The organism is Arthrobacter sp. SAFR-044 (assembly GCF_051965175.1).
Classification (GTDB): Bacteria; Actinomycetota; Actinomycetes; order Actinomycetales; family Micrococcaceae; genus Arthrobacter.
The window spans coordinates 112,442-225,144 of sequence record NZ_JBQCMK010000008.1 but is presented as its reverse complement, the minus strand read 5'-3'; the positions used below and the strand labels follow the sequence as shown (position 1 = coordinate 225,144).

At 67.0% G+C, this 112,703-nt stretch carries 104 protein-coding genes, 1 tRNA gene, 1 other RNA gene and 2 pseudogenes (2 of these 108 running past the window's edge); 63 read left to right on the top strand and 45 right to left on the bottom strand.

The features are described from left to right. Positions 1–563: the 5' portion of a phosphotriesterase gene (locus ACTHQS_RS14295; protein WP_440170088.1), read on the bottom strand. It extends 451 nt beyond the left edge of the window; the window shows 563 of its 1,014 coding nt (coding positions 1–563); the start codon lies at positions 561–563; the stop codon falls past the left edge of the window. Between the two features lie 201 nt (positions 564–764). Between ACTHQS_RS14295 and ACTHQS_RS14290 the strand changes: the two genes are divergently transcribed. Genes ACTHQS_RS14290 through ACTHQS_RS14270 form a run of 5 tightly spaced genes read left to right on the top strand, consistent with a single transcriptional unit; the run spans position 765 to position 5,740 of the window. Further along, positions 765–2,489 carry an MFS transporter gene (locus ACTHQS_RS14290; protein WP_440170086.1) on the top strand — a complete coding sequence of 575 codons (1,725 nt, stop codon included), beginning with the start codon at positions 765–767 and terminating at the stop codon, positions 2,487–2,489. A 44-nt stretch (positions 2,490–2,533) separates the two neighbouring features. Further along, a complete protein-coding gene (locus ACTHQS_RS14285) occupies positions 2,534–3,703 on the top strand; it encodes a cytochrome P450 (RefSeq protein WP_440170083.1) in 1,170 nt (389 codons plus the stop codon). After that, a complete protein-coding gene (locus ACTHQS_RS14280; RefSeq protein ID WP_440170081.1) occupies positions 3,700–3,897 on the top strand; it encodes a ferredoxin in 198 nt (65 codons plus the stop codon). Before ACTHQS_RS14285 ends, ACTHQS_RS14280 begins: the two co-directional genes overlap by 4 nt. Further along, positions 3,894–5,075: an NAD(P)/FAD-dependent oxidoreductase gene (locus ACTHQS_RS14275; RefSeq protein WP_440170079.1), complete on the top strand. Its 1,182-nt coding sequence runs from the start codon at positions 3,894–3,896 to the stop codon at positions 5,073–5,075. The genes ACTHQS_RS14280 and ACTHQS_RS14275 overlap by 4 nt, the downstream gene beginning before the upstream one ends. Before the next feature lie 50 nt (positions 5,076–5,125). Beyond that, positions 5,126–5,740: a TetR/AcrR family transcriptional regulator gene (locus ACTHQS_RS14270; protein WP_440170076.1), complete on the top strand. Its 615-nt coding sequence runs from the start codon at positions 5,126–5,128 to the stop codon at positions 5,738–5,740. A gap of 15 nt (positions 5,741–5,755) precedes the next feature. Here the strand turns inward: ACTHQS_RS14270 and ACTHQS_RS14265 are convergent, their stop codons facing one another. The 4 genes from ACTHQS_RS14265 to ACTHQS_RS14250 all read right to left on the bottom strand — a co-directional run bounded on the left by ACTHQS_RS14265 (position 5,756) and on the right by ACTHQS_RS14250 (position 10,111). After that, positions 5,756–6,382 (bottom strand): alpha/beta hydrolase, encoded by a 627-nt coding sequence (locus ACTHQS_RS14265; protein WP_440170074.1) that lies wholly within the window; start codon positions 6,380–6,382, stop codon positions 5,756–5,758. 37 nt (positions 6,383–6,419) lie between these two features. After that, positions 6,420–7,460 carry an LLM class flavin-dependent oxidoreductase gene (locus tag ACTHQS_RS14260; protein WP_440170072.1) on the bottom strand — a complete coding sequence of 347 codons (1,041 nt, stop codon included), beginning with the start codon at positions 7,458–7,460 and terminating at the stop codon, positions 6,420–6,422. Between the two features lie 115 nt (positions 7,461–7,575). Continuing rightward, positions 7,576–8,823 carry an FAD-dependent oxidoreductase gene (locus ACTHQS_RS14255; protein ID WP_440170070.1) on the bottom strand — a complete coding sequence of 416 codons (1,248 nt, stop codon included), beginning with the start codon at positions 8,821–8,823 and terminating at the stop codon, positions 7,576–7,578. Next, positions 8,816–10,111, bottom strand: coding sequence for an MFS transporter (locus tag ACTHQS_RS14250; protein ID WP_440170067.1), 1,296 nt, complete (start codon positions 10,109–10,111; stop codon positions 8,816–8,818). Before ACTHQS_RS14250 ends, ACTHQS_RS14255 begins: the two co-directional genes overlap by 8 nt. Positions 10,112–10,159: 48 nt before the next feature. On the opposite strand from ACTHQS_RS14250, the gene ACTHQS_RS14245 reads away from it, so the two are divergent. The 8 genes and pseudogenes from ACTHQS_RS14245 (at position 10,160) to ACTHQS_RS14210 (ending at position 19,908) form a co-directional block, all read left to right on the top strand. Next, complete coding sequence (locus ACTHQS_RS14245) at positions 10,160–10,966, top strand: IclR family transcriptional regulator (RefSeq protein WP_440170065.1); 807 nt, start codon at positions 10,160–10,162, stop codon at positions 10,964–10,966. 119 nt (positions 10,967–11,085) lie between these two features. Beyond that, positions 11,086–12,228 (top strand): cupin domain-containing protein, encoded by a 1,143-nt coding sequence (locus ACTHQS_RS14240; RefSeq protein WP_440170062.1) that lies wholly within the window; start codon positions 11,086–11,088, stop codon positions 12,226–12,228. After that, complete coding sequence (locus ACTHQS_RS14235) at positions 12,228–13,055, top strand: fumarylacetoacetate hydrolase family protein (protein ID WP_440170059.1); 828 nt, start codon at positions 12,228–12,230, stop codon at positions 13,053–13,055. The genes ACTHQS_RS14240 and ACTHQS_RS14235 overlap by 1 nt, the downstream gene beginning before the upstream one ends. Next, positions 13,055–13,813 carry a maleylpyruvate isomerase family mycothiol-dependent enzyme gene (locus ACTHQS_RS14230; protein ID WP_440170056.1) on the top strand — a complete coding sequence of 253 codons (759 nt, stop codon included), beginning with the start codon at positions 13,055–13,057 and terminating at the stop codon, positions 13,811–13,813. Before ACTHQS_RS14235 ends, ACTHQS_RS14230 begins: the two co-directional genes overlap by 1 nt. Positions 13,814–14,055: 242 nt before the next feature. Beyond that, a complete protein-coding gene (locus tag ACTHQS_RS14225) occupies positions 14,056–15,651 on the top strand; it encodes a PucR family transcriptional regulator (RefSeq protein WP_440170053.1) in 1,596 nt (531 codons plus the stop codon). Continuing rightward, positions 15,648–16,589 (top strand): glutaminase, encoded by a 942-nt coding sequence (locus tag ACTHQS_RS14220; protein ID WP_440170050.1) that lies wholly within the window; start codon positions 15,648–15,650, stop codon positions 16,587–16,589. The genes ACTHQS_RS14225 and ACTHQS_RS14220 overlap by 4 nt, the downstream gene beginning before the upstream one ends. Positions 16,590–16,635: 46 nt before the next feature. After that, positions 16,636–18,153, top strand: a complete 1,518-nt coding sequence (locus ACTHQS_RS14215) for an amino acid permease (RefSeq protein ID WP_440170048.1) — start codon at positions 16,636–16,638, stop codon at positions 18,151–18,153. 38 nt (positions 18,154–18,191) lie between these two features. Continuing rightward, a pseudogene (locus ACTHQS_RS14210) lies at positions 18,192–19,908 on the top strand (thiamine pyrophosphate-dependent enzyme). Positions 19,909–20,009: 101 nt separating this feature from the next. Here the strand turns inward: ACTHQS_RS14210 and ACTHQS_RS14205 are convergent. Beyond that, the gene (locus ACTHQS_RS14205) at positions 20,010–20,789 is read right to left on the bottom strand and encodes an SDR family NAD(P)-dependent oxidoreductase (RefSeq protein ID WP_440170045.1); all 780 of its coding nucleotides are present in this window, start codon (positions 20,787–20,789) and stop codon (positions 20,010–20,012) included. Positions 20,790–20,871: 82 nt separating this feature from the next. Between ACTHQS_RS14205 and ACTHQS_RS14200 the strand changes: the two genes are divergently transcribed. After that, on the top strand, positions 20,872–21,495 hold the full coding sequence (locus tag ACTHQS_RS14200; protein ID WP_440170042.1) for a TetR family transcriptional regulator: 624 nt from the start codon (positions 20,872–20,874) through the stop codon (positions 21,493–21,495). Between the two features lie 121 nt (positions 21,496–21,616). Here ACTHQS_RS14200 and ACTHQS_RS14195 read toward each other — a convergent pair whose 3' ends face one another. Beyond that, positions 21,617–21,964, bottom strand: a complete 348-nt coding sequence (locus ACTHQS_RS14195; RefSeq protein ID WP_440170040.1) for a hypothetical protein — start codon at positions 21,962–21,964, stop codon at positions 21,617–21,619. Between the two features lie 182 nt (positions 21,965–22,146). On the opposite strand from ACTHQS_RS14195, the gene ACTHQS_RS14190 reads away from it, so the two are divergent. The 3 genes from ACTHQS_RS14190 (at position 22,147) to ACTHQS_RS14180 (ending at position 24,379) form a co-directional block, all read left to right on the top strand. Beyond that, positions 22,147–22,779, top strand: coding sequence for a hypothetical protein (locus ACTHQS_RS14190; RefSeq protein ID WP_440170037.1), 633 nt, complete (start codon positions 22,147–22,149; stop codon positions 22,777–22,779). 79 nt (positions 22,780–22,858) lie between these two features. After that, positions 22,859–23,620 (top strand): YcnI family copper-binding membrane protein, encoded by a 762-nt coding sequence (locus ACTHQS_RS14185; protein WP_440170035.1) that lies wholly within the window; start codon positions 22,859–22,861, stop codon positions 23,618–23,620. Positions 23,621–23,722: 102 nt separating this feature from the next. After that, a complete protein-coding gene (locus tag ACTHQS_RS14180) occupies positions 23,723–24,379 on the top strand; it encodes a DUF4232 domain-containing protein (protein ID WP_440170032.1) in 657 nt (218 codons plus the stop codon). A gap of 123 nt (positions 24,380–24,502) precedes the next feature. On the opposite strand, the gene ACTHQS_RS14175 is transcribed toward ACTHQS_RS14180, so the two are convergent. Next, positions 24,503–24,976: a DUF4383 domain-containing protein gene (locus tag ACTHQS_RS14175; RefSeq protein WP_440170030.1), complete on the bottom strand. Its 474-nt coding sequence runs from the start codon at positions 24,974–24,976 to the stop codon at positions 24,503–24,505. Positions 24,977–25,166: 190 nt separating this feature from the next. Here ACTHQS_RS14175 and ACTHQS_RS14170 point away from each other — a divergent pair, with 190 nt between their 5' ends. From ACTHQS_RS14170 to ACTHQS_RS14160, 3 genes are all read left to right on the top strand, one after another. Beyond that, positions 25,167–26,753 carry an FAD-dependent oxidoreductase gene (locus ACTHQS_RS14170; protein WP_440170028.1) on the top strand — a complete coding sequence of 529 codons (1,587 nt, stop codon included), beginning with the start codon at positions 25,167–25,169 and terminating at the stop codon, positions 26,751–26,753. Between the two features lie 125 nt (positions 26,754–26,878). Further along, a complete protein-coding gene (locus ACTHQS_RS14165; protein ID WP_440170025.1) occupies positions 26,879–32,011 on the top strand; it encodes a DNA glycosylase AlkZ-like family protein in 5,133 nt (1,710 codons plus the stop codon). Then, on the top strand, positions 32,004–32,834 hold the full coding sequence (locus ACTHQS_RS14160) for an Fpg/Nei family DNA glycosylase (protein WP_440170022.1): 831 nt from the start codon (positions 32,004–32,006) through the stop codon (positions 32,832–32,834). Before ACTHQS_RS14165 ends, ACTHQS_RS14160 begins: the two co-directional genes overlap by 8 nt. An 18-nt stretch (positions 32,835–32,852) precedes the next feature. Here the strand turns inward: ACTHQS_RS14160 and yczE are convergent, their stop codons facing one another. Beyond that, the gene (yczE, locus tag ACTHQS_RS14155; RefSeq protein WP_440170020.1) at positions 32,853–33,473 is read right to left on the bottom strand and encodes a membrane protein YczE; all 621 of its coding nucleotides are present in this window, start codon (positions 33,471–33,473) and stop codon (positions 32,853–32,855) included. A gap of 60 nt (positions 33,474–33,533) precedes the next feature. Here yczE and yczR point away from each other — a divergent pair, with 60 nt between their 5' ends. Further along, entirely contained in the window at positions 33,534–35,015 is a 1,482-nt protein-coding gene (yczR, locus tag ACTHQS_RS14150) for a MocR-like transcription factor YczR (RefSeq protein WP_440170018.1), read from the top strand. A gap of 47 nt (positions 35,016–35,062) precedes the next feature. Here the strand turns inward: yczR and ACTHQS_RS14145 are convergent, their stop codons facing one another. Together ACTHQS_RS14145 and ACTHQS_RS14140 are read right to left on the bottom strand one after the other, a co-directional pair. Next, entirely contained in the window at positions 35,063–35,755 is a 693-nt protein-coding gene (locus tag ACTHQS_RS14145; RefSeq protein ID WP_440170015.1) for an SRPBCC domain-containing protein, read from the bottom strand. Beyond that, entirely contained in the window at positions 35,752–36,390 is a 639-nt protein-coding gene (locus ACTHQS_RS14140) for a helix-turn-helix domain-containing protein (protein ID WP_440170013.1), read from the bottom strand. The genes ACTHQS_RS14145 and ACTHQS_RS14140 overlap by 4 nt, the downstream gene beginning before the upstream one ends. A 112-nt stretch (positions 36,391–36,502) precedes the next feature. Between ACTHQS_RS14140 and ACTHQS_RS14135 the strand changes: the two genes are divergently transcribed. Beyond that, the gene (locus tag ACTHQS_RS14135; RefSeq protein ID WP_440170140.1) at positions 36,503–37,510 is read left to right on the top strand and encodes an RluA family pseudouridine synthase; all 1,008 of its coding nucleotides are present in this window, start codon (positions 36,503–36,505) and stop codon (positions 37,508–37,510) included. On the opposite strand, the gene ACTHQS_RS14130 is transcribed toward ACTHQS_RS14135, so the two are convergent. Then, positions 37,482–38,012 carry an O-acetyl-ADP-ribose deacetylase gene (locus tag ACTHQS_RS14130; protein ID WP_440170010.1) on the bottom strand — a complete coding sequence of 177 codons (531 nt, stop codon included), beginning with the start codon at positions 38,010–38,012 and terminating at the stop codon, positions 37,482–37,484. The genes ACTHQS_RS14135 and ACTHQS_RS14130 overlap by 29 nt on opposite strands. Before the next feature lie 34 nt (positions 38,013–38,046). On the opposite strand from ACTHQS_RS14130, the gene ACTHQS_RS14125 reads away from it, so the two are divergent. After that, on the top strand, positions 38,047–38,670 hold the full coding sequence (locus tag ACTHQS_RS14125; RefSeq protein ID WP_440170008.1) for a DedA family protein: 624 nt from the start codon (positions 38,047–38,049) through the stop codon (positions 38,668–38,670). Here the strand turns inward: ACTHQS_RS14125 and ACTHQS_RS14120 are convergent. The 3 genes from ACTHQS_RS14120 to ACTHQS_RS14110 all read right to left on the bottom strand — a co-directional run bounded on the left by ACTHQS_RS14120 (position 38,667) and on the right by ACTHQS_RS14110 (position 42,647). Then, positions 38,667–38,972: a hypothetical protein gene (locus ACTHQS_RS14120; protein ID WP_440170006.1), complete on the bottom strand. Its 306-nt coding sequence runs from the start codon at positions 38,970–38,972 to the stop codon at positions 38,667–38,669. The two genes, ACTHQS_RS14125 and ACTHQS_RS14120, sit on opposite strands and share 4 nt — an antisense overlap. A gap of 121 nt (positions 38,973–39,093) precedes the next feature. Continuing rightward, positions 39,094–41,901, bottom strand: a complete 2,808-nt coding sequence (ppc, locus tag ACTHQS_RS14115; RefSeq protein WP_440170003.1) for a phosphoenolpyruvate carboxylase — start codon at positions 41,899–41,901, stop codon at positions 39,094–39,096. A gap of 113 nt (positions 41,902–42,014) precedes the next feature. Further along, the gene (locus ACTHQS_RS14110) at positions 42,015–42,647 is read right to left on the bottom strand and encodes a hypothetical protein (RefSeq protein WP_440170001.1); all 633 of its coding nucleotides are present in this window, start codon (positions 42,645–42,647) and stop codon (positions 42,015–42,017) included. Between ACTHQS_RS14110 and ACTHQS_RS14105 the strand changes: the two genes are divergently transcribed. Next, complete coding sequence (locus tag ACTHQS_RS14105) at positions 42,646–43,488, top strand: DUF1684 domain-containing protein (RefSeq protein WP_440169999.1); 843 nt, start codon at positions 42,646–42,648, stop codon at positions 43,486–43,488. The two genes, ACTHQS_RS14110 and ACTHQS_RS14105, sit on opposite strands and share 2 nt — an antisense overlap. On the opposite strand, the gene ACTHQS_RS14100 is transcribed toward ACTHQS_RS14105, so the two are convergent. Next, positions 43,485–44,690: an acyl-CoA dehydrogenase family protein gene (locus tag ACTHQS_RS14100; RefSeq protein ID WP_440169996.1), complete on the bottom strand. Its 1,206-nt coding sequence runs from the start codon at positions 44,688–44,690 to the stop codon at positions 43,485–43,487. The two genes, ACTHQS_RS14105 and ACTHQS_RS14100, sit on opposite strands and share 4 nt — an antisense overlap. Further along, positions 44,687–45,481 carry a 3-hydroxyacyl-CoA dehydrogenase gene (locus ACTHQS_RS14095; RefSeq protein ID WP_440169994.1) on the bottom strand — a complete coding sequence of 265 codons (795 nt, stop codon included), beginning with the start codon at positions 45,479–45,481 and terminating at the stop codon, positions 44,687–44,689. The genes ACTHQS_RS14100 and ACTHQS_RS14095 overlap by 4 nt, the downstream gene beginning before the upstream one ends. Positions 45,482–45,615: 134 nt before the next feature. Here ACTHQS_RS14095 and ACTHQS_RS14090 point away from each other — a divergent pair, with 134 nt between their 5' ends. Then, the gene (locus ACTHQS_RS14090) at positions 45,616–46,974 is read left to right on the top strand and encodes a glycoside hydrolase family 76 protein (RefSeq protein WP_440169991.1); all 1,359 of its coding nucleotides are present in this window, start codon (positions 45,616–45,618) and stop codon (positions 46,972–46,974) included. Between the two features lie 16 nt (positions 46,975–46,990). Here ACTHQS_RS14090 and ACTHQS_RS14085 read toward each other — a convergent pair whose 3' ends face one another. Further along, positions 46,991–47,593, bottom strand: coding sequence for a YdeI/OmpD-associated family protein (locus tag ACTHQS_RS14085; protein WP_440169988.1), 603 nt, complete (start codon positions 47,591–47,593; stop codon positions 46,991–46,993). 105 nt (positions 47,594–47,698) lie between these two features. On the opposite strand from ACTHQS_RS14085, the gene ACTHQS_RS14080 reads away from it, so the two are divergent. From ACTHQS_RS14080 to ACTHQS_RS14055, 6 genes are all read left to right on the top strand, one after another. Then, entirely contained in the window at positions 47,699–48,451 is a 753-nt protein-coding gene (locus ACTHQS_RS14080; protein WP_440169985.1) for a VOC family protein, read from the top strand. A 9-nt stretch (positions 48,452–48,460) separates the two neighbouring features. Continuing rightward, positions 48,461–49,000, top strand: a complete 540-nt coding sequence (locus ACTHQS_RS14075; protein WP_141158190.1) for an NUDIX hydrolase family protein — start codon at positions 48,461–48,463, stop codon at positions 48,998–49,000. Positions 49,001–49,088: 88 nt separating this feature from the next. Beyond that, positions 49,089–50,120, top strand: a complete 1,032-nt coding sequence (locus tag ACTHQS_RS14070) for a DUF6707 family protein (RefSeq protein WP_440169982.1) — start codon at positions 49,089–49,091, stop codon at positions 50,118–50,120. 95 nt (positions 50,121–50,215) lie between these two features. Then, a complete protein-coding gene (locus tag ACTHQS_RS14065) occupies positions 50,216–50,944 on the top strand; it encodes an SRPBCC family protein (protein WP_440169980.1) in 729 nt (242 codons plus the stop codon). Positions 50,945–51,013: 69 nt separating this feature from the next. Next, the gene (tgt, locus tag ACTHQS_RS14060; protein ID WP_440169978.1) at positions 51,014–52,300 is read left to right on the top strand and encodes a tRNA guanosine(34) transglycosylase Tgt; all 1,287 of its coding nucleotides are present in this window, start codon (positions 51,014–51,016) and stop codon (positions 52,298–52,300) included. 35 nt (positions 52,301–52,335) lie between these two features. Next, positions 52,336–53,085: a dienelactone hydrolase family protein gene (locus ACTHQS_RS14055; protein WP_440169975.1), complete on the top strand. Its 750-nt coding sequence runs from the start codon at positions 52,336–52,338 to the stop codon at positions 53,083–53,085. Between the two features lie 57 nt (positions 53,086–53,142). On the opposite strand, the gene ACTHQS_RS14050 is transcribed toward ACTHQS_RS14055, so the two are convergent. Next, the gene (locus ACTHQS_RS14050; RefSeq protein ID WP_440169972.1) at positions 53,143–53,871 is read right to left on the bottom strand and encodes a queuosine precursor transporter; all 729 of its coding nucleotides are present in this window, start codon (positions 53,869–53,871) and stop codon (positions 53,143–53,145) included. A 202-nt stretch (positions 53,872–54,073) separates the two neighbouring features. Here ACTHQS_RS14050 and ACTHQS_RS14045 point away from each other — a divergent pair, with 202 nt between their 5' ends. Next, positions 54,074–54,931: a hydroxymethylpyrimidine/phosphomethylpyrimidine kinase gene (locus tag ACTHQS_RS14045; RefSeq protein ID WP_440169970.1), complete on the top strand. Its 858-nt coding sequence runs from the start codon at positions 54,074–54,076 to the stop codon at positions 54,929–54,931. Positions 54,932–55,069: 138 nt separating this feature from the next. On the opposite strand, the gene ACTHQS_RS14040 is transcribed toward ACTHQS_RS14045, so the two are convergent. Both ACTHQS_RS14040 and ACTHQS_RS14035 read right to left on the bottom strand, forming a co-directional pair. Continuing rightward, positions 55,070–56,818 (bottom strand): pyruvate dehydrogenase, encoded by a 1,749-nt coding sequence (locus tag ACTHQS_RS14040; protein ID WP_440169967.1) that lies wholly within the window; start codon positions 56,816–56,818, stop codon positions 55,070–55,072. A 227-nt stretch (positions 56,819–57,045) separates the two neighbouring features. Then, positions 57,046–58,440: an MFS transporter gene (locus ACTHQS_RS14035; protein ID WP_440169964.1), complete on the bottom strand. Its 1,395-nt coding sequence runs from the start codon at positions 58,438–58,440 to the stop codon at positions 57,046–57,048. Positions 58,441–58,676: 236 nt separating this feature from the next. On the opposite strand from ACTHQS_RS14035, the gene ACTHQS_RS14030 reads away from it, so the two are divergent. From ACTHQS_RS14030 to ACTHQS_RS14015, 4 genes are all read left to right on the top strand, one after another. Further along, on the top strand, positions 58,677–59,348 hold the full coding sequence (locus ACTHQS_RS14030) for a response regulator transcription factor (RefSeq protein WP_440169962.1): 672 nt from the start codon (positions 58,677–58,679) through the stop codon (positions 59,346–59,348). Next, the gene (locus ACTHQS_RS14025) at positions 59,345–60,796 is read left to right on the top strand and encodes a HAMP domain-containing sensor histidine kinase (protein ID WP_440169960.1); all 1,452 of its coding nucleotides are present in this window, start codon (positions 59,345–59,347) and stop codon (positions 60,794–60,796) included. The genes ACTHQS_RS14030 and ACTHQS_RS14025 overlap by 4 nt, the downstream gene beginning before the upstream one ends. Further along, positions 60,780–61,799 (top strand): TAXI family TRAP transporter solute-binding subunit, encoded by a 1,020-nt coding sequence (locus tag ACTHQS_RS14020; protein ID WP_440169958.1) that lies wholly within the window; start codon positions 60,780–60,782, stop codon positions 61,797–61,799. Before ACTHQS_RS14025 ends, ACTHQS_RS14020 begins: the two co-directional genes overlap by 17 nt. Positions 61,800–62,402: 603 nt before the next feature. Beyond that, on the top strand, positions 62,403–62,591 hold the full coding sequence (locus ACTHQS_RS14015; protein ID WP_440169956.1) for a hypothetical protein: 189 nt from the start codon (positions 62,403–62,405) through the stop codon (positions 62,589–62,591). Here ACTHQS_RS14015 and ACTHQS_RS14010 read toward each other — a convergent pair. Then, positions 62,588–64,099: a helix-turn-helix domain-containing protein gene (locus tag ACTHQS_RS14010; protein ID WP_440169953.1), complete on the bottom strand. Its 1,512-nt coding sequence runs from the start codon at positions 64,097–64,099 to the stop codon at positions 62,588–62,590. The genes ACTHQS_RS14015 and ACTHQS_RS14010 overlap by 4 nt on opposite strands. Positions 64,100–64,248: 149 nt before the next feature. Here ACTHQS_RS14010 and aceA point away from each other — a divergent pair, with 149 nt between their 5' ends. Next, positions 64,249–65,565: an isocitrate lyase gene (gene aceA, locus ACTHQS_RS14005; protein ID WP_387563177.1), complete on the top strand. Its 1,317-nt coding sequence runs from the start codon at positions 64,249–64,251 to the stop codon at positions 65,563–65,565. A gap of 218 nt (positions 65,566–65,783) precedes the next feature. Next, on the top strand, positions 65,784–67,436 hold the full coding sequence (aceB, locus tag ACTHQS_RS14000) for a malate synthase A (protein ID WP_440169949.1): 1,653 nt from the start codon (positions 65,784–65,786) through the stop codon (positions 67,434–67,436). 192 nt (positions 67,437–67,628) lie between these two features. On the opposite strand, the gene ACTHQS_RS13995 is transcribed toward aceB, so the two are convergent. Then, entirely contained in the window at positions 67,629–68,822 is a 1,194-nt protein-coding gene (locus ACTHQS_RS13995; RefSeq protein ID WP_440169947.1) for an MFS transporter, read from the bottom strand. Positions 68,823–68,964: 142 nt separating this feature from the next. Between ACTHQS_RS13995 and ACTHQS_RS13990 the strand changes: the two genes are divergently transcribed. Both ACTHQS_RS13990 and ACTHQS_RS13985 read left to right on the top strand, forming a co-directional pair. Beyond that, on the top strand, positions 68,965–69,924 hold the full coding sequence (locus tag ACTHQS_RS13990) for a D-2-hydroxyacid dehydrogenase family protein (protein WP_440169945.1): 960 nt from the start codon (positions 68,965–68,967) through the stop codon (positions 69,922–69,924). A 16-nt stretch (positions 69,925–69,940) separates the two neighbouring features. Next, positions 69,941–70,474, top strand: a complete 534-nt coding sequence (locus tag ACTHQS_RS13985; protein ID WP_440169943.1) for a GNAT family N-acetyltransferase — start codon at positions 69,941–69,943, stop codon at positions 70,472–70,474. Positions 70,475–70,515: 41 nt separating this feature from the next. Here ACTHQS_RS13985 and ACTHQS_RS13980 read toward each other — a convergent pair whose 3' ends face one another. Together ACTHQS_RS13980 and ACTHQS_RS13975 are read right to left on the bottom strand one after the other, a co-directional pair. Then, positions 70,516–72,684 (bottom strand): amylo-alpha-1,6-glucosidase, encoded by a 2,169-nt coding sequence (locus ACTHQS_RS13980; protein WP_440169941.1) that lies wholly within the window; start codon positions 72,682–72,684, stop codon positions 70,516–70,518. Between the two features lie 57 nt (positions 72,685–72,741). Further along, positions 72,742–73,803, bottom strand: coding sequence for a glycosyltransferase family 4 protein (locus ACTHQS_RS13975; protein ID WP_440169938.1), 1,062 nt, complete (start codon positions 73,801–73,803; stop codon positions 72,742–72,744). A 219-nt stretch (positions 73,804–74,022) separates the two neighbouring features. Here ACTHQS_RS13975 and ACTHQS_RS13970 point away from each other — a divergent pair, with 219 nt between their 5' ends. Both ACTHQS_RS13970 and ACTHQS_RS13965 read left to right on the top strand, forming a co-directional pair. Further along, the gene (locus tag ACTHQS_RS13970) at positions 74,023–74,721 is read left to right on the top strand and encodes a DsbA family oxidoreductase (protein WP_440169936.1); all 699 of its coding nucleotides are present in this window, start codon (positions 74,023–74,025) and stop codon (positions 74,719–74,721) included. Positions 74,722–74,756: 35 nt separating this feature from the next. Next, on the top strand, positions 74,757–75,407 hold the full coding sequence (locus ACTHQS_RS13965; protein WP_440169934.1) for a TetR/AcrR family transcriptional regulator: 651 nt from the start codon (positions 74,757–74,759) through the stop codon (positions 75,405–75,407). A gap of 10 nt (positions 75,408–75,417) precedes the next feature. On the opposite strand, the gene ACTHQS_RS13960 is transcribed toward ACTHQS_RS13965, so the two are convergent. Continuing rightward, the gene (locus tag ACTHQS_RS13960) at positions 75,418–76,092 is read right to left on the bottom strand and encodes a LytR C-terminal domain-containing protein (protein WP_440169932.1); all 675 of its coding nucleotides are present in this window, start codon (positions 76,090–76,092) and stop codon (positions 75,418–75,420) included. Then, complete coding sequence (locus tag ACTHQS_RS13955) at positions 76,085–76,384, bottom strand: type II toxin-antitoxin system VapB family antitoxin (protein ID WP_026264985.1); 300 nt, start codon at positions 76,382–76,384, stop codon at positions 76,085–76,087. Before ACTHQS_RS13955 ends, ACTHQS_RS13960 begins: the two co-directional genes overlap by 8 nt. 146 nt (positions 76,385–76,530) lie before the next feature. On the opposite strand from ACTHQS_RS13955, the gene ACTHQS_RS13950 reads away from it, so the two are divergent. Continuing rightward, the gene (locus tag ACTHQS_RS13950) at positions 76,531–77,460 is read left to right on the top strand and encodes a hypothetical protein (protein WP_440169930.1); all 930 of its coding nucleotides are present in this window, start codon (positions 76,531–76,533) and stop codon (positions 77,458–77,460) included. Between the two features lie 80 nt (positions 77,461–77,540). Continuing rightward, complete coding sequence (locus ACTHQS_RS13945; RefSeq protein WP_440169927.1) at positions 77,541–79,178, top strand: stealth family protein; 1,638 nt, start codon at positions 77,541–77,543, stop codon at positions 79,176–79,178. 86 nt (positions 79,179–79,264) lie between these two features. Here the strand turns inward: ACTHQS_RS13945 and ACTHQS_RS13940 are convergent, their stop codons facing one another. Next, the gene (locus ACTHQS_RS13940; RefSeq protein ID WP_440169924.1) at positions 79,265–80,194 is read right to left on the bottom strand and encodes a phosphodiesterase; all 930 of its coding nucleotides are present in this window, start codon (positions 80,192–80,194) and stop codon (positions 79,265–79,267) included. 159 nt (positions 80,195–80,353) lie between these two features. Continuing rightward, entirely contained in the window at positions 80,354–80,866 is a 513-nt protein-coding gene (locus ACTHQS_RS13935) for a glutathione peroxidase (protein WP_440169922.1), read from the bottom strand. A 193-nt stretch (positions 80,867–81,059) separates the two neighbouring features. Between ACTHQS_RS13935 and ACTHQS_RS13930 the strand changes: the two genes are divergently transcribed. Continuing rightward, positions 81,060–81,212, top strand: coding sequence for a hypothetical protein (locus tag ACTHQS_RS13930; RefSeq protein ID WP_440170146.1), 153 nt, complete (start codon positions 81,060–81,062; stop codon positions 81,210–81,212). Between the two features lie 2 nt (positions 81,213–81,214). After that, positions 81,215–81,754: a hypothetical protein gene (locus ACTHQS_RS13925; RefSeq protein ID WP_440170143.1), complete on the top strand. Its 540-nt coding sequence runs from the start codon at positions 81,215–81,217 to the stop codon at positions 81,752–81,754. Between the two features lie 74 nt (positions 81,755–81,828). On the opposite strand, the pseudogene ACTHQS_RS13920 reads toward ACTHQS_RS13925, so the two are convergent. Further along, positions 81,829–82,182: pseudogene (locus ACTHQS_RS13920) on the bottom strand (M23 family metallopeptidase); the annotation flags it as partial. 594 nt (positions 82,183–82,776) lie between these two features. Here ACTHQS_RS13920 and ACTHQS_RS13915 point away from each other — a divergent pair. Continuing rightward, on the top strand, positions 82,777–83,712 hold the full coding sequence (locus ACTHQS_RS13915) for an oxygenase MpaB family protein (protein ID WP_440169919.1): 936 nt from the start codon (positions 82,777–82,779) through the stop codon (positions 83,710–83,712). A gap of 79 nt (positions 83,713–83,791) precedes the next feature. On the opposite strand, the gene ACTHQS_RS13910 is transcribed toward ACTHQS_RS13915, so the two are convergent. Beyond that, a tRNA-Ser gene (locus ACTHQS_RS13910) sits at positions 83,792–83,876 on the bottom strand. A 392-nt stretch (positions 83,877–84,268) separates the two neighbouring features. Between ACTHQS_RS13910 and ffs the strand changes: the two genes are divergently transcribed. The 4 genes from ffs to ACTHQS_RS13890 all read left to right on the top strand — a co-directional run bounded on the left by ffs (position 84,269) and on the right by ACTHQS_RS13890 (position 90,101). Next, positions 84,269–84,365, top strand: an RNA gene (gene ffs / locus ACTHQS_RS13905) — signal recognition particle sRNA small type. Positions 84,366–84,386: 21 nt separating this feature from the next. Then, positions 84,387–87,842 carry a DNA polymerase III subunit gamma and tau gene (locus ACTHQS_RS13900; RefSeq protein WP_440169917.1) on the top strand — a complete coding sequence of 1,152 codons (3,456 nt, stop codon included), beginning with the start codon at positions 84,387–84,389 and terminating at the stop codon, positions 87,840–87,842. A gap of 74 nt (positions 87,843–87,916) precedes the next feature. Further along, positions 87,917–88,516 carry a recombination mediator RecR gene (gene recR / locus ACTHQS_RS13895; protein WP_141158226.1) on the top strand — a complete coding sequence of 200 codons (600 nt, stop codon included), beginning with the start codon at positions 87,917–87,919 and terminating at the stop codon, positions 88,514–88,516. Between the two features lie 226 nt (positions 88,517–88,742). Next, positions 88,743–90,101 carry an aspartate kinase gene (locus tag ACTHQS_RS13890; protein ID WP_440169914.1) on the top strand — a complete coding sequence of 453 codons (1,359 nt, stop codon included), beginning with the start codon at positions 88,743–88,745 and terminating at the stop codon, positions 90,099–90,101. An 82-nt stretch (positions 90,102–90,183) separates the two neighbouring features. Here ACTHQS_RS13890 and ACTHQS_RS13885 read toward each other — a convergent pair whose 3' ends face one another. Both ACTHQS_RS13885 and ACTHQS_RS13880 read right to left on the bottom strand, forming a co-directional pair. After that, the gene (locus ACTHQS_RS13885; protein WP_141158228.1) at positions 90,184–90,399 is read right to left on the bottom strand and encodes a hypothetical protein; all 216 of its coding nucleotides are present in this window, start codon (positions 90,397–90,399) and stop codon (positions 90,184–90,186) included. A gap of 118 nt (positions 90,400–90,517) precedes the next feature. Further along, complete coding sequence (locus ACTHQS_RS13880) at positions 90,518–90,760, bottom strand: hypothetical protein (protein ID WP_440169911.1); 243 nt, start codon at positions 90,758–90,760, stop codon at positions 90,518–90,520. 77 nt (positions 90,761–90,837) lie between these two features. Here ACTHQS_RS13880 and ACTHQS_RS13875 point away from each other — a divergent pair, with 77 nt between their 5' ends. From ACTHQS_RS13875 to ACTHQS_RS13860, 4 genes are all read left to right on the top strand, one after another. Beyond that, positions 90,838–91,311, top strand: a complete 474-nt coding sequence (locus ACTHQS_RS13875; protein WP_440169909.1) for a MarR family winged helix-turn-helix transcriptional regulator — start codon at positions 90,838–90,840, stop codon at positions 91,309–91,311. 75 nt (positions 91,312–91,386) lie between these two features. Next, on the top strand, positions 91,387–91,971 hold the full coding sequence (locus tag ACTHQS_RS13870; protein ID WP_440169906.1) for an SSI family serine proteinase inhibitor: 585 nt from the start codon (positions 91,387–91,389) through the stop codon (positions 91,969–91,971). Then, a complete protein-coding gene (locus ACTHQS_RS13865) occupies positions 91,904–92,881 on the top strand; it encodes a 3-methyladenine DNA glycosylase (protein ID WP_440169904.1) in 978 nt (325 codons plus the stop codon). Before ACTHQS_RS13870 ends, ACTHQS_RS13865 begins: the two co-directional genes overlap by 68 nt. Continuing rightward, a complete protein-coding gene (locus ACTHQS_RS13860; protein ID WP_440169902.1) occupies positions 92,878–93,210 on the top strand; it encodes a serine protease inhibitor in 333 nt (110 codons plus the stop codon). Before ACTHQS_RS13865 ends, ACTHQS_RS13860 begins: the two co-directional genes overlap by 4 nt. A 105-nt stretch (positions 93,211–93,315) precedes the next feature. On the opposite strand, the gene ACTHQS_RS13855 is transcribed toward ACTHQS_RS13860, so the two are convergent. Both ACTHQS_RS13855 and ACTHQS_RS13850 read right to left on the bottom strand, forming a co-directional pair. After that, positions 93,316–96,423, bottom strand: coding sequence for a S8 family serine peptidase (locus ACTHQS_RS13855; RefSeq protein WP_440170138.1), 3,108 nt, complete (start codon positions 96,421–96,423; stop codon positions 93,316–93,318). Between the two features lie 272 nt (positions 96,424–96,695). Beyond that, positions 96,696–96,881 carry a hypothetical protein gene (locus tag ACTHQS_RS13850; RefSeq protein WP_440169900.1) on the bottom strand — a complete coding sequence of 62 codons (186 nt, stop codon included), beginning with the start codon at positions 96,879–96,881 and terminating at the stop codon, positions 96,696–96,698. Between the two features lie 269 nt (positions 96,882–97,150). On the opposite strand from ACTHQS_RS13850, the gene purS reads away from it, so the two are divergent. From purS to purL, 3 genes are read left to right on the top strand one after another with little or no spacing between them, the layout of a single operon-like run. Continuing rightward, positions 97,151–97,402 carry a phosphoribosylformylglycinamidine synthase subunit PurS gene (gene purS, locus ACTHQS_RS13845; protein WP_015935902.1) on the top strand — a complete coding sequence of 84 codons (252 nt, stop codon included), beginning with the start codon at positions 97,151–97,153 and terminating at the stop codon, positions 97,400–97,402. 1 nt (position 97,403) lies between these two features. Continuing rightward, positions 97,404–98,177 (top strand): phosphoribosylformylglycinamidine synthase subunit PurQ, encoded by a 774-nt coding sequence (gene purQ / locus ACTHQS_RS13840; protein WP_440169896.1) that lies wholly within the window; start codon positions 97,404–97,406, stop codon positions 98,175–98,177. After that, on the top strand, positions 98,174–100,483 hold the full coding sequence (purL, locus tag ACTHQS_RS13835) for a phosphoribosylformylglycinamidine synthase subunit PurL (RefSeq protein WP_440169894.1): 2,310 nt from the start codon (positions 98,174–98,176) through the stop codon (positions 100,481–100,483). The genes purQ and purL overlap by 4 nt, the downstream gene beginning before the upstream one ends. Before the next feature lie 71 nt (positions 100,484–100,554). Here purL and ACTHQS_RS13830 read toward each other — a convergent pair whose 3' ends face one another. The 5 genes from ACTHQS_RS13830 to ACTHQS_RS13810 all read right to left on the bottom strand — a co-directional run bounded on the left by ACTHQS_RS13830 (position 100,555) and on the right by ACTHQS_RS13810 (position 103,253). Further along, complete coding sequence (locus ACTHQS_RS13830; protein ID WP_440169892.1) at positions 100,555–101,496, bottom strand: hypothetical protein; 942 nt, start codon at positions 101,494–101,496, stop codon at positions 100,555–100,557. Between the two features lie 117 nt (positions 101,497–101,613). Next, entirely contained in the window at positions 101,614–101,907 is a 294-nt protein-coding gene (locus tag ACTHQS_RS13825; protein ID WP_440169890.1) for a DUF503 domain-containing protein, read from the bottom strand. A 77-nt stretch (positions 101,908–101,984) separates the two neighbouring features. Continuing rightward, entirely contained in the window at positions 101,985–102,302 is a 318-nt protein-coding gene (locus ACTHQS_RS13820; protein WP_440169887.1) for a putative quinol monooxygenase, read from the bottom strand. Next, positions 102,299–102,847 carry a DUF1990 family protein gene (locus ACTHQS_RS13815; RefSeq protein WP_440169885.1) on the bottom strand — a complete coding sequence of 183 codons (549 nt, stop codon included), beginning with the start codon at positions 102,845–102,847 and terminating at the stop codon, positions 102,299–102,301. Before ACTHQS_RS13815 ends, ACTHQS_RS13820 begins: the two co-directional genes overlap by 4 nt. Then, positions 102,840–103,253 (bottom strand): MmcQ/YjbR family DNA-binding protein, encoded by a 414-nt coding sequence (locus ACTHQS_RS13810; protein WP_440169883.1) that lies wholly within the window; start codon positions 103,251–103,253, stop codon positions 102,840–102,842. Before ACTHQS_RS13810 ends, ACTHQS_RS13815 begins: the two co-directional genes overlap by 8 nt. Positions 103,254–103,298: 45 nt before the next feature. On the opposite strand from ACTHQS_RS13810, the gene ACTHQS_RS13805 reads away from it, so the two are divergent. Beyond that, positions 103,299–104,333 (top strand): isopenicillin N synthase family dioxygenase, encoded by a 1,035-nt coding sequence (locus tag ACTHQS_RS13805; protein ID WP_440169880.1) that lies wholly within the window; start codon positions 103,299–103,301, stop codon positions 104,331–104,333. A 7-nt stretch (positions 104,334–104,340) separates the two neighbouring features. Here the strand turns inward: ACTHQS_RS13805 and ACTHQS_RS13800 are convergent, their stop codons facing one another. Then, positions 104,341–104,766, bottom strand: coding sequence for a CoA-binding protein (locus ACTHQS_RS13800; protein ID WP_440169878.1), 426 nt, complete (start codon positions 104,764–104,766; stop codon positions 104,341–104,343). A 248-nt stretch (positions 104,767–105,014) separates the two neighbouring features. Here ACTHQS_RS13800 and acs point away from each other — a divergent pair, with 248 nt between their 5' ends. Genes acs through ACTHQS_RS13780 form a run of 4 tightly spaced genes read left to right on the top strand, consistent with a single transcriptional unit; the run spans position 105,015 to position 110,072 of the window. After that, positions 105,015–107,039 (top strand): acetate--CoA ligase, encoded by a 2,025-nt coding sequence (gene acs / locus ACTHQS_RS13795; protein ID WP_440170135.1) that lies wholly within the window; start codon positions 105,015–105,017, stop codon positions 107,037–107,039. Continuing rightward, positions 107,036–108,229, top strand: coding sequence for a dimethylsulfone monooxygenase SfnG (gene sfnG / locus ACTHQS_RS13790; RefSeq protein ID WP_440169875.1), 1,194 nt, complete (start codon positions 107,036–107,038; stop codon positions 108,227–108,229). The genes acs and sfnG overlap by 4 nt, the downstream gene beginning before the upstream one ends. After that, a complete protein-coding gene (locus ACTHQS_RS13785; protein ID WP_440169873.1) occupies positions 108,229–109,581 on the top strand; it encodes an O-acetylhomoserine aminocarboxypropyltransferase/cysteine synthase family protein in 1,353 nt (450 codons plus the stop codon). Before sfnG ends, ACTHQS_RS13785 begins: the two co-directional genes overlap by 1 nt. Beyond that, on the top strand, positions 109,578–110,072 hold the full coding sequence (locus ACTHQS_RS13780; RefSeq protein ID WP_440169870.1) for a CoA-binding protein: 495 nt from the start codon (positions 109,578–109,580) through the stop codon (positions 110,070–110,072). The genes ACTHQS_RS13785 and ACTHQS_RS13780 overlap by 4 nt, the downstream gene beginning before the upstream one ends. A 61-nt stretch (positions 110,073–110,133) precedes the next feature. Here ACTHQS_RS13780 and ACTHQS_RS13775 read toward each other — a convergent pair whose 3' ends face one another. The 4 genes from ACTHQS_RS13775 to ACTHQS_RS13760 all read right to left on the bottom strand — a co-directional run. Then, complete coding sequence (locus tag ACTHQS_RS13775) at positions 110,134–111,090, bottom strand: hypothetical protein (protein ID WP_440169867.1); 957 nt, start codon at positions 111,088–111,090, stop codon at positions 110,134–110,136. Continuing rightward, on the bottom strand, positions 111,087–111,638 hold the full coding sequence (locus ACTHQS_RS13770) for an RNA polymerase sigma factor (protein WP_440169864.1): 552 nt from the start codon (positions 111,636–111,638) through the stop codon (positions 111,087–111,089). Before ACTHQS_RS13770 ends, ACTHQS_RS13775 begins: the two co-directional genes overlap by 4 nt. Positions 111,639–111,913: 275 nt before the next feature. Further along, the gene (locus ACTHQS_RS13765; protein ID WP_440169861.1) at positions 111,914–112,285 is read right to left on the bottom strand and encodes a YegP family protein; all 372 of its coding nucleotides are present in this window, start codon (positions 112,283–112,285) and stop codon (positions 111,914–111,916) included. A 191-nt stretch (positions 112,286–112,476) separates the two neighbouring features. Next, positions 112,477–112,703: the 3' end of an adenylosuccinate synthase gene (locus ACTHQS_RS13760; protein ID WP_175319083.1), read on the bottom strand. The gene runs 1,063 nt beyond the window's last position; the window shows 227 of its 1,290 coding nt (coding positions 1,064–1,290); its start codon lies beyond the right edge, outside the window; its stop codon occupies positions 112,477–112,479.

The following is a 112,703-nucleotide window of genomic DNA, read 5'->3' as shown; positions in this document are numbered from 1 at the left end:
CGCGCGGAGCCGCGGAACAGGCTCTCCTCCGTGGGGGTCATGCCGGCCCGGTCCGCGACCGTGGCGATCATCCCGGCCGCCGCACGGCGTTCGACCCGAGGGACCACCATCCCGTCAGTGACTTCCCTGGCGAAGAGATCGCTGAACTTTTCGGCCGGCCACGGGGTAGGTGGGTTGGTCTGCGGTGTCAGGAAGTAGCCGCCGAGCTCCTCTTCAGGCCCAAGGCCGGTGGAGGCAATGATGTGTACTCCGGTGGAGCGGGACAGAGCCTCGTACAGCTTGAGGTCGCGGCCATGGAACATGCCCGTGCTGTCGACGATCGTCTGGCCGCCGTGCTGCCGGAAGTCGGCGAGCTTCCCGGCGAGCGCCGCAAAGATTTCCGCCCGGTCCATTGAAATATCGGGGGCGTACTGGGCTCCCGGAAGGACGGACAGCAGCGCTTCATGAACTGCGACCACGCCCAAGTCAGAAGCGGGAACCGGCCCCAGGACCGTGTTGACGGTGCCCTGTTCCGGGGTGGGGACGGGGGCGCCGTGGGAAACGGCGGCCGGATGGTTGCTCACGAAGTTCTCCCTTGAATCCGGGTGCTTTAGTAGGGGTCCCGCCGAGCCCTCGCTCCGTTGCGGTGTAGCCAGCATCACACAAAGCTTTACAGCATGTCAAGGAAACTTTCATTACGGAATTTCCTTGACACTGTGTAATACATCACTACAGACTGTTGGGAACAACACTCAACTTCGCATTGGAACAAGGGAGTTTCATCGATGAGCCTGATCCCCACCATTTCGAGCCGCGGCTCGATCCGGGCCACCTTCATCACCGCATACAGCGCCGTGACCCTGGCGCAAATCACCAATGCCCTGCCCGGCGCACTGAACGGGACCTTCGCCGTCGAATTCCGCACCTCCGGATCCGGCCTGACCTGGATCGCCGGCATGTTCATGATGGGCATCGTGGTGTTCGAGCTCAGCTGGGGCCTGCTGGGTGACCTGTTCGGCCGCAGGAAGCTGCTCTACGCCGGTGCGGCAGTGAGCATCGCAGGATCTGTCCTGGCGGCCCTGGCAGTCAACACGGAAATGATGATCGCGGCCCAGGCCGTGGGCGGCATCGGCGCCGGCATCCTCTTTCCCATTTCACTGTCCATGATCGCGGCCATCACCCCGGACCACCGGGCGCGGGCCAAGGTCATCGCCACCTGGGCAGGCTTCCTGTCGCTGGGCGCGGTCATTTCGCCCATGCTGGCGGGCCTGACGTCACAGGCTTTCACCGTTCCGGGTCCCGCGGCGGGCGCCCCCAACGCCTTCAGCGGTTGGCGGGTGGCCTATTACATCGCCGCCGCCATCGCCGTCGCCGTCCTGGTCATGGCAACCCGGGCGAAAGACTCTGCTGCTGCTGAAGGGCGAAAGCTCGATGTGCCCGGCCAGGCCACCCTGGCGCTGGGCCTGATTGCGGTGCTCTTTGCCACCGTGCAGGCGGTCGACGCCGGATTCGGCAGCACCGAGGTCATCGCCGGCTATGTTGCGGGTGCTGCCCTCCTGGTTGCCTTCGTGGTGATCGAGACACGGACGCGGCAGCCCCTGGTCCACCTGTCCCTGTTCCGGAACAGCGCCTACTCGATTACCGGAATCGTGGCCGTGACCGGCATGTTCGCCTTCCTGGCCGTCTGCTACAGCACCAGCGTCGCCGTGGGCGGCCTTGCCCTGGCCGAGGCCTGGAAAGTGGGCGTGCTGTTCGTCTTCATCCAGGGGCCGGCGTTCGCATTCATTCCGGTGGTGGGCTGGTTGATCCACCATGTGGCACCCCGGTGGGTGCTCACGGCCGGTTTCGCCTTCATGGCAGCCTCCGCCTTCTGGCTGTCCACGCTCCCGCTGGGCACGCCCGAAGCTTTCGGCGGGACACCGTGGGCCGCCTTCATCCCTCCCCTGCTCCTGCTGGGCATCGGCTTCGCACTCACGGTGGGCTCCATCACCGCCGTGGCCATCAACGCCGTCCAACCGCAGCACATCGGCATGGCATCGGCCACCACCAACCTGCTGCGCGACCTCGGCTTCGCCCTGGGTCCCGTGATCGGCTCCGCCATCGCGTTTGGCGTCGGTGCAACCGCCTTCGCCGGCCCCCTGGCAGGAATTCTTGGCGGGGCAGGCCTGCCCGCTGAAGCGGTGGCCGGGCTCTCGCACGTACCGCCGCTGGGTTACCTGTCCGGCTGGGACGGCGTCGTTGCCCAGTTCTCCGGCCAGGCCGCTGCCAGCGGCGCCCCCGCCCAGGCCGTGAACGGAATGGTGAAGGCCCTGGCCTCGGTCCAGCCCCAGATCCAGGGTGTGGCGGGGACGTCCCTGGGCCAGGGCTTCCAGACGGTCTACCTCGCGGCGGGCATCGCCGCCGTCCTGTCGGCCGTCCTCACCCTTTTCATCAGCTCCCGCTCATCAGCCCCCACGGCCGACGCCGTCGCCGAAACCACAGAAGCCAACGCCGAGGCCGTCCAGGCATGAACGGTCCAGGCCCCGAAACCCCGACTATCCGCAAGGAGACAACTGTGAACCCCATCGAATCCGATATCGACATCTGGGATGACGACATCACGGTGGACCCCTACCCCACCTACGCCGCGCTGCGTGAACTGGGCGGCGTGGTCCACCTGCCGAAGAACAACCTCTACGCCGTCACCCGCTACGACCTCATCCGCGACGTCCTGGCAGATCCCGCATCCTTCTCCTCCACCACGCTTGGCTTCAACCCGATGGTGAACGAGGCACTGCAGGGCACTTCGCTGGCCTCGGATCCGCCCATGCACACCCAGCTGCGGGCCACCCTGTCGGCGAACCTCACGCCCCGGGCCCTGCGCGGCCTTAAGGTGACCATCGACGAGAAGGCGGACAAGCTGGTTGCCGAGCTGGTGTCCACCGGCTCCTTCGACGCCATCGATTCCCTGGCCCGGGCCTTCCCGCTGGACATCGTGGCGGACTTGATCGGGTTCGGCGGCCACGTCAAGGACAACATGCTGCGCTGGGGCCAGGCCGCTATGCAGGTGATCGGCCCGCTGAACCACCGCACGCAGGAGAGCTTCCCCATTGCCGGTGCACTCTACGGCTGGTGCTCGTCTGTCACCGCGGAGGACCTGGCGCCCGGCTCCATCGGCCGCGGCATTTTCGACGCCGAGGCCCGAGGAGACATCCCCGAGGGCTCCGCAGGCCACATCATCCACCAATACCTGGGTGCCGGCGTCGACACCACCATCGCCTCCATCGGCAACATCGTGGCCCTGTTTGGCCGCCACCCGGAGCAGCTCGAGCTGGTCCGCAACAACCCCGAACTGGTTCCCGCGGCCTTCGCCGAGGTGCTGCGCTACTGGACACCCCTGCACATCTGGGGCCGTACCACCACCCGCGAGGTGGAGCTCGACGGCGTGACCGTTCCAGCAGGCGCCCAGCTCGGCATCCTTCTGGGTGCCGGCAACCGGGACCCGCGGCACTATGACAACCCGGACACCTTCGACGTGACCCGGAACCCGGTGGATCACCTGTCCTTCGGCTACGGTCCGCACGGCTGCGCCGGCCAGGGACTGGCACGCCTGGAAGGGCACGCCATCGTTGAAGCCCTGGCCCGGCGGGTGAAATCACTGTCCCTGGGCGAGGGGTACCGGGTGCCGAGCAATATCACCAGGAGCTTCGAACAGCTCCAGGTACTGGAGGTGGAAGCAGCATGAGGATCGAACTGGACCGGCCGCGCTGTGAGGGCCACGGCCTCTGCGAGGAAGCAGCGCCCGCGCTGATGCACCTGGACGACGACGGCGAACTGGTCATCGACGTCCCGGACGTGGAGGGGGACCAGGCCGAAGCGGCAGCGAAGGCCGCGGTTCGCGTTTGCCCCGTAGCAGCCCTGAAACTGGTGGCGGCGTGACGGCACGCCGGATCGTCGTCGTCGGCAACGGCATCGCTGGTTTGACTGCCTGCGACTCGCTGCGGACGGCCGGCTTCGACGGCGAACTCACGGTGGTGGGCGCTGAGCGCCACTCCCCTTACAGCCGGCCCGCCCTGTCCAAGGCGCTGCTCCACGGCGGAGACGGGCCGGCGGCGCACGAGCTGCCGGCACCGACGCACGGCGCCAGCGAGCTGCTGGGCGTCAGCGCCACAGGACTCGACGCCGGGGCACGCGTCGTGAGGCTCGACGGCGGCGGGAGCATCCCGTACGACGGGCTGGTGATCGCGTCCGGGTCCCGCGCCAGGCGGCTGGGCGGCAGCACAGAGGCGGGCCACGACGGCGAGCTGACCCTGCGCACCCTGGAGGACGCCGTCCGGCTGAAGGAACTGGTGGCCGCCCGCCCGTCGGTGATCGTGGTGGGCGGAGGCCCGCTCGGCATGGAAGTGGCGTCCGGGTGCCTGCACGGCGGCTGCGACGTCACCCTGGTGACGGACGGGGAACCACTGGTGCGGCAGCTGGGCAGCTACCTGTCCGGCATCTTCACCGCAGCCGCACGCACGAGCGGGCTCCGGATTGTCCGTGGCCCAAAGGTCCGGCTCATCCGGTCAGGGACCGCCCCGCAGGTGGCCCTGGCCGACGGAACGGTCCTGGAAGCGGACCTCCTGGTCAGCGCCATTGGCGACGTGCCGAACATCGAATGGCTGGAAGGCTCCGGCCTGCTCACCGGTGGCGTCCTGGGGGTCGATTCCCGGGGCCGCGTGCGGCCGGACATCGTGGCTGCCGGTGACGTGGCGTTCTTCCCCACGCAACGTGGACTGAGCCGGGTCCCGCTATGGACCAGCGCGATCGACCAAGCCAAGGCCGCCGCCGTCGGCCTCCTCCTGGGAGATGACGCACCGCCGCTGGAATTCCAGCCCTACTTCTGGACGGAAGCCTTTGGACTGTCGCTTAAATCGGTGGGCTTCACGCCAGTGGAAGGAGCACCGGACCTCCAGGAACAGGGCGCCGACACCGATTCGGCGCTGCTGCGCTGGGAACATGCCGATGGCTCCGGAACTGCGGCGGCCATCAACTACCGCATCCCCATCCCCAAGCTGCGGCGGCTGGCCAACACGGGGTCGCAGGTGGCCCGGCCGGCCGAACCCGTGACGGCCTGAGGCCGCCACCCCCGGCTCCAGCGCCCGGACTGCACGTTAGGATTGACGCTATGCCATCGCTGCGCGAAGCCCAGAAGCAGCTCACGCGGGACACCATCGTGGAACGGGCGCTGGGGCTTTTCACCGAAAAGGGCTACGCCGCCACCACCATCGATGAGATCGCCGCGTCAGCCGGAACCACCCGTGTGACCTTTTACGCGTACTACCCCACGCGCGCAGACCTGATGCGGGACTTCATGGCCCGGGTGAACGCCGTCCTGGAGCGCGCCGACGGCCCCGACAGTGGATCAACCGCCCCGGACCTGGTGCAGGTGGTGCAGGACGGCAAGCTGGCCGGCATCCTGTCCTGGCTCGAATCCCGGGCAGCGCTGTGGCCGGTCTTCCGGCCCTACCTTGACGTCCTCGACGAGGCCGCGGCGGTGGACCCCGAGGTGCGCAGCATGGTGGAGCGCTGGCACGAAGAAGTCATCACGGACATGGTCCGCGGCATGCAGCTCGCCGGGCGCTTCGCCGGGGAAACCCGCCATATCCGCGGCACCCTGGCCTTCACGCAGCTCGACTACGTGGCCACGCTGTGGACCCGCCGCAAGATGGAGCCGAACCGCGAGCACGCCCTGGAAGTGCTGGCGGACAGCTGGTACCACCTGCTCTGCGACGAAGGCTGACCAGGGCAGCGGAAGTCAGGCCCGTTCGGTGATCCAGGCGGCAAGTTCGGCGGCAGTTTCCGCGGTGAGGGAGTGTCCGCCCGGATCCTTGCGGGAGTGGGTGTCCGCCCCTGAGGCCCCCCGGAGGTAGTCCCAGGTGCGGTTCAGCAGGTCAGCCGGGATGACGGTGTCGGCGCCACCGTGGGCCAGGAACACCGGAGCGCCGGCAAGCCGGTCCGGGGACGTTGGGACACCAGCCTCGAACGGCAGCGTCCCGTAAAGGACGGCGGTGCCTGCAAAACGTTCCGGATCAGCCAGCAGCAACCCGCCCGCGAACGCCGCACCGCCACTGAAGCCGACCAGGATCACCGGCCGTCCTTCCGGGGCGATCGGGTCCAGCCAGGTACGGAACCATTCCATTGTCTGGGCCAGGGACTCGGCCACGGGGCGCCCTGTCCCCCGGTTCGCGAACCAGGCGAATCCGCCCCTTGCCGGGATCGGCGCCCGGACGGCTGCGTAAGAGTGGCCTGCGGGAAGGTGGTTGGCCAGTCCGATGATTCCTGATTCGTCCGATCCGCGCCCGTGCAGCAGCACCACGAGCGGGCGGTTGGGATCGTCGGGGCTCTGCCAGGCGACGGTGGGTTCCGCGAACGGTGCGTGCATATCGTGTCCTTGGTGTTGGTGGTGGAAATGGCTTGGGTCAGGCAGGGGCCGGGGCCCCGATTTCCCGGTTGACGGCGGGCATGATTTCGGTGGCGAGCAGCTCGATGGAACGCGCGGTCTCAGCGAACGGCAGCCCGCCCAGGCCGATCTGGGCCATGTACCTGCTGGTGCCCAGCGCCTCATGGATGGCGAGGAGTTTCTCCACCACCTGCTGGGGGCTTCCAACCAACAGGCCACCACCGGGTTCAGACCATTCATCGAACGTGGAGCGCGGGAAGTGGTCCACGGGCCTCGGCATGTTTTGCTCGAAGTAGGCCCGGTAATAGGGGTAGAAGGTGTCGCGTGCCTGCTGGGAGGTGGGCGCCGCGTAGAAGTGGCCGCCGGCACCCACCGGCAGGGCGGAGGCGTCATGCCCGGCCTCGGCCGCGGTGTGCCGGTACAGCTCCACCAGGCGGCGGAACCGCTCGGGTCCGGACAGCAGCGCAACAAACAAAGGTAGGCCCAGCCGTCCCGCGCGGGCGAAACTTGCCGGCGTTCCGCCCACTCCCACCCAGACGGGAAGCTTTTCCTGGAGCGGCCGCGGGGCAATGTCCATGCCGGGGATGGTTTGGGTCAACGTGCCCTGCCAGTCCAGGGAGGCGTTGTCCCGAAGCTTCAGCAGCATGCGCAGCTTTTCGTCGAAGAGGGCGTCGTAATCCGCGGTGTCGTAGCCGAACAGCGGGTAGGACTCGATGAAAGCGCCCCTGCCGGCGATGATCTCCGCGCGGCCACCGGACACCAGGTCCAGGGTGGCGAACTGCTCGAAGAGCCGCACCGGGTCCTGGGTGGAAAGCACGGTGACCGCTGTGCTCAACCTCAGGTTGGTCGTCTCGCGGGCAACCGCGGCCAGCACCATTTCGGGGGCGGACAAGGCGAAGTCGTGGCGGTGATGCTCACCCAGGCCCAGGACGCTGATGCCTGCCTGGTCTGCCAGCTTGGCCAGCCGGATAATGTCTTCCAGCCGCTGGTGCGGCGACTCGGCCAGCCCGGTGTGTCCGTTGCGGGACAGTTCGCCAAAAGTAAAAATGCCAAAGTCCATATTTGTTGAACATTCAACTTTACAGAAGTATTCCGGCACCCAGCAGCCAAGCAAAAGGCGGGCGTACGACGCCGGGAGCCACCCGCCGTCGTACGCCCGCCTTGGATCGCGGTGCTTAGGCTTCCACCAGCACTGCGCCGGCCGGAACCTCCGCCGGGGCACCGGGTACGTCGCGGCCGTACAGCCAGTCGTTGTACTGGAAGTTGTTGTCGCCGCGGCTCTTGAACAGCATGTTGCGCAGGACGCGTGCCACGCCGTCCACGTGCCAGGACTCGCCCCAGATCCGGGCGGTGGTCTGGACGCGTGCGGTGCGGGCTGCCCGGGTTTCGTTGAACTCGCGGAAGGCATCTTTCCACGCACCGGCGTCGATGCCTTCGGGCGTGAAGACCTTATTCTGCGCGGCGTCCTGGAGCACTGCCGCGTCCTCCAGCGCCTGGCAGGCGCCCTGGGCCAGGTACTGCAGCATCGGGTGGGCGGCATCACCGATCAGCGCCATGCGGCCGGAGACCCAGTTCTCGATCGGGTTGCGGTCGTACATGGGCCAGCGGATGCCGGTGGCCAGGTTCTTCAGGGCTTCCTGCACGGCGGGGACGCAGTCCTTGTAGGCTGCCTGGAGTTCGTCCACGCCGCCGTACTGCTCTTCGCCGCGTTCGAACGACGGGGACTTGAAAACTGCCACGGTGTTGAGCAACTGGCCCTTGCGGAGCGGGTACTGGACCAGGTGGCAGTTCGGGCCAAGGTAGACAATGACGTCCTCCAGGTCCGCGGCAGGGGTTTCCTCGGTGATGGGCACGGTGCCGCGGTACGCCACGTAGGCGGAGTTGACCGGGCCGTCGTCGGCGACGGTGGCGCGGAGGGTGGACTTCAGTCCGTCCGCTGCCAGGATGGCGTCGGCTTCGAACACCTCACCCTTGGCGGTGTAGGCGCGGGCGCGGTCGCCGTCGGTCTCCACCTTCTGCACCAGGACGTCGTTCACCAGGGTGACGCCGGCTTCCTGGCAGGCTTCGAGCAGGATCCGGTGCAGGTCGCTGCGGTGGATGACAACGTAGGGGGCGCCGTAGCGTTCCTCGAACTCGCCGCCCAGGGCCTGGCGGGTCAGCTCCTCGCCGGTGATGGCGTCGCGGAACACCAGGTGCTTAGGCTGGACGCCGATTTCCAGCGCCTTTTCCAGCAGGCCCCAGCGCTTGAGCACGCGGGAGGCGTTGGGGGCCATCTGCAGGCCGGCGCCGACTTCGCCGAAGGCGGGTGCCACTTCAACCAGGGTGACGTCGGCGCCGTTTTCGCGAAGCGCCAGCGCTCCGGCAAGCCCGGCCATGCCGCCGCCCACTACCAGGACGTCGGTAGACGCTTTGACGTTAGACATTGGAAACTCCTACTGCTGTTGATTTCTTGATTTTGGTACCGACGGCTGCGAGCAGGACTGCTGCTGCTGCGGCTGCTCCGGCAAATGCCAGGAAGTTTGAGTTCACGCCCAGGCCCGCTGCGAGCAGGAGCCCGCCGGCCTGGGGCGCTGCCACGGCCCCGATCCGGCCAACGCCAAGCGCCCACCCCAGGGCGGTGCCGCGCAGGTGTGCCGGGTAGTGGCTTGCCACGGCGGCGATGATCAGGCACTGGGTGCCATGCGTGCCCACGCCGGCGAGCACCAGCATGAGGTAGACGACGGCGACGGGTGGCCCGGTCACCAGGACCAGCAATCCGATGGCGGCCACGGCCGCTGCCGCGATCGCGGTGGGGATGGGGCCGAACCGGGTGCCGGCCCAGGCGGTGAGCACCGAGCCCGCCACGGCACCCAGGTTGAGGGCCAGTGCGAACGTCAGGGCGGACCCGAGGTTGTAGCCTGCCAACTGCATGAGGTTGGGCAGCCAGGTGCCCAACCCGTACCAGGCGAAGAGGGTCACCAGGGTGCCGATGGCGAACAGCAGGCTGATGCCGAGATAGGGCGCCCGAAGCAGGGACCCGAACCCGACGGCGTCCTTGGCGGTGCGGCCCGGGGCTGCGCCCTTGGGGCCCGGTGCCAGCGTCTCCGGCAGGTAGCGGATGCCCAGCGGGATGACCACCACCAGGGCGACGACGGCCACCAGGAACATGACCGGCCAGCCGAAGGCGGGAATCAGCGGGATGCCGACGAGTGCGGCTATGGAGCCGCCGATGGGAACGCCGGACATCATGAGCGTGGCGATGGTGGACCGCCACTTCGCGGGAACGAGTTCTGCCACCAGGGCATTGGCTGAGGGCACCAGGCCGCCCAGGCCGATGCCTGCCAGGAGCCGCAGGCCGCCGAAGACCGGCGCATTGGGGGCAAAGGCGCAGAGGATGGTGAAGAGGGAGAACACGACGGCGCAGCCGATGATGGTGCGCCGGCGGCCCCAGGTGTCGGACATGCGGCCGGCGAAGACCGCTCCGATCATCATGCCGATGAAGGCCATCGACCCGATGGTGCCCGCGGTGGCCTTGGTCAGGCCCCAGCCGGTGTCGCTGATGAGCGAGCCCTGGACCGTACCGTAAACGATCAGGTCGTAGCCGTCGAAAACGACCAGCAGCCAGCACACCAGGACGGCAAGCACGGAACGCCGGGGAAACCCGGAACGGCCGGCGCCCGGAGCGGGGGCGGCCATGCGCTGCGGCGCTGCAGCGGAAGTTGTGTGATTCATCCCACCACTGTGCTGGCAGCCGTACCGCTCCGCACATAAGATTCTGTCATGCAGAATCTTCCTGCCCGCCGGAAGCCCACCTACTCGATCGAAGCGGTGGACAACGCCCTGCAGCTGCTGCAACTCCTGCGGGACGTGGGCAGCCTGCGGCTCAAGGACGCCGCGGCGGAACTGGGCGTGGCCCCGTCCACTGCCCACCGGCTCCTGGCCATGCTGGTCTACCGCGGCTTCGCAGTGCAGGACGAAACGCGCCGGTACGTACCGGGCCCGGCGATGGGAGCAGGTCCCGCCGGGTTCAGCTGGACCCGGCAGCTGCGGGACATATCCCGGCCCCACATGGAAGTCCTGTGCGCCCGCACCAACGAGACTGTCAACCTGATGATCCGGGTGGGCACCAAGGTCCGCTTCCTGGACACGGTGGAAAGCTCGAATATCCTGCGCGTCGGGGACCGCCAAGGGACGTTGCTCCCGGCGCACAAGGCGTCGGGCGGGAAGGCCATCCTGGCCGAGCTGGAACCGGCCGCGCTGGAACAGCTGTTCCGCAGCCCCAACGCGGAGCTGGCCGGCGACTACATTCCCGACGCCGAGTACCCGGCATTCCTGCGCGAGCTTGAGTCGGTGCGGGCCAACGGATTCGCCGCCAACTTCGAGGGCACCGAGGAGGGCATCAGCGCCTTTGGGATGGCGCTGCACAACGGCACGGGCATGGTGGTGGGCGCGTTGAGCGTGGCCACTCCCGTGGCAAGGTTCCGGCGGCTGTTCGACGCCGGGCTGGTGGGCGTGATGATGGAAACCCGGCGCCAGCTGGAGATGGACATCGCGGCCAATCCGGTGGACGGGGCACAGCACCCCTGAGGCTTTCCACAGGATGCCTCGAAAAGAATTCTGGCAGACAGAATATGCTGGAGATCACAGCCAGCCTTCCTTAGGGTCGAATCCACGTCGCACTCAGTCCGCACGCAAGGAGAAGGCCAGTGTCCATCAGCGCTGAAAACCAAACGCACGAATCCGTGGCGCAGGAACACCATGTTCCCGAGCCCACCCTGGAGGAGGCTGCCCAGCTGGAGCAGCTCTACAAGGATTTCACCAAGGAAAACCTGATTCCGCTGTGGACGGAGATCGCGGACCTGATGCCCATGGTCCCGTCCCCCAAGGCGGTACCGCACGTGTGGCGGTGGGATGACCTGTACCCGCTCGCCGCCCGCGCCGGCGACCTGGTGCCCGTGGGCCGTGGTGGGGAACGCAGGGCCATCGCCCTGGCCAACCCTGGCCTGGCCGGGACCCCCTACGCCACCCCCACCCTGTGGGCGGCGATCCAGTACCTGGGCGGCCGGGAGACAGCCCCGGAGCACCGCCACTCCCAGAACGCCTTCCGCTTCGTCGTCGAAGGCGAAGGCGTGTGGACCGTGGTGAACGGCGATCCCGTACGCATGTCCCGCGGCGACTTCCTGCTCACCCCGGGCTGGAACTTCCACGGCCACCACAATGACACCGATGAGCCCATGGCCTGGATCGACGGCCTGGACATCCCGTTCGTCCACTACGCCGATGCCGGGTTCTTCGAATTCGGCACCGAGCGCGTCACCGACGAGGCCACCCCGGACATCTCCCGTTCCGAACGGCTCTGGGCCCACCCCGGCCTGCGCCCGCTCTCCGGACTGGAGAACACCACCAACTCCCCCATCGCCGCCTACCGGTGGAAGCACACCGACGCCGCGCTGCGCGAGCAACTGCTCCTGGAGGACGAGGGCCACCCCGCCACCGTGTCCCAGGGCCACGCCGCCATCCGGTACACCAACCCCACCACCGGCGGGGACGTCATGCCCACTATCCGCGCCGAATTCCACCGCCTCCGCGCCGGCGCCACCACCGAGACCGTCCGTGAAGTGGGCTCCAGCGTCTGGCAGGTCTTCGAAGGCACCGGCACCGTGACCCTGAACGGCGAAACCCGGGTCCTGGCCAAGGGCGACCTGTTCGTGGTCCCGTCCTGGGCCGCCTGGTCCCTGCAGGCCGACGCAGGTTCTCAAACGGAGTTTGATTTGTTCCGGTTCAGCGACGCACCCATCTTTGAGCGCCTGAACTTCAACCGCACCTACATCGAAGGACGCACCAAGTAATGAAACTCCTCACCCTCCGCCTCGACAACGGCGGCACCGCGGCAGTCCGCCAGGACGGCGACACCCTCACCGAGATTCCCGGCTTCTCAGACGTCGGGGCCCTGCTGAAGGACCCCAACTGGCAAGCCACGGCGAAGGCGGCCAACGGCGCAACCCACGCCCTGAACGGCGCCGACCTCGCCGCCGTCGTGCCCGCCCCCGGCAAGATCATCTGCGTGGGCCATAACTACCGCAACCACATCAAGGAAATGGGCCGGGAGGTTCCCGAGCACCCCACCCTGTTCGCCAAATACGCCGAATCCCTGATCGGCCCCAATGACGACCTGGCCCTGCCGCAGGAATCGGACACCGTGGATTGGGAAGCCGAACTCGCCGTCGTCATCGGCAAGGCCGGCCGCCGCATCCCCGAAGCCGAAGCCGCTGAGCACATCGCCGGGTACTCCGTGCTCAACGACGTCTCCATGCGCGACTACCAGTTCCGCACCATCCAGTGGCTGCAGGGCAAGACCTGGGAGAAGTCCACCCCGTTCGGGCCGGCCCTGGTCACCAAGGACGAGTTCACGGCCGGCCCGCTGATGACCTCCGCCGTGGATGGCGAAGTCCAGCAGAGCACCCCCACCTCGGACCTGGTGTTCACCCCGGAGTTCCTGGTCTCCTACATCTCCACCATCATCACCCTGAACCCGGGCGACGTGATCGCCACCGGCACCCCCGGCGGCGTGGGCCACGCCCAGGACCCCAAGCGCTACCTGCAGGAGGGCCAGGTCCTGGTCACCACCATCGAGGGCCTGGGCCAGCTGACCAACCGCGTGGTCAAGGAAGCCTGATGGTTGCCCGGCACGACCAGACCACCGATCCCGTCCTGCTCGACGGGCTCCTGCAGGCCCGCCGCGGCACCGCGTTCTTCGCCCGCAAGCTCAACGAGCTCAACGACGCGGAACTGGACGGGAACTCGCTCCTGCCGGGCTGGACCCGCCGCCACGTTGTAGCCCACGTGGGCTACAACGCGCGGGCCATCGCGCGGCTGGTCGAATGGGCAGCCACCGGCGTGGAGACCCCCATGTACCCCTCGGTGGAGGTCCGCAACCACGAAATCGACTTCGGCGCCACCCTCTCCCCCATCGCACTGCGGAACCTGTTCGACCACTCCGCCGTGCACCTCAACGTCGAATGGCGCGACCTGCCCGCCGACAACTGGCACCACAAGGTCAAAACCGTCCAGGGCCGCGTGGTTCCCGCCGAGGAAACCGTGTGGATGCGGACCCGGGAGGTGTGGGTGCACGCCGTGGACCTGGACAACGGGGCCACGTTCAAGGACATCCCGGCCCCGGTCCTGGAACGGCTGCTGGCGGACATCACCGGCGCCTGGCACGCCCGCGGCACGGACAAGGACCTGGTGGTCGAAGTCACTGGACAGCCAAACGCCCTGACCTTCGGGGACACGGCAGCCGCCTCCCCCACCGTGGTGTCCGGCTCCCTGGCCGCCATTGCACAGTGGGCCACCGGCCGCGGCAGGGACGGCACCACGGCGCAACGCGACGGCGAATCCACCACCCCCGCGCCTCCGGCACCGGCCTGGATCTAGCTGTAGATCGAGCGCCCGGGCAAGCCATGTGCCACACCGCACCAAAGGCGGGCCAGCATACGTTGGCCCGCCTTTGTCGTGCCGTCCGGGCTCCTCCCGCGCCGCTGGCCTTCGCCTCGGGCTGCAAACCAAAAATCCGCCCCTGCGTTTGGGACCGGGCCCATAATCAGGACGGCGGCCGCTGGATAGCATGAAGTGACCGGACAGAGCTGTCCGGCGGGATCGACGCAAAAGGAAAACCAATGGCCGCGGTTACGGTGGATGACATCCTCACGGATCTCCCCCTCGGCTTCGCCAGCCTCATCCTCCGCCCAGCCCCCTCCGCTCCGGCCATTGAACGGTTCCTGATTGTCGACGCCGACGACGAGTCCGTCCAGGCTGCCGGCGCGTTTGTCCTGCTCATCGGTGTCCGCGGCCGCTCCGCGCTGCCGGCGCTCCGGCGGCTCCTGAAAGACCCGCCACCGGTAGTAGCCGTCAAGGGCAACCGCGAAGACCTCGCCGAAGCGGAAGAACTCCTGCAGGCAGCGGGCTCGGGCCTCCTGCTGGTTGATCCGGCCGCCGACTGGGACCGCCTGCTGTCCATCGCCAAGGACCGGATCCAGCCGCGCAGCTACGAGAGCGAAGTCCTCACCCTGCTCGAGGAAGACCTGTTCGCCATCGCCCAGACCACGGCCAGGCTCACCTCCAGCCACGTGCTGATCGAGGACGCCGCCAACAAGGTCCTGGCATACTCCACCGTCACCAACGACATCGACGAGCTCCGCAAAGCGTCCATCCTGTCCCGCCGCGGCCCACGGAAGTACGAGCTGCTGCTCAAGGACCTGGGTGCATACCGCGAACTCCACCGCACCCGGCAACCGGTCCGCGTACCTGCCCGGCCCCAGGACGGGCTGCGTGAACGGGTGGCCATCGCGCTCTTCGCCGGGGAACGGATCATGGGCTACATCTGGCTCCAGGAGACCGGAGAGGGTTTCGGCCCTGACGTGGAGTACGTCCTCACCGGATCCGCAGCCAGGGTTTCCGCCGAACTGATCCGCTACCGCAACCAGCAGTCCGTCCACATGCGGGAAGACCGGGTTGCCCGGATCCTGTCAGGCCCCGCCGAGGCAGCGGCCAGCGCCCACAGTGGAAAGATCCCCTCGGAGCGTCCCGCGGCACTTCTCCTGATCGGCATGTCCGACGCCGATTCCCGGGCTGACGACGCCGCGCTCAAGCACGGCGAACTGGCCAACCTGGCCTCCATTCACGCCGCCGCCTACAAGGCGTCCGCCGTCGTGGGCCAGTTCAATGGTGACACCGCCGTCATCATGCCGGACCTGCAGTCCAGCACGGCGGAGGCAGGGCTGAGGTCCCTTGCGGAGGCGGTGGTCAAGGATGCCCGCAAACACCTGGGCATCACTCCCTTCGCCGCCGTCGGACCGCTGGCGCCTGATCTGCTGTCCATCCACCGGGTTACCGGCATCACGGAGGCCTTGCTGGCCTGCGTGCGGAACGCCACACCGGGCACGGTGGCCACCGTTGACGATTTCGAGGCGGAGATCCTCTACCGCGAGGCTGTCCGGAACTTCCACAGCTCACCCTTCCGGCACCGCAGCATGGCGGGGCTGCTCCAGGAGGATGCAGACCTCGCCGCGACCCTGCAGGCTTACTTCGACGCCTGCTTCGACGTCTCCGAGTGCGCCAAACGCATGAACCTGCACAAAAACACGGTCTACTACCGCGTTGCCAAGGCGGCCAGGGTCACCGGCCTGGACTTCGGCAACCCCCGCGACTCATTGGTGGCCCTGCTCCATCTCCAGGAGTGGGCCTCCTCCACCGACAATTCAGGCAGGAAATGAGCACCACACTCAGCGCACCGCCCCTGGGCCTCCTCCTCGAGGACATCGTCCGGCGGCACCGGCCCCGGCAGAACGCCGGCAGCGTTCCCACCAACATTCCTTTCCTGGCCACGGTCCCGTTTGACCGCTTCGGAATCGCTGTTGCCACCACCTCCGGCGAGGTCTTCAGCTCCGGGGACGCCGGCGTTCCCTTCTCCATCCAAAGCATTTCCAAGGTGTTCACCCTGGCCATGGCCCTGCAGGGCGGAAGGTCCACAGGTCTTTGGTCCCGGGTGCTGCGCGAACCCTCTGGAACGTCCTTCAACTCCCTGGTCCAGCTGGAGGCCGAAAAGGGCATTCCGCGCAATCCCTTCATCAATGCAGGCGCCCTGGTGGTCACCGACCACCTGCTGGAAGAGGCGCCCGACGCCGCCACGCAACTCCTGCGGTTCCTCACCGAACAGGCGGGTAACCCCGGAGGACCGGTCCCGTTCATTGAAGAGGCCACCGCTGCCGGCGAGCTGGAGAGCAGCAGCCGCAACCTGGCCCTGGCGCACTTCCTCAAGGATTTTGGCAACCTCACCCGGCCGGCCGCCGTCGTCGTGGAGAACTATGTGCGCCAGTGCTCCATCATGATGACCTGCGTTCAGCTGGCCAAGGCCGGCCTGTTCCTCGCCAACAACGGTCAGGGAACATCCGGCAGGGTACTGTCCCCCAGCGAGGCCAAACGGATCGGTTCCATCATGCTGACCTGCGGCATGTATGACGCCGCCGGCGAATTCGCCTACCGGGTGGGTTTGCCCGGCAAGAGCGGGGTAGGCGGCGGCATTCTGGTCATCGTCCCGGGCCAGTGCGCCATTTGCGTCTGGAGTCCCCGGCTGGATGCCAAGGGCAACTCCCTTGCCGGCACCGCAGCCCTTGCCGACCTCTCCGACCGCACCGGCTGGTCAGTCTTCTAAGTTTCCCCCTCCAGCAAGATCTTCCCCGGATCGAAAGGAATACCCCATGCCCAACAACCCCAATGAAGAGGTTGAGTTCGACCACGTTATCGATGGTGGTCACGCGCATGCGTCAGAGACCTCCCTGCACGCGGAGGACAAGGGTTACCACAAGAATCTCAAGCCGCGGCAGATCCAGATGATCGCGATCGGCGGTGCGATCGGTACCGGCCTGTTCCTGGGCGCGGGCGGCCGGTTGAACGCCGCGGGCCCGTCCCTGGTCATCGCGTACGCCGTCTGTGGTTTCTTCGCGTTCCTGATCCTCCGCGCCCTGGGTGAACTGGTCCTGCACCGGCCCTCGTCCGGTTCGTTCGTCTCCTACGCCCGCGAATTCTTCGGTGAAAAAGCCGCGTTCGTCTCCGGCTGGTTCTACTGGATCAACTGGGCCACCACCACCATCGTGGACATCACCGCCGCCGCCCTCTACATGCACTTCTTCGGCAACTACGTCCCCTGGATGGCCGACGTCCCGCAGTGGGCCTGGGCACTGACCGCCCTCATCGTGGTCCTGGCCCTGAACCTGGTCTCGGTGAAGGTCTTCGGCGAAATGGAATTCTGGTTCGCCCTCATCAAGGTCGCCGCGCTGGTCGCGTTCCTGATCATCGGCACCTACTTCGTCATCTTCGGCACCCCCGTGGACGGCCAGCAGGTAGGCATCAACCTCCTCTCGGACAACGGCGGGATCTTCCCCAACGGCCTGCTGCCCATGATCATCCTCATGCAGGGCGTCCTGTTCGCCTACGCCTCCATCGAACTGGTGGGCACCGCCGCCGGCGAAACCGAGAACCCCGAAAAGATCATGCCCAAGGCCATCAACTCCGTGGTCTTCCGCATCGCCGTGTTCTACGTCGGCTCGGTGATCCTGCTGGCCCTGCTTCTGCCGTTCACGTCCTACCAGAAGGGCGTCAGCCCCTTCGTGACGTTCTTCGGCTCCATCGGGGTGCAGGGCGTGGACGTCATCATGAACCTCGTGGTCCTCACCGCAGCCCTGTCCTCGCTGAACGCCGGGCTGTACTCCACCGGCCGGATCCTGCGCTCCATGTCCGTCAACGGCTCCGCCCCCAAGTTCGCCTCCCGGATGAACAAAGCAGGTGTCCCCTACGGCGGCATTGCCATCACCGCCGTGGTGTCCCTGCTGGGTGTTCCGCTGAACTACCTGGTTCCGGCCCAGGCGTTCGAGATCGTGTTGAACATCGCCTCCGTGGGCATCATCATGACCTGGGCCACCATCGTGCTGTGCCAGATCCAGCTCAAACGCTGGGCCGACAAAGGCTGGGTGGAGCGCCCCTCCTTCAGGATGTTCGGCGCCCCCTACACCGGCTACCTGTCGCTGGTCTTCCTGGTGGGCGTCCTGGTCATGGTCTTCATCGACTCCCCCCTGACCATGCTCGTCACCGCCATCGCCTCCATCCTCATGGTCGTTGGCTGGTACGCCTGCCGCCACCGCATCCGCGAAATCGCCGAAACCCGCGAAGGCTTCACCGGGACATCGCCCGTGATCGCCAACCGGGCGCCCATCTCCTGACCAGGCCCCTCCGCCACCCTTCGAGCTAAAGAAAGACCATGACACCAGAACCGCAGCCCACCCTGACCGACTCCCTTCCCCTGCCCGCCGCCGTCGTCGATCATCAGGAACCCGTGGTGCCGGCCCTTAAATCCGCCGGGCACGTCATTGTCGATTCGCTGGTGGCCCACGGCGTGGAACGCACCTACGTGGTTCCCGGCGAGAGCTTCCTCGACGTGCTGGACGGCCTGCACCAGTCCAGCATCGAAACCATCGTCTGCCGGCATGAGGGCGGGGCCGCGTACATGGCGGAGGCGGACGGCAAGATGCAGCAGCGTCCCGGCGTCGCGATGGTCACCCGGGGACCGGGGGCCGCGAATGCGCATGTGGGCCTGCACACCGCCTGGCAGGACTCCACCCCCATGCTGCTGTTCGTGGGCCTGATCCCGTTTGCCCACCGGGACCGGGAGGCGTTCCAGGAATTCGACATCAAGTCCTGGTTCGATACCGGCGCCAAGCGCGTCATGGTCCTGGACCATCCGGAACGCGCCTCCGAAATCGTGGCCGAAGCCATGTTCGCCGCGATGAGCGGACGGCCCGGGCCCGTGGTTGTCGGCCTGCCCGAGGACGTCATCCGCCAGCAGATAAGTCCCGCACTGCACCCCGCCATACCCGTAGCCGCGGGGGGGCCTGAGCGGCACGGACTCCGCAGCGCTCAAGGCTGCCCTGGCGGTGTCCAGCAAGCCACTCTTCGTCACCGGCGGCAACGACTGGACGCAGGAGGCGGCCGATCGCTTCACCGCCTGGCTGGAGCGGCACCACATCCCGGCCGCCGCCGAATGGCGGACGCAGGGGACGGTGTCCTTCGATTCGCCGTCCTACGTGGGGCCCATCGGATACGGCCGGCCGCGGCCCACGTATGACCTCCTGGAGGAGACCGACCTCCTGGTGTTCGTGGGCACGGTGCCGGGAGATGTGATCACTGACGGATTCGTGTGCCGGCAGGACTGGAGCAAGAAGAACTTCCTGGTGACGGCGGACCCGTCGCTACGGGGGCGGTCAGGGCCCGTGTCGCGGCAGATCCTGGCCAAACCGGACGCCTTCGTCCGCGACCTGGAGGAGATCGACCTGCCGGTCAAGGAGGAGTGGAAGGCCTGGACGGCACGGATGCGGGCCGAGCAGGAAGCCTTCGCTGCGCTTCCTCCGGCCGCTCCGGCTCCCGGCCAGGCGAGGATGGACACCCTGATGGCCAACCTCGTGCCGCGTCTTCCCCGGGATGCGATGGTGACGTTCGGGGCCGGCGAACACACCAACTGGGCCCACCGGTATTTCCCCACCCGTCGCTACGCCTCCATGATCAGCGCCCGCAACGGCTCCATGGGGTACTCGGTGCCGTCCGCGATCGCCGCATCACTGGCCGGGCCCGGACGGCGCGTGGTGACCATCGCCGGAGACGGCGAATTCCTCATGAACGGGCAGGAGCTCGCCACTGCGGCCCAGTACGGCGCCACGCCCCTGGTGGTGGTCATGGACAACCAGGAGTACGGCACCATCCGGACGCACCAGGAACGGCATTACCCGCAACGCGTGTCCGGAACGCAGTTGAAGAACCCGGATTTTGCCCTGATGGCCAGGGCTTTCGGCGGCTTCGGCATCACCGTTACCGAAGACCGGTACGTGCCGGCCGCCCTGGATGCGGCGCTGGCGGCCATCGACAGGGATGGCGTGTTTGCGCTGATCCATCTCGTGGTGGAGCAGCGGGTTAAGGCGTACTAATCGCAGCAGGCCCGAGCGGCCCCACAGGGACGCGGACGACGGCGGGACCTCCCGCCGTCGCCCGCTTGCTTTTAACTGCCGCCGGGCAGCGCCGGCGCCGCCTACAGTGCCGACCAGCCGCCGTCGGACGCGAGGACGGCGCCGTTGACGTTGGTGCCGTCGTCGCTGAGGAGGAACGTGATCGACGCAGCGAGCTGGGCGGCGGTGGCGGGCGCCGGGATGTTGGCCTGCATCAGCGGGCCCAGCCGTTCGGCCGCCATCTGCGATCCCCAGTCGGCCACGATGTTCGTGAGGGTGGCGCCCGGGGCCACGGCATTGAAGCGCAGGCCCTTGGGTCCGTACATGACAGCCGAATTCTTCGTGAGGCCAACCACGGCATGCTTGGACGCGGTGTAGGCTGCGCCGGCGGCGGAACCCCGCAGCCCGGCTTCCGAGGAGATATTGACCACCGAGCCAGCGCCTGCTTCCAGCATCAGCGGCAGCACGGCCCGAGTGAGCCGCATCAGGGCAGTGACGTTGATGCGGAAGACGCGCTCCCAGGTTTCGTCATCGACGTCATGGATCGGGGCGAACTTGTCCATGATGCCGGCAACGTTCGCCAATGCGTCCACGCGTCCGCCGGCAGCCGCCACCACGGCGGCCACTGTTTCTTCCGTCGAGGTGTCCCCCGCCACCGGAACCAGGTCAAGCCCCGGGTTTTGCTCCACCAGTTCGTCCAGGCGCTCCTTGCTGACATCGGCAGCGATCACCCGGCCGCCTTCCTTCGCAACCCGCAGCGCGGTTGCCTTCCCGATGCCGGAGCCTGCACCCGTGACAATAACGGTCTTGCCGGCGAAACGGCCCTGTGTAACCACTTCCTGCCATGATGCGTCGTTGCCCATGATGTCCTTCCAGAGTGGGAGCGTAATGGCCACACTTTATGACACGCAGTGTCATTATGGAAGGGCGGCAATGGTACGCGATATGGATGGAGGCACAGCAGTGGACGGGGAAACCACGCGCGCGGCGGGCAGGCCGGCGACGATCGATGCCGACTCAGTGGCACGCATGGCCATGGACCTGTTTGCCCGCAATGGATACGGCAACACCTCCATGGCGGACATCGCCCAGGCAGCGGGAATCGGGAGGAAGAGCCTCTACCGCTACTTCGCTACCAAGGCGGACCTGGTGTGGGGCGGCATGGAACCGGCCCTCCAGGCATCTTTGCGCGCCCTGGACACCGGCACGGGGGACACCGGCGCCGGCAGTCCAGCCCGGCCCCGCCCGCCTATCAGCGGCCTCGCCGATGCGGTGGCTGCCGGGGCGGCCGCTCTGCCTGATCCAGGGCTGGCGCGGGCGCGCCTCCGGCTCATTGCAGAGCTCCCGGAACTGCTCAGCCACAGCCATGAGGCGCTGGGGGCGCAGCGCCGGGAGGCCCTGGCCTACCTCTCGGCAGCCGGTGTGCCGCAAAGAACAGCGGGGTACGTGTGCGCCGCCTTCATCGCCGCCACCTTCCAGGCGTGGCTGGAATGGGCTGCCGGAACCGACGCCGACCCCGCGCCTTACCTGCGGGCGGCGGCAGAAGTCCTCCGGATCCCGGCCGCCTGACATTGGCGTGCATGGCCGGGAATGGAACCGCCCCTGCACGCAGCAGATTCACCGAGACCAGCTCATGAAAGGGAAGGCCGGCACAAATGTGCCGGCCTTCCCTTTCACACTCTTCATCAGGCTACAGCCGGTCCGTCCGGTCCTCGCCGCCCTTGTGGCCGCCACCGCGGAGGTTCTCCTGGACCTTCCCGAACAGGTCCTTGATGGTGGACTCCGCGTTGGAAATGACGTCCACCGGCACGTAGACATCATGGGTCACGGGCAAATCGTATTCATCCTTCAGGTGGGTGCCGTTTCCCACTCCCGTCAGCGACAGGTAGACCATGGCTTCCGTCCGTGCAATCCCTGCGAGCTTCCCGAAGACGACGGTGAACTCGTTCGGCTGGAAGCTGATTGTCTGCCCGATGTGGCTGCGGCCCAGTTCACCGGCGTGAATGACCTTCTCCGACTGGCTTCCGGTGTAGTCCATGAACTTCTCCTTCGATCGCCAACACGTACGCTGGCAGTCTAACGCCGCCCCTCAACGCCGTCACAGGCCCCGGCCCCCTTGCTTATGCCGGTAGAATCTGGAAGGCCGGAGCTTTTGTTCCGGACCAGCAAGGGGATCCGGCCTGCAATGTGCAGTGCCGGCTGACAGCAGGAGGAGCAGCCGTGCATGGTTCCCTTCCGCGGACGCCCTTCCACCTCCTCCGCGCGTCTGCCCTGGCGGCAGGCACCCTGGCCCTGGCCGCCGGCGCCCACGTAGCCGGTGGAGGCCAACTGCCGGCCCCCGTCATCCTCCTTGCCGTACTGGCACTGACCGCGCTTGTCAGCACCGTCGCCACCCGGCTCCGGCTCTCCTTCCCCGCCATCGCCGCGCTCCTGGGCGGCGGACAGCTGGCCCTGCACGAGCTCCTCACTGCCTTCTCCACCCCCTTTCCAGGGGTGGCAGCCAGGGCAGCGCCGGCCCACCTGCACAGCGACAGCCTGCTTGCGCTGCACGGTTTTGCTCCTTTGACCGAACACCTGAGCCCGGCCGACCCCGGCCTGGCGCCCCTGATGCTCGGGGCGCATGCGGCAGCGACGATGGGCTGCGCACTGCTGCTCGCCAAAGGCGAAACCGCCCTGTGGGCACTGGCCGGCTGGCTGCGGCCCTTCGCCGGCCTTCCCCGCCCCGTCGCACCGCTGCCTGCCGTCCGCCTGGACGGACTGTTCAAACACGCCCCCTTGCGGCGCGCCCCCTGGCGCAACCTCCGCCAAGACAGCCGGCGCGGCCCGCCTTCCGCCGTCGTGCTCCCCCTTTAAAGCCCGGCACCGGCTTTCCCGGCGCCGGGGACCAGACTTTTGCGCGCCTCGACAGGGGCGTGCGCCCGAAAGGCAACCCATGACAACCCCATTGCTTCGCCGTACCCTGACCGCCTCCGCAGCCGCCGCCGGCTCAGCCGTCCTGCTTCTCGCCGCAGCGGCCGGCGCTTCAGCCCACGTCGGGGTGACGCCGGACAAGACCGACGCCGGCTCCTACGCGCTGCTAACGTTCGGAATCCCCCACGGCTGCGATACGTCCCCCACCACCAAAGTGGCCATCACGCTGCCGCAGGAGCTGAACGATGCCCAGCCCACGGTCAATCCCAACTGGACCGCGGAGAAGGTAACCGAACAGTTCGCCGAGCCCCGCAAGCTCCCGGACGGTACGTCGATCACAAAGCGGACCAGCCAGATTGTCTATACAGCCAAGACGCCGCTGAGCCCCGAACTCCGCGACGCCCTGGTCCTGTCCGTCCATCTGCCGGACAGTGCGGGCGCAACCCTGCACTTCCCCACGCTGCAGACCTGCGAAAGCGGCCAGACGGACTGGTCACAGATCACCGCCGACGGCCAGGACCCGCACGACCTGAAGGCGCCCGCGCCCTCGATCACCCTCACCGCAGCGGCCGGCGGAGACGCCCACGGGGCAGCTGGCGCAGCCCACGGGACCAGCCAGGCCGCGGCTGTGACCGACAGCGGTGCCGAGGCCCGGAGCTGGACCGGACTCGCCGCCGGCGTGGGCGGGCTGGTCCTGGGCGGCGCCGCCCTGCTCCGAAGCAAGAGCGCACGCCGCGCAGAGGCCGGTGACGTGGCCGGCCCCGGGCCGGCCGGCAACGAGTAAGGACGCAATTTGATGCCCGGATCATCACGATCCGGGCATCAAATTGTGCCTACTGCATGTGGCATCGTTGACGCGGGCAACGGCTACCGCGAAGGTGGTGCCATGAGGTCTCAGAAAATTTCCCAGGGGTTTGCCATGACGACGGCGGCCGCAGCGGCAGCGCTGCTGCTCACCGCGTGTGGTCCAAGCCAGCCGCAGTCCCAGACGACGACGTCGCCCGCCACCGGGCAGGCCAGCCAGTCCCCCACGGCATCGGCGTCCACGCCGCCTCCGGCGTCTTCGTCGCCCGCCACCGCCACACCGGCCTCACCCGCCCCCGGCACTACTCCGGCAGGCGAACCCGGCCTATGCAAGGCCGCGGGGCTCACCGCCGCCACCGATGCCTCCGGTGGCGGCGCGGCAGGCAGTGTCTACATGAAGCTCAACCTCACCAACAAGGGCTCCGACCCCTGCATCCTCCGCGGCTATCCCGGTGTCTCCCTGGTGGCAGACGCCACCGGCGCCCCAATCGGCGCCCCGGCAACACGGGATGATTCGGCCGGCGTCGTGGACGTCCTCCTTGCCCCCGGCCAGACCGGCACCGCCGTCCTCCGCTACACGCAGGCCCGCAACTACCAGGACTGCGCGGCCGTGGACGCCGCGGGTTACCGGATCTACCCGCCGGAGGACACAGACTCACTGTTCATCCCGCAGCCCACCACAGCCTGCAGCAACCCGGAAATCACACTGCTCAGCATCGGAGCATTCCAGCCCGCCTGACCGCCAGGCCACTTATGAATGCCCCTGGAATGACAGAAAGGCGGCCCGGCTGATAGGCCGGGCCGCCTTTCTGCTGTTGGGCCGGCGTCGGACGCTTCCGCTCCGACGCGGCCCTTTCAGTGCCTACCGCGTTGCTGTGGTGGTGCGGCCGGCACGGGCGGTGCCGCGGGAAAGAGCCACGCCCAGCCCGATCATGGCCACGCCCAGGATGAAGTGCAGCCAGTTGTCCGCAGTGTTGACCGGGACAAAGTTGGCGGCGCTGTCCTGGCCGATGAGCAGGCCGTAGAGCCAGAGCACCAGGTAGATGGCTCCGCCCACCACCAGATAGTTCCGCGAGGCAGCGGCGGTGCGCGCCATGGCGATGCCCGCGATGCCGAACAGCAGGTGGACGATGTTGTGGAGGATCGAAACCTGGAAGATACCCAGGAGAAGGGCTCCGGATCCGTGTCCGGCGAACCCCAAGGATTCATAGTTGGAGGTGATGCCCGGGATGAACCCCAGGACCCCCACCAGGAGGAATACCACGCCCATGGCAAGGGTGGCTTTTTGGATATTGGTCCGGCCCACGGTGCGACCGCCGGAATTCATGGTTGTCATGACATCTCCTGCTTGTGTCGTTGTGCGTTCTGGCTGCCGGGCGATGCGTGACCAATACTGCCGACCATAGACTTAAACCCCGACATCGTAAGTATACTTAGCAAATACGCCGCGGGTAGCAGGAGCGCATAACGGACCCATCACAAAAACGGCTTGTGAGGGCATTGGACCGAAGGCAGGTTGGACTGGCATGACGTCGATTTGGCTGGACCGCAGGGATCCTTTTGTCTCTGATCCGTTCGAGCCGGACTCCAAATACGACACCGTGGTGGCGGGTGCGGGGCTTACCGGACTGGTCACCGCCCTGCTGCTGGCAAGGTCAGGGCAAAGCGTGCTGGTGCTGGAGGCCCGTTACCCGGGGGCCGTCACCACGGGCAACACCACCGCCAAGGTCAGCCTGCTGCAGGGAACGTTCCTGTCCCAGCTCGCCCGCCAGTATTCGCAGAAACAGGTGCAGGCCTACGTGGACGGTAACCGGGAGGGACAGGCCTGGCTGCTGCGCTACCTGGAGGAACAAAAAGTGCCCTTCCAGCGCCGCACCGCCTACACGTACGCTGCGTCCGCCCAAGGAACCGAGAAGCTGCGGGAAGAGATCAGCGCCGCGGGAACTGCAGGGCTGGACGTGGACTACGTGCGCGACGCCGGCTTGCCGTTTCCTGTCCACGGCGCGGTCCGGTTGCGAGACCAGGCCCAGATCAACCCGATGGACGTCCTTGATGCGCTGATGGCGGACATCCGCAGCCGGGGCGGACACGTCGTCAGCGGTGTGCGGCTCCGGGACGTGACCGGCGACACACCCTCTGCTGTCCGGACCGACCGGGGCAGCGTCCGGGCGGACAGGGTAGTGCTGGCCACCGGCATCCCGGTCCTGGACCGCGGCCTGTATTTCGCCAAGCTGAAGCCGAGCCGTTCCTACGCAGCAGCACTGGAACTGCAGGAGGACCAGGCGCCGCCGCCGGGCATGTACATTTCCGTCGAACAGCCCACCCATTCCCTGCGCGACTACGAAGTGGACGGGAAGAACCTGCTGCTCGTGGGCGGGCACGGCCACCAGGTGGGCAGGACGGACTCTGAGAAGGCCCACCTCACCGGCCTGCTGGACTGGGCAGGAAAGCATTACCCCGGCGCCGCCACCACCCACACATGGTCCGCGCAGGACTACATGCCCACCAACCTCATGCCGTTCTTCGGCAAGCTCCCCCGGGGCAAGGGCCAGATCTACTTCGGCACCGGCTACAACAAATGGGGCATGACCAACGCCGTCGCCGCTGCACTGGGCATATCGGCGGACATCCTCGGCGGGCAGGTGCCCTGGGCAGACACCATCCACCACCGCGTCACGTCACCGGCCGGGGCGTTCTCCGCCGTCGCCCTGAACGCCGGGGTGGCAGCCAGGCTGGCCTCGGACTGGGGGAAGGTGACTGCCGAGGGACGCAGGTTCGACGGCCTGAAGCGGGGCAAGGACCGGCCTGCCATGCCCGCTTCCGAGGAGACTGCCACCACAGCACCTGTCCCCGCGGGTGCTGCATCCGCCGCCGCCCCCGCTGAAGGCCAGGGCAAGGTCTACCGCCATGGCAACCGGCCCGTGGCCGTGTCCACTGTTGGCGGAAACACGTGCAGGCTGTCGGCGGTCTGCACCCATTTGGGCGGCATCCTGCACTGGAACGACAACGAACAGACGTGGGACTGTCCCCTGCACGGCTCGCGCTTCACGAACGAGGGCAAGCTGCTTGAGGGCCCTGCCACCACGGACCTGCCGGAGGCCCGGACTGTGTAAGCGGCACCGCATCATGTGTGGCATACCAATAAGCGGTGTGGGCTGGAGGCGGCGGGGTTCTGCTGGGGGCGGAGCCTGTAGCCGTCACGGAGTTGGGTGTCGGTGCCTTGGGGCATGATGGAGGCATGAACCAGGAACAGCGTCCTGCCGGCGGTGGCGCCTCTGTTACGGCTGCGCCGATGGGCCAGTTCAGCCGGCCTACCCGGGACTGGTTCCTGGGCGCGTTCTTGGAACCGACACCTGCACAGGCCGGGGCCTGGAACGCCATCTCCTCCGGCTCACATGCGCTGGTGGTGGCCCCCACCGGTTCGGGAAAGACCCTCGCGGCCTTCCTCTGGGCGCTGGACCGGCTCCTGGTCTCGGCGTCCCACACCCCTGAGCCTGCCGCTGCAGAGGCGCCGGCCAAGGGCAAACGCCAACGGGCACCCAAGCGCAAGACCCGCGTCCTCTACATTTCGCCCCTGAAGGCCTTGGGCGTGGACGTGGAACGGAACCTGCGCTCCCCGCTGATCGGCATCACCCAGACCGCCAAGCGGCTTGGACTTCCCGCGCCGCTGATCACGGTGGGAGTCCGGTCCGGGGATACTCCCGCAGCCGAGCGCCGCGGGCTGCTGAGCAACCCGCCGGATATCCTCATCACCACACCCGAGTCGCTGTTCCTCATGCTCACCTCCAAGGCCAGGGAGACCCTGGCCGAGGTGGACACCATCATCATCGATGAGGTCCACGCCGTGGCCGGCACCAAGCGCGGTGCACACCTTGCCGTATCCCTGGAGCGGCTGGACGCCCTGCTGCCCAAACCCGCACAGCGCATCGGGCTTTCCGCCACCGTGGAGCCCAAGGAACTCGTGGCCCAGTTCCTTGCGGGCTCGGCGACCGTGGAGATCGTCGCGCCGCCGGCCAGGAAGAACTGGGACCTGACGGTATCCGTGCCGGTGGAGGACATGTCGGACCTGCAGGGCGCAGCCGGGGCGTTCGACTCCGGCCCGGCATCCGGGCTGCAGCCGCAGGCGTCCATCTGGCCGCATGTGGAGGAAAAGATCGTTGACCTGGTGCTGGCCAACCAGTCCACCATCGTCTTCGCCAACTCCCGGCGCCTCGCCGAGCGCCTTACGGCCCGGCTCAACGAGATCTACGCCGAGCGCCAGCTGATGGCGGTGGGTGGCGGCTGGGACGATCCTGGTCTGGAAGGGCAGGCGGCCGGGCCGGGCACTGTGGGGGGACCGGCGTCGGGCGTTCCAGCGTCAACCGCCACGCCCGCACACATGATGGCCCAGGCCGGCAGCTCTGCCGGGGCGGACCCGGTGCTGGCCCGCGCCCACCACGGTTCCGTATCAAAGGACCAGCGCGCGTTGATCGAAGACGACCTCAAGTCCGGGCGGCTGCGGTGCGTGGTGGCCACGTCATCGCTGGAGCTCGGCATTGACATGGGTGCCGTGGACCTGGTGGTGCAGGTGGAGTCGCCGCCGTCGGTGGCCAGCGGCCTGCAGCGGGTGGGCCGCGCAGGGCACCAGGTGGGCGAAATTTCCCAGGGCGTCCTCTTCCCCAAGCACCGGGCTGACCTGGTCCACACCGCCATCACGGTCGAGCGAATGCTGGACGGCAAGATCGAGCGGCTCAGCATCCCTGCCAACCCGTTGGACATCCTGGCCCAGCAGACCGTGGCTGCCACGGCCCTGGGCAGCATCGACGTCGAGGAATGGTTCAGCACCGTCCGGCGCTCGGCACCTTTCGCTTCCCTGCCCCGGTCGGCGTTCGAGGCCACCCTGGACCTGCTGGCGGGGCGGTATCCGTCCGACGAATTCGCCGAGCTCCGGCCAAGGATCATCTGGGACCGAAATGCCGGCACCATTGAGGGCCGTCCGGGAGCACAGCGCCTGGCCGTCACGTCCGGCGGCACCATTCCTGACCGTGGCCTGTTCGGTGTCTACATCATCGGCACTGAACAGGAGGGGTCCGCTTCCCCCTCCGAGGACGGCAAACCGGCGCGGGCTCCCAAGGGCGGCCGCCGCGTGGGCGAGCTGGACGAGGAAATGGTCTACGAGTCCCGGGTGGGCGACGTCTTTGCCCTGGGCGCCACCAGCTGGAAAATCGAGGACATCACGCACGACCGGGTCCTGGTCTCCCCCGCGTTCGGGCAGCCCGGCAAGCTGCCGTTCTGGAAGGGCGATTCCCTGGGCCGGCCGGTGGACCTGGGCCGCGCGCTGGGCGCGTTTGTCCGCGAACTGTCCGCGTCCGATGCCGGCCCTGCCACCGAACGCTGCAAGGCCAGCGGCCTGGACGACTTCGCCGCGAACAACCTCATCCAGTACCTCACCGAACAAAAGCAGGCCACCGAAGTGGTCCCCAGCGACACCACGCTGGTGGTGGAGCGGTTCCACGACGAACTGGGCGACTGGCGTGTCATCCTGCACAGCCCGTTCGGCATGCCGGTACACGCGCCGTGGGCCCTGGCCGTGGGGCAGCGGCTCCACCAACGCTATGGCCTGGACGGCTCGGCCATGGCGGCCGACGACGGCATTGTGCTGCGGGTGCCCATGATGGAGGACGAGCCGCCGGGCGCCGAGCTGTTCCTCTTCGATCCCGAGGAACTGGAGCAGATCGTCACCGCCGAGGTGGGTGGCAGCGCCCTGTTCGCCTCGCGGTTCCGGGAATGCGCGGCCCGTGCGCTCCTGCTGCCGCGGCAGACCCCCGGGAAACGCCAGCCATTGTGGCAACAGCGCCAGCGGTCCGCCCAGCTGCTCGATGTGGCCCGGAAATACCCCACCTTTCCCATCGTGCTGGAGACTGTGCGCGAGTGCTTGCAGGATGTCTACGACCTGCCGGCGTTGAAGGACATCGCCGCGTCGGTGGAGCGGCGGGAACTGCGGATCGTGCAGACCACCACGCAACAGCCCTCACCCTTCGCCAAGTCCCTTCTCTTTGGCTATGTGGCCCAGTTCCTCTACGAGGGCGATTCCCCTCTCGCGGAACGGCGCGCCGCCGCCCTGGCCTTGGACTCCACGCTCCTCAATGAGCTGCTGGGCCGGGTGGAGCTGCGCGAACTCCTGGACGCCAAGGTCATCGACGCCACCGAGCGCGAGCTCCAGCGCCTGGCCCCGGACCGCCGTGCACGCGGAATGGAAGGCATGGCGGACCTGCTGCGGCTGTTGGGGCCCCTGGATCCGGAAGAGGCCGCTTGGCGGCTGGAACCTGCCGAAACCCCGGTGGATGAGCCCGGCGAAACCGCGGTCAATGAGTCCGGCGAACCGGTGGTTGAGCCCGTGGACACTGCACGCGCCGAAACCCCCTCCGCCACTGCGGCGGAAGCCGCCGCCCACCTCCTGGCGCTGCAGCGGGCCAACCGTGCCATCAAGGTCAACATCGGCGGCGTGGAACGCTACGCTGCGGTGGAGGACGCAGCCCGCCTCCGCGATGCCATCGGCGTGCCACTGCCGATGGGTGTTCCGCTGGCCTTCATTGAGCCGGTTGCCGATCCCCTGGGCGACCTCGTCTCCCGGTACGCCCGCACCCATGGCCCCTTCACCGCCGCGGAGGCCGCGGCCCGGCTGGGCCTGGGCGCGGCCGTGGTGGGCACCGCGCTGAAACGCCTGGCGGCGGACGGCCGCGTGGTGGAAGGCGAATTCAGGCCGCACGCGACCCCGCCCGGGGCCGCACAGCCCGAGCCCGCCCCAATGCACGACGGCACAGCCCTGAAATCCACGCAGGAATCCGCCCAGGAATCCGCCCAGGAGTCCGGCCTCGCGGCCGGAACACAGCCAACGGACGAACTGCCGGCCCCTGCTGCCGGTTCCCCCGCCGGCACCACGCACACCATCGCCAGCGAATGGTGCGATGCCGAAGTCCTGCGCAAGCTCCGCCGTCGTTCGCTGGCCGCCCTGCGCGCGGAAGTGGAGCCGGTGGACGCTGCCGCCTACGGACGCTTCCTGCCCGCATGGCAGCATGTCAGGACCCCGGGCGGCGGCCGCGGCCAGCCCTCGCTGCGGGGACTGGACGGCATCATTACCGCGATTGACCAGCTCTCCGGGGTTCCCGTTCCCGCCTCGGCATGGGAACCCCTGGTGCTGGCTACGCGGGTGTCCAACTATCAGCCCGCGATGCTGGATGAACTGATGGCGGCCGGTGAAGTGCTTTGGTCCGGGGCCGGGGCGCTGCCGGGGAATGACGGCTGGATCAGCCTTCATCTGGCGGACTCGGTGGAACTGACGCTCAACCCATCAGCCGAGTTTGAGCCGGGGGACGCCGGCCACCGGCTCCTGGACCACCTGCGGAACAACGGCGGCGGGTATTTCTTCCGCCAGCTGACCGAGGTGGCCGGGGGCATGGATGCCGTCCTCAGTGACCAGGAGGTGGTGGGTGCACTCTGGGACCTCGCCTGGGCCGGCAGGATCACCGGGGACACGTTCGCCCCTGTCCGGGCCCTGATTGCCGGTGGCCACACAGCCCACCGCCAAGTGGCCCGCGCCCCCCGTTCCAGGGCACCGCGGCTCAGCCGCCTGGGCCGTTCCCATGGCACTGGCCTCATGGGATCCCCCGGACTGTCGGGTGGCAGATACGGGTCGCAGGGGGCTTCCACCCCGCCCACTGCCGCGGGCCGCTGGTCTGCCCTGCCCGAGCCTGAACTCGATGCCACCATCCATGCCCGCGCCACCGCGGAACTGCTGCTGGACCGCTACGGCGTGGTCACCAGGGGCTCTGTAATGGCTGAGCAGATCCTGGGCGGTTTCGGGCTCATGTACAAGGTGCTGGCCCGGCTGGAGGAAGCCGGCCGCTGCCGCCGCGGCTACTTTATCGAGCACCTTGGTGCCGCCCAGTTCGCCGTGCCGGCTACGGTGGACCGGCTCCGCTCCTACTCGGAGGACACCCAGCTGGCCAAGGCCGAACCAGTAGCCCTGGCCCTCGCCGCCACCGATCCCGCCAACCCCTACGGCGCGGCCCTCCCTTGGCCGGCATTGCAGGATGACGCCGGTACCGGCCACCGGCCGGGCCGGAAAGCCGGAGCCCTGGTTGTGCTGGTGGACGGTGCACTCGTTCTCTACGTGGAGCGCGGCGGCAAGACCCTGCTGGCCTTCAGCGAAGACGACGCCGTCCTGGCGGCGGCAGGTGCGGCGCTGGTGGGTGTGGTGACCCGGGGAGCAGTGGACAAGCTGATCATGGAGAAGGTGAACGGCCAGGGCATCCTGGATACCCCGGTCGCCGTCGCCCTTAGCGCCGCCGGCGCCTACTCCACACCGAAGGGATTGAGGATCCGTGCCTGAGGGCGATTCCGTCTGGCGGGCCGCCCGCCAACTGCATGAAGCCCTGGCGGGACAGACACTGATTGCCTCGGATTTCCGCGTGCCCCGGTTCGCCACGCTGAACCTGTCCGGCTGGACCGTCGACGAGGTGATCCCCAGGGGCAAGCACCTGCTGATGCGGGTGGTCAGCCCGGACGCCAAAAGGCTGACCATCCACTCGCACCTGAAGATGGAAGGAGCCTGGCAGGTCTATCCGCCCGGCGGGAGGTGGCGCAAGCCGGGTTTCACCGCCCGGTGCGTTTTGCGCACGGCCGTGGCTGACGCCGTCGGCTTCTCCCTTGGAATCGTTGAGGTGGTGGCCACCGCCGACGAGGACTCCCTCGTTGGGTTCCTCGGCCCGGACCTGCTGGGCCCCGACTGGGACCTGGACGAGGCTGAACGCCGCGTCCGGTCACGCCCTGAGGTTCCCATCGGTGTGGCGCTCCTGGACCAGCGGAATCTCGCGGGGATCGGAAACATCTACCGCTGCGAAGCCTGCTTCCTGTCGGGAGTCCACCCCGCCACTCCGGTCTCAGACGTCGAGGACGTGCGGACCATGATCACCGACGCCAAGCAGCTCCTGGAGGTCAACCTGGGCCCGGGGCGCCGCGTCACCATCCTCAACCCCCGGGGCCTGCCTGTGGGCAGGATGGCCGGCAGGCCCGGCTACTGGGTGTACGGGGGCGAACGGCGGCCCTGCCTGAAATGCGGTACACCCATCCAGCGTGGCCTCCTGGGCAAGCCGAACGGCGAAGAGGAGCGGGACATCTACTTCTGCCCGAAATGCCAGCCCCCTCCCGCCTGACCTGCTGCCCGGGCGACGTCAGCAGTTCGCGGTGCTGGATTCCTTGGCGGTTGCGTGGTCCTTGGCCACGACTATGAACCGCGGCAGCAGGACGTGCACCAAGGGACCGATCGCCAAGGCGTAGACCACGGTGCCCACGCCGACCGATCCGCCGAGAAGCCAGCCGGCCGCCAGCACGGTGATCTCGATGAGGGTGCGGGAGAACCGGACGGTCCATCCTGTTCGCCGGGCCAAACCCGTCATCAGCCCGTCGCGCGCACCGGGCCCAAAGCCTGCGCCGATGTAGCAGGCCGAGGCAACCGCGTTCATCAGCACCGCCCCGGCGAGGAGGCCGATCTGGCCGGCCAGGTGGGTCACCGGCGGGATCACTGCCAGCCCGATGTCCGCGAATACGCCCACCAGAACGGCGTTGCAGAGCGTTCCAAAGCCGGGCATCTGGCGCAGCGGGATCCACAGCAGCAGCACCAGGAAACTCACGGCGATCACCACCACCCCGATGCTCAGTCCACTCCGGTTGGCCAGTCCCTGGTGGAACACGTCCCACGGGTCCAGCCCCAGGCCTGCCCGGATGAATATGGCCAGGGAGATGCCGTACATGGCAAGGCCGATTAAGAGCTGGACGAGTCTGCGGGTCATCATGGATCCATGCTCGCAGCAAACTGGCATTCAATTCCACATCCAGTCTGAGATACTGGCTACATGGCTGCTGCCCTTTCTGCCCTCGCTTTGTCCCGCCTCCTTGGCCCGTGGAACAGCGGAACCGGGCCGGCTTACCGCGAATTGGCTGACGTAGTGCGGCTGCTCATCCTCGATGGCCGGATCCCGCTCGATACCGCGCTGCCCAGCGAGCGTTCACTCTGCTCAACCCTGGCAGTCAGCCGGACCACCGTCACCGCCGCCTACGCCAGCCTCCGGGACCAGGGCTTCCTGAGCAGCGGCCAGGGCAGCCGCGGCAAGACCCGCATTCCCGAGCTGACCCCCTTTGGCCCGGCGCTGTTCGGTCCGCAACCGCCTTCCGCCGGTCCCCTGGCAGCACCCGGACTGACCGCGCCCGGAGGACTGGTGGACCTGGCTTATTCGGCGCTGCCCGCCAGTGGCGAAGTGGTGCACCGGGCTTTCGCCGCAGCACTGACGGAGCTGCCCGCGCTGCTGCCGGGCTTTGGCTACGACGCCCTGGGACTGCTGCCGCTGCGGCAGGCGGTTGCGGACCGCTATTCAGCTGCCGGGGTACCAACGCAGCCGGGCCAGATCATGGTGACCTCGGGCGCCCAGCACGCCCTGACCATCATCATCCGCACCCTGGCAGACCGGCAGGACCGGATCCTGGTGGAGCACCCCAGCTATCCCCACGCGCTCGATGCCATCCGTTCCGCCAAGTGCCGCCCGGTCCCGGTAGCCTTCGCCGAATCCGGCTGGGACCTGCCCGCAATGGAAGCCGCCATGGTCCAGCAACAGCCAAAACTCGCCTACCTGGTCCCGGATTTCCACAACCCCACCGGCATGATCATGCCCGATGCCCAGCGCCGACGGCTGGCCCGCGCGGCCGCCGCGGCCGGAACCGTGCTGGTGGCGGACGAAACCCTCCGCCACCTCAACCTCGACGGCATTGCCACCACTCCCCTGGCCGGTTTCGGCAGCACCGTGGTGTCCATCGGGTCACTGAGCAAGTCCCACTGGGGAGGGCTGCGCACCGGCTGGATCCGCGCCTCGGAGTCCATGATCCAGCGGTTTGCCGCCGCCCGCACCACCCTGGACCTGGGCGGACCCGTCATGGAACAGCTCGCGGCAGCACACCTGGTACGGGCGCTGGAGGAGCCCCTGCCCGCATTGCTGCAGACGCTGCGCCGCAACAGGTCCACACTGCTCGGCCTCCTCGCGGAGCACCTTCCCACCTGGCAGGTGACGCCGCCCGCCGGCGGCCTCTCCCTATGGTGCCGGCTGCCCGCCCCCATCAGCACGGCCCTGACCGTCCTGGCCCCGGACTACGGCATCAGGCTGGCGGCCGGGCCCCGGTTCGGCATCGGCGGCGCCTTTGAACGCAACCTGCGGCTGCCCTTCACCCTCCCGCCGGACAAGCTCGAGACGGCAGTCCTGGCGCTGCGGGCGGCCCAGGACCGGCTGGACGCCGCACCCCAGCTGCGGCGCTCACTGACCCAGGCTCCCGCCGTCGCCATAGCCTGACCAACCGCTACTGGAAGCGCTGGAATCGCCGGAACGGGAAGCGGGAGCTACCCGTACACGCGCTCCAGGAAGGCTCCCCAGGCCTTGGCCGTGGTCTCCGTGTCACCAGCGCCGCTGAAATCGTGCACCGTCATGCCAACGGGAGCGCCCCATGCATTGCGGCCGAAGAACCGGTACATCACGTCCGGGGTGCGGATGCCCAGGAAGTGCTCATTCGAGAAGTCCACTTCACCCGCCAGGCGCCCCACGCCGTCGAGCTCCACATCAACCAAGGCGCCCTGCTCCACGGAACCGGCGCCCAGCGCATCCCGGAGCCGGGTGAAGCCGTCCGCTGCCTGGGACGCCGCAGGGGCCTGGACATCGGTGAACACCACGGGACGGCCATCGAAATACCGCAGGTACTGGCCCAGCGTGTGCAGGTAGAACTCGGTGTGGCGGCTGGCGCCGTCGTACTGCTGGTCCCAGTTGTCCGCGAAAATGCCGCTGTGGACGTAGTGGAGCGTGGCACGGCCGCCGTCGAGCGGCTCCAGCACGTGCTCCAGCTGGTTGAACCAACCGTCCGGCCCGTCCATCCGCGACACCAGGTGGTGGGGGTACTCCTCCACGGTCCTGACTGCCGGCCATTGGTCCGTGGGGAACATCCAGGCCGGCGTTCCGTTGGTGACGGCTTCCCACACCCGCCCGGGAGTGCCGGGCAGTTCGGTGTCCTGGACGATTTCGAAGTCCCGTTTCTCGCTCATTTGTCCTGCTCCTTGCCTTCTATGGATTGTTTGGTTGCTTTGACGGCACTGGCCTCTTTCAGGGCGGGGTGCAGCGCCACCACGAGCCGGTGCCGCCGGCCCCGGGGCGGCCCGCCGCCGTCGTGGTACTTGTCCACCAGCCGTGTGACCTCGATGCCGAGTTCCTCGGCGAATGCCGCCCTGTCCGCCGCCGTGCGGAAGGTAATGTCGCCGTCGATCGCGAACGTGGCCAGCTTCTGCCTGGCAGCGGCGGCACCGGCGATGAGCTTTCCCACTTCCTGCACCATCCGCCCGGCGAGCGCCAGGAGCCAAAACGCCGAGAAACGGTCGGCGAACCGGACCGGGTCCGGGGACACGGCGGCGAGCGCTGAGGGTGAGATGAGGTAGGAGGCGGCGGTGGCCTGCAGGACCCGTTCGGTTACATTGCCTTTGCGCCGCTCCTCCACGAGTTCCACCAGGCCGTGCCGCTCCAGTGCCTTGAGGTGGTAGTTCACTTTCTGCCGGGGCAGGCCGATCCGCACCGCCAGCTGCGTGGCCGAGGCCGGCTGGACCAGCTCGCGCAGGATCCGGGTACGGATGGGATCCAAGGATGCTTCGGCGGCTGCCGGGTCCTCGATGACGGCGATGTCCTGCATGCCTCAAGTGTGCCAACCGACAACTTTTTTTGTCAAGAACTTTTTTGTGTTCGGAGGGGGTGGATGCTGCTGGCCAGACCGGCCAAAGCAGCGCCGGTAGAATGGGCCGGTGATGCAATCCCCCCTCCCCGTGCGCGACGGCGTCAACGCCACGCGCCTGCGCCTTCCGGAGGAGGGTCCCTGGGAGACCGCAATGGACTACATGATGCACCGCTGGGGCCACATCGACCCCCAAGGCATCGAGGACAGGTTCGACGCCGGCGAGATTGTTGGCGAGGGCGGCATCCCTTTGAGCCGGCACACCAAGCTCGAAGACCACACCTTCATCTGGTACTACCGCACCCTGCCGCCGGAAACGCGGCTTCCGGTGGAGATCAGCATCCTGCACCAGGACCACCACCTGCTGGTGGTGGACAAGCCGCACTTCCTGCCCACCACCCCGGGCGGCACTTACATCCAGGAGTCCGCCCTGGTCCGCCTGAGGAACCAGCTCGACCTGCCGGACCTCATCCCAATGCACCGGCTGGACCGCATGACCGCTGGTGTCCTGCTCTTTTCCACCAACCCGCAAACGCGGGGCAAGTACCAGGTGCTCTTCGAGAAGCGGCAGGTGCAGAAGGAGTACGAGTGTGTGTCCGCCGCCGAGCCTGCCCCGGGGCACCCCGCCGTCGACTTTCCCGTGGTGGTCCGCAACCGAATGACCAAGTCCCGCAGCTACCTGCTGGCGGAGGTCATCGACGGCGAGCCGAACGCGGAAACCAGGATTGAGAGGATGGAAACGTTCGACGCCGGCCCGTCGGCGGGTGCCGCGGGCACCGGTGCCGGCGGTACGGGCGCCACTGGCACAGCCGCCATTCGGACAGGACAGCGCCTGGCCAGGTACCGGCTCGAGCCGCACACCGGCAAGACCCACCAGCTTCGGGTCCACATGGCCTCGTTGGGACTGGGGATCGTGAACGACGCGTTCTACCCGGACCTGCTGGACAAGGCCCCCGACGATTACGCCAAGCCGCTCCAGCTCCTGGCGCGCGGCATCAAATTCGTTGATCCAATCTCCGGCTCGCCTGTGGAATACCGCAGCAGGCTGGAACTCACCGAAGCGGCCCGAGCACGTCCCTGAACACCGCCTCCACCTCCGCGGTGCGCAGCACGAATTCCACCAGCTCCAGCCCGCTTGCTGGATGTGAGGCCTGGTAACCCGTCACCGCGTCCAGCGCTGCCTCCGCCACGGCCACGGCGCTCCACCCGTAGGCCCCCGCGCCCACGGCCGGAAAGGCCAGCTCCCGGGCACCCAAAGTGTCAGCCAGCCGAAGGCTTTCACTGAAGCAGGACACCAGGAGCACGCGGTTGGTCTGCCCGGCATGGCGGTTGGGGCCCACCGTGTGGATCACCCAGCGGGCCGGCAGCCGGAACGCGGGTGTTGCCACCGCAGCGCCCGTCTGGAGGCCGTGCGGCAGTCCTGTGGCGCGCAGCTCCCTGCATGCCGCGAGCAGTTCCGGCCCGGCTGCCCGGTGCAGCGCCCCGTCCACTCCCCCGCCACCGAGCAGCGACGAGTTGGCGGCGTTCACCAGCACGTCCACCCGCCGCTGCGTAATGTCTCCCTGCAGAACCGAGATCCGCATGCCGCCAGTTTCCCAAGTGCGGTACCTTGTGGCAATGGACTTCGGCAGCGTTGACAGCTGGGGGACGGCCCTCTACTTCTGGGTCGTCCCCGTGGTGATTGGCGATGCCATTTTTCCACCCATCCCGTCCGAGATGCTGGTGATTACCGGGGGCGCCCTGTCCGCGGACGGCCGGGCCAACGTGTTCCTGGTGCTGGTGCTCGCGGCCGTGGCGTCGTGGCTGGGCGACATGTTGGTGTTCCACCTCTTCCGGCGGCGGCTGAGCCATGTCCTGGACCGGTGGAAGTGGGGCCGGCGCATCCACAGCGGCATCCATGCGGCACTGGCCAAGGCCGGCCGTTCCTCAACGTACGGCACCATCATCGGCGCCAGGTTCATTCCCGGCGGCCGGCTTGCCACCTCGGCGGCCTCTGGCGTGGCCAACGTTTCCGTCCGCGGCTTCAGCCTGTGCGCGGGCCTGGGCGCCGTGCTGTGGGCATGCTGGCTGGTGGGCCTGGGCTACTTCACCGGATCAACCACCAAGCTGCCGTTCTGGGCCAGCTCCCTCATCGGCGTGGCGCTCGGCCTGGTGATCGGCGCCGTGGTGGGCATCCTCGTCACGCGCCGCCGCGGCAACCGCTCGCCGGTGGAGGACGAGCCCCTCCCCGACGCAGGCTAGACGGGCAGCCACCTGCCGCGGCTACGCCGCAACACGCTGAGCGGGCCCGTCAGCGCAACGCGTTCGACGGCGTCGCGCATCATGGCTGCCGATTCCACCGCCTGGCGGTTCTCACCGCTGTACTCCCTCGCCTCCACGAGGAAGCGCAGGTTCAGCTGCGGCACTCCCCCGGCGATCTGCAGCTGGTGCGCCTCCACGTGGTGGCGGGTGCCCAGCGCCTCCACGGCCGCGTCCATGACGGCTTCCGGTGGATTCCCCGGCCGGAGCCCGGTGATCTTGAGGCGGGTCTGGAAGGAAGGCATACTCCCAACCCTATCCAAACGCCTGCTCACATCCGGCGTGCAAAACCGAAACCCCCGCTCACTCTCTTCAGGAGAGTGAGCGGGGGTTTCGGGGAAAGCCGCCAAAAGTGAGCGGGCGTTTCTACCCGGTGTTGCGGAGGCCGGCTGCCACCCCGTTGACGGTGATGAGCATGGCCCGCTGGAGGCGTTCGTCGATTTCGGCCCCGCTGATTTCGCCTTCCGTGCGGATACGGCGGAGGAGTTCCACCTGGAGGTAGCTGATGGGGTCCAGGTACTGGTCGCGGATTTCCAGGGAGCGCTTCAGCGTGGGCTGCGCGTCCAGGAGCAGGTTTTCGCCGGTGAGCTTCTGGACCTCGGCAACGGTGAGCTCGTACTCCTCGCGGATGGTCCGGAACAGGTGGTGCAGCTCCTCCGGAACCAGGGTGGCCACGTAGTAGCCGGCGATGTCCATGTCGGTCTTGGCGAGCGTCATTTCCACGTTGGACAGCACCGAGCGGAAGAAGTGCCAGTGGTCCATCATTTCCACCAACTGCGCGGAGTGTCCGGCCTCGCGTGCCGCCTTGAGCCCGGAGCCCACGCCAAACCAGCCGGGCACGATCTGCCGTGACTGGGTCCAGCCGAACACCCACGGGATGGCACGCAGGCCGCCCAGCCCGGCGCCGGAGTCCGGCCGCTTGGACGGGCGGGAACCGATGTTGAGGGAGCCCAGCTGCTCCACCGGGGTGGAGGCCATGAAGTAGGCAGGCAGGTCCGGGTGGTCGATCAGCGTCCGGTACCGGTCAAAGGCCGCGTCCGAAATGGCTTCCATGACGTGCCCGTAGCGCTCGCGCTGGTCCTCGGAGGTCCGCGGGTCCCGGTGCAGGGCGGACCCCTGCAGCACGGCGGCCAGGGACAGCTCGAGGTTTTCGCGTGCCAGCTCGGGCAGGGAGTACTTGTCCGAGATGACCTCACCCTGTTCGGTGAACTTGATTTCGCCTTCCAGGACACCGTGGGGCTGGGCCAGGATGGCGTCGTAGGTCGGCCCGCCGCCGCGGCCCACGGACCCACCGCGGCCATGGAACAGGCGGACCCGCACCCCGTGCTTGGCGGCGACGTCGCGCAGCTTGCGCTGGGTCTTGTGGATCTCCCACTGGCTGGTCATCACGCCGGATTCCTTGTTGGAGTCCGAGTAGCCCAGCATCACTTCCTGGATGTCACCGCGAAGGCGCACCAGCTCGCGGTAGGAGGGGTCGGAGAGCAGCTGGTCGATGATCTCGGCCGAGGCCCGGAGTTCCTCCACCGTCTCCAGCAGCGGCGCGAACCCCAGCTTCGCGTAGGGCTTGTCGCCAAAGAGGTTCACCAGGCCGGCTTCGCGCGCCAGGACGGCCGCGGCCAGGACGTCGTCGGCGCCGCGGGTCATGGAGATGATGTAGGTCTCGATGACGTCCGGGCCGTACATGCGCAGGGCCCGGCGGATCTCGCGGAAGACGTCGTAAGTGCCGTCGGCGGCGCCGTCGAGCTTGATCGGGTGGCCGGACAGCGGGCGGCGGGACGCCAGCTCGGAGCCGAGCACCTCGAAGCGCTCCTCACGGCTCAGCTCGGCGTAGCGCAGGCCGGGGCCGCCGATCCGGTCCATCAGCTGGCCAACGGCGTCATGGTGGTGGTCAGCGTGTTCGCGGATGTCCAGGGTGGCCAGGTGAAGGCCGAAGGAGGCGATGGCGCGGCGGACGCGGGCCAGGGAGCCGTCCGCCGCCAGGGCCGCGGAGTGGTTGCGGAGCGAGAGCTCCAGCAGGTTCAGGTCCGCCATGAGCTCGTCGGTTCCGCTGTAGTCGCGGCCATGCTCGTGGTTCGAGTTGGCGGCCACCCGCTTGCCCGTGTTGATGAGCTTGGCCTTGATGCAGGTGAGCTTGAGCCGGTAGGGCTCCTGGGCGTTCAGCTCCAGGACCCGCTTGTCCAGGCCGGGCAGCTTCTTCAGGTCCTCGTCGATGGAGTCCAGGAGCGGCTGGTCCGCCCCTGCCAGGGCCGTGGAGTTGGACAGGATGGAAATCAGTTCGTCGATCATGCCGATGCTGATCCGGATGGCGCTCTGGTTCTGGATCTGCAGGATCTCGCGGGTCACCGCGGCGGTGACATTCGGGTTGCCGTCACGGTCGCCGCCGATCCAGGAGCCGAACCGGATGGGAGCGTCCTTGGAGGCCAGGGTGACGCCGTGCTCGCCCAGCAGCTCGGAGAGTTCGGACAGCATTTCGGGCATCGCGTCGGTGAGGATGCCGCCCAGGTAGTAGATGGCGTTCCGGGCCTCGTCCACGGGGGTGGGCCGCACTTGGCGCAGCTCGTCGGTCTGCCACATCTGGTCGATGATCTCGGCCAGCTGCCGGTCCTGCCGGCGCCTGCCGGTGGACCCCTCGGCAGTGGACTGGGACAGGACATCGGAAAGCTTCCGGATCTTGTCCAGGACGGAGCGGCGGGACGCCTCGGTGGGGTGGGCGGTGAAGATGGGACGCACGTCCAGCCCGTTGACCACTTCCTGCAGCACGTCCGGGCCGGCCTGCGCGGCGATGTCCGCCACGGTCTTGGCCAGCCAGCCGTCCTTTTCGGCCCGGGTCCGGAGCCCGCGGACGCGGTGCACCTGTTCGGCGGCGTTGGCCAGGTGGAAGTAGAAGGCAAAGGCACGCACCAGGTCGGTTGCCTGCTCGATGGGCAGGGAGCCGAGGAGTTCCCGGACCTGGGCGACGACGTCGTGCGCGCTCCAGGGCCCGGTGGCGTGGGCACCGCCGCGCGCCGCTTCCTTGGATTCCTTGGTCAGGAGCCGTACCTGCTCCACGAGGTCCAGGAGTTCCGGTCCGTGCTGGCGGACCAGCGATTCGCCCAGCAGGGTGGACACGCGCCGGACATCAGCGCGCAGTTCGGAGGCAAGGTCGGTCTCGGGAGGTGTTGCAGTGTGAGCCATTGAAACAATCTTTCGAGGGATTCGGACTTGGCTCGTACACTGCGCTGGATACTGTGAGCCACGTTACTAGCTAAAGATGCTACCCCCGGTGCCGCGCCTCTGTGGAATCCGTCTCACAACATGTCGCGGTATCCCACATGCCGTTTGACGGCGTCGAGTTCAGCCCGTAGTTTTTCCACCTCACCACACATGGCAGCAGCCTCCGCATTGCGACGGCGGGCCTTCCGGCCTTGGACAACGGCGGCGGCGAGCACCAGCGGCACCAAAAGGGCCAGGGCCCAGCCGGCGGCCGCAAAGAAGTCCATTGCCACGGGCAGCGCCGCGCGGAAATCGATGAAGTCGTTGACGCCGCCGGCCATGCCTGCCAAGGCGCCGTCGAGGGGCTGCAGGAATTGGCCCACCACTGGCGTTCCAGAGAGCGTGGGCGGGGCAAGCTTTGCCTGCGCATCCCCGCCCCAGCGGCCGTCGGCCAAGTGGTTCAGGACATAAATGCCGGCTCCCGCGTTGGCTGCCATGAAGACGACGACGGCGGTAAGCGCTGCGAGGTCCGCCCGACGGCGCCGCCACACCAGCACGCCCACGCCGGCAAGCGCCGCCGCCAGCCAGGTGAGGGCGGCCAGCCACTCCCGATTCACTCCGGCAAGGATGTCCACCCGCCTATTCAACCCCGGCAGAAGAACCAGTGCCGGAATGAACATGCCCGGCCGGCGGTTGTAGCGGGGGCAGACGCAACCGGAAGGAACCATGACCAGCATCCCAGCCGCCACCACCCCCGCCGCAAAGGTGGAACGCTGGCAGCGCTTCCGCGCCAACCGCAACAAGGCACTGGCAACGCCCCACGGCTGGCTCACCCTGACCTCCTTCCAGTGGCTCGAAGACGCACCCACCGCCGTCGACCTTGCCCCTGGGTTGTGGTCCACCGACGCCACGGGCACGACGGCGTTCCTCACCGCAGTCCCGTCGGACGGACTCACGCTGGTGGGGACGGGGGAAAAGGTGGACGGCACCGTATCAGCCGTCCTGGCGGACGAGGATTCGCTGATGTGGGTGCAGTTCGGCGGCTCCGACGGGCACCAGGTGGTGGTGGAGCTGGCCATGCGCGGCGGGCGGTACGCCATCCGCACCCGGGACAACGCCTCACCGGTCTTCACGGAATTCGACGGCGTCCCCACCTACCCCTACAACCCGGACTGGGAAGTGGCGGGCCGGTTTGAACCGTACCCGACACCGGTGGATGTGCCGATCGGCACCGCGAACCCGTTGGTTGACGGCGTGCACCGCAGCGTAGGCGAGGTGGTGTTCCGCCTCCCCGGCAGCAGCCACGAATTCCGGCTCCAGGCGGAGGAAGAGAAACTCGGCGCCCTGACCGTCACGTTCCATGACGAAACCAACGGCGGCACCACCGATGAGTGGCGGAAGCTCTCACTCCCCAGGCCCCGGCCTGACGGCTCCGTGGTGCTGGACTTCAACCGGGCCATCAACTACCCCAGCGCCTTCACCCCCTACGGCACGTGCCCCATGCCGGTGAAGAACAACAGCCTCGATATCCGGGTGGAGGCCGGCGAGAAAGAACCATATCCGGCTTAGGAAATGGCTGAGATTCCGGTGATGGCCCGGCCCACGATCAGGGTATTGACCTCGAACGAGCCCTCGTACGTGTAGATGGCCTCCGCGTCCGCGAAGATCTTGGCCATCCGGTAGTCGGTGACGATCCCGTTTCCGCCCAGGATGGAGCGGCCCATCGCCACGGTCTCCCGCATGCGCGCACTGAGGTAGGACTTGGCAAGCGCCACCTGCGGCATGCCGGCGGTGCCCTGCTCCTGCAGCCTGGCGATCCCGGCCATCATGGACATGCTGGCCACGGCGTTGCCCAGCATGGTCACCAGCTGCTGCTGGATCAGCTGGAAATGGGCCAGCGGCCGGCCGAACTGCTGGCGTTCCACAGCGTACTGACGCGCAACGTCGAACGCCGCCAGCTGCTGGCCCACCGCCTGCCAGGCCACCATGATCCGGGAGCTGCGGAGCAGTTCCTTGGTGTCTTCGAAGCTGCTGATCCCGGCAAAACGGTCCGCTTCCGGCACCCGCACATCCTGGAACTCGATGTTCGCGTTCTGGACCGTGCGCAGGGCGATCTTGTTTTCGATCCTGCTCCGGCTGACCCCCGGCAGCGTGGCGTCCACAATGAAGCCGCGCACCGAGCCGTCCGCCTCGTCCCGGGCCCACACCAGCATGTAGTCGCAGAACGTCCCGTTGCCGATCCACCGCTTAGCGCCGTTCAGCAGCCAGGTGTCGCCGTCGTCGTCCGCTTCTCCTGTGGTGGACGAGATCCGCCGTGCCTTGGTCTCCAGGCCGCCCGCAACGTCGGAGCCGTGCAGGGGTTCGGTGAGGGCGAAGGCGCCGGTGGTACGAAGCTCCGAGGCGTCGGCCAGCAGCCGCTGCTTCTGGTCGTCGGTGCCGAAGGTGTGCAGTGACTCGACAAAGAGATCGTGGTGGACCAGGAAGAACGTGGCCAGGGAGGTGTCCACCCGGGTTATCTCCGCGATGACCAGCCCTGCGAACAGGTGGCTGTAGCCGCGGTGCACGGGCGTACTGAGTTCGAGTGCGGCCAGCTTCGGCAGGATGTGCGCAGGGAACTCGGCCTTGTTCCACCAGTCCCCGGCGTAGGGTGCCACCTCGGCGGCCAGGAAATCCCTCAGTTCGGCCAGCTTGTTCCGTTCAGCCTGGCCCAGCATCGCTTCGACGGCGAAAAAGTCGGCTGCCGGCAGCTGCGGGGAGTCCGGCGCGCTCATTTCGGTCCCATCCGGATGGCGCCGTCCAGGCGGATGGTTTCGCCGTTCAGCATCGCGTTGTCCACGATGTGCGCCACCAGGTTGGCGTATTCCGCGGGCTTGCCCAGCCGGGACGGGTGCGGAACCTGGGCGCCCAGCGAGTCCTGGGCCTCCTGCGGCAGGCCGGCCATCATGGGGGTCTCGAAGATGCCCGGCGCGATGGTGACCACCCGGACCAGCGAGCGCGCCAGCTCGCGCGCGAGGGGCAGCGTCATGGCTGCCACCGCGCCCTTGGAGGCGGAATAGGCGGGCTGGCCGATCTGCCCGTCGAAGGCCGCGACGGAGGCCGTGTTGATGATGACGCCGCGTTCCGGGCCGCCCAGCTCAGTGGTGGCGGGGTCGGTGGCCACCATGGCTTCGGCCGCCAGCCGCAGGACATTGAAGGTCCCGATCAGGTTGACCTGGATGACCCTGCTGAAGGTTTCCAGGGGCAGCACGCCGTCGCGTCCCAGGACCTTGCCGGGGGTGGCGATTCCCGCGCAGTTCACCACGATCCGCAGCGGGCCCAGCCCCGCGGCGGTCCCGACGGCGGCCCTCACGTCAGCCTCGCTGGTCACGTCCGCAGGTGCGAAGACGGCGGACTGGCCGGCGTCGGCGCGGCCGTTGAGTTCGTCCGCCAGAGCCTGGCCGTTCGAGGAAGGGAGGTCAACGAGCATTACTGAGGCGCCGCCGTCGAACAATCGCTGCGCTGTGGCTGCTCCCAGCCCGGACGCGCCGCCTGTCACCAGTGCGACGCTGCCTTTGATGTCCATACATCCTCCTTGATGCGTGTCCCCACGCCGCGGCGCGGCCTCGAGCAACAGTTAATGAATGTTAACTGAAATGCGGCGCCGCCGCACTCACCCCCCGCCCTCCCGGCTCCGGCCGCGCGGTTAGGGTGGACGGCATGACGTCCAGCAGCACCTCCTTGACCGCCTGGCAGGACAGGGCGAACCACGCGGCCCGGTCAGTGACCGCCCTGTTCGGCCGGAAACTGCTGTTCCTGCCCGGAACCCACCTGGGGGCCGTGGTGTGGCAGGGCAGACATCCGGCGCGGCAAGGACAGACCCCGGCCGGACAGCAGGAGCCGGGCACCCAAACCGCTCCGCGGTGGGTGGCCGCACTGCGGCGATTCAGACCCGCCGCCGCACTGGTCCTGCCGTGGCACTACTGGTGGCAGGCTCATTATGTTGACTGCCTGGTGGACACCGGACGGCGGGAGCTTGGTGGCGGAGCCACTCCCACGGCCCGGTTCAACGGCCCGGACAGGCCCAGCGCGGGGCACCTGGCCTCGCGGCTGGTCACCGGGATCAGGCTCCGCAACGCCCTGACCTTCGTGAACAGCTACTACGACGACATGGCGTGGCTTGCGCTGGCAACCCTCCGCCTGGACCGGCTCGCCGAGGAGACACGGCGTCCCGGCCGCCGCCGCAACGCCGCCGTCCGCGCTGCCCTGACGCTGCAGTTCGACGCAGCCTGCACTGACGACCTGGGCGGCGGGACGTTCTGGAGCAAGAAGCGGGACTTCAAGAACACCCCCGCCACGGCGCCGGTGGCCCTGTTCTATGCCCGCACCGGCCAGCACGCCAAGGCCCAGGCGCTGCTGGACTGGCTTGACGCCACCCTCTTCGACCCGGACCAGGCCCTCTACCTTGACGGCGCCCGCCTGAATCCCGCCGGAGAGGTGGTGCTGGAACGGGCGGTGTACACCTACAACCAGGGCCCGGTGCTGGGCGCACTCCTGGAACTGGGAGGCGAGGCGAACCTGGCCCGGGCGGCGGTCCTGGTGGACGCCGTGCAGCGGCTGCTGACCGTCCCGGCGGACAGTGCCGGGCCCTCTGCCGCCGCCGGCTCCGGCGGTTCCGTGCTGTGCCGTGATTCCGTGCTGCGCAGTGGTTCCGTGCTGCGCTGTGAAGGAACCGGCGACGGCGGCCTCTTCACCGGGATCCTCTGCCGTTACCTGGCACTCGCCGCAGCAGACCGCCGGCTTTCCGAGGCCACCCGCAGCACGGCTGCGCGACTGGTCACCGACACCGCTGAGGCATTCTGGTCCGGGCGGCGACCCGTGGGTGCCGGCGAGGCGGGGGCCGGGCGGGAAGGCAGGAGCGTCTTCTCGCTGCACGCCGTCCAACCGGCGGCAGCAACGTATCCGCCGGGAGCCGCCGTCGAACTTTCCACCCAGCTCCAGGCATGGATGGCGCTGGAAGCCGCGGCAGCCGTCACCGCCGCCGCCCCTCCCGGCGGCACTCCCCCGGCCGGTACCTAGCCGGCACTCAGTTCCGCTAGTCCTGCCCGGCGGGACGCTTCTTCTGCGGGTAGGGCGTCTCGCCACGGGCCAGCATGTCAACGAAACCTGCGATCCTCCGCTCCCGGGTGGCCGCCTGCTTGGCCGAATTCGTCCGGTACACCAGGGAGAACAGGTTGGTTTTCGTCAGGACGTCGAACGTGGCCTGCGCCGCCGGGTTGGCGGCGATGGCGGCTGCCAGGTCTGCGGGAACTTCGACGTTGGCCTGACCGCCGTAGGCCGCGTCCCAGCGGCCGTCGGCCTTGGCGGCCTCCACTGCTGCCCTGCCGGCGTCGGTCATCTTCCCGGCCTCCTCCAGCCGGGCGATGTGCCCCACGTTCCGGGCCGACCAGATGCTCCTGGGCCGCCGCGGCGTCATCCGCTGGAAGGAGCTTTCGTTGTCCCTGCGGCGCAGCTGCCCGTCGATCCAGCCAAAGCACAGCGCCTCGTCCAGGGCAGCAGGGTAGTCAAGGCCGGTCACCGTGCCGCCCTTCTTGTGCAGGACCAGCCACACCCCCGGGCTGGTCCGGTGGTTCTCTTCCAGCCACGCGCGCCAGGCAGCGGCATCGGGCACCAGCAGTTCCTCAAGGTCATCGGCCATGGCCCCATTCTGCCCGTGGAATCCCATGCCACAAGGCCCGTGTGCACCCGGGCTTCACGTGGCATCATGGCCCTACAGACCCGTCCACCACCTGAGGACAACGCCATGCTCCGAGTCCGCCCCGTCCATTTCACCTCCCGCACCGAGTCTTGGAAGCAGCTCCTCACAGCCCTGGGCATGGTACAAACTGAGGACGACGGCGGGTGGACGGTCTTCGATTCGGGCTCAGGGCGGCTGGCACTCCACCCTGCAGAAGCGGGTTCCGGGCAGGATGGCCGGACCGTGCTGGCCGTTGAGGTGGGCGACTTGGCCGAGTTCGCCCGGCGCACGAACCTGTCGGCCCAGGAGGACTCCCCACAGGGGGAAGCGGCGGAAGGCACCGGACCCGCGGAACTCGTCACCGCGGACCACGGCGAAGCCTGCAGGATCAGCGCGCCGGACGGGTTCAGCTTCCTCGCTGACAAGGCCGCCCACTTTGCCCAGTGCGCCGACGCCGATCCCGCCCTGGCCGTCGCGGCAGTCTGGTACACCCCGGACCCGGAGGGAGCCGTCCGCACGCTGCTGCACGTCGGCGCCCGCCCCCGCCCCGTCCCGGACAATGACGAGACCGCCGATTTCACAACCAAAAACGGCGGCGTCCTCCTGGTGCGGCCGGCCACCGGACCGTCCAGGGCAGGTTTGGGGTTCGAGTACGACGGCGGCCTGGAACCGTTACAGGAGCGCCTCACCGCAGCGGGCCTCACCGCCAGCCTGACCGAGGAGGCGTTTGGAAGCACCCTCCATGTGGCCAATCCCGATGCAGGCAGCCCCAACGCGCCCGCCACGGTGTGGATCTCCCAGCGGCGCCCCATGGGGTAGAACTTAAGCATGAACGTGCGCACACCTGACCCGAATCCCGGCTGGCTCTCTGAAGAAGACCTCTTTGAGGCGCGGGGGCGGCTGCCCATGGTGTACGTCGAGGCAGTACCGGTCCGGCTGGACCCACTGGGATACGTCAACGAAGTGGGCACCCTGCTGCAGGCGGACGCGGACGGGACCATGGTGCGCTCGTTGGTGTCCGGCCGCGTCATCTACCGCGAGACCATCCGTGCCGCCCTGCTGCGGCACATGGAAAAGGACCTGGGCCCCCTGGCATTCCCCCAGCTGCCGCTCAGCCCGGTCCCGTTCACGGTTGCCGAATATTTCCCTGCACCGTCCCAGACCGGGTTCACGGACGAGCGGCAACACGCCGTGTCTTTGGCCTACGTCATCCCGGTGACGGGTGAGTGCGAGCCCCGCCAGGACGCGCTGGAATTGACCTGGATGACCCCGGAGGAAGTCCTCAGCCCGGGCGTCCAGATGGAGTTTTCCGGCGGCCGCGGCGGCCTGATCCGGCAGGCCCTGGCGTTCGCCGGCGTGGGCTTCTGACCACCCCGCCGGGACGTGGGGGTCCCCGGTTTTGAGTGCCCGCCTTTGTAGACTGTAGGGCGGACCGCAAGAGAACTTAAGGACTCCCATGACCGAATCACCAGCCGCCAGGCACCACCGTGAACAGCAGGCTGGATCTCTGACCACCGGCAGCCACATCCTCCTCCCCGACGGCCGGCGCACCGCCGAAATCGACCAGGTGGAGCTTGAGCACGACGACTTCGGCTCCCCCGCACTGGTGCTGGCGAGCCTTTCCGGCGGCGGGACGCTGCGGGTGGCCATCGGCACCATGGTCACCGTGGTGGACGGAGCGCACGACGACGTCACCCAGCTTCCGCTGCCGGCCAACCTTCCGGAGCCCACACCGCCGGTGGAGACCGGCGCACCCAACGACGGCCCGCAGGAGCAGCCCGGCGCCGGGACCGGGCCCATCGCTGTGGCGCCCGCCGTCGTCGTCCCTCCCCTCCCGCCCGTGCCGCCCGCGGTGACCGGGCCCAGCGAGGAGGAACTGGCACTCATCCCCGCACCGGCCGGCACCCCCGAGTCCGTGGTGGAGGCCGCCGCGGAGGCGCACCCGGATGCGGAGGGCGTCCTGCTCCTGACCGACAGGCTCTCCAAGGGCGTCAACTTCAAGTCGGGAAGCTGCCTGAAGGACCTCAGCGACCTGGCGCACGAACTGTTCATCGCGCTCAAGGACGCCGACGGCGCGTTGTCGGTGGCGGACCTGATCACCGTGCTGCCCTATGACGGAAACCCGGGCCGGTGGACCTCGGTGGAGGCAGCCCTCGCGCTGGCCAGCTACATCTGCCGGCAGGATGGCCAGGACGAACGCGCCGAGGTCTACGAGAAACTGATCCGCACCCCGGAAAACCAGGAGACGGACCCGTTCAAGGCACGGATGGCGGCCAAGGTGCGGCAGCGCTCGCTCAACGAGCCCAACCTGTACGACAAGGAAATCTTCCGCTCGATCGACAACTCCAACCAGGACGCGGAGCGTGAATGGCGGCTGCTGCGGCTGGAATCACTGCTGTTCCTGCGGGCTCACGGCGGCTCGGAAACTATTGGGATGTCCGAACTGGAACGGCGCATCAGCAACGAGCTGGAGGCCGTCCGCTCCTGACCCGCGGGGCGTCTTCCGGGCTGCCTTGCAGGCGCCTCCCGGCGTAGGGAAATTACCCCTACCCGAGGCTATGTCCGGGGCGTACATTCGGGGCTATGACCAACAATCTCAGCGTAGTGATCAACGCCGACGCGCCGCAGGTCTGGACCATGCTGCGTGAACCGTCCAAGGTGGCCCAGTGGCATGGCTGGCAGGCCGAGGACCTGGAATCCGAGATCAAGGAGATCTACTTTTCCAGCGACGTGCAGGAAGCCCCGGACCACACCAGCCTCACCGTGCACGGCGGGGACACGTTTGAGCTTCACCCGGAGGCCGGCGGAACACGGGTCAGCGTCACCCGCGGCGCCATGGACCATGACTCCGAATGGGCTGCCTGGGACGAGGACATCACACAGGGCTGGCTGACCTTCCTGCAGCAGCTCCGCTTCGCCCTGGAACGCCACCCGCACGGCAAGCGCCACACCCTGTTCCTGCACCTGACCGAGGGCAAGGGCTCCGCCATCGACAAGCTGGGACTGGCGGACCTGCCGGCGCCGGGTGAGCCGTACCAGCTGACGCTGGACACCGGCGAAGAGATCAGCGGCAAGGTCTGGTACCGGACCAGCCACCAGGTAGGGCTCACGGTACACAGCTACGCGGAGCACGGCGAGGGGCTGCTGGTGGTGGCAGACCATCCAGCCATCAAGGATGTCCGCGCGGAAGGTGAAGGCTCGCTGATCATCGCTTCCACGTACGATCTTGGCGCCGGCGCCTTCGACGCCATCCGGAAATCCTGGGACACCTGGCGGTCCGGTAACTACCCGGCCTCGGAGCCGGCCAGCTGAGCTTACGGGCACGCGGGCTGCGAGGCCCGCGTTTACGGGCCGCGGACGGTTTGCTGGCACACTGGTACGGTGCCAGCCAACCCCGCTTTCGCCCTGCCTGAAACCCAATCACAGTTCTCCTTCACGGTAGGCACCCGCCTGACGGAGTCCTGCCCAGCGTCGGCAGCGCAAAAGGCTGAAAACGGCGGGGAATTCCTGGGCCGCACCGGCACCATCACCACCCCGCACGGTGCGATCCAGACGCCGGCGTTCATCGCCGTCGGGACCAAAGCCACAGTGAAGGCCGTGCTCCCGGAGTCCATGGCCGGCCTGGGCGCGCAGGCGCTGCTGGCCAACGCCTACCACCTCTACCTGCAGCCGGGCCCGGACATCCTGGACGAGGCCGGCGGGCTGGGTGCCTTCATGAACTGGCCCGGCCCAACCTTCACTGATTCCGGCGGGTTCCAGGTGATGAGCCTGGGTTCGGGGTTCAAGAAGGTCATCGACATGAAGTCCGTCGATACCTCCGGCCCCGATGACGCCGTGGCCCCCGGCAAGGAACGCCTGGCGCACATCGACGACGACGGCGTCTGGTTCAAGTCCCACCTGAACGGGGACCGCCACCGCTTCTCGCCCGAGATCTCCATGCAGGTCCAGCACCAGATCGGCGCGGACATCATGTTCGCGTTCGACGAGCTGACCACCCTGCAGAACTCCCGGCGCTACCAGGAGGAATCACTGGAGCGCACCCGGCTGTGGGCCGAGCGGTGCCTCGAGGAGCACTTCCGCCTGACGGAGGAACGGGCGGCCAAGCCCTACCAGGCACTGTTCGGCGTGATCCAGGGCGCCCAGTACGAGGACCTGCGCCGGAAGGCCTGCCGCGATCTTGGTGCCATGCCGTTCGACGGGTTCGGCATCGGCGGGGCACTGGAGAAGGAAAACCTGGGCACCATCGTGCGCTGGTGCAACGAGGAACTGCCGGAGGACAAGCCGCGGCACTTGCTGGGCATTTCCGAGCCGGACGACATCTTCACGGCCATCGAAAACGGCGCCGACACCTTCGACTGCGTCTCCCCCACCCGGGTGGCACGCAACTCCGCGTTCTATACCCCGTACGGCCGGTTCAACCTCTCCGGCGCGAAGTACAAACGCGATTTCGGGCCGCTGCAGGAAGGCTGCGACTGCTACGCCTGCGCCAACTACTCGCGGGCCTACATCCACCACCTGTTCAAGGCCAAGGAAATGGTGTCCGCCACCCTGATCTCCATCCACAATGAGCGGTTCGTGGTGAAGATGGTGGACGACGCCCGGTTGGCCATCGAGTCCGGCACCTTCTTCGAATTCAAGGCCGAGACCCTGGGCCGGTACTACTCCTGAGCGTGGCTCCCGGGTCCCTCCGCTATCCTGACCAAATGCTCATCGAGATCGAGGCCCCTGCAGGCCCTGCCGAAGCCATTGTCGCCCGTCCTTCCACCGGAACCGGCCCATTTCCTGGCGTCATCCTCTACATGGACGCCTTCGGCCTGCGCCCGCGCATCCAGGAGATGGCGCAGCGCATCGCCGCCTGGGGCTACGTGGTGCTCGCACCCAACGTCTTCTACCGGGAAGGAACGGCTGCCGAACTGGCTCCGGCAGGGGACATGTCCACCAAGGAGGGCAGGGAAGCCGCCGGCAAGGCTGCCTTCCCCCGCGTGGGGCGCCTGACTCCGGACAAGGCCCTTCCGGACATTGATGCCTGGGTTTCGGCCCTGGCGGCGCTCGACGGCGTGGCCGCGGGTCCCATCGGCACCACCGGCTACTGCATGGGCGCCCGGCTCGCGGTCCGCACCGCCACCTCGCACCCGGATGCGGTGGCGGCGTGCGGCGGTTTCCATGGCGGCGGGCTGGCAACGGAGGATTCGGACAGTCCGCACCTGGGGCTTGGCAACGCGCGGGCGCGGTTCGTATTCGGCCACGCGGACCACGACCGGAGCATGGCCCCCGACGCCGTTGCCCGCCTGGGCGAGGCTCTCAAGGATGCGGGACTTGAGGCATCCAACGAGGTCTACGAAGGGGCGCCGCACGGTTACACCATGGCGGACACCTCCGCCTTCCACCCCGAAGCCACCGAGCGGCACTTCCGGGAACTGCGCGCCCTGCTGGACGGGACGCTGAAGGCCTAAGCCGGCCGTCCGCCGTCGAACTCGCCGGAAAGCTGCCGGCAAGCCGGAGGATTCCGGTCAGGCGGCGCCGTAACTGGGCTCGCGCTTCTTGACCCAGTTGATGGCCAGCGAGGTGACCGGGACGAAGAGGAACTCCACCAAGGTCTTGTAAACGAAGCCCACCAGCACGTAGTTCACGAAGCTGCCAAAGTCGGCGATGCCGATGACGGGCGCGGCGATGCTGCAGAAGATCAGCGTGTCCACAAACTCCCCGGCCCCCGAGGAGCCCATGAGCCGCGCCCACAGGGACTTCTCCCCGGTGCGGGCCTTCATCCGGACCAGGATCCAGGAGTTGATGGTCTGCCCGGCCAGGAATGCCAGCAGCGAGGCCAGGACGATCTGCGGCACCGGGCCCAGTGCGCCTTCAAGGGCTGACTGCTTGGCAGCTCCGTACTCGTCGTCGAAGCCGGGCAACGCAATGACCACCCAGTAGCAGAGGGAAGCGAAGACGGAGAGCCCGAAGGTGGTGAGAATGGCCTTGCGGGCCACTTTGAAGCCGTAGACCTCGCTGATGACATCGCCCAGGATGTACGCGAGGGGGAAGAGGAAAAAGCCGCCGTCGGTGACGATGGGCCCAAACGCCACGCCTTTGGACGCTCCGATGTTCGACAGGATCAGCACCACTGCCATGGCGGCCAGCATGATCCCGAAGTAGGGCGAACCTATGTCCGCGAATCTGGCGGCTGGACCTGCGGCAGTTGGCCGGACGGTTTGGGGCACGGCGCTGTGGCCTGGGGCAGGGGTCATCGAGGGATCCGTTCAGGAGTGGTTGGCCGGCCTGCCGAGCTGGGCGGCCGGTTGTATTAGCACTCGGGTCATTCTCGCACCGCGCCGAGCCGGACCCGTTCAGGGACATCGTCCACCGCTTGTGGCCCTGAACACTTCCGGCTGCGGTCCGCTGTTCGTCACCACATGGAGGGCGTCCGACGGCGGGTGGCAGGATGGGTGCATGACTTCCGTTTCCCCTGACGCCACGCTGTCCGCCGCACCTCCCGCCGTCGTCCTCACCATTGCCGGCTCCGAAGCCACCGGTGGCGCCGGCGCCCAGGCCGACCTGAAGACCTTCCAGGAACTCGGCGTCTTCGGCATCGCCAACCTGACCTGCATTGTGTCCTTTGATCCGAAGGACAGCTGGAACCACCGCTTCGTGCCGGTGGACCAGCAGGTGATCGCCGACCAACTGGAGGCGACGACGGCGGCCTACGGTCCCGCGTCGGGCGCACCTTCGCCATTGGACACCGTGAAGATCGGCATGCTGGGCAGCCCTGCCACCATCAACACCGTGGCCGGCGCCCTGCAGGCGAACAGCTTCGCCAACGTTGTCCTGGACCCGGTGCTGATCTGCAAGGGCCAGGAGCCGGGGCACGCGCTGGACACGGACCAGGCCCTGAAAGCGCAGATCCTGCCGCTGGCCACCTTCGTCACACCCAACCACTTCGAAGCGGAATCGCTGTCCGGCCTGGACATCACGGACGTGGAGTCGCTGAAGGCCGCTGCCGTGCGTATCCACGAGCTCAGCGGCGCAGCAGTCCTGGCCAAGGGCGGGGTGCGGCTGGAAGGCCCGGACGCCGTCGACGTTTTCTATGACGGCGAAACCCTCGAAGTCCTCAGCGCCCCCAAGGTGGGCGAAGTGGCGGTGTCCGGTGCGGGCTGCTCGCTCGCGGCCGCCGTGACGGCGGAACTGGCCAAGGGCGCGTCGCCGCTGGACGCCGCCCGGACCGCCAAGCAGTTCGTCACCGCCGGCATCCGCAACCGTGTTGCCTCCGGCGCCCCCTTCGATGCCCTGTGGCAGGGCGGCGCCCGCTGACCAAACGCCCCATCACTTCCAGGCTCCAAACCCAGGACGCCCCATCACTTTTCGCCCTTAAATCCGCAACGCGTCTGCACTCACTGCAGACGCGTTCCGGATTTAAGGGCAGAATCTGATGGCGGGTTTGGACCCCGGTCAGCGCCGGGGGATGTTGCGCAGGTTGCTGCGCGCCATGCTCACTGCCTCGCCCGCCCCGCGGTTCAGGACCACCTTGGACATGGCGGTGGCGAACCCGATCACCTGCGAACCGGAGATCTTCGGCGGGATGGACAGCGCCTTGGGGTCGGTAATGAGCTCCACCAGCGACGGGCCGGGGTGCGCGAACGCCTCCCGGTACGCCGATTCGATCTGCGCCGGATCCGTGACCCGGACGGCATGGAAGCCCAGCGCCTGTGCCACGGCCGCGTAGTTGGCGTCCGGGACGTCCACGCCGAAATCGGGCAGCCCGTCCACCAGCATCTCGAGCTTGACCATGCCCAGCGTGGAGTTGTTGAACACCACCACGTTGACCGGCAGCTTGTACGCGGCGGCCGTGATGAGCTCACCCAGCAGCATGGACAGGCCGCCGTCGCCGGAGACCGAGATGACCTGCCGGCCGGGGTACGCCAGCTGGGCGCCAATGGCGTGCGGCAGGGCGTTGGCCATGGAGCCGTGCAGGAACGACCCGATCAGCCGGCGGGTGCCCAGCGGATTGATGTAGCGCGCGGTCCAGACGTTGCACATTCCGGTGTCCGCAGTGAAGATGGCGTCCTCAGCGGCCACCTGGTCCAGCAGGGACGCCGCGTACTCCGGGTGGATGGGCTGCTTCTTCTCCACCTTCCGGGTGTAGGCGCCCACGGCTTTGTTCATGAGCCGGTCGTGCTTCTTGAGCATCTGGTCCAGGAACCGGCGGCTCTTCTTCGCCTTCACCAGCGGGAGCAGCGCGCGCAGCGTCGGCAGCACGTCCCCGTGGACGGCGATGTCGACGTCGGTCCGGCGGCCCAGTCGCTGCGCGGCCCGGTCCACCTGCGCTGTCCGGGTGTCCGGCAGGAACTGGTCATATGGGAAGTCGGTGCCCAGGAGGACCAGCAGGTCGGCGTCCTCGATCCCTTCCGCCGCGGCCCCGTAGCCCAGCAGGCCGGTCATTCCAATATCGAACGGGTTGTCGTACTGGACGAAGTCCTTGCCGCGCAGCGAGTGCCCCACCGGCGCCTTGGCCAGTTCTGCGAGCGCCATCAGTTCGCTGTGCGCCCCCTCCACGCCGGCGCCGGCGAAGATGGCCACCTTGCCGGCGTCGTTGATGGCGTCCGCGAGCGCCTGGACGCTGGCCGGGTCCGGCACCAGGCTGGCCGGCCGGAAGGTAGCCGGGAGCGGCGTGGGGCCCACGGCCTCCAGGCCTGCGATGTCGCCCGGAAGGGTGACGACGGCGACTCCCCCAAGTCCCAGCGCGTGCTGGATGGCGCTGTGCATCACCCGTGGCGCCTGCTCCGCGGTGCTTACCAGCTCGGAATATACCGAGCACTCGTTGAACAGCCGGTCCGGGTGCGTTTCCTGGAAGAAAGTGGTGCCGATCTGCTTGCTGGGAATGTGCGAGGCGATGGCCACCACCGGCGCGCCGGAGCGGTTGGCGTCGTACAGGCCGTTGATCAGGTGCAGGTTCCCGGGGCCGCAGGACCCTGCGCAGACTGCGAGCTTGCCGGTGAGCTGCGCCTCAGCAGCGGCGGCAAAGGCAGCGGCTTCCTCATGCCGGACATGCACCCAGTCGATGCCGCCCTTCGCCGAGCCGCCTGTTTGCCTGACGGCATCCACGATGGGGTTGAGGCTGTCGCCCACGATCCCGTAGATCCGCTGCACGCCGGCAGCCTGGAGTTGTTCGATGAGCTGGGTGGCAAGTTCCTTGGCCATGGGTGCAGACTCCCGCGGTGGTGGTGGTGTGCTGACATGGCCCAATATAGTCCGCCCGTGGTGGTGTGCTGACATGGCCCAATATAGTCCGCCCGCCTGGGCGGATACATTGGCAGGACACCCCCCGGCGCGTTGGAGTGGGCAGGCAAAAGGAGGCGTACGACGGCGGCCGGGCAGCCGCCGTCGTACGCCTCCTTTGGGAACAGGGCACCTTGGTGCCCCGAGGGCTAAACGCCGAGGACGTCCTTGTCCTTGCCGCCGCCCTGCGGCGCCCGCTCCCAGGCGTGGCCCTGTTCGTCGTCCAAGTGCGTGGCCTTCTTGTTCTTCAGCGCGAAGATGTAGACCAGCAGCGAGATGGCGATGGCCACGGTGACGTAGGTGAAGAACAGGTCTTCCCGCTCCGCCTTCTGGAAGGCCGCGCCAATCAGCGGCACGGTGCCGCCGAACAGCGAGTTGGCGATCGCGTAGCCCAGCCCCACGCCGAGCGCACGGATGGACGCAGGGAAAAGTTCGGCCTTCACCAGGGCATTGATGGAGGTGTAGCCGCCCACGATCAGCAGGCCGCCCATCATCAGCAAGAAGGCTGTGAAGGGGTCCTTGGTGCCGGCCAGGGTGGAGAGCAGCGGCCAGGTGAAGAGCACGCCGGTGATGCCGAACCAGAGCAGCAGCGGCTTGCGGCCCACCTTGTCCGAGATGATGCCGTACACGGGCTGGAGCAGCATGAAGATGAACAGGGCCCAGAAGTTGATGACCGAAGTGTCCGTCTTGGCGATGCCTGACGTATCGTTCATGAACTTCAGGATGAAGTTGGTGTAGGTGTAGAACGCTACGGTGCCGCCCAGGGTGATGCCAATGCACACCAGCAGCGGCTTCCAGTAGCTGGTGAACAGCAGCTTCATGGTGCCCGGCTGCGCCTGTCCGGCAACGGCGGGAGTCTTGGCCGCTTCGATCTGCTCTGCGGAAACGGTCTCCTCCATGGAGCGGCGGAGCCACAGCACCACCAGGGCAGCCACGCCGCCGATGGCGAACGGGATGCGCCAGCCCCACTCGCCCAGGTCGCCCTTGGGCATGACGTTCTGCAGGATCACCAGGACCAGCAGGGCCAGCATCTGGCCGCCGATCAGGGTGACGTACTGGAAGCTGGAGAAGAAGCCGCGGCGCTTGCTGGTGGCTGCCTCGGACATGTAGGTGGCGCTGGTGCCGTACTCGCCGCCCACGGAGAAGCCCTGGATCACGCGGACGATCACCAGCAGGATCATGGCCCACAGCCCGATCTGCTGCTGCGTGGGCAGGATGGCGATGGCGAAGGAGCCCGCGGACATCAGGGTCACGCTGAGGGTCAGTGCGGCCTTGCGGCCCTTGCGGTCCGCGTACCGGCCAAAGAACCAGGCGCCGATGGGCCGCATGAGGAACGACGTCGAAAAGACGGCCATCGCTTCGAGGCCTGCCTGGAGCTCGTCCTTGGAGTTGAAGAAGTGGGCCTGGAAGTAGGCGGCGAAGACGGTGTAGACGTAGAGGTCGTACCACTCCACAAGGTTGCCGGCAGAGCCTTTGAGGATGTTGCCCACCGCCCGACGGGTCTGGGCTGCCTCCGTGCGGGGCGCGGTATGTTGGGTGCTCATCGGTGAGTTTCTCCTTGTGGTGACTTCGGCCTCCAACGCCGGAGGGCCTCATCCACGGTATGGGTGATCCACCGCACAACCAACGTGGCGGGGCATTTCCTAACACTTCCTTAGGTTTTGCCCACGTGTCCCCGTGCGCCTGGCTGCCCGCCGCCGTCGGGCAAAACCTTTCCGCAGGCGGTAGTCTCCAAAGGCGGGGATGATCAGGAGATCGCACAACGGCAAGGAAGATGGCAATGGACGTGCTGATCGTCGAGGACGACGATGCCATGGCCGGTGCCCTCACCGCCGCCGTCGAAAGCGCTGGACACCACCCGCAGCGGCTGGCGCGGGGCGCTGATGCGCTGCTGTTGCACCGGAACTTCCAGGTCGTCCTCCTGGACCTTGGCCTGCCGGACATGGACGGGCTGGAGGTGCTGCGCAAACTGCGCCAGGTCACCGATGTCCCCATCCTGATCCTGACCGCCCGGGACGACGAACGCAGCGTGGTGCTCGGGCTGCGTTCCGGCGCGGATGACTACCTGGTCAAGCCGGTCAAGCTGGTGGAGCTGCTGGCGCGGATCGAAGCGGTGACGCGGCGGGCCGGGCGCGCCGCCGGCATCCCGCAGGAGGACGTCATTGTGCTGGATGACCTGGTGATCGACCTGAACCGGCACACCGCTGCCAAATCCGGCCTGCCGCTCCCCCTGACCGCTACCGAGTTCGAACTCCTCGCGCTGCTGGCACGCCATGCCGGCTCGGTGGTCACCCGGGAACAGATCCTTGACGCGCTGTGGGGCGACGCCTTCCTGGCTTCTTCCCGTTCTCTGGACGTCCACCTCACTGGCCTGCGGGCGAAACTGCAGAAGCCCGGCTTCATCATCAACGTCCGCGGGGTGGGCTACCGGGTGGAGGCGGCCGGCGCATGAGGCTGCGGGTGCTGGGCGTCCTCAGCGTGCTCTGCCTGGTGGTGGTCTTCCTGATTTCCGGCACCATCCTCAGCTCCGCGTCCCGTGAGCTGACCCAGGAACTGCAGATCAACCGGGCAGCGGCCCTGAACCGACTGGCCCAGGTGGCGTTTGATGCTGCCGGGGACGGGGACACTGCGCGGTTGCAGCGCGAGATGGACACATACTCCGGGCTGTACGGGGAGGGGATCGTGGTGCGCGTCCAGCAGGCCACGCTTCAATCCGGGAACTTCGATGCGGGCCGGTCCGACGTGCAGGAAGCACTCTCCCTGGCCGGGTTGAACGTCAGCAACACCGCCCTGGAGCCGCTGGAGCCGTTCAGTTCCGGCTCCCGGGTCATCTTCCGTCCCTTCGGCAGCGCCAGCCAGGTCCTGGGCGCTGTGGTGCTGGACGTCGACGCCGACACCGCCCAGCAGAAGCTCCGGGAACGGTGGCTCGCGGTGGGCGTGGCGGCGCTCGCCCTGGCCGCCGTGCTGCTGCTCGGCGCCGCCCGGGTCACCGGCTGGGTCCTCCGGCCCGTCCAGCGGCTGAACTCGGCGGTGCACGAACTGGAAAGGACCGGCCGCGCGGGACGCCTCCCGGAGGACGGGCCGCCGGAACTGCGGGAACTGAGCCGCTCCTTCACGGTGATGGCCAGGACCGTGAGCGCCAGCATGGCAGCGCAGCGGCAGCTGATTGCGGACACGTCACACCAGCTGCGCAACCCGGTGGGCGCGCTCCGGCTCCGGCTGGACCTGCTTCAGCTCGAACTCACGACGGCCCGTGAACACGACGCGGCAGAGCGGGCCATGGCGGAGCTGGAGCGGGTGGAGGAGATCCTGGACGGGGTGCTGAAGCTTGCGGCCGCCGAGCACCGGGCGTCCGAAGGGTACCTGCGGGCGGCCGGGAGCCTGGAAGACTTTCCCGCGCCGGAACCGGTGGACCCTTTCCCGGTCCTCCAAGGGGAGATCGAGCGGGCAGCACCGCTGGCAGAACAGGCCGGCTGCCGGCTGGTCCTCGCGCTCCCTCCGCAGCCGCCGGCACTGGTTTCCTGCCGCCCCGCAGAGCTGGCCCAGATGGCGTCCGAACTCCTCAACAACGCCATCAAGTACGCGCCCGGCGCCACCGTGAGGTGCACGGTCCGGCTGGAAGGGGACGCAGTGGTGGTGGAGATTTCCGACGACGGCCCAGGACTTTCCGGCGCGGAGCGCGCCTCAGCTGCCACCAGGTTCTGGCGGTCCCCACAGCATTCATCGGTTCCGGGAACCGGGCTGGGAATGACCATCGTGGGTGAGCTTGCTGCGGCCAACGGAGGGCGTCTGGTGCTGGCCGAAGCAGCCCCGCGTGGGCTCGCGGCGCGGGTCGAGTTTCCCGTTCCACCCGCCGCCCGGCCGGCACCGGGGTCCGGCGGGGGTGGTGCCCGTGCATGATCCGCTTGCCCCGGACGGTGCTGCCGCGCAGCCGACGCGGCGGTCCTTGCTCAAGTCTGCCTTCGCCGTCGGACTCGTGGCCTGCCTGCCGCCTGCCCTCAGTGCGTGCACCGGGGACGACCGGCCGGAGGACCTGGTGGTGGCCGGCGGCGAACCCGGCGGCTTCTACCTCGAGTTCTCAACGCTGCTGGCCGCCGCGCTGGAACGCCACGGCGTTGCCGCCCATGCGCGGGCGGTGGCCACCGGCGGAAGCCTGGACAACATCGCGGAGCTGCGGGCGGGGCAGGCCGCGTTTGCCGTGGCCCTGGCCGATGCTGCGGGCCAGGCGGGCGGGGGCGGGGCGGAGATCGCCGCCATCGGGAAGGTGTACGAGAACTACGTCCACTGCGTGGTGCGGAAGGACAGCGGGATCCGGGACATATCCGGGCTGGCGGGGCGGCGGGTTGCCGTGGGGCAGCCTGGATCGGGCACCTCGCTCACCACTCCCCGGCTGCTCGAAGCGGCGGGTCTGGGCACTTCGGCGGAGTCCGCGCCGCCGTCCGCCGGAACTGCCGCCGTCGAACATCTTGGCTTGAATGACGGCATCGCTGCGCTCAAGGCGGGGACCGTGGATGCCCTGTTCTGGTCCGGTGGCGTGCCCACCGCGGCCATCGCTACCGCGCAGCAGGACGTGGCGCTGGGACTGCTGGACTTATCCGCACTGCTGCCGGAACTGCGGCGGAGGTACGGCGGGATGTACGACCGGGTCCTGGTACCGGAGGGCAGTTATCCCGGCATACCGGCGGTGTGGACGGTGGGTGCTCCCAACCTGCTGCTCTGCCGCAGGGACCTGGACAGCGCCACCGTGGAGCGGACCGTCCAACTGCTGGTGCACAACGCCGGAGAACTCATTCCCCAATCCACCCTGGGCGTGCAGTTCCTTAGCCCGGAGAGCCTCATCAACACCGCCGGAATCCCCCTGCACCCCGCCGCCGCGGCAGCCTACCGGACCCTCCACGGCTGACCCAACGCCCCATCACCTTCGGCGGCACAAACCCGGGCGCCCCATCACCTTTGGCGGCACAAACCCAAACGCCCGCTCACATCTGGCGCCACAAACCTAAACGCCCGCTCACCTTTCGCAGGAAATCCTCCAACGCCCGCTCACTATCCTCAAGAAAGTGAGACGGGGATGACCCAGCTTGCACCCGGCTATCCACATATAACGGTCCTGGCGTGGCGGTCCGATCGCTACCTTTCTAGCCTTTGAGCTCAACGGAAGAGCAAGCGAGCGAGGATTACTGTGGCCAAGAAGCGACATGGAGCATCGGCACGTTCGAGGATTTCCCGAAAAGGGCACGGAGGCTCGGCACGAAGTTCCAGGCCCGAAGTTCCCCAGGGTTCGGACCAGAACATTCGGGAGTTCGAGACCCTCACGCCAGCCTTTGTCCGCTGGTATGGGGAGCAGTATTTCAATACAGACGTGGTACGGGTTCTAGGACACTTATCGGACTTCTTCCGATTCCTTCCCGAAAGTAAAAGGTCCGCTGGGATAACTGCCTTAGAACCGACCAGAGTAGCTGCGGCGTTGGCTTCGCTCATGCTGCAATCCGTGGACACGGGCGTCATGACTGCCATCAGCGTCGGCAAGTTCCTGCACTTCCTCCGGGATTCCGGACGGTGGACCGGCAACACGTACTCGTTTCGTGCAGTCGATGGCATTACACGGGAGATCATCCTTTTGGATTTCAACGCGGTACTTAGCAGGATGCGGGTGGGCGGGCGGGTCACAATCGATGACCTTCCCGATTGCTAGCTTCCGGAGTGGGCCTGCAGGAAGCTGTACACCTCGGTCTCGTCCACGCCGGGGAACGCACCCGGGGGCATTGCTGCCAGCAGGTGCGAGTGGGCCCGGGCCGAGGGCCACGCGTTGCCGGCCCACTGGTTGGTCAGCTCGGCCGGGGGCCGCTTGCAGCACGTGGGATCGGGGCAGTTGGAGGTGGCGCGAGCGGTGGTCTCCCGCCCGCGGAACCACTTCACGTGCTGGTACGGCACGCCGATGCTGAGGGAGAACTCGCCGCTGGCCGACCGTTCAGTACGGGCTGTGCACCAATACGTGCCGGACGGCGTATCCGTGTACTGGCTGTAGGCACTGAACTTATCCGGCACGTCGAACACGGCACGCGAGGTCCAGGCCTTGCACGACGGCTGGCCCTCGATGGCGCCGGTATGGTCCTGGGGAAAGTTCACGCCGTCGTTCTCATACGCCTTGTAGATGATGCCGCTCTGGTGCGTCTTCTGAAAATGCGTTGTGAGGCCCAGGTGCTTGGTGGCCAGATTGGTGAAACGGTGCGCCGCTGTCTCGTAGGAGACGGCGAAGGCGTCCCGGAGATCCTCCACCGCGATTTCCTTGGCCGCTTTGGCTTTTTGCAGAAATTCCACTGTTGCCTGCTCAGGCAGGAGCAGGGCTGCGGCGAAATAGTTGGTGGCCACCCGCTGGGCCAGGAAGTCGCCGTAGTTCTTGGGCGTCTCATGGCCCAGGACGTAGTGGCCCAGGGCCTGCAGCAGCACCGAACGGGGGTCATGGTCCTGCCGCTGGCTCTGCGTCAGGTAAATTTTGCGGTTCTTCAAGTCCGTCACGGAGCGGGTGGAATGCGGCAGGTCGCCCACGTGGTGCAGGGTGAAGCCCAGGTGCTCAGCGATGTCCGCGATGACATGCTGGCTCAGCGGCCCGGTGGTGTAACCCACCTCCTTGAGGACCTTCTGCGCCTCGGCCTCGTACTCCGGGAAATAGTTCCCGCGCTCGCGCATCATGGCCCGCAGTTCACCGTTGGCGCGGCGCGCCTCCTCGGGGGTGGCCACCTGCTCATTCATCTTCCGTTCCAGTTCGTGCAGCAGCCCCACCTGGGCCTCCAACACATCCAGCGGAAGCCGCGAACTGATGCGGATTCTGGGCAGGTTCAGCGATTCGTACAGCGGCCCCCGCTGGTACCGTTCCAGCTCGATTTCCAGGGCTGCCCGGCGGCTGGGAGGCTCGGCTCCGAGCAGTTGGTCGATGGTGACATTGAGCGCCGCCGCGAGGTGCTGGAGGAGGGTCAGTTTGGGCTCACGCTTGCCGTTCTCAATGAGGCTTAGCTGGCTGGGAGCGGTTCCGACGGCGACGCTCAGGTCATCGAGCGTGAGCCCGGCTTGTTTGCGGAGATGGCGGACGCGGCGGCCCAGCGCGATGACGTCCAGTTCCGCTGCGGCGGCTGACGGCGGGTGGGAAACGTCCCTGTTCCAGCTTGAAGGCGACATTTCTGAAGAATACGTGAAGAAGTGCATTTCTTTCCATACTTTTTCTCTAGAAAGGGGGTTGAAAGTGCTGAAAAGTAGGTGTCACGGAAAGAAACACCGCACCGGATAAGCCGGTGGGAACCTCAACGGAGCGGTTCCCACCTACTCCATCCGGAGCTCAATCAAGGAGATCAACGATGACTGCAGCATTTGAGCCCACCCAGCAGACGCCCGAAGAGCAGGCCGCCGCCCTGGAGCTCGAGTGGGCCGCCAACCCCCGCTGGGAAGGTGTGACCCGGGACTACTCAGCTTCCGACGTCGTCCGTCTCCGCGGCCGCGTCTCCGAAGAGCACACCCTGGCCCGGCGGGGTTCGGAGAAGCTGTGGAAGCAGCTGACCGAGGAGCACAAGACCGGCGGTTACACCAACGCCCTGGGCGCCCTCACCGGCAACCAGGCCGTGCAGCAGGTCAAGGCCGGGCTGCGCGCCATCTACCTTTCCGGCTGGCAGGTCGCCGCGGACGCCAACAACTCCGGCCACACCTACCCGGACCAGTCCCTCTACCCGGCAAACTCGGTCCCCACCGTAGTCCGCCGGATCAACAACGCCCTGCTCCGCGCCGACCAGATCGAGTTCTCCGAAGGCATCCAGAGCGTTGAGGACTGGCTGGTCCCGATCGTCGCCGACGCCGAAGCCGGCTTCGGCGGCCCGCTGAACGCCTACGAGCTCATGAAGTCCATGATCCAGGCCGGCGCCTCCGGTGTTCACTGGGAAGACCAGCTGGCCTCCGAGAAGAAGTGCGGCCACCTCGGCGGCAAGGTCCTGATTCCCACCCAGCAGCACGTCCGCACCCTCAACGCCGCCCGCCTGGCAGCCGACGTCGCCGGCACCCCCACCGTCGTCATCGCCCGCACGGACGCCGAGGCCGCCACCCTGATCACCTCCGACGTCGACGAGCGCGACCAGGAGTTCATCACCGGTGAGCGCACCGCGGAGGGCTTCTACAAGGTCCGCAACGGCATCGAGCCCTGCATCGCCCGTGCCAAGGCCTACGCCCCGTACTCGGACCTGATCTGGATGGAGACGGGTACTCCGGACCTGGAGCTGGCCCGCAAGTTCGCCGAGTCCGTCAAGGCCGAGTTCCCGGACCAGATGCTCTCCTACAACTGCTCGCCGTCCTTCAACTGGCGCAAGCACCTGGACGACGACACCATCGCCAAGTTCCAGCGCGAACTCGGCGCCATGGGCTTCACGTTCCAGTTCATCACCCTGGCCGGATTCCACGCCCTGAACTACTCGATGTTCGACCTCGCCCACGGCTACGCCCGGGAAGGCATGAGCGCCTACGTCGAGCTCCAGGAAAAGGAATTCGCCTCCGAGTCCCGCGGCTACACCGCAACCAAGCACCAGCGCGAAGTCGGCACCGGCTACTTCGACACCATCTCCACGGCGCTCAACCCGAACGCGTCCACCCTCGCCCTCGTGGGATCCACCGAAGAGGGCCAGTTCCACTAACAACTTACGACGGCGGTGCTTCCGTCCGGCCTTCGGACCGGCATCGCTCTGCCTGCTATTCCCCACGTCCGGCCTTGGGCTCGTAGAACTCGCCGAGGCCGGACGCAGGGCCCCTTTTACGCAGGCTGCCGCGACACCGGCTCCTCGGCCTCGTGCCTCAGTCGCCACCCTGCCGCTACCCGCCGTCGAACTTCCCTTTCGTCTTTAAGGAGACTGAAATGAACAGCTTTACTGACTCATTCACCATCAACGGCATAACCCTGACCGCGCAGCCGATTTGCCGGCAGGACGAAGTGCTGACGCCGGATGCCCTCTCCTTCATTGCCAAGCTGCACCGGGCCACTGCGGAGCGGCGGCAGGAACTCCTGCAGGCGCGGCGCACCCGGCGGGCCGATATCGCCGCAGGGGCAGACCCGCGGTTCCTGCGGGAGACCGAGCACATCCGGAATGATCCGTCCTGGCGGGTCGCTCCCCCGGCACCGGGCCTGGAGGACCGGCGGGTGGAAATCACGGGGCCGGTGGACAAGAAGATGACCATCAACGCCCTGAACTCCGGTGCCAAGGTGTGGCTGGCGGACATGGAAGACTCCTCCACCCCCACGTGGCGCAACGTCATCAAGGGCCAGCTGAACCTCACCGACGCCCTGGAACGCCGGATCGATTTCACCACCGAAGAAGGCAAGGAATACAAGCTCCGTCCGGCCGGCGAGCTGCCCACCATCGTGGTCCGCCCCCGCGGCTGGCACCTGCCGGAGAAACACATGCTCATCGACGGCCAGCCCATCGCCGGCGGCATCGTGGACTTCGGCCTGTTCTTCTTCCACAACGCCCGCCGCCTCCTCGCCCAGGGCAAGGGCCCGTACTTCTACCTGCCCAAGATCGAGAACCACCTCGAAGCCCGGCTGTGGAACGACATCTTCATCCTGGCCCAGGACCTGCTCGGCATCCCACAGGGCACCATCCGAGCCACGGTACTGATCGAAACCATCACCGCGGCATTCGAAATGGAGGAGATCCTCTTCGAACTGCGGGACCACGCCGCAGGCCTGAACGCCGGCCGCTGGGACTACATCTTCTCCATCATCAAGAACTTCCGCACCCGCGGCCCCCGCTTCGTCCTGCCTGACCGCGGGCAGGTGACCATGACCGCCCCCTTCATGCGCGCCTACACCGAGCAACTCGTCCGGGCCTGCCACAAGCGCGGCGCCATGGCCATCGGCGGCATGGCCGCAGCCGTCCCCAACCGCAAGGACCCGGAGGCCAACGCCAACGCCCTCGAGAAGGTCCGCGCTGACAAGACCCGCGAGGCCAACGACGGCTTCGACGGCTCCTGGGTGGCCCACCCGGACCTGGTGCCCATCTGCCGCGAAGTGTTCGACGGCGTCCTTGGCGCCCGCCCCAACCAGCTGGACCGGCTCCGCGAAGACGTCACCCCGGACGACCGCGCCCTCATCGACATCGCCTCCCTGCACGGCACCATCACCGAGCAGGGCATCCGGAACAACATCGAGGTAGGCATCCGCTACATCGAATCCTGGCTCCGCGGAAACGGCGCAGTGGCCATCCACAACCTCATGGAGGACGCCGCCACCGCCGAAATCTCCCGCTCACAGCTCTGGCAGTGGATCTACGCCCGGGCCATCACCGACCACGGCGAGATCATCAGCCACGAGTGGGTGGAGGAGCTCCTGGACGAGGAATTCGCCCGGCTCGAACGCTTCGACGGCGACCGGTTCGAGGACGCCCGCGACATCTTCGAAGAGGTCACGCTCAGCCGTGAGTTCCCGTCCTTCCTCACCCTCCCCGCCTACGCCCGCTACCTGACCGAGGCCCGCGAAAAGGCCACCGTCGAGGAGCTCGCCGCGGCTTAACCAGACTTCCGTCTGCCGGGCCGGCACGCCCTTCGCAACAGGCCCCCCGAAATCCGGGGCGCCGGCCCGGCAACGGAGCATTTGAATCACCCCGCGAGATGGCATTTAAGGGCAATATTCCCAGGAATGATTGCCCTCAAGTGCCATCTCGCGGAGGGGTTTGAGAGGGAAAGACGACGGCGGCGGGTCGCCTCAGCGGCCTTTCGGCACCAGCCTCACGGACAGGGTGGTGCTGACGAAGAAGGTCAGCACCGAAACCAGGATGACCAGCAGCGCCGGGGTCCACGATCCCGAGCTGTCGTGGACGAAGCCCACCAGCGGCGGTGCCACCGCGGCCAGGCAGTAGCCCAGGCCCTGGACAGTTGCTGACATCCGGCCGGCCGAGGCCTGGTCGCGGGCCAGCTTGATGATGGCGATGAAGATCAGGGTGATGCCGCCGCCCTGCGCGATCCCGCCGGAGGTGGACCACAGCCACCACAGTTGCGGCAGGAAGAGCAGCCCCACCGGAACGGCAAGCCACAACGTACCCAGGGTGACCGCCACCGCCGTCGTACTCAGGTATTTGGCCGCGAAAGGCACGCCGAGTCCGCCCACGATGGCCAGGATCTGGAAGATCGAGGACGCGGCGCCGGCCTGGGCTGCGTTCATTCCCAGTTCGTCGTGCAGGTAGCTCGGCAGCCACGCCGTGACGCCGTAATAGGAGAACGCCTGGCCGCCGAAGCCGGCCGTGAGTCCGGCAGTAATCCAGCCGGAACGGCTTGCCGGGGCACGGGGTGTGTCCCCGCCGTCTTCGGCCTCGGCCAGGAAAGCCGTCCGGGGCCCCACGGCCAGCACCCACACCACCACCGCGGCGACGGCCAAAACGGCGACAGCGCCCAGGGCCACCCGCCACCCCGTCACTGCTGCCAGCGGAGCCATGGCTACTGAGGTCAGGAAGGACCCGATGTTCAGGGCTGCGGTGTAGATGCCCATCGCGGTCCCCTGCCGCCGCGGGGCAAAATCGCGGCGAATGATCAGCGGCACCGCAATGTTGCCTATCGTGATGGCCACGCCAATGACCACCGTGCCGGCCACCACCAGCGCCGCTCCCCCGGCGGAGCGGAGCAGCACACCGGCCAGCACCCCCAGGATGGTCAGCGTCACGGCGAACTCCGCACCGAACTTCCGCGCCGCCAGGGAGGCCAGCGGAGCCGCGAGCGAGAAGCAGAGGACGGGGATGCTGGTCAGCAGCCCCAGCATGACCGGCGAAAAGTGCAGTTCGGCCTGCATGAGGTCCACCAAGGGGGCGACGGCAACGAACGGGCCCCGGAGGTTCAGCGCCAGCAGGCCGATGCAGGCCAGCAGGACCCAGCTTTTCGGGATGCGGGACAGGACGTGGCCGCTCACAGGGGCAAAATCGGGAATGGGCGTGGATTCATCACTCCCATTGCTATCACGCTCCGCGTTGCTGGAGTTTCAGGCACCGTGCCGGCAGGCCCTGCCATACGATGAACGTGACCCAGGACGAAGGAAACCGCGAAGGATCCCCATGACCCACCGCCTTGCCATCCTCGACGACTACCAGGACGTGGCCCACGGCTTCGCCGACTTCACGGCGTTGGAGGCGCAAGGAGTCATCGTAACATCCTACCGTGAACCTTTTGCCTCCCGGGACGCCCTGGTGTCAGCGCTGGCGGACACCACCATGGTGATCGCCATGCGGGAGCGGACGGCGTTCCCCCGTGAAGTGTTCGCGAAGCTGCCGGCACTCGAGCTGCTGGTCACCACGGGCATGGCGAACGCCACCATCGACGTGGCAGCGGCAGCCGAGCACGGGGTGACGGTGTGCGGCACGCCCGGCTCACCCACAGCCGCGCCGGAGCTGACCTGGGCCCTCCTTCTCGCCATCGCCCGGCACCTTCCAGCCGAGGACAATTCACTCCGGGCGGGCACCTGGCAGTCAACGGTGGGCGTTGAGCTGGCGGGGAAAACCCTGGGCATCGTGGGGCTGGGCAAGATCGGCCGGCGCGTGGCCGCGTACGGGCAGGCGTTCGGCATGGACGTGGTGGCGTGGAGCCAGAACCTCACGGCGGAGGCGGCCAAAGAGGCGGGCGCCCGGCTGGTGTCCAAGGAGGAGCTCTTCACCGTGGCTGACGTCGCCACCCTCCACCTGAGGCTCTCCGCGCGGTCTGAAAACACGGTGGGCGAGGCCGAACTGAAGCTGCTGGGACCCGAAGGCATCCTGGTAAACTCCGCCCGCGGGCCCCTGGTGGACCAGGAGGCGCTGATCAAGGCATTAAACGAGGGGTGGATCCGCGGCGCGGCCCTGGACGTCTTTGACCAGGAACCTTTGCAGGCCGGGCACCCGCTCCTGGCTGCGCCGAACACGGTACTTTCCCCGCACCTGGGGTATGTCACGCAGGAAAGCTACCGGCAGTTCTACGGCGGGGCCCTTGAGGACGTCACCGCCTGGCTTGCCGGCTCCCCCGTCCGAACCATCACCCCCTGACCTGGAGGGACACCGCATGACCCACACCATCCGCAAGGCAACAGCGGACGACGCCGGCGCGCTGGCTGCGCTGGCAGCCGTCACCTTTCCGCTGGCCTGCCCGCCGTCGTCGTCACCTGCGGACATTGCCGCCCACCTGGCCACCACGCTCAGTGAGGAACACTTCGCGGCCTATCTAGCGGACCCGGACGTCTCCGTACTGGTCATCGACGCCGACGGGCAGCTTTCCGGCTACAGCCTCCTGGTGGACAGGCCTGCCGGCGACCCGGATGTGGCCTCCGTGCTGACGCTGCTGCCCTCCGTGGAGATCAGCAAGTGCTATGTCCACCCCGATTACCACGGGCTGGGCGCGGCCGCTGAACTCATGCATGCCAGCCTGCAGGTGGCAGCGGCCGCCGGCGGCGCCGGGGCCTGGCTGGGCGTGAACAGCCAGAACGCCCGCGCCATCCGCTTCTACGAAAAGTCCGGTTTCCACAAAGTGGGCACCAAATCCTTCCGGCTGGGCAGCACCGTGGAGCACGACTTCGTCCTGGAACGTGCCCTGCCTTAGGCATCCGGATCCTCGGGGCCGTGGCTCCTCCGGCGCCGCCGTCAGTGCAGCCTGCGGACGTCCCCGCCGGCCGGCACCCGTTCCACCGGGTAGGCCAGCGGCGGCCGCGGTTCGTCCAGGAGCTTCAGCCCCGGCGGCAGACCTTCGATGGTGCCGGTCGATCCGGCGGCCGTGATGGTCACCCGGCTCGAATCCAGTAGGACGTTTTCCGCCCTGAATTTGCCCACGGTTTCCGGCAGGATCGGGGCCAGGTGCACCACCCCGCGGGTGAAGACGGGGTCGAACCGCAGCAGGATCCTTGCGAGCTGCACTGGCGCCGCCGCGGCCCATGCCTGCGGCGAGCACGCGGTGGGATATGGAACAGGGCCGGGGTACTCGCCACGGTCGAACCCGCAAAAAAGCTCCGGCAGCCGGCCGCCAAAGTGCTGGGCAGCATCGAGGATGCCCAAGGCTACCCTCTTGGCCTCGTCCACGAACCCGTACCGCATCAGCCCGGTGGCCACCAGCGCCGTATCATGTGGCCACACCGAGCCGTTGTGGTAGCTGACCGGGTTGTAGGCGCCCATGTCGGAAGCCAGCGTGCGGATGCCCCAGCCCGTGAACATCTGCGGGGACATCAGGTTCTCCATGACGGACGCCGCTTTGTCTTCGTCCACGATGCCGGTCCACAGGCAATGGCCAATGTTGGAGGTCAACGCATCAACCTGGCGCTTGTCCTTGTCCAGCGCCACCGCGAAATAGCCCTTGTCCGGCAGCCAGAACTTCTTGTTGAACTCCTCCTTGAAGGCTGCCGCCTTTTGGGCCCAATGCTGTTCCAGGGCGGAATCGTTGCTCCAGTGGGCCAGCAATGACCTGCCCAGGTAGGCAGAGTAGACGTAAGCCTGGACTTCGCAGAGGGCGATCGGTGCTTCAGCAATGGTCCCGTCCGCGAAATTGATCCCGTCCCAGGAGTCCTTCCAGCCCTGGTTCACCAGGCCATGGTCGTTGGGCCGGATATACTCCACGAAGCCGTCGCCGTCGCGGTCGCCGTATTTTTCGATCCACTCCAGCGCCCGGTCCGCGTGGGCCAGCAGCGGCTGGATCGCATCCCTGGACAGCCCCCACCGGCTCAGCTCGCCCAATGTGGACACGAAAAGGGGGGTTGCGTCGGCTGTGCCGTAGTACGCCGTACCTCCCAGGGACAGACCGGCAGTAACACCAAGCCTGACTTCATGCGGGATGCGGCCGGGTTCCTCCTCAGAATCCAGATCCACTTTCTTTCCCTGGATCGCGGCCAGGGTTTGGAGCGTGCCCAGGGCGAGGTTGGGGTTGACCATCAGGCTCATGTAGGACGTCAGCAGCGAATCCCGTCCGAACAACGCCATGAACCACGGCGCCCCTGCCGCCACCGCGGCCCGGTCGGGGTGGTGGGCATCGAAGATCCGGAGGGCACCAAGATCACTCTGGCTTCGGTTGAGCACGTTCTGGAAGCTGGAGTCCTCGATGCTGATCCGCGGAACGTTCTCTTCCCAGGCCAGGTGCCGCCGGACGCCCTCGCGATGATGCGGCAGCTGGCCTTCCTTGAAGGGCTTTTCGGGCGCTTCCCCATTGACCAGCGGCACCACGATGACGCTCGTGGCCCATTTGCCCCTGGCCGGAACTGTGACGTGGAAACGCAGCCCGTCCATGCTGACCTCTGCACTCCGCGCGCCGATTGCGGAGCCCCGTTGCTGGCCATGCCGGGCGGCTTCGATGACGAGCTTGCCGTCAGAGACCACCCGGGTTGTGTCGTCCAGGCCGCTGGTACGGCCGCCCTTGACCTCGAAGAGGTCTGCCTGGTCAGCGTCCACGAGCAGCTCGATCTCGCACTCCACCGGTTCAGCTGCATAGTTTTCCAGGGAAATGTCGTCCTGCAGCCCTGGGCCGATGTGGCGGACCTGACGGACCACCAGCGGGCTGTCGAACCTCCCGCCGGGCCATTTGGCCCGGCCTACGAATGTGGCCTCGAACGGTTGCGGACGCTGCGCGGACAGCGGTTCGCGCAGCGAGCCATTGATGCGCAGCATCCAGCGCGAGATGATGCGCGTGTCCTGGAAGAAGACGCCGTTGGTGCCGGCGTCAGGGTTGATGTCGCCAAGGCCCGAGGAGATACAGAATGACGATCCTTCGAGGACTGTAACGGCGCCCACGTCGGATCCTGAGGCTTCGTTGTCTTCATTCCAGGCGGTCATGGAAGGACTCCCTTCTCCGGCAGATGCTGCCCGGGGGATCGGGAAGCATTCTTGCCCCTATAGATTCTGGTGTACCGGGGGACCCTGCGGAACCCCCGTGGGCGTCCTCCCTTCGATGAGCTCGGTGTAGAGCTCCAGGTGGTCTGCAACCATCCGCTCCGCGCTGAACCTGTCCTCCACATCTTTGCGGCAAACGGCCCTGTCCAGCGCTGCCGCTGCGGGTACAAAGCCGGCCAGTTCGTCGGTCCTCCCCAGGAAGCCCGTCCGGCCGTGATCAACAATTTCCGGGGCCGCGCCGATGAGCGTGCCGATCACCGGGGTGCCAGTGGCCAGCGCCTCGATCATCACCAGGCCGAAGGGCTCGGACCACTGGATGGGGTTCAGGAACGCCACGGCCCCACCCATCAACTGGTACTTGGCGGTATCGTCCACTTCCCCCACGAAATCCTCGTTGGGGCCGAGGATCGGTTCAATCACCTCCCGGAAGAAGCGGACCTCATCCGGCTCGCGCATCTTTACCGCGATTTTCAGGTGCATCCCCGCCTTCCTGGCGATGGTGATGGCCTCAAGCAGTCCCTTGTCTGGACACGAACGGCCAACGAAGCACAAATAGCCACCGCTGCCGGTCCCCACGGGCACGGCTGAGAGATCCATTCCGTGGTGAATTACCCGGGAGACTGGAACATCGGGAGCGTGCGAGGCCTGGTCCCTGGAGATGGCAATTACGGCAGCGCTCCGGGCAATGGCACGATAGATGTCCGCCGCCTGGGTGTGGAGGGGGCCGTGGATGGTTGTGGCCACCGGCACGCCGGCCGGCCGGTGCAGGTAGAGGGGCCCGGCCAGTGTGTGGTCGTGGATGATGGCCACGTCCTGGAGCCCCTGGTATGCCCGGACCACGTGGCTGAGCTCGGAGAGCGTGGCCCCCAGTCCGCCGTAATCGGTGGGTCGCATTCCGGGAACGAGCTGCACTGGACAGGTGCTGTCCGCCGGCGCCGCCAACAGCACTTCGTGCCCGGCCGCGGCGAAGCCCCTGGCCAGCGTGTCCACTACTCTTTCGGTTCCACCGTACATTGCCGGCGGAACGGGAATCCACGGCCCCGTTACAAGTCCAATCCGCATTCCTGGCCTCCCAGGTGATACAGGCCGGGCTCCCCAGCTGGCCGGGCACTACTCCACCGGGCGTGGTTGGTTCAGCGCGGTGTCTTGAGCTTCGAAAGGGCCCACTGCTTGACCTCTGATCCGACTATTCCGCAGGAAGGCTCCGGCCACAAGACCCCCTGTGGCGCATCTCATAACGGCGCCCGGAATTGCGGCCGGGGCACACAGGTTGTGCAGGGCATGAAGATTGAGATCTGGTCAGATGTTGCCTGCCCGTGGTGTTTCATCGGCAAGCGCCGGTTCGAGGCTGCCCTCGCAGCGTTTCCCTACCGTGAGGCCGTCGACGTGGAGTGGCGCAGCTACCAGCTGGACCCAACACTGCCGGACCACTATGACGGGACCGAACTGGAGTACCTGAGCAGCCGCAAGGGCATGCCGGCGCCGCAGGTTTCGCAGATGTTCGAGCATGTGGCCCAGCAGGCCAAGGGTGAAGGCCTGGACTACAGGTTCGACAAGGTTGTGGTGGCCAACAGCTTCACTGCCCACCGCCTGATCCACCTGGCCGCGGCCCACGGCAGGCAGGATGCGGCCAAGGAGCGCCTCCTCAGCGACCATTTCGAGCACGGCAAGGACATCGGCAGCCGGGATTACCTGACGTCCCTGGGCAGGGACCTGGACCTGCCTGTCGACGAGGTGGATGAGCTGTTCACCACGGACAAGTACTCCGACGAAGTCCGGTTGGACTTCCAGGAGGCCCGCGCCCTCGGCATCAGCGGGGTCCCGTTCTTCGTGATCGACCGGAAGTTCGGGCTGTCCGGCGCCCAGCCCACGGAGACGTTCACGGCTGCCCTTAACCAGGCGTGGCAGGACGCCAACCCCCTGGTCACGGTCAATTCCTCCAACGCTGAGGCATGCGGCCCGGACGGCTGCGCGGTTTAGCGCCTTTTACTGACACATCGCGGTAAAGTGTCTGCATGCCCAGGATTACAGCGGCCAGTAACGCCGAACAACGCGCAGACACCCAGCGCCGTATCCTCACCGCTTTCGGCGAGCTCCTTTTCACCCACGGCCTTCCGGGGTTGACCATGACGGACGTGGCCCGGCACGCAGGCGTGGGCCGCACCGCCGTGTACAACTACTACGCGGACATCGAAGAACTGCTGATCTCCTACGCCCTGGACGAGACCGAGAAGTTCCTCTCCGACCTGCGCGAATCGCTGAGCCGTTTGGAGAACCCGGTGGAGCGGCTGGCGCTGTACGTCCGCGCCCAGGTGGTTGACCTCAGCCGCCGCCACCTCCCGCCCGGGCCTGCCATGGGGGCGGTGCTGTCGCCGTCGTCCTTTGCCAAGCTCTCCGACCATGTGGGTGAGCTCAGCGTCCTGCTGCAGGGCATCCTGCGTGACGGGATGGAGCAGGGCTACCTGCCGGTGGCGGACGTGGGCCAGCAGTCCCAGCTGATCTTGGGCACCTTGTCCTCGAGCGCCGCGAGGGGCAGTGACGAGCCGGCCGAGCTGGAGGCACGCGTGGCCCGGACTGTGCGGTTCATCCAGCTGGGCGCGGGCGCAAGGTTCGACGACGGCGGGCGGCCCGTGCGCGTCGGCCGGCTTCCGGCAGTGGCCGGCTGAGTCCGGCTGGTCAGGGCGCCGGAGCAGCGGCGGGCATGACGGGCAGTTTGTCGGTGTCCGCCGTGCGGCGGTTCTCCCGGGGGCAGCTGAGCTTTCCGGGTGTCTGGTCTACCAGTTCCGCCGGGACGAGCGCCTTGTAGTCCTGTGCCAGGATCACATCAACACTGGCATCGGTCCTGCCGTCCTGGAAGTAGTCCGAACCGGGCACATGGCGCTGCACCGTGAACGCCGCTGCTTGCCCCGCAGCACCTGACACCACGGCAGCCACTCCGCGGTAGCCGGCGTTGATGTTCGACACGTTGCCCACCACAAACTTGCGTGCCAGGAATTCATCCGCCACCGAGTGGGCAAGACCGGGCCGGCTGGTGGAGTTGTAGACGTTGAGGTTGATTTTGTCCGTCGGGGTGTAGTCGAACATTGAGGCAGGGCAGGATGACACCGGGGTTGGCGCAGGCTCGGCGGAAGGAATCTTCAACCGGCCGTTAATGATGGCCAGGGCAAGGATAATGCCTGCGGCGATCAGGCCGATCAGCAGGACCAGCACCACCCCGTGCAGCACGCGGCGCCGGACCCGGGCGGTCTCGTCGGCGTCCCTGGCCACTTCCATGGCGGCGCGCAGCTCAGGTCCGGAAACAACGTGGTGGCCATGCAGGACGTCCGGGTCCTGCGGCCGCTTGCTAGCCATCGAGCACCAGGACCCTGGCGTGGATCGCGGTGCGCTGGTGCAGGGCGGTCCGGACTGCGCGGTGGAGGCCGTCCTCCAGGTAGAGGGTCCCCTGGTACTGCACCACGTGCGGGAACAGGTCGCCGAAGAAGGTGGAGTCTTCAGCCAGCAGCGCTTCCAGGTCGAGGGTGCGCTTGGTGGTCACGAGTTCGTCCAGCCGCACCGGCCGCGGCGGCAGCGATGCCCACTGCTTGGGAGTGCTGTAACCATGGTCGGGGTAAGGGCGGCCCTCGCCCACAGCTTTGAATATCACCATGCCACAGTAGGCACCGTGGTGGCCCAGCGAAAGTGGCAGGGCTGGCGCGCGCCAGGTTGTAGCCAAACAGTGACCATCCGCCACACGGCCCGGGCCGTGGGCGCCCGCACGGGACGTGCCGCTCCTGCTGACAGAATGGACCCATGACTGTATCCGAGTCCCCTGCCGTGTCCACGCCCGGAATCCGCCTGCCGTCCGCACCGCCGCTGGCGCTCCTGCTGGACGTGGACGGGCCGGTGGCCAGCCCCGTGACACGGGACGTCAAGCCCGGCATCATCCTGGACCTGGTGGCCCTCGCCGCAGCGGGAATTCCTGTCATCTTCAATACCGGCCGTTCCGACGCCTTCATCCGCGAGCAGGTCATGGAACCGATGATCGCGGCCGGCATTCCGGCAGGAACCATCATCCACGCCATCTGCGAAAAGGGCGCCGTCTGGTTCAGCTACACCTCCGCCGGCCCGGGCCCCATCCATGTGGACCGGGAGCTTGCCGTTCCGGCGGGATACGGCGACGACATCCGCCGGCTGGTGGCGGAGGACTATGCCGCCCACATGTTCTTCGACGAGACCAAACGCGCCATGGTGTCCGTGGAGCAGCACATCGACGTACCCAGCGCCGATTACCTGGCGGAGCAAAAGCGGTTCGACTCGGATGCCATGGAACTGATGGAGCGGCACGGCCTGGGCGTTGTCCGGCTTGACCACCACGCACCGAATTCCGACGACGAGGTGGACTACCGCGTGGACCCCACCATCATTTCCACGGACATTGAGTCGGTGCGGCTGGGGAAGGACCTGGGCGCCAGCCGGGCCGTGGAACTCCTTGCAGCCCAAGGCATCACGCCCCAGGCCTGGCGGACAGTGGGTGACTCCCGCACCGATTACGCGATGGCTGACTGGCTGCACCACAACGACCACCCGGTGAAGCATGTCGATGTGCGGCCTGCGGACGGGGTGCCCAGCAAACCCTATCCGGTACTGACGGCAGCGGACCTGGGTCTGGATGCCACGGTGATCCACGACGACGCCGGCGGCGCCTTCCTGCGCGCCTGGCGGGAGGCGCTGGACGCCTAAGCCCCTGCCGGGCCACCGTCCGCACCCCACCGGAGCCCCTGGCGGCCGCCGAAACCTGCCGTTACGTTCGCAGGACTATCATGCAGGTAAGAACGCCCACTTCCACCAGCACGGAGACAACCATTACAGAAGCACCGGTCCAGGACGAGGTCTACTACGGCGCCCAGGCGTCCGTGGAAGAACAATTTCACGCCGAGATCACGTCCCCGGCGGCAGAGCGGCGGCTCAGTCACCGGCCGGACGTCATCCGGCACAAGGGCCGCTATGCCCTGATCAACGACACCAGGACACCGTTCCAGGCCATGGTGGAAGACCTGCTGTTCCTGCGGAACGTGCTGGCGAACGCCGAACTGTCGTACTTGCTGGTCCGCGGCAACAACGACCGCCCTGTCCTGGCCCTGGACTGGAAGGACCGGAAGAAGCTGCGTGCCGCCCTGGTGGAGGCGTGCCGGGATGAGCCCTTCTATTCGATGACCGTGGACGCCAAGAAGAAAACCTCGGTCCTGGTGGCCGACGGCGATTTGTCCCCCAGCCGCCAGGCCCGCATCTTCCGCCTGTACCGGCCACGGGTGGAGCCGGAGGGCGGCTTCGAATTCGGTGCCTCCGCCGGTGTCCAGATCGAACTCTGGTCCTTCTTGGGCGAGCAGCTTATCCTCCCGATCGAAAACTCGTTAACCCGCAGGACGCTGCTGCGCCAGGACGCCGTCCGGGGCACCGTGGAACGCTACGGCCACACGTGGCCCACTATCGAGAACATGTTTGCCGACCACGCCAGCGACATCAGCTTCGACGTCGACATCGTCTTCTCGTGGGTGGACGGAAGCTCTCCGGAGTACATCGCGGCGCGCCGTGCCCAGCAACAGGGACATGTCCTGGGCGAAGGCGATGACCATGAAGCCCGGTTCCGGCAGATCAACGAACTTAAGTACGCTCTGCGGTCCGTGTACATGTTTGCTCCCTGGATCCGCCGGATCTTCATCGCCACGGACTCGCCGGCTCCTGCATGGCTGGCAGAGCACCCTTCCGTGACCATCGTCCGGAGCGAGGAGTTCTTCTCGGATCCGACGGTCCTCCCCACGCACAATTCGCAGGCCGTAGAGTGCCAGCTGCACCACATCGAGGGGCTGTCAGAGCACTTCCTCTACTCCAATGACGACATGTTCTTTGGCCGCCCCGTGGGCCCGGACATGTTCTTCACGCCCGGCGGCATCACCAAGTTCATCGAGGCGGAAACCAGGATCGGGCTGGGCGAGAACGACGCCGAGCGCAGCGGGTTCGAAAATGCCGCCCGCGTGAACCGCAAGCTCCTGTGGAACCGCTTCGGCCGGATCACCACCCGCCACTTGGAGCACACTGCGGCGCCCCTGCGGCGCAGCGTGGTGGGCCAGATGGAGGAGGAGTTCACGGAGGAGTTCCGCAAGACGGCCGGCAGCCGCTTCCGTGCAGCGGACAACATCTCCGTGACCAACTCCTTCTACCACTACTACGCCCTGCTCACCGGCAGGGCAGTGACGCAGACAGCGGCAAAGGTGCGGTACGTGGACACCACCATGCGCTCCGGCCTCAAATACCTGCCCAAGCTGCTCGCCAAGCGGAACATGGATTTCTTCTGCCTGAACGACGGCAGCTTCCCCGAGGTCAGCGCGGACGAGCGCGCCGAAGTGGTGACGGACTTCCTGGAAAAGTACTTCCCCATCAAGGCGCCCTGGGAGAAGTAGGCCGGCCCGGCGTCGAACGTTGCAAGCCCAAAGCACTGGGGCCGGCTCCTTCAGGAAGCCGGCCCCAGTGCTTTGTGGAGCCGGTCCTACCGCCTGGTGGGCACGTTGAGCTTGGCGCTGCCGCGCTGCTTGGTGGTTTCCGGGATCCGGATCCCCGCGGCCTCCAGCCGTTGGGCCGTTTCCTCCGGTGATACGTACTCGCCAACCGTAGGGGAGCTGCCCAGCGGCACCACGGAATGTACGATCGTGTGCTCATACACGTGCACCAGGTTGAAGGCCTGGCCGCCGTCCTGACCGCGGGTACCGCCCACAGGGACGTTGAGGTCCTGGGTGTAGCAGGAGGCGGAGGCAACCGAGACGGGAACGCCGGCGAAGCTCGCCGTGGTGGAGTAGTGCAGGTGGCCGGCGAGGATGCTCCGGACGTCGGAGTTCCGGACCACTGCTGCCAGCGACGCCTGGTCGCGCAGTTCCACCAGCACCGAAAGGTCCAGCACTGACGGAACCGGAGGGTGGTGGAGGGCCAGGATGGTGCCGTCCGGGGCGGGGGTTTCCAGCTGGCGGGCCAGCCACTCCAGCTGCGCGGAGCTCAATTCGCCGTGATGGAAACCGGGGACGGTGGTGTCCAAAGTGATGACCCGCAGCCCGTTGATGAAGTAGCTGTGGTCCACCGGTTCGTCGGTGCCGGGCTGGTCCAGCAGCCCCTGGCGGAAGTTGGCCCGGTCGTCATGGTTTCCCATGGCCCAGATGACCTGCGCGCCCATCTCCTTGCAGGCCGGCTCAACGATGGCCCGAAGCTTCACGTACGCCTCGGCATCGCCCTTGTCGGCAAGGTCGCCCGTGAAGATCACGGCCTCCGGCCTGGCCTCAGACGCTTTGACTTCATCGAAGAGCTGGATAAGCCTGGCTTCGCTGTCGACGGTTCCGTAGAGGGGTTCTGGACCTCCCAACAGGTGGGGATCGCTCAGGTGGAGTAGGAAGTGGCGTGGCCGGGGGTGTTCGGCCTCGATGTGCTCCATTGCTACCTCTATGGTCGGTGGGAAGCCGTTCTTCCCTTGTACCCTTCAGTAATATTTATCCAATCAGACATTTGGCAAACATGGGGTAAATCTCCGTCGCTGATGTGGAAAAAGTTACAAGAACTGCGCTTTTGCCGGGCAAATTCGGCGGGCCACCCTCTATTCGAGGGCATGCTCGATGGCCTCGATGATCTCTGCTGAGTCGGGCTCGACGGTGGGGGCGAACCGCGCCACCACGTCGCCCTCGCGGTTGACCAGGAACTTCTCGAAATTCCACTTCACCAGCCCCGGCAGCAGCCCGGTCTTGAACTTGGTGAGCTCGGAATAGAGCAGGTGCTGGTTCCTGCCGCGGACTTCTGCCTTGGCCGTCAACGTGAACGTGACACCGAAATTCCGGTCGCAGAAGTCAGCGATGTCGCTGTCGGTCCCGGGCTCCTGCCCTGCGAACTGGTTGCACGGAACGCCGAGGACCTCGAACCCCCGGTCGCGGAACTTGCCGTAGAGGGCCTCCAGGCCGCCGTACTGCCGGGTGAAGCCGCAGTTGGAGGCCACGTTGACCACCAAAACCACTTTTCCTTTGAACTGGCCGAAATTTGTCCTGGTGCCGTCATTCAGGATCAGCGGGATGGGATAGAGGGGCCGCGGGCTGCGTGTCAGGGGAAAGTTGCTCATGCGGGGCATTCGTTGCCGACCCGCACCTCGTACGGGTCAGCGGTGGAAATTTCCTAGGGCAGAGGCGCCGTCGGTGCGGTTGCAGTTGACGTAGGAGCGGGTATCGGGGTCGCCGTTGGCGCAGGTTCCGCGGGCGGCAGGGTCGGGGCAGGCGCCGGGGCGACAGTGGTGGGTGCCGGCGCGGGTGCGACCGGTGCAGGTGCAGGCGCAGGTGCAGGCGCAGGCGCAGGTGCTGGAGCAGGTGCAGGCTCAACCGGCGCAGGTGCGGGAGCAGGTGCAGGCTCAACCGGCGCAGGTGCGGGAGCAGGCGCAGGCGCAGGCTCAACCGGCGCAGGCGTCGGCGTAGGCGTGGGCGACAGCGTAGGCGTCGGGCTTGCAGGGTCAGTTGGAGACGGCGACGGCGTAGGCGACGGCGTTGGCGTCGGGCTTGCAGGGTCAGTTGGAGACGGCGATGGCGTGGGCGTCGGGCTCGCAGGGTCAGTTGGAGACGGCGACGGCGTAGGCGACGGCGTGGGCGTCGGGCTCGCAGGGTCAGTTGGAGACGGCGACGGCGATGGGCTCGGCGAAGGCGATGGTTCCGTGGGTGATGGGGACGGCGTCGGGCTTGCCGGGACACCCAAGGGATCGCCGGGTGCCGTGTCGGGCGACGGCGGCGCGGCACTGCCTGATGATTCAGAAGAGGGCGGGGCCGTCGTCGTCAATTGGGCATTCGGAGGGGGCAGCACAACGCCCGTTGGCTCAGACGGCGAGGGTGCCGGGCGTGGTACCAGGAGCGGTGGGAAAGGTGAAGCCTGGAGCCCTGCTGCGGGGAAGCCGTCCCCCGAGTCAATCTGGAGGGGGATGGTCCAGCTGATCCTGCCGCCGGACAACCCGGTTCCGGGCGCGTAGGAAACCATTTCCATGGGAAGGGCTTGGTTCAGCGAGCGGAGCTGGAGGAAGCTCCATCTCAAGGGGTTGGTGTAGCGGCCATTGAGGATTGCCTCGAAATGCAGGTGGCAGCCCGTTGACCATCCGGTGGTTCCAACGCGGGCGATGACCTGGCCCACCCGCACCTGGTCGCCGGTGTGCACTCCGATAGATTCCAGGTGGTTGTAGGTGGTGATGAGCCCGTCGCCGTGGTCAATCTCTACCCGGTTGCCGCCGCCCCACGGGTGCCACCCGGCCGCCCGCACCACACCGGAATCAGCTGCATAGACGGGCGTCCCGCAGGGTGCTGCGTAATCCTGGCCGAGGTGGAAGTCTCCGGCTGACCCGCTGATCGGGCTGACCCGGAAACCGAACGGCGAACTCGGGTCCAGAAGTTGGAGGGGTGCCATCAGGAAGCCCGCCAGCGGTCTGTCCGCACGCGCGGGGTCCACCGTCAGGGCGGCTGCGGCGCGCTGGTCGACACCGCCGACTGAGGTGTGCGGAAAAGCCAGCGTCACCTGAGGATTGGACAGGATGGCAGGCGGAAGGGCGGCCGCGCCAACCTGGTCCGTCGCCGTCGAAGGTGTCTCGGATTGCGTTTCCTGGGCGTTCAGCGTTCCGGACATTCCAGACGGGGCAGCAGCGCCTGCTCCGTCAACCGCGCGCGCCAACTGTGGCGGCTCTGCGGAGCCGGCAGAAAGATTGACGGCGCAAGCTGACGCCGCCAGGACGCCGGCAGCAGCGACGGCGCGGGCAACGGGGGGAAAGGTACGCTGGTCCGGCCTGCGATTGCCGGGCACGGAATTCTTGCCCAATAGACTGACTCCACGACGTGGCCTGCTGCCGCACGGTGTCTCGACGGTATGTCCCATGGGACCACAGGACGGCAGGACTGGAAACCCCGTGGCCGGACAATGCGGGTTTTTTGTGGGCCGTTAGGGGGATTGCCGGCGCTGCACTGCTGGATCCAACCGGTTCCCGCTGAAAATGGGCAACAATGTCTCATGCGCAATGTCCTTCGTACATGGCAGGACGAAATTAAAAAGACCTTCTCGGGCAGGGCCGATGCGCCGCCCGACTGGACAGTGAAGCTGGCAGAAGGCGACGACACCGGCTTCCACCTTCCCGGCTCGGCGGTGTGGGCAGTTCACGGCTCCATGACGCCCATCGTGGGTGGCATCCGAACGCTGCTCATGCAGTCGCTCCATCCTGGCGCCCTCGCAGGGGTGCACGAACACTCCAACTTCCGTGAGGATCCCCTGCGCCGGCTGGCCAACACCATCCGCTGGATCTTTACGGTGACCTACGGATCCACGGCCGCCGCGGAGGAGGCAACGGGGCGTGTCCGCCGCTTGCATGCGCCAGTCCAAGGCGGCTACAAGGACAACGACGGCGAAGTGCGCACCTACAGTGCCAACGATCCCAGGCTGGCCAACTGGATCCATCTGGCCTTCACGGATGGCTTCCTCGCAGCCCACAGGATTTGGGGCGGGCCCATCCCCGGCGGGCCGGATGCATACGTCCGTGAGTGGGCCCAGGCGGGGCGGCTGATGGGAGTGGAGGACCCGCCGCTGACGGAAGCACAGATGCGCAGCCAACTGGACCGGTGGTACGCGCAAGGCGAGCTGCGGGCGGATGCCCGGGTCAAGGAAACGGTGGAGTTCATCCGCAATGCGCCGCTGCATCCCTTGCTCAGGCCCGGATACAGGATTCTCTTTGCCGGTGCCGTATACAGCCTGGAACCCCGGTACCGGCAAATGCTCGGCCTCTCCGTTCCACGGCTGGGCCCGTTTCCCCTGCCGGTGAGGTTGGCCACAAAGGTGGTGCTCGGCGTCGTCCACCTCGCCTTGGGCGGCCCCCGGAGACGCATGGGGCCCAGCGAAACAGCAGCGAGGCAGCGCCTGCGGCGGCTGGGTGAACCGTTGGCAGACGGGGCCTGATCCCCACTTTCGGAGCCTGCACGGTCCGCATAAAGCAAGAACCCGGCCCCGCGGTGTGCGGGGCCGGGTTCTTGACCGGCGGAGAATGGGGGATTTGAACCCCCGAGGGCGTTAACCCAACACGCGTTCCAGGCGTGCGCCATAGGCCGCTAGGCGAATTCTCCAACTGCTTCTGAATCAAAAGCAGGTACTAGATTACCTGAAGTTTTCCGCATCGCCCAATTGGCCCATCCTGCCCAGGTTTTGGGCGGGCACTTTCCCCTCCCTGAGGGCCGGCGATGGTCGCCTTAACCTGAAAATGGACGCCCCCAATGCGCCCATTCCCTGTTGCACCGTTGAGCTGCCGGGTCCGTCCCGTTATGCCAGGCCACGCAGCTCACAACCTTGAGATTGCCCCAATCGGTGTACATACCCATGATCCCGGGTGGGCGGGAGTTAAGCAATGGAAAATTGGATTCCCTCTCAGCTCGGCAAGGGGCCGGGGACGTTCAAGGGCGCCCGCCTGGCGGCACCGGGGGCCGATTCGAGTCGGGCCGCATGTTCGGGTAAAGTATCTGACGGCCCCTCATGTGGCGTCATCCTGTTGAACTCCCCCAGGACCGGAAGGTAGCAAGGGTAGACGGGCTCTGGCGGGTGCATGGGGGGTCTTTACTATTCCCCCACAGGGCGGCATGATGTCAGCCCGGATTGGTAGGGTTTTCTCTGTGACAGTTACTACCGCCCTGTACCGCAGATACCGTCCCGACTCGTTCGCTGACGTTATCGGGCAGGAGCACGTCACCGAGCCGCTGATGACGGCTTTGCGGAAAAACCGGGTCAACCATGCCTACCTTTTTTCGGGCCCCAGGGGCTGCGGCAAGACCACTTCGGCCCGCATTCTGGCCCGCTGCCTCAACTGCGCCCAAGGCCCCACGGACACCCCCTGCGGCACCTGCCCCAGCTGCATTGAGCTCGCACGCGGCGGTTCCGGTTCGCTTGACGTCATCGAGATCGACGCCGCGAGCCATGGCGGTGTTGACGACGCGCGGGACCTCCGCGAGCGCGCCACCTACGCACCGGTGCGGGACCGCTACAAGATCTTCATCATTGACGAAGCCCACATGGTCACTTCCGCGGGGTTCAACGCCCTGCTGAAGATCGTGGAAGAGCCGCCGGAACACATCAAGTTCATCTTCGCCACCACGGAGCCGGACAAGGTGATTGGAACCATCCGGTCCCGGACCCACCACTACCCGTTCCGGTTAGTGCCGCCCGAGCCCCTGATGGCCTACCTGGAGCTCCTGTGCCGCCAGGAAAACGTTCCTGTCGCCCCGGGCGTCCTGTCACTGGTGATCCGCGCCGGCGGCGGCTCGGTCCGTGACTCGCTCTCGGTCCTGGACCAGCTCATGGCAGGCGCGGGCTCCAACGGGCTGGACTACGAGCTCGCCGTGGCCCTGCTTGGCTACACCCATGCGTCGCTGCTGGACGACGTCGTGGAGGCTGTGGCTGCTTCCGACGCCGCCACCGTTTTCCGCGCCGTGGACCGGGTCATCCAGACAGGCCATGATCCCCGCCGGTTCGTTGAGGACCTGCTGGAGCGCTTCCGCGACCTGATCATTGTGCAGGCCATGCCCGAAAGCGCCCATGCCATCCTGCGCGGGATGCCCGCGGACCAGATAGCCCGTCTGCAGAACCAGGCCCACAACCTCGGGGCGGCGGAACTTTCCCGTGCCGCGGATGTCACCAATACCGCCCTGACGGAAATGACCGGGGCCACGTCCCCCCGGCTGCACCTCGAACTGCTGTGCGCCCGGATCCTGCTGCCCAGCTCCGAACAGAACGAGCGCGGCATGGCCGCTCGGATCGACCGGGTGGAGCGGCGGCTGAACTACGCAGGGAACGACGTCGGCGCTCCCGCCACGGCAGTGCCGGCAGCCACGCCTGGCAATTCCTCGCCAGGCCCCCAGCGTGCGCAGGAACCGGCCCCCCGGGAGTCGGCTGCGCAGGAACAGGCTGTGCAGGAACAGGCCGTCACGGAACCATCTGTCCAGGCCGCTCCGGCCGTACCGGCAGCTCCTGCCGCCCCGGCAGCTCCTGCCGCCGCGGGCTCCGGAGACGGCCGTGTTGTTCCCGCCGCTGATGGCGCCCGCAGTCCCCTCACACCACCGCGGGTCAGCACCAGCGACTGGCCCGTCGAGGAGCCTTCCCGTGCCCGCACACCACAGGGCCATGCCGTTGCGGGGACCACCAACGCCGTCCAGCAAACTTCTTCGGCGCCGCAGACCACGGCGGCGCCGCTGGCACAGGACAATGGCGTGCCCCGGGCGCAGGAAGACCGGCAAGCGCCCGGCCGGGCGCCCGCGCCGCACAGCCAGGACCGGCCGCACGCCCCAGCCAACCACCCGGCAGACCAGCAATCTCCCGGACATCAGGCACCTGCCCACCAGGCTTCGCCAGCGCACTCCGCAGAACCGGGCGCGTCCGTACCAGCCGCTCCCCCGGCCATGGGCGACGTGGAGGTACTTCGCCGGGCTTGGCCGGACGTCCTGCAGGCGCTGTCCAAAATCAAGCGCAGCACATGGGCGCTCGTTGAGCCCAATGCGCAGGTCCAGGCGTTCGACGGCCGTATCTTGACGCTGTCCTTCACCACGTCCGGGCTTGCCGGCGCGTTCGGCCGGGCGGACCACTCGGACAACCTGCGCCAGGCCATCCACAAGACGGTCGGCATCGACTGCCAGATTGATGCGGTTGCCGGCGGGGGAAGCCAAGCGAGCTCTGAGCCAAACCCAAAAGTGCCCGCCAGCCCGGTGGCTCCGGCCACCTCAGCTGACGTTGCCTGGGGGCTGGCTCCTGCGCCCGCCCAGGCAGCCCCGGCGGTGCAGGTACGCGCAGCCGCGGCAGTTACCGGGACGCCGCTGGCCGGAAGCTCCGCCGTTGCCGGCAGTTCCACCACTGCTGGGAACACCACCCCTGCCGACCGTTCCGGGAGTTCTGCTGTCGCCGCAAGCCCGTCGGCCGCACCTTCGCTCACCCCTGCGGCTGCAACCGCTCCGGGGGAACACCCGGTGGCCGACGCCGACGAGGGCGGCACCCACGGGATTGAGCCTGGCCGCGGGGCGGCTAATGGCGCGCTGGTCCAAGCCCACACGTCCGGTACCCCAGCCGCCCCATCCACCTACCCTTCTGCCGGAGGCGACTACTCCTACTCCGATGACGATTGGGGACCGCCGCGGGATGAGGACGCTCCCCCGCTGGATGAGGAGCCTCCCATGGACTGGGAGCCCTCTGCCCGGCCCGGCAACCGGACGGCACCATCGTCCCCTGCCATCGGCGGCCACCAGCCGGCAGGCAACCAGACAAAGGCTGCTGCAAACCCCCAGGAAATGACTGCACCTGATGGCCCGCGACCGGCCACCGCCGCGCAACCGGCTGCCCAGCCGGCCGCCCAGCCTGCGGGTGGCGCCCACGATCCCTGGACCCGGGCTGTGGAACAGGCGCCCGGAGTATGGGTGGTGGGAGACAAGAGCAACGTGGGCGCTAATACCGCCCCCGCTTCCGCAAATGACAACATCGGGGCATCGGCCACCGTTCCCCATTACGCGCCGGCAACGGCCCAGGTGCCCCCGTCGATACCCGTGGCGCCGGAGGCGAGGGCTGCTGCAACGGCGGCAGGCTGGGATCCTGGAGCGGTCTCCGGCCCCGTACAGGCGGAGCCGGCTGCGGGAACTTATCAGTCACCGGTCCCCGGCCCCGCTCCGGCACCTGAATTCGCCATGGCGGCCGCCGCACCCGTCCCAGTTGCGCAGGCCGCGGTCACGCAGCCTGCGGTTCCACAGGCTACAGTTGCACCCTCCCTTCCGCAGCCGGGGCCTGCTGCGCCTGCTTCTGCGCCGGTGGCCCCGCGAACGGAAACGCGGCAAAGCCTCTACCAACGTCTGTCCAACAGCCCTGAAGCGGAGGCCGGTCGCGCCAAAGCGCCGGCCAGGGCCGCCGCTGCCCCGAGCGCGTATGTCCAGGACATACCCAGCGCCGACGACGAAACCATCGAGGAATCGGGCGTGTTCGGCCGGGCCGCCGTCGAACGCATACTGGGCGGAAAACTGATCGAGGAGCGGTCCCTGGACGGAAGCCCGGTTCCGCCGCGCTATTGACGGCCACGGCCGCCGTCCGGGCGTGGCCAAATGATTGATCCATCCGCTGTTCACATCAAGCTAAAGAGGGAAACGTGTACGAAGGTGCTGTCCAGGAGCTGATCGATGAGCTCGGACGCCTTCCGGGTGTGGGGCCCAAGTCCGCACAGCGGCTGGCGTTCCACATTCTTGAAGCCGACCCCCAGGACATGAAACGGCTGGTTGAGGCCATCACCACCGTCAAGGAGCGGGTGAAGTTCTGCACCGTCTGCGGCAACGTCACCGAGCAGGAGCTGTGCAACATCTGCCGCGATCCCCGCCGCGACCCCGCCGTCATCTGCGTGGTGGAGGAGTCAAAGGACGTCCTGGCAGTGGAGCGCACCCGTTCGTTCCGCGGCCGGTACCATGTGCTGGGCGGCGCCATCAACCCCATTGCCGGAGTGGGGCCGGAGCAGCTGCGGATCCGCGAACTGCTCACCCGGCTGAACGACGGCGAAATCCAGGAAGTCATCATCGCCACCGACCCCAACCTGGAGGGTGAGGCAACGGCCACCTACCTGGCCCGCATGCTCAAGACCATCGGCATCGCAGTCACCCGCCTTGCCTCTGGCCTCCCCGTGGGCGGTGACCTGGAATACGCCGACGAAGTCACTTTGGGCCGCGCCTTCGAGGGCCGGCGCAACGCCCTGGGCTGAGGCACCCAGCGGCCTCCCGCCGTCGTGCTTCACCCCGGCCGGACCTGCCGCAGCCCTCTCTGCAAGCACCACTGCCCGCGGACGCAACAGCCCTCCGTGGCCGGGATGTGGTCACAATTAAACGTCCCTCCGGGCGCGGCGATAAACTGTCCCAAGGATTGCCGCGCCCTCCAGCGTCAGGCTGCCTGGCCTCCAGAACTCCAATTGATCCGATGAAGGTACGCGCATGAGTACGCCCACCACCGAAGTGCACAACGCAACACAGCCTCGGGCGGCAACCGCCTCCGGCGCGGTGACCAAACAACTCATCGTGCAGAAGTTCGGCGGCTCCTCCGTTGCGGACGCTGACGGCATCAAGCGCGTTGCAAAGCGCGTGGTGGATGCACAGCAAGCCGGCAACGAGGTGGTGGTGGTCGTCTCCGCAATGGGTGACACCACCGATGAGCTCCTGGACCTCGCGGCCCAGGTGACCGATTCCGCCCCCGCCCGCGAAATGGACATGCTCCTTTCTGCCGGTGAACGCATTTCCATGGCATTGCTGGCCATGGCCATCAACAAGCTCGGCGCCTCCGCCCAGTCCTTCACCGGGTCGCAGGCGGGCATGATCACCGACGGCATCCACGGCAAAGCACGGATCATCGACGTCGACCCCCACCGCATCCGCACCGCCCTGGACAAGGGCAACATCGCCATCGTTGCAGGCTTCCAGGGCATGACCCGGGCCACCAACGAAATCACCACGCTGGGCCGCGGCGGTTCCGACACCACTGCAGTGGCGCTGGCCGCAGCCCTTGAAGCGGACGTTTGCGAGATCTACACCGATGTTGACGGCATCTTCACCGCAGATCCGCGCGTTGTCCCTTCCGCCCAGAAGATCGACACGATTTCCAGCGAAGAGATGCTGGAACTCGCGGCCTCAGGCGCCAAGATCCTCCACCTGCGCTGCGTGGAATACGCCCGCCGCTTCGGCGTCCCACTCCACGTCCGTTCCTCATTCAGCCAGCATGAAGGCACCTGGGTCATCCCCAGCGCCGACGACAAGATCACCACACAAGAGGGAGTTGCCTTGGAGCAGCCAATCATCTCCGGCGTTGCGCACGACCGATCCGAAGCGAAGGTCACCGTGGTCGGCGTCCCCGACATCCCCGGCAAGGCTGCCGCGATCTTCCAGGTCATCGCCGATGCGCACTCGAACATCGACATGATTGTCCAGAACGTGTCCACCCACGGCACGGGCAAGACCGACATCTCCTTCACCTTGCCCATCGTCGAAGGCGCCGATGCCCTGGCCGCCCTTCATGCCGCACAGGACCAGATCGGCTTCGAAGCCATCGAATACAACGAGCAGATCGGCAAGCTGTCCCTGATCGGTGCCGGTATGCGTTCGCACCCCGGCGTCTCCGCCACGTTCTTCAAGGCACTGTCAGACGCCGGCATCAACATCAACATGATCTCCACCTCGGAAATCCGCATATCGGTGGTCACGCACGCCGATCTGCTGGACGAGGCGGTGCGCGTGATCCACAAGGCGTTCGGCCTGGACACCGAAAGCGAAGCGACCGTCTACGGCGGCACCGGCCGCTAGCCGCAAAGGAAAAGCCGGGCTGCCCTTCCCCGAAAGGAGGAGGCGGCCCGGCTTTTCTGTCTCTGGAGGTATCCAGGAAGGATCAGGTTTCGCGTTCCAGATCTTCGCGGCGCACCGCATAGTGGTGACCGGTCGAATCGGTCTCCACCACGAAATGCGAAAGATCCTCTTCGGAGGCCTGTTCGAATTCGTCGTGTTTGTGCACCACGGGCGCATCCGCGTCCAGTCGGGTGGCAGGACCAAAGACGAAGCGGAGCCTCTCAGTCAGGCCCATGAAACTGGTGAGGACATGTGCCACTGTTTTCCACCCCCTTCCCGAACATCGGGCGAAAGTGCAGCCGGCTCCGGCAGGAGCCAGTGCCCCCATTTTATGCCCGGGACAGGAAAAAGGCTCCGAAGCATGCGGGAAGGAATTGCTACCGCAGGGAGCGGTCCTCAGGGTTCTTTGGGACCACATAGGTGCTGCCGTCCGCCCTGGTAATGGTCTCCCATTGCTGGGTCTCCGCCTGGCGCTGGGCCAGCAGGCGGCGGTTCTCTTCAGTCATATCGTGCGCCAGCGCAGTGCGGCTGGCGGGGCCGAAGACGGCCCTCAATTTTCCGGTGGCGCGCATGAAGCGCTGGGAGGCGTTGCCCTTGTCCGCGGACCTGTCCCTGCCCATGAAGAGGTTCCTTCCACTCACTGTTGACCTGGTACAAATGTACACTAATGGTTAGTGCCCTAACAATTGGAGGACCAATGACTGCCACAGCGGCAACGGACCCGGAAGAAATGACCGCAGCAAGCGAGGAAGACCTGCTGCTGGAACATCAGCTCTGCTTCGCGCTGACAGTGGCTGCCCGCAGCGTAGTCGGCGCCTACAAGCCCGTACTCGAGAAACTCAACCTCACCCATCCTCAGTACCTGGTAATGCTCTGCCTGTGGGAAGACAGCCCCCGGACCGTGCGGAACATCAGTGAAGCCCTCGCCCAGGAACCGGCCACCATCTCCCCGCTTTTGCGCCGGCTGGAGGCAGCGGAACTGATTACGCGGCACCGTGCGCACGGCAACGAGCGCGCACTGGCGGTCGAACTGACACCCAAAGGCACCGCACTGCGGGAGCAGGCGCTCCAGGTGCCGGGCACCATGATGGAACGGCTGGGGTTGACCCGGGAGCAGGTCACTGAACTTCACGCGTCCATGATGGGACTGATCGCAGCCACCACCCAGTGAGTGATTGCGGCCAAACAGCAACCTGCAGGCCATGGCCAAGCGACTAGAATTGCTGGACGAAGGAGAGGTGGCCTGATGCGGAATTTTCGGATGCTCGCGGCATTCCTGGCAGTTGGCGCCGGACTGATCTCCGGCTGCAGCGGCACTCCTGACAGCGGCACGTCCGGGTCGACAGCCCCTCCCTCGTCCTCGTCCAACTCTTCCTCCCCCACGCCGGGAAGCTCGTCCTCCGGCACCGCCGCTCCCTCCGCCGACACGGAAACCTCTGTGCCCGCTCCCGCCCCCGCCACGTCACGGCCAAGCAATGGACCGGGGCAGGGTAACGCTGAACTTGCCATCACCGTAGTGCCGTCGCCGGGCGCGCCTGACGTCAACTACACCTTGGTCTGTTCCTCAGGCACGCCCGCCGAGGAGAGCAGCCATCCCAACGCCGCTGCCGCCTGCGCTGCACTGAAAGACGATCCGGCCATCGTGGCTCCGGCCGCGCCGGGCACCTCTCAGCCCTGCACCCAGCAGTACGGCGGCCCCCAAACAGCCACCGTCACGGGCGTGGTGGACGGCGTCGCCGTGGATTCGAAGTTTGCGCGGACCAATGGATGCGAGATCAGCGCCTGGGAAGCTGCCAAGGACGTATTGGGCGCATCCGGTGGAGCCTCTTAAGCTCCTGGCGGCGGACAGTGCGCGGATAAGGGAAGAGTCCCACCTGCAGCGCGTCAGCCGCTATGCCGATCCATATCTCGCCCGGCGGTCCGCGGGACAGAAACACCCGGTGGAGGACTTCCTCTTCACCTATTACACGCAAAAGCCCGGCCAGCTGAAGCGTTGGCACCCCGGCGGGGGCGCGGTCCTTACCGGCGACCCCGCAACCGAACGGCTTGGCTGGAAGCATTACCGGACGCTCGACGACGGCGAACTTGCCTCCCTGGGGCTGGCTGCGGGAAGCACCGCGGTCACCTTCGACCGGCGCGCCTTCCTTGCCGACCGCAAGGATGCAGTGGCCTTCGCCGGCATCATCCTCCGCGGCACTGAGGCCAGGCCGGCCCAGTTCGGCTGCTTCGGCCTCCACGAGTGGGCTATGGTCTACCGGCAGGACAAGTTCGAACTCCGCCATGAGTACCTGCAGCTGCGTTTGGGAGCAGCCGGTACGGACAAGGTGGTGGAGGACAACAGGATCCGCTGCACCCACTTCGACGCGTTCCGGTTCTATACCCCGGACGCCATCCCGCTCAACGAGCATTCCCCCAGCCGGGAATCGCAACGGCACATGGAGCAGCCGGGATGCCTGCATGCCAACATGGACCTCTACAAATGGGCATACAAACTGCTGCCGGCGCTGTCCAGCGAATTGGTGATGGACTGCTTTGAGTTGTCGTGGCGGATCAGGGCCATGGATATGCAGGCATCCCCGTACGACCTGGCGGACTGGGGATATCCCGCAATCCCCATCGAGACGACCCACGGCAAGGCCGCCTATGTCGAGCACCAGCGGACGTTCGCAGCGGAGGCGGGGGTCCTGCGCGGAAGGCTGGCCGTGGAACTTGAGGGCATCGCAGCGGGAGCCCCGCGGTGATAGACCTCACCATCAGCATCCGTGACCACCCCGACGCCCCCGAACACGTGTTCCGGCTGGTATCCGAGGACGGCCACCCCATCGCCGGGACCACACTGCCCGAGCCCGCGGGCGCCCTGGCAGCCGTGGAGCGGTTCGGTGAGGACATCTTTTTCCCAAAGCCGGGCCCGCCCAAGCTGTGCACGCAGCAGTACGGGGGCCCGCAGGTTGCTGTGGTCACCGGTACATTCCGTGGCCGCAGCGTCCACGCGACCTTCAGCCGCACCGACGGCTGTGAAATTGCCCGCTGGAAAGCCATGGGCCCCTTGCTGGGCGGGACCGCCACCTAGCTTCCCGCGCACGGACCAACCGGGCGGGAACCACAGCGGCAGGAAACGAAAAAGGTCCCGGGCGGCCTGGCGACCACCCGGGACCTTCCCCCCATGTCTTCCCGGCTACGAGGCGGGTACCGCCTGTGCCAGGCCAAGCTGGGGAGCGCCGGCCGGAGCGGGAGCCGTGCCCGTTCCCACCTGCACGTTCACCCAGGTTTTGATGCCGTTGCTGCCGAGGCTCAGCCGTGAGAGGTAGGACCCCTCGGCAAGGCCCGTCCAGTTCAGCGTCGCGGAGGTGGCGGTTCCGTTCGGCGCCACGATGGGGTTCGGGTTCACTGTCAGGTTGCCCGCATCTCCGGCAAAGGTCACGGCCTGGACGGAGGCAGTGGCTGGCCCGTTGTCCGGGGTGGCATACAGGTTGGCCACCACGTAGTAGGTACCGGGACGGGGTGATTCCAGGTCCAGGAATTCGCTCGCGGATGCCGTTGCCACCTGGGTTGCCGTGAGGCCACCCGCTCCGTTCGGGGCGTAGACCACCATGTCCCAGTCGACGTCGTTCGACTGTGCCTGGATGCCCAGCCGGGCAAACGACGTGCCTGCCGGCACGTTTACCTCGAGCAGGGCATTGTGCGCGTCATTCGTGGGCGCGTACGCGCCCGGGGTCTTGGTGACGGCGGTCTGGCTGAGCGGCGCCAGGCCTTCCACGCCAACGGCGATGGGGTTGTCCGAGCCGGAGACGAGCTCCATGGTGCCGCTGCCGGTGCCCGTGGCCGAGTTGAAGGAGAACGACGGGGCGATCTGGGCGTCAACGGGGCGGATGGCGATTGGCGACGTCACCGTCCGGGGGCCCTTCCAGGTGAGGCTTCCAGTAGTGAATTGCCCCACTGGTGCGCTGGTGTTCCGGATGGTCACGGTCACTTCACGGGTCTGGCCGGCCTTGGCGAAGTTCAGTGCCTTGGGTTCCACATTGACGTTGAAGCCCGGCATGTTCACTTCGGGCCGGTAATTACCCGGCACCAGGGCGGTGATCTTGCGTTTCACCTGGACCTCCCCAACCAGGCTGCCCAGCGCGATGGAGGGCAGGTTGAGGTCGCGGGCAGCGATTGTGCCTGCCTGCGGGGCTCCGGTGTCCACGCCCTGTCCGTTCAGGAAGCCGAGCCAATCCTGGATGCCGGAGTCGTAGACCAGCCCGGGATCGAGGACTCGGGTTGAATCGATATGGCCTGCACCGCCCTGGAAGGGATCCGTGTTGGGAGTGCCGTCGGCCTTAACCAGCGGGTAGGCGGTGGTCATCATGGCGGACTTCACCATGGCGGGGCTCCATTTGGGCTGCTTGCCCAGTACCAGGGCGCCGAAGCCGGCGATGTGCGGGGCCGCCATGGAGGTGCCGGACATGAAGCCAAACTGGGCGCCGTGGTTGCCGATGGTGGAGACACCAGCCAGGACGTTCACACCCGGGGCCGAAATATCCGGCTTGAGCAGGTCACCGCCGGATGCAAGGGTGGGTCCGCGGGATGAGAAGCCCGCGATCTGGGGTGCGGCTGCCGGCGGCAGGCCGGTCAGGTCGCCCTTGACCAGGCTGACAGTCAGCGCCGGGTTGGCTTCCAGCTTGGACTTCAGTTCCAGGCTCTCGGGGGCGTTGACGTGGACCGTGGGAACGACGTGGTTGTCGGCGTCCTCCGAGCTGCTGGTGAGGTTCACCAGGATCATGCCCACGCCGCCCTTGTCCAGGACTTCCTGGCTCTTGGCGGTCCGGTCCACCACGCCGCGGTCGCAGACCACCACCTTGCCGGCCACTTTGGTAGCATCAAGGGTTCCCGGGCCGCAGAGGTTGGGGTTGGCTGCACCGGGCGCGGCGGCAGCGGCAGCCACGACAACGGGCTTGTCCGCCACTTCCGATTTCATGATGGACGCACCGCGGTACAGCGAACCATCGGACACCTTGACCGTTCCCAGCAGGTCGCTGGGGAAGGTGGAAGCAGCCACCGTGGTCAGCCACGGAGAAGCGTGGTTCACGGTGGAAGCGGTGGGGCCGGAGTTGCCAGCGGAGGCAGATACGAAGATGCCGGCGGCGGCAGCGTTCAGGAACGCCAGCGCCACGGGGTCGGTAGTGCTGTTGTTGTTGCCGGATATGGAGTAGTTCAGGACGTCGACGCCGTCCTTGATGGCGGCGTCCACGGCCTCAACGGAAGCGGAGGAATAGCAGCCGCCGGTGTCCGGACTGGTGTCTTCCCAGCAGACCTTGTAGACGGAGACTTTCGCCGCGGGGGCCACGCCGGAGCTCTTTCCGAAGCTGGCTCCGTCGATCACCTGCTCGATGTTGGCGTTGCCGGCTGCCGTGGTGGCGGTGTGCGTGCCGTGGCTGCCAACGTCAACGGGAGAGATCTGCTCTTCCGGTGCTCGGTTTCCCGGGGGCACGTACTGAAGGAAGGAATCAGCGAAATACCGGGCACCTATGACCTTGGAATTGCACAGCGATCCGTCAAAGGATGCCCTGGTGTCCTGGCCCTTTTGGCATTCGCCCTCGAACGTGGTGCCGTCCGCCTTAAGCATGGCAATTTTGCCGTCACCAGTGCGGTAGGGAACACCAACCTGCGGGGTCCCCTGCAGCGGCTTCAGCGGTTCGCCCTGCAGGAAGGGGTTGTCCGGCGCGTAGCCGGAGTCGATGACGCCAACCACTACACCCTTGCCCGCGTTGGCTTCTCCGCCGAACTGCTTGGCCCACGCCCCCTCGGGGCCCGTGAGCTTAAGGAAGTCGTTGGTGGTGTAGTCAGGCTTGTTTTCAACGTCGGGCGCTACCACCAGGACCCGGTTGTCCTTTGACAACGCAGAGGCCTGTGCCGCTGTCAGCTCCGCGGTGAATCCGTTAAGGGCTGCGGTGTACTGCTGGACGGGGGTGACGCCTTGGGACGCTGCAACGTCCCGCTGCTGGTTGCGCAGGTGCGCGTCGTACGCCTTGTAGTTGGGGCTGGCGGCGTCCAGCTTCCTGCCCTGCTGGGGCTTGGTTGCGCCCAGCCCTGCTGCTCCCCCTTCATAGGCTGCGGCAGCCGGGCCGGCGAGTACCACGATGTACCGGCCGTCCTTGAACTGACTGTTCTTTGCGCTGGAGGAAGCATTTCCCGCACCCTGGGCGTCAGGCGCCGCCGAAGCGGGGCCGACGGCCAGCGAGCTCAGGATCAGGGGCAACCCGACGGCCAGCGCGGCCGCCTTCCGGAGTCCCCCAGCCCGCAAAGGGCTCATTCCAGTTGATTTCACGTGCAACCCTTTCACGATGTGCCGCCCAGACTTGGCGGGCGCCGACCGACTGGCACTGCAGCGGAAATTACAGGTTTTGTAATGTGCTGAGACCAGACTGATCACAGAGTACAGAATGAGAGCGCGATATGACATAGGGCACAATGTGGGAAATTTTGCTTGTCATACGAACGGCCGAAAGATAACCAGGTATAGAAAAAGGGCGTCCCGAAGGACGCCCTGTAACGAGCGGAGAATCGCTGCCCGCGCTATTGCCGGGGAGTGCGCACCACATCACTGATCCATTGCCTGGTCTTCTCATCCACCGGCCCGGCTACGCGGGTGTCGCGGGCCAAGCGGTCCGCTTTCACCTTCTGGAACACCATCCGGCCCAGGCCGGCGAACACGGCGGCGGCAACCACCGGCAACAGCACAGACTTCGAATTCTCAGCCATCCAGCAATCCTAGTGAAGGCCTCCCGTCAACTCCAGAACCACTTTTGGAAACCGCCCCCGGCTCCAGGTTTCCGCCGGCCCGGCTGCACGGCCCCCCGGGATACAAAGGGGTGCGCGCGGGCCGGTAGAATGGTAAGGCAAGCTCGCGGAGCGCCCGACCTCATGGTGAACCAACCCAAGGTGACCCTTTGTCCCCGACACACCGGTACGGCGTGAGACGGCACCACTCCGCTGCGCCCTTACCCAAGCTCACGCACAGGAGTTGCCGGATGCCCCGGATCGTTGTTGACGTCATGCCCAAGCCCGAGATTCTGGACCCGCAGGGGAAAGCGATCGTCGGCGCTCTCCCCCGGCTGGGCTTCACCAGCTTCAGCTCTGTCCGCCAGGGCAAGCGTTTCGAACTGACGGTTGACGGCGAGGTGACGGAGGAAATCCTGGCCCAGGCCCGCGACGCCGCCGAAACCCTCCTGTCCAACCCCGTGATCGAGGATGTCGTCAACGTCGAGGTCGTCGAGGCCTGAGATGACTGAACTTCCCCTGATTGGCGAGGCTGTCGCCGTCGCCGCGGAGCCGCGCCTTGCCGGCGCCCGGATCGGCGTCGTTACGTTCCCCGGCACCCTGGACGACCGGGACGCCGCCCGCGCCGTGCGCCTGGCCGGTGCCACCGCCGTCGAACTCTGGCACGGCGACACCGAACTCGGTGACGTGGACGCCGTCGTGATTCCCGGCGGCTTCTCCTACGGCGACTACCTCCGTGCCGGCGCCATTGCCCGCTTCGCACCGCTGATGTCCAAAATCATCGACGCTGCGAATTCTGACGCCAAGCTGCCCGTGCTCGGCATCTGCAACGGCTTCCAGATCCTCACCGAGTCGCACCTGCTGCCCGGTTCGATGATCAAGAACGACCACCTGAAATTCCTCTGCCGGGACCAGGTGCTGCGCGTTGAGAACACCAACACCGCGTGGACGCTGGACTACCAGGCGGGGCAGGAAATCACCATCCCGCTGAAGAACCAGGACGGCCAGTACATCGCGGACGAGAAAACCCTCGACGCCCTTGAGGCCGAGGGCCGCGTCGTGTTCCGCTACGTGGGCTTCAACCCGAACGGGTCCCGCCGGGACATCGCCGGCATCTCCAACGCCGCCGGCAACGTGGTGGGCCTCATGCCGCACCCCGAGCACGCCGTGGAGCCGGGCTTCGGCCCCGAATCCCTCGATGGCATCGGCGGTTCCTGCACCGACGGCCTCGGTTTCTTCACCTCCGTACTGAACAAGATTGTGGGAGGCGACAAGTGACCACCGAAACCACCAAGAAGTTCAACATCGACACCGTCGAGAACGCCGCGAAGACCCCGGACACTGAGCTGCCCTGGGCCGAGCTGGGCCTCAAGCAGAACGAGTTCGACGAGATCGTCAAGGTCCTGGGCCGGCGCCCCACCGGCGCAGAGCTGGCCATGTACTCCGTCATGTGGAGCGAGCACTGCTCCTACAAATCCTCCAAGAACCACCTGCGCCAGTTCGGCCAGAAGGTCACCGAGGAAATGAAGAAGGACATGCTGGTGGGCATCGGCGAAAACGCCGGCGTGACCAACCTGGGGGACGGCTGGGCCGTAACCTTCAAGATCGAATCACACAACTCGCCGTCGTTCGTTGAGCCCTACCAGGGTGCCGCGACCGGCATCGGCGGAATTGTCCGCGACATTATCTCCATGGGCGCCCGGCCCGTGGCCGTCATGGATCCGCTGCGCTTCGGCGCCATCGACCACCCGGACACCGCCCGCGTCATGCACGGCGCAGTGGCGGGCATCGGCGGCTACGGCAACTCCCTGGGCCTGCCCAACATCGGCGGCGAGATGGTGTTCGACTCCGTTTACCAGGGCAACCCGCTGGTCAACGCCCTCGCTGTTGGCGTCATGCGCCACGAGGACATCCGCCTGGCGAACGCCTCCGGCAAGGGCAACAAGGTGGTCCTGTTCGGTGCGCGCACCGGCGGCGACGGCATCGGGGGCGCGTCCGTGCTGGCCTCCGAGTCCTTCGACGACACCAAGCCGTCCAAGCGTCCCGCCGTCCAGGTGGGCGACCCGTTCGCGGAAAAAGTGCTCATCGAGTGCTGCCTGGAGCTGTTCAAGGGCTCCCTGGTTGAAGGCATCCAGGACCTCGGCGCTGCAGGCATCTCCTGCGCCACCTCGGAACTGGCCTCCAACGGCGACGGCGGCATGCAGGTCGAGCTGACCTCCGTCCTCCTGCGCGACCCCACGCTGACCCCGGGCGAGATCCTGATGTCCGAGTCGCAGGAACGCATGATGGCCGTTGTCACCCCCGAGAACGTGGAAGCGTTCGAAGCCGTGATGGACAAGTGGGCCGTGGAGTACTCCTGGCTGGGCGAGGTGACCGACACCGGCCGCCTGATCATCACGTGGGAGGGTGACGTGATTGTCGACGTCGATCCCCGCACCGTGGCGCACGACGGCCCGGTCTACGACCGCCCGTTCGCCCGTCCCGAGTGGCAGGATTCGGTCCAGGCCGACACCTTCACCGGGTCCGTCCAGGACGCCGGACGCCCGGCAGCTCCGGCTGAGCTCGCTGCGGCCGTGACCGAACTCGTGGCCTCGCCGAACATGTGCTCCAAGTCCTGGATCACCAACCAGTACGACCGCTATGTGGGCGGCAACACCTCCATGGCCTTCCCGGACGACGCCGGCGTGGTCCGCGTTGACGAGGAGTCCGGCCTGGGCGTGGCCCTGGCCACCGACGCCAACGGCCGCTACACCTACCTCGACCCGTACCACGGCGCGCAGCTGGCGCTGGCCGAGGCTTACCGCAACGTCGCCACAGCAGGCGCCATCCCCATGGCCGTCAGCGACTGCCTGAACTTCGGCTCTCCCGAGGATCCGGACGTCATGTGGCAGCTGGCTGAGGCCATCCGCGGCCTGTCCGACGCCTGCATGGTGCTGGGCATCCCCGTCACCGGCGGCAACGTCTCGCTGTACAACCAGACGGGCACCACCCCCATCCACCCCTCCCCCGTGGTGGCGGTCCTGGGCAAGCTCGACGACGTCGCGCGCCGCACGCCGTCGGGCTGGCGCGAGGATGGCCAGGCCATCTACATGCTGGGCACCACGAGTGCCGAGCTGGACGGCTCCGAGTGGGCCAACATGCGCGGGCACCTCGGGGGGCAGCCGCCGAAGGTAGACCTTGAGGCCGAGCGCTCACTGGGTGAGATCCTGATCAACGCTTCCCGCGACGGCATGATCGACTCCGCGCATGACCTCTCCGAGGGCGGCCTCGCGGCTGCGCTGGTGGAGTCTTCGCTGCGCTACGGCGTGGGCGCCCGGATCGCGTTGCAGGACATCATGGACCGGGACGGCGTGGACCTGTTCACGGCGCTCTTCTCCGAGTCCCAGGGCCGTGCCATTGTGGGCGTCCCGCGGTCCGAGGAAGTCCGCTTCACGGACATGTGCACCGCCCGCGGTTTCGCCCACACCCGCATCGGCGTGGTGGACGCGGCCAGCGGCAAGCTGGAGATCAACGGCGTGGAGGGCCTCTCCCTTGACGCCCTCCGCGAAGCCCACGAGGGGACGCTGCCGAAGTACTTCGGCTGATTTAGCCCTCATCGATTGCTCCGTACTTGTCGTTTTGAACCCTCAGAACGACAAGTACGGAGCACTCGTTTTTAAGCACCCCTCCGCCAGCCGGCCTGCGCCAGGGCTACGAGGACTTTGGCGGCGGCGGGCTTGGCGTCGTTGAGCATATGGCGCTTTGAAATCCTGACCTCGGTCCACCCCAGGGCGGCGTAGCGCTCTGAGCGGTGGATGTCCCGGACAGTCTGCCCCTCTTCGCCATGATGTTCGCCCTCATATTCGATGCCAATCCGGTACTTCCGGTAAGAGAGGTCAGGCTCATGATGCCTGCTGCCGTCGTCTGCAACGATCGGAACGTTCAGCTCGGGTTCGGGCAGCCCCGCTCGGACGATAGCGAGCCGCAACATCGTTTCCTGCGGTGAATCCGACCCGACCCGGATAAGCTCCAGGGCCTCCTTCGCCTTCCGGAGCCCCCGCTTTCCCCGGTGCCTGTCAATCATCCGCTGCAGGTCCCTAATGGTGCACAGCGGCATATCCCGGCCTTCCAACTCGGGTCTGGGCACGCGCACGCAACTGTCCCCCATCGCCACGATTTCGTCGATTGACAGCAGCTCAGCCATGTCGAGCCAGGTCCGCTCCGGCGTCGTCACCGGAAGGCCTTCAATCGTGGTGACCTCGTCCTCGTACAGCTTCATCCGGTGGACGATGACGTGGGGCCTCTCCAGGTGGGCTGCGCCTTCCGGCCGGATGAGGTGGTATACGTCAAAGGTTTCGTTTTGCCGCCGCTGTGGCAGTGAATGCAGCTCCGCGGCGGTGACATGGGATGCGGCGCAGCGCTCATTGACCTCAATGAAAGGCCGGACCCGCGTGCCCAACGAAAGCTCCGCCGTCGGGCCTTCCATCCTGATACCCCTGCCACGCCGTGTCAGGGAACCGTGCCGCCAGCGGCGTGGGGAGACTCCGGCAGCCGAAGCGTTAACAAGCGTGAAGGGGCGTCCCCGGAGTTCCTCCGGCAGCGGCTGTGGGGTCTTCATCGATCCATGAGAGCAAAATCCTGGCATCCGCGCAGAAGTTATCCACACCCCTCATCGATTGCTCCGTAAATGTCGTTTTGGAGCGTGAAAACGACAAGTACGGAGCAATCGATGGGATCAGTCCTCGCTGTGCAGCTCGCGCTGGCGGACGCTGAGCAGTTCGATCTCCGGCCTCCCCGCCACGAAGCGTTCGACGGCGGCGAGCACCTCCACGAGGTGCGGCCGGTCCGCTGCCACCAGGCCAACGCCGAGCTGCGTGCGCCGGTACTGGCTGTGGTCCCCCACCTCCGCTACGGACACCTCGAAGCGGCGTTTGAGTTCAGCCAGGAGCGGCCGGACCACGGACCGTTTCTCCTTCAGGCTGTGCACGTCACCGAGGAGGATGTCGAACTCACTCCACCCGATCCACATGCTTCATGCTATCGATTGCTCCGTACCTGCCGTTTAGGAGGACCAAAACGACAGCTACGGAGCAATCGATGGCGGGGTTAGATGGTGAGTTCGCCCATGAGGTCCCAGCCCTCGCCCTCCAGCTGGCGGCTGACGATCCGTGGAGTCTCGGCAAGGGCCTGCGGCATATCCGCCATGGCCTTCTGGAAGTGGTCACTGTTCACGTGGTCGCCGGCGGCGTCGTCCTTGAAGGCTTCCACCAGGACGTATTCGTTGGGGTCATCCAGGCTGCGGGACCAGTCGAACCAGAGGTTGCCGGGTTCCTGCCTGGTGGCTTCGGTAAAGTCTGCCACCAGGGCAGGCCAGCGCTCGGACCACTCGGGCTTGACCTTGAACTTGACGACAATAAAGATCACTGGGACTTTCCTTCCGCGGCGAGACTGCGTGCCCCTTCAATGTACCGAGAAGTAACGTAACGCTGCGCCGCACGGGTCACCACGCCACCGGCGGCGTAGAACCAGTTGGCAGGCCTGCTGAAGGCCCGGATCCGCAGCCACACCTCTCCCTGGCTGTTGATCTCCACTTCAAAAGATTCCTCTCCGCGGGCCGGGTGTCCGGGCAGCGTCCCGTAGCCAAAACCCGCCGATTGCGGAACACCGTCCGGCGCCGGCTCATGGACCCACACCACCTGGCAGGGGGCCGGCATGCGGAAGGGCCCGACGCCGAATCCGCTCACCACGTGTGCGCCTGGGACCGCCCTTGGTGAATCGGCGCGGACGCGCAGCCCTGCCCGCCGCTGCAGCTCCCAGCCCAGGATGCCGTCCGCCACGCGCCGGTAGACGTCCAGTCCGGTGCCCAGCCGGGCTTCCTCAAGAACGCGGTCATAACCTTCCGGCGCGCTGCCCTGTTCCGTGCCTCCCACTCCCGGATAGTCCAACCCGGCCGTTGCCCTGTCAGTCATTGCTACCTTCCTTCCCGAGCCGTGCCCACCCGAGTTGTTCCTGCTGCTTGCGGCTCAAGCCTGACACCACCAGGTCGTAGGAGTCCTCCACCATGTCCCGGATCATCCCGTCCGGCAGCGAACCGTCGAGGCGGACACCGTTCCAGTGGGCCTTGTTCATGTGCCACGCGCCGGTAATCGCCGGGTGCACTGCCCGCAACTGCACCGCGAGCGCCGGTTCACACTTCAGGTTCACGTAAAAGTCGTGCTCGTCCATCGATGACAAGGCAAACAGCTTTGCCTCATGGCGGGTGCCGCCGGCAACCGCGGCGCGGACCTTGAAGACCGAGGTTTCCGGTCCAAACGGAAAATCCTCGTAGGCTCCCGGAAACGACAGGCAGATCGTCCGCAGCGCGTTGGGGTCCATGAAGGAAGCCTATAAAGCGGACCTGCACGGTGCTAGTCTGCGAGGATGTCACGTGACCAGGGAGCCATACCTGTTCTGGATCTGAGTTCGGCACGGCAGCCTTATGGGCCCTTCAGCCCGGAGTTCATCGAGCAGCTGCGGCACGCCACCCACGATGTGGGTTTCTTCCAAATCACCGGCTACGGCGGCCGTCCGGGCCAAGCCGAAGAGCTCCTGGACCTGGTGCGGCGCTTCTTCAGCCTGCCGCTTGAGGAGCGGATGAAGCTGGACAACCGGCTGTCGCCGCACTTCCGTGGATACACCCGCATGGGAACGGAAGTGACCCAGGGCCGGGCGGATGCGAGGGAGCAGATCGACTATTCCCCGGAGCGCGGACCGGTGGCGGACTACCCGGAGGACCAGCCGTTCTGGCTGCTGCAGGGGCCCAACCTCTGGCCGGACGAAGCGTTCCCCGAACTCAGGCCTGCCGCCATGGAGTGGGCGGACCTCATGTCAGAGGTAGGGATGGAGCTGCTGCGGGCCATCGCGGTTTCGCTGCAGCTGCCGGAGGACTACTTCGACGAACCCTTCCGGGACACCCCGGCGTGGATGGGCAAGCTGGTGCACTACGTGGGCGGTGTGGTGGAAGCCGCCGGCGACCAGGGCGTCGGATCCCACGCCGATTACGGGTTCGTGACGCTCCTGCTGCAGGACGATGTGGGCGGCCTTGAAGTGCTGCCGCCCGGTACCAGCGAATGGCTGCAGGTGGAGCCCCTACCGGGCGCCCTGGTGGTGAACCTGGGCGAGATGCTGGAAGTGGCCACCGAGGGTTATCTGGCGGCCACCATCCACCGTGTCCAGGCCCCGCCGCCGGGGGTTGACCGCTACTCGGTGCCGTTCTTCTGGTCGCCGCGGCTGGACGCTGTCATCGAGCCGGTCCCCCTGGCGCCTGAGCTGAAAGCGGCTGCCCGCGGCATCACGGACGATCCCGCCAACCCGCTGCTGGCATCGTTCGGCCTGAACATGCTTAAGGGGCGCATGCGTGCGCACCCGGATGTCACCGAACGGCATTATCCTGAATTGCTGAAGCGCCGGGGTTAGGGGAGCGCTAAAGCCCGTACTTCCAGGCGATCTGGGCAGGGCAGACGTTCATCACCACATCGAGGCCGGCCGCCTTGGCGCGCTCCGCCGCCGCCTCATCAATGACGCCCAGCTGCAGCCACACGGCCTTGGCACCGACGGCAATGGCCTGGTCAACCACGCTGCCCACCTTCTGCGAATTCACAAAGCAATCCACGACGTCGATGGGCTGCTTTTCCGCCGGAATGTCGGCCAGGGTGCGGTACCCCGGTTCGCCGTGGACAGCATCGCCGGGCAGGTTGACGGGGATGATGTCCATGCCCAGCCGGTCGCGGATCAACAGCGAAACATCGTAGGCTGAGCGCCACTCATTGGTGGTCAGGCCCACGATGGCCCACCGGCCCTTGGTTCGCATAAGCCGTTCAATGACTGCAGGATCGTTCGTGTGGCCCATGGGATCAGCCTACGCTCCATACCTGAAGTCACAGCGGATCGAATAAAAGAATGATCCGGGGCGCCGATGGACGCTGTGAATGAATATTACGCGGCGGACGCGATAGTTTGCTCTCGCCGATTCATTGCTGTGTAGTGGTCTTTGACCATCCCGAGCGGCCGAGAGACCTGGATCAATGACGCCGCAGCAACCCTGGTCGCCGGACGCGCCCCAACGCCCCGGCGATAGCAAGGACCGCAGCAACGGATATCCGGAACTGGCTTTTCCGGAACGCTGCCTCCGTCGGGTGCTACCGCCAGGACCGATGGAGTGAAACGATGGGCTTGAGCGCCTCTGAAACGATGGACCTGAACGCGGGGGTGCACCCGGACAACGTTGCCTTCTGGGAGCAGCAGGCGTTGCGCCTGGACTGGGACACCCCGTGGCACACTGCGCACCGCTGGAATCCGGCGGACCCTGAAGCCGGCCGCGGACCGGGCATCACCTGGTTTGAGGGCGGACGGCTCAATGTGGCCGCCAACTGCGTGGACCGCCACGTCGCGGCCGGCCGCGGCGCCAAGGTGGCCCTCCTCTTCGAAGGCGAGCCGGGCGACAGCAGGTCCATCACGTACGCCGAACTCCAGCGCGAGGTGTCCAAGGCAGCCAATGCGCTCCTGGCCCTGGGCATCACCAAGGGCGACCGGGTGGTCATCTATCTCCCCGTCATTCCCGAGACAATCATCATCACGCTGGCCGTGGCTCGGATCGGCGCCATCCATTCCCTGGTGTTCGGCGGGTTTTCCGCGGAAGCGCTGAAGTTCCGGGTGGAGGACACCGGCGCCAAGCTCCTGGTCACCACCGACGGGCAGTTCCGCCGCGGCGTCGCCGTCCCGGTGAAGGACAATGCTGACGCCGCCGTGTCCGGCGAGAACGCAATCGAGCACGTCGTGGTGGTCAACCGCACCACCCCGGCCGCCGAGCTGGCTACCGTCCCCATGACTGCAGGCCGCGACGTGTGGTGGCATGACGTCGTCGGAAACGCCCCTGACGTCCACGAGCCGGAGTCGTTCGACGCCGAGACGCCGCTGTTCATCATGTACACCTCCGGCACCACCGGCAAGCCCAAGGGCCTGGTGCACACCTCCGGCGGCTACCTGACGCAGGCCTCGTGGAGCTTCGAGCACCTGTTCAGCAACCCGGACCCGGCCTTGCGTGACCAGGACGTGCACTGGTGCACCGCGGACCTTGCCTGGGTCACGGCCCACACCTACGAGATCTACGGCCCGCTCTCCAACGGCGTGACGCAAGTGATCTTCGAGGGCACTCCCAACACGCCGCATCCCGGGCGGCACTTCGAGATCATCGAACGCTACGGCGTCACCCAGTACTACACCGCGCCCACGCTGGTCAGGTCCCTCATGGGCTGGTTCCCCGACGGCGTCCCGGACACCTACGACCTCTCCTCCATCCGTCTGCTGGGCACCGTGGGAGAAGCGGTCAACCCGGAGGCATGGCGCTGGCTGCGGGATAACGTCGGCGCCGGCACCGCACCCGTGGTGGACACGTGGTGGCAGTCCGAAACCGGCGCCACCATCCTCTCCCCCGCGCCGACGGACACAACCTTCAAGCCCGGCTGCGCAGCCCGCCCGCTTCCCGGGGTCAGCACAAGGATCGTGGACGACGCCGGCACAACAGTTGCCCCGGGCGTCCAGGGAAACATCGTGGTTGACTCCCCCGGGCCCGCCATCGCGCGCACCGTCTGGGGCAATCCGCGGCGCTACTTCGACTCCTACTGGAGCAAGTACGCGGACCAGGGCTGGTTCCTGGCCGGCGACGGCGCCAAATACGACGCCGACGGCGACATCTGGATCCTGGGCCGGGTGGACGACACCCTCAACGTCTCCGGCCACCTGCTCTCCACCATCGAAATCGAATCCGCCCTGGTGTCGCACCCGGACGTCGTGGAGGCCGGCGTCTGCCCGGTGGCGGACCCCAAAACAGGGCACGCCGTGGTTGCCTTCGTCGTCGTGAAGGCCGGGGTTTCGACAAGCTCAACAACCGAGGCTCTCCGGAACCACGTGGCCAAGGAGATCGGCCCGATCGCCAAGCCGCGCGACGTCGTCGTGGTCCCCGATGTTCCCAAAACCCGCAGCGGCAAGATCATGCGCCGGCTGCTCACCCAGCTGTTCGAAGGAACAACCCTGGGTGACACCACCTCCCTCCAGAACGAACCGGCTATCGCCGGCATCCAGCAAGTCCTGCACCAGCGGGCCCTAGCAAAGGAAAATTCATGACCGAGATCAGCAACGTCGCCCGACTCTCAGAACCGCTCAAATTCGCCTACTGGGTTCCCAACGTCTCCGGCGGCCTGGTGGTATCCACCATCGAACAGCGCACCGGCTGGGACTTCGACTACAACAAGAAGCTGGCCCGCATCGCCGAGGAATCCGGCTTTGAGTACGCCCTGACCCAGACCCGCTACGCGGCCTCCTACGGGGCGGACAAGCAGCACGAGGCCACCTCGTTCAGCCTGGCCCTGCTGGCCGCCACCGAGCGGCTCAAGGTGATCGCCGCCGTCCATCCCGGCATGTGGCACCCCGGCGTCCTGGCGAAGTACATCATCACGGCCGACCACATCTCCAACGGCCGTGCCGCGGTGAACATCGTCTCCGGCTGGCTGAAAAGCGAGTTCACCAACTTCGGCCTGGAGTGGCTGGAGCACGACGAGCGCTACGTCCGCACGGAGGAATTCATCAACGTCCTGCGCGGCCTGTGGACCGAGCAGGAATACAACCAGTCCGGCAAGTACTACAACATCACCGACTTCACCCTGAACCCCTCCCCGGTGGACGTGCCGGGCCGCGCCCACCCCGAGATCTTCTTCGGCGGCAACTCGACGGCGGCCCAGGCCACCGCGGGCCGCGTGGCGGACTGGTACTTCTCCAACGGCAAGGACCTGGAGGGCTTCAAAGACAACATCGCCGGCGTGGTCGCCTCGGCCGGTGAGGCCCGCCGCGGCACTGCGGGACAGCTGGCCGCACCCCGGTTCGGCCTGAACGGTTTCGTCATCGCCCGCGACTCCGAGAAAGAAGCCAGAGACACCCTCCGCGAGATAGTGGAAAAGGCGCACAAGCCCGCCGTGCAGGGCTTCCGGGACGCGGTGCAGGAAGCCGGCGCGTCCACCAAGGACGGCAAGGGCATGTGGGCCGACTCCACCTTCGAGGACCTGATCCAGTACAACGACGGCTTCAAGACCCAGCTGATCGGCACCCCGGAGCAGATTGCCGAACGGATCGTCGAGTACAAGAAGATCGGCGTGAACCTGTTCCTCACCTGCTACCTGCACTTCCAGGAGGAAGTGGCCGCGTTCGGCCGGGACATCCTGCCGATCGTCCGCGAACTGGAAGCCGACCTGGCACGGAAGAACGGCACCGAGCTGGACCTCTCAACCACTCCCGTAGCCGCCCAGGCGGTGGCCGTCTGATGGCTGAACGCACCTTCGGTTTCCGCACCCGCGCCCTGCACGCCGGCGGCACCCCCGACGCCGAGCACGGGGCCCGCGCCGTCCCGATTTACCAGACCACGTCTTTTGTCTTCAAGGACACCAATGACGCCGCCAACCTGTTCGCCCTGCAGAAGTACGGCAACATCTACTCCCGCATCGGCAACCCCACGGTCGCGGCCTTCGAGGAGCGCATCGCGTCCCTGGAAGGCGGCATCGGAGCGGTTGCGACGTCGTCGGGCATGGCCGCGGAGTTCATCACCTTCGCCGCGCTGACCCAGGCGGGCGACCACATCGTGGCCGCTTCGCAGCTGTACGGCGGCACCGTGACCCAGCTGGACGTGACCCTGCGCCGCTTCGGCGTGGACACCACCTTCGTTCCCGGCACCGACCCCGCCGACTATGCCGCGGCGGTCCGGGACAACACCAAGGCGATCTTCGTGGAGGTGGTGGGGAACCCGTCGTCGGAGGTCCAGGACCTTGCGGGGCTGGCGAAGGTGGCGCACGACGCCGGGATCCCCTTGGTAGTCGATGCCACCTTGAGCACGCCGTACCTCGTGCGGCCCATCGAACACGGCGCCGACATCGTGATCCACTCCGCCACCAAGTTCCTGGGCGGCCACGGCACCACCCTGGGCGGCGTCGTGGTGGAAAGCGGCCGCTTCAACTGGGGCAACGGCAATTTCCCCACCATGACCGAGCCAGTGGCTTCCTACGGAAACGTCTCCTGGTGGGGCAACTTCGGCGAATACGGGTTCCTCACCAAGCTGCGCAGCGAGCAGCTGCGTGACATTGGCCCGGCCCTGTCGCCGCAGTCGGCGTTCCAGCTGCTCCAGGGCGTCGAAACCCTGCCGCAGCGGCTGGATGAGCACCTGAAGAACGCGCGGGCCGTAGCCGAGTGGCTGGAAAACGATGACCGGGTGGCCTACGTCAACTACTCCGGCCTTCCCTCGCACCCGCACTTCGAGCGGGCCCGGAAGTACCTGCCGCTGGGCCCCGGATCGGTCTTCTCCTTCGGGGTCAAGGGCGGGCGTGCTGCAGGGCAGAAATTCATCGAATCGCTGCAGCTCGCCTCACACCTTGCCAACGTGGGCGACTCGCGGACCCTGGTGATCCACCCGGGCTCCACCACGCATCAGCAGCTGAGCCCGGCGCAGCTGGAATCCGCGGGCGTGCCGGAGGACCTGGTCCGCATCTCGGTGGGCCTTGAGGATATTGAGGACATTCTGTGGGACCTGGACCAGGCGCTCACCGAAGCGTCCAGCGTGGCGGCCCCGGACGCCGTCGTCATTGAAGAACCGGCAGACGCCTGCACGATCGGAGCAAACGCATGAGCACCGCCGAACGTACCTGGTCCGGCCCGTCAGCGCCTGAACGGCTCTCCCTGCTTCGCCAGGCGAAGTCCATTGCCATTGTTGGCGCCTCGGATAAGCCGTCCCGGGCCAGCTACTTTGTGGCCACCTATCTGCTGTCCTCCACCCGCTATAAGGTGTACTTCGTCAACCCGGTAGTCAAGGAGATCCTGGGCCAGCCCACCTATGCCTCCCTGGCGGACCTGCCGGAAAGCCCGGACATTGTGGACGTGTTCCGCAAGCACGACGACCTTCCAGGCGTCCTTGACGAGGCAGTGGCCGCCGGCGCCAAAACGCTCTGGCTGCAGCTGGGGTCCTGGCACGAAGGCGTCGCAGCAGGCGCGGAAGAGGCCGGGCTCAACGTGGTTATGGACCGCTGCGTGAAGATCGAGCATGCGCGCTTCCACGGCGGACTCCACCTGGCCGGCTTCGACACCGGCGTGATTTCGTCCAAGCGCCAGGTCATGGCCTGACGGGAAACGGGATAAGACAACAGCGGGTCCGTCCAACGGGCCCGCTGTTGCTGTCTGGCGGTTATTTTGCCGGAGACGTGGGCTTTGGGCCTGCTCCCTGTCCTGCCCCCTGGGAGCCGGATTGCGCCTGCGCGGGCGTTGCATTGACCGCGGAGCCGGCTGCCTTCTGCACCTCGCCCGCTGCATCCGCGGCGTCCGGCGCGGCGGTTGCCGCTTGGAGTCCATCCTTCGCCGACCCTGCGGCCCCTGGCCGCGCCGGCGTCCCTTCCGCCACAGCCCCGGGGACTTCCTTGCCGCTGCCCGCTCCGTTGCCCTGCGCAACAGCCCCGGGAGCCGCCGGCGTGCACGTTCCCGTGCCGGCGGCGGCCTCGGGTTTGACCGGACCGGCGCAGGGCGGGGTACCGGTACGCGCATACTCCCCGCGGCGCGAGCCGGCAGGATCCTGAAGGAGGCGGGAGGCAAGGTTTGCGGCATCCACGGTCCCGGCGGGCGCAGCAGGCGAACCAGCAGCGGCGAGTTCCCCATCCGCTGCCACCTGCGGCGCACGGTAACCAGAGCCTGCCGTCGGTGCCCCGCCGGCCGTACTGCTCCAAGGCGCCCAATCCTCCAGCAGGTACTCCACGGCGCTGCTTCCGGCAGGTGTGGAGCTGGCGGCTACGCCGCCCACCCCCAGCCCCATCCCGGCCACCAGCACCAGGCCCAGCGCGGTGGGGCGGTGCCGCCGGCGGCGGCGCGCCAGCTCGTCCTCAGGCTGCGCATCGGGCTTTCCACCGGGCTGTTCGGCTGCCTCTTCAGCTGCTTCCTCGCCCGGCTCCCCGGCTGGAGCCGGGCATTCCAACGGTGAAGGTCCCCCGGCTGCGAGCAGCGCGGCAAGTTCCCCTGCGGGCGCAGGCGCGGGCAGTGATGCCAGGGCGCCCAGTGAGAGCAGGGCGCCGCGAAGGTCCGCATCCTGTTCAAAGCCGGCATCCAGCAGCATGTCGTCAATGATGGTGGCGAGGTTGTCCGGGACGGATGTCATGGCGCGAGGTACTCCTTCACTGCGGCAAGTTCCCGGAGTTTGAGCAATGCGCGGCGCTGAAGCTGCTTCACCGAACCGGCGCTCTTTTCCATGGCCTCCGCCGTTTGTTCCACCGTGAGGCCTCCTATCAGGCGCAGCGACAGCACGTCGCGCTGGTCCTGGGGCAAGCCGTCCAGCAGCGCAAGGACCTCTTGGGGCGAGATGCGCTGCAGGGCTTCCTTCTCCGCCGAAGTGTCCTGGCGCTGGTCGAGCTCGGGTTCGAAGGACAGCTTGACGGGAGTCCGGCTTTGGCGGCGATGGTCGTCCACCATGCGGGCGTGGGCCACGGAGAAGATAAAGGTCCTTAGCCCGGATTCTCCTCCGCGCACTGTATCGAGCCGGGGCAACACGGAAACGAACACTTCCTGCATGGCGGCCTCCGGATCCTCGACTCCCCGGGCCGTGAGATAGCCCAGTACCTGTGATGCGTATGTCTTGTAGACGAGGCTGAAGGCAGCAGTCCCGGACAATGGCTGGTCCGGAGCCTCGTCTGTCTGTGCATCGGTCACTGACGTGGTGCTTTCCGTCAAGAAGGGTGGTGGCAAGGCGAGCGCCCAGTACATCCTGAACGCTGCCCTTACTTTACCCTCCAGTAACCGCGCAGCCCGAAGCGCCACGGACCCGGGCCAGTGACGGGCGCAGCATGGGCAGCCACCCTTGCGGAAAGATGAAAGAGCCGGCCTGGAACGTGATGGGGGACAGGTTCCAGGCCGGCGCTACATAGGGGTAATCGCTCCAGGCCTCCGGAGGGTTACGCGTTTTCGAGAAAACTTTTGAAAGTCTTTCAGCGGACTGCTGCCCTGCTCCACCGCGGTGCCGTTGCATGCCGGCGCAGCGCATCTGCCAGTGCAAAGGCGTGCGGGCTGGAGGGCGTGCGTTCCTCGCCGCACACAGGTACGACGGCGGCGGGCTGCTCCACCGGAGCAGCGGCAGCAACCGAAACGGGTACAGCCGCGGGACGGGCAACGGCTCCGGCGGGACACAGGTCGGTGACCAAGCCCGTCCCGGCACATTCACGCACGGCAGCGATCCCTGCCGCCACAGCGGCCTTGTCCTCAAAAGGGCCGGAGACGGCGATCACGGCCCCATCCGGCGCCAGGAGGCGGAACCGGAAAAACGACTCAGCGTCAACGAATGCTTCAAATTTTCCGGCCATGACGATCCTTCCTTGGGCACCAGGTGGTACAGACGAGTCTGGCCGCGGCACCGGAAGCCTCACAAGGCCGGTCGCGTTAAGCCTGTGTAAATTTGCGCTGCCGCGCCCAAAGAAAAGCGGCAGGCCACCCGCAAAGGTGGCCTGCCGCCGTCGTAATCCCCGCCCGCTCCCTAGCCGGCGGGGCCCACACATCAGTCGTTGATGAGGTCGTTCACCACGATGGTCTGGTCCCGGTCCGGGCCAACGCCGATGGCGGAGAAGCGGGTTCCGGAGAGCTTCTCCAGCGCCAGCACGTAGTTGCGGGCGTTCTCGGGAAGGTCCGCCAGCGTGCGGGCGCCCGTGATGTCCTCGGTCCAGCCGTCGAAGTACTCGAAGATCGGTTTGGCGTGGTGGAACTCGGTCTGCGTCATGGGCATCT

Coding starts and splice junctions, on each gene's coding strand:
- ACTHQS_RS14055 (WP_440169975.1), top strand. CDS start 52,336: ATGCTCATCGAGATCGAGGCCCCTGCAGGCCCTGCCGAAGCCATTGTC.
- ACTHQS_RS14085 (WP_440169988.1), bottom strand. CDS start 47,593: ATGGCCGATGACCTTGAGGAACTGCTGGTGCCCGATGCCGCTGCCTGG.
- sfnG (WP_440169875.1), top strand. CDS start 107,036: ATGACCGAGATCAGCAACGTCGCCCGACTCTCAGAACCGCTCAAATTC.
- ACTHQS_RS14245 (WP_440170065.1), top strand. CDS start 10,160: ATGCAGAATCTTCCTGCCCGCCGGAAGCCCACCTACTCGATCGAAGCG.
- purQ (WP_440169896.1), top strand. CDS start 97,404: ATGACTGAACTTCCCCTGATTGGCGAGGCTGTCGCCGTCGCCGCGGAG.
- yczE (WP_440170020.1), bottom strand. CDS start 33,473: ATGATGACCCGCAGACTCGTCCAGCTCTTAATCGGCCTTGCCATGTAC.
- ACTHQS_RS14130 (WP_440170010.1), bottom strand. CDS start 38,012: ATGCGGATCTCGGTTCTGCAGGGAGACATTACGCAGCGGCGGGTGGAC.
- ACTHQS_RS14225 (WP_440170053.1), top strand. CDS start 14,056: ATGGCCGCGGTTACGGTGGATGACATCCTCACGGATCTCCCCCTCGGC.
- ACTHQS_RS13970 (WP_440169936.1), top strand. CDS start 74,023: ATGAAGATTGAGATCTGGTCAGATGTTGCCTGCCCGTGGTGTTTCATC.
- ACTHQS_RS14270 (WP_440170076.1), top strand. CDS start 5,126: ATGCCATCGCTGCGCGAAGCCCAGAAGCAGCTCACGCGGGACACCATC.
- aceB (WP_440169949.1), top strand. CDS start 65,784: ATGAACAGCTTTACTGACTCATTCACCATCAACGGCATAACCCTGACC.
- ACTHQS_RS13830 (WP_440169892.1), bottom strand. CDS start 101,496: ATGAAGACCCCACAGCCGCTGCCGGAGGAACTCCGGGGACGCCCCTTC.
- ACTHQS_RS14010 (WP_440169953.1), bottom strand. CDS start 64,099: ATGCACTTCTTCACGTATTCTTCAGAAATGTCGCCTTCAAGCTGGAAC.
- ACTHQS_RS13880 (WP_440169911.1), bottom strand. CDS start 90,760: ATGGGCAGGGACAGGTCCGCGGACAAGGGCAACGCCTCCCAGCGCTTC.
- ACTHQS_RS14205 (WP_440170045.1), bottom strand. CDS start 20,789: ATGGGCAACGACGCATCATGGCAGGAAGTGGTTACACAGGGCCGTTTC.
- ACTHQS_RS14230 (WP_440170056.1), top strand. CDS start 13,055: ATGGTTGCCCGGCACGACCAGACCACCGATCCCGTCCTGCTCGACGGG.
- ACTHQS_RS14145 (WP_440170015.1), bottom strand. CDS start 35,755: ATGAGCGAGAAACGGGACTTCGAAATCGTCCAGGACACCGAACTGCCC.
- ACTHQS_RS13935 (WP_440169922.1), bottom strand. CDS start 80,866: ATGAGCAACTTTCCCCTGACACGCAGCCCGCGGCCCCTCTATCCCATC.
- ACTHQS_RS14120 (WP_440170006.1), bottom strand. CDS start 38,972: ATGCCTTCCTTCCAGACCCGCCTCAAGATCACCGGGCTCCGGCCGGGG.
- ACTHQS_RS14125 (WP_440170008.1), top strand. CDS start 38,047: ATGGACTTCGGCAGCGTTGACAGCTGGGGGACGGCCCTCTACTTCTGG.
- ACTHQS_RS13940 (WP_440169924.1), bottom strand. CDS start 80,194: ATGGAGCACATCGAGGCCGAACACCCCCGGCCACGCCACTTCCTACTC.
- ACTHQS_RS14180 (WP_440170032.1), top strand. CDS start 23,723: ATGAGGTCTCAGAAAATTTCCCAGGGGTTTGCCATGACGACGGCGGCC.
- ACTHQS_RS14100 (WP_440169996.1), bottom strand. CDS start 44,690: ATGAGCGCGCCGGACTCCCCGCAGCTGCCGGCAGCCGACTTTTTCGCC.
- ACTHQS_RS14185 (WP_440170035.1), top strand. CDS start 22,859: ATGACAACCCCATTGCTTCGCCGTACCCTGACCGCCTCCGCAGCCGCC.
- ACTHQS_RS14250 (WP_440170067.1), bottom strand. CDS start 10,111: ATGAATCACACAACTTCCGCTGCAGCGCCGCAGCGCATGGCCGCCCCC.
- ACTHQS_RS13945 (WP_440169927.1), top strand. CDS start 77,541: ATGCAGGTAAGAACGCCCACTTCCACCAGCACGGAGACAACCATTACA.
- ACTHQS_RS14015 (WP_440169956.1), top strand. CDS start 62,403: ATGACTGCCATCAGCGTCGGCAAGTTCCTGCACTTCCTCCGGGATTCC.
- ACTHQS_RS14290 (WP_440170086.1), top strand. CDS start 765: ATGAGCCTGATCCCCACCATTTCGAGCCGCGGCTCGATCCGGGCCACC.
- ACTHQS_RS13875 (WP_440169909.1), top strand. CDS start 90,838: ATGACTGCCACAGCGGCAACGGACCCGGAAGAAATGACCGCAGCAAGC.
- ACTHQS_RS14035 (WP_440169964.1), bottom strand. CDS start 58,440: ATGAGCACCCAACATACCGCGCCCCGCACGGAGGCAGCCCAGACCCGT.
- ACTHQS_RS13780 (WP_440169870.1), top strand. CDS start 109,578: ATGAGCACCGCCGAACGTACCTGGTCCGGCCCGTCAGCGCCTGAACGG.
- ACTHQS_RS13975 (WP_440169938.1), bottom strand. CDS start 73,803: ATGCGGATTGGACTTGTAACGGGGCCGTGGATTCCCGTTCCGCCGGCA.
- ACTHQS_RS13985 (WP_440169943.1), top strand. CDS start 69,941: ATGACCCACACCATCCGCAAGGCAACAGCGGACGACGCCGGCGCGCTG.
- ACTHQS_RS13800 (WP_440169878.1), bottom strand. CDS start 104,766: ATGGGCCACACGAACGATCCTGCAGTCATTGAACGGCTTATGCGAACC.
- ACTHQS_RS14140 (WP_440170013.1), bottom strand. CDS start 36,390: ATGCAGGACATCGCCGTCATCGAGGACCCGGCAGCCGCCGAAGCATCC.
- ACTHQS_RS13915 (WP_440169919.1), top strand. CDS start 82,777: ATGCGCAATGTCCTTCGTACATGGCAGGACGAAATTAAAAAGACCTTC.
- ACTHQS_RS14265 (WP_440170074.1), bottom strand. CDS start 6,382: ATGCACGCACCGTTCGCGGAACCCACCGTCGCCTGGCAGAGCCCCGAC.
- ACTHQS_RS14260 (WP_440170072.1), bottom strand. CDS start 7,460: ATGGACTTTGGCATTTTTACTTTTGGCGAACTGTCCCGCAACGGACAC.
- ACTHQS_RS13775 (WP_440169867.1), bottom strand. CDS start 111,090: ATGACATCCGTCCCGGACAACCTCGCCACCATCATTGACGACATGCTG.
- ACTHQS_RS13865 (WP_440169904.1), top strand. CDS start 91,904: ATGGATGCGAGATCAGCGCCTGGGAAGCTGCCAAGGACGTATTGGGCG.
- ACTHQS_RS14170 (WP_440170028.1), top strand. CDS start 25,167: ATGACGTCGATTTGGCTGGACCGCAGGGATCCTTTTGTCTCTGATCCG.
- ACTHQS_RS14065 (WP_440169980.1), top strand. CDS start 50,216: ATGACCAACAATCTCAGCGTAGTGATCAACGCCGACGCGCCGCAGGTC.
- ACTHQS_RS14030 (WP_440169962.1), top strand. CDS start 58,677: ATGGACGTGCTGATCGTCGAGGACGACGATGCCATGGCCGGTGCCCTC.
- ACTHQS_RS14075 (WP_141158190.1), top strand. CDS start 48,461: ATGAACGTGCGCACACCTGACCCGAATCCCGGCTGGCTCTCTGAAGAA.
- ACTHQS_RS13960 (WP_440169932.1), bottom strand. CDS start 76,092: ATGGCTAGCAAGCGGCCGCAGGACCCGGACGTCCTGCATGGCCACCAC.
- ACTHQS_RS13810 (WP_440169883.1), bottom strand. CDS start 103,253: ATGGACCCCAACGCGCTGCGGACGATCTGCCTGTCGTTTCCGGGAGCC.
- aceA (WP_387563177.1), top strand. CDS start 64,249: ATGACTGCAGCATTTGAGCCCACCCAGCAGACGCCCGAAGAGCAGGCC.
- ACTHQS_RS13890 (WP_440169914.1), top strand. CDS start 88,743: ATGAGTACGCCCACCACCGAAGTGCACAACGCAACACAGCCTCGGGCG.
- ACTHQS_RS14095 (WP_440169994.1), bottom strand. CDS start 45,481: ATGGACATCAAAGGCAGCGTCGCACTGGTGACAGGCGGCGCGTCCGGG.
- ACTHQS_RS13785 (WP_440169873.1), top strand. CDS start 108,229: ATGGCTGAACGCACCTTCGGTTTCCGCACCCGCGCCCTGCACGCCGGC.
- ppc (WP_440170003.1), bottom strand. CDS start 41,901: ATGGCTCACACTGCAACACCTCCCGAGACCGACCTTGCCTCCGAACTG.
- yczR (WP_440170018.1), top strand. CDS start 33,534: ATGGCTGCTGCCCTTTCTGCCCTCGCTTTGTCCCGCCTCCTTGGCCCG.
- ACTHQS_RS13965 (WP_440169934.1), top strand. CDS start 74,757: ATGCCCAGGATTACAGCGGCCAGTAACGCCGAACAACGCGCAGACACC.
- ACTHQS_RS13815 (WP_440169885.1), bottom strand. CDS start 102,847: ATGACTGACAGGGCAACGGCCGGGTTGGACTATCCGGGAGTGGGAGGC.
- ACTHQS_RS14165 (WP_440170025.1), top strand. CDS start 26,879: ATGAACCAGGAACAGCGTCCTGCCGGCGGTGGCGCCTCTGTTACGGCT.
- ACTHQS_RS14105 (WP_440169999.1), top strand. CDS start 42,646: ATGACCAGCATCCCAGCCGCCACCACCCCCGCCGCAAAGGTGGAACGC.
- ACTHQS_RS14135 (WP_440170140.1), top strand. CDS start 36,503: ATGCAATCCCCCCTCCCCGTGCGCGACGGCGTCAACGCCACGCGCCTG.
- ACTHQS_RS14050 (WP_440169972.1), bottom strand. CDS start 53,871: ATGACCCCTGCCCCAGGCCACAGCGCCGTGCCCCAAACCGTCCGGCCA.
- ACTHQS_RS14110 (WP_440170001.1), bottom strand. CDS start 42,647: ATGGTTCCTTCCGGTTGCGTCTGCCCCCGCTACAACCGCCGGCCGGGC.
- ACTHQS_RS13900 (WP_440169917.1), top strand. CDS start 84,387: ATGTCAGCCCGGATTGGTAGGGTTTTCTCTGTGACAGTTACTACCGCC.
- ACTHQS_RS13950 (WP_440169930.1), top strand. CDS start 76,531: ATGACTGTATCCGAGTCCCCTGCCGTGTCCACGCCCGGAATCCGCCTG.
- ACTHQS_RS14040 (WP_440169967.1), bottom strand. CDS start 56,818: ATGGCCAAGGAACTTGCCACCCAGCTCATCGAACAACTCCAGGCTGCC.
- ACTHQS_RS14215 (WP_440170048.1), top strand. CDS start 16,636: ATGCCCAACAACCCCAATGAAGAGGTTGAGTTCGACCACGTTATCGAT.
- purS (WP_015935902.1), top strand. CDS start 97,151: ATGCCCCGGATCGTTGTTGACGTCATGCCCAAGCCCGAGATTCTGGAC.
- ACTHQS_RS14090 (WP_440169991.1), top strand. CDS start 45,616: ATGACGTCCAGCAGCACCTCCTTGACCGCCTGGCAGGACAGGGCGAAC.
- ACTHQS_RS13850 (WP_440169900.1), bottom strand. CDS start 96,881: ATGGCTGAGAATTCGAAGTCTGTGCTGTTGCCGGTGGTTGCCGCCGCC.
- ACTHQS_RS13990 (WP_440169945.1), top strand. CDS start 68,965: ATGACCCACCGCCTTGCCATCCTCGACGACTACCAGGACGTGGCCCAC.
- ACTHQS_RS13805 (WP_440169880.1), top strand. CDS start 103,299: ATGTCACGTGACCAGGGAGCCATACCTGTTCTGGATCTGAGTTCGGCA.
- ACTHQS_RS14200 (WP_440170042.1), top strand. CDS start 20,872: ATGGATGGAGGCACAGCAGTGGACGGGGAAACCACGCGCGCGGCGGGC.
- ACTHQS_RS14255 (WP_440170070.1), bottom strand. CDS start 8,823: ATGTCTAACGTCAAAGCGTCTACCGACGTCCTGGTAGTGGGCGGCGGC.
- ACTHQS_RS13825 (WP_440169890.1), bottom strand. CDS start 101,907: ATGTGGATCGGGTGGAGTGAGTTCGACATCCTCCTCGGTGACGTGCAC.
- ACTHQS_RS13870 (WP_440169906.1), top strand. CDS start 91,387: ATGCGGAATTTTCGGATGCTCGCGGCATTCCTGGCAGTTGGCGCCGGA.
- ACTHQS_RS14025 (WP_440169960.1), top strand. CDS start 59,345: ATGAGGCTGCGGGTGCTGGGCGTCCTCAGCGTGCTCTGCCTGGTGGTG.
- ACTHQS_RS14220 (WP_440170050.1), top strand. CDS start 15,648: ATGAGCACCACACTCAGCGCACCGCCCCTGGGCCTCCTCCTCGAGGAC.
- ACTHQS_RS14280 (WP_440170081.1), top strand. CDS start 3,700: ATGAGGATCGAACTGGACCGGCCGCGCTGTGAGGGCCACGGCCTCTGC.
- ACTHQS_RS14080 (WP_440169985.1), top strand. CDS start 47,699: ATGCTCCGAGTCCGCCCCGTCCATTTCACCTCCCGCACCGAGTCTTGG.
- ACTHQS_RS14235 (WP_440170059.1), top strand. CDS start 12,228: ATGAAACTCCTCACCCTCCGCCTCGACAACGGCGGCACCGCGGCAGTC.
- ACTHQS_RS13765 (WP_440169861.1), bottom strand. CDS start 112,285: ATGGCCGGAAAATTTGAAGCATTCGTTGACGCTGAGTCGTTTTTCCGG.
- ACTHQS_RS14045 (WP_440169970.1), top strand. CDS start 54,074: ATGACTTCCGTTTCCCCTGACGCCACGCTGTCCGCCGCACCTCCCGCC.
- ACTHQS_RS14070 (WP_440169982.1), top strand. CDS start 49,089: ATGACCGAATCACCAGCCGCCAGGCACCACCGTGAACAGCAGGCTGGA.
- ACTHQS_RS13980 (WP_440169941.1), bottom strand. CDS start 72,684: ATGACCGCCTGGAATGAAGACAACGAAGCCTCAGGATCCGACGTGGGC.
- ACTHQS_RS14175 (WP_440170030.1), bottom strand. CDS start 24,976: ATGACAACCATGAATTCCGGCGGTCGCACCGTGGGCCGGACCAATATC.
- ACTHQS_RS14195 (WP_440170040.1), bottom strand. CDS start 21,964: ATGGACTACACCGGAAGCCAGTCGGAGAAGGTCATTCACGCCGGTGAA.